The 113,195-nt window shown below is 72.1% G+C and carries 108 protein-coding genes and 2 pseudogenes (1 of these 110 running past the window's edge); 62 read left to right on the plus strand and 48 right to left on the minus strand.

Translation table 11 applies throughout. The features are described 5' to 3' along the window. The first annotated feature begins 255 nt into the window (after positions 1–255). Complete coding sequence (locus ACP4IX_RS14430; protein WP_426555698.1) at positions 256–1,356, plus strand: calcium:proton antiporter; 1,101 nt, start codon at positions 256–258, stop codon at positions 1,354–1,356. 14 nt (positions 1,357–1,370) lie between these two features. Here the strand turns inward: ACP4IX_RS14430 and ACP4IX_RS14435 are convergent, their stop codons facing one another. Further along, positions 1,371–2,417: a S66 family peptidase gene (locus ACP4IX_RS14435; protein WP_426525009.1), complete on the minus strand. Its 1,047-nt coding sequence runs from the start codon at positions 2,415–2,417 to the stop codon at positions 1,371–1,373. 104 nt (positions 2,418–2,521) lie between these two features. Between ACP4IX_RS14435 and aroQ the strand changes: the two genes are divergently transcribed. Beyond that, positions 2,522–2,995, plus strand: coding sequence for a type II 3-dehydroquinate dehydratase (gene aroQ / locus ACP4IX_RS14440; protein WP_426525007.1), 474 nt, complete (start codon positions 2,522–2,524; stop codon positions 2,993–2,995). Positions 2,996–3,116: 121 nt separating this feature from the next. Here aroQ and ACP4IX_RS14445 read toward each other — a convergent pair whose 3' ends face one another. Both ACP4IX_RS14445 and ACP4IX_RS14450 read right to left on the minus strand, forming a co-directional pair. After that, positions 3,117–3,773: an MBL fold metallo-hydrolase gene (locus ACP4IX_RS14445; RefSeq protein ID WP_426525005.1), complete on the minus strand. Its 657-nt coding sequence runs from the start codon at positions 3,771–3,773 to the stop codon at positions 3,117–3,119. 46 nt (positions 3,774–3,819) lie between these two features. Further along, positions 3,820–4,506: a maleylpyruvate isomerase family mycothiol-dependent enzyme gene (locus ACP4IX_RS14450; RefSeq protein WP_426555699.1), complete on the minus strand. Its 687-nt coding sequence runs from the start codon at positions 4,504–4,506 to the stop codon at positions 3,820–3,822. A gap of 223 nt (positions 4,507–4,729) precedes the next feature. On the opposite strand from ACP4IX_RS14450, the gene uvrA reads away from it, so the two are divergent. Further along, on the plus strand, positions 4,730–7,759 hold the full coding sequence (gene uvrA / locus ACP4IX_RS14455; protein ID WP_426555700.1) for an excinuclease ABC subunit UvrA: 3,030 nt from the start codon (positions 4,730–4,732) through the stop codon (positions 7,757–7,759). A gap of 133 nt (positions 7,760–7,892) precedes the next feature. On the opposite strand, the gene ACP4IX_RS14460 is transcribed toward uvrA, so the two are convergent. Both ACP4IX_RS14460 and ACP4IX_RS14465 read right to left on the minus strand, forming a co-directional pair. Beyond that, the gene (locus ACP4IX_RS14460) at positions 7,893–8,801 is read right to left on the minus strand and encodes a carbohydrate kinase family protein (RefSeq protein WP_426555702.1); all 909 of its coding nucleotides are present in this window, start codon (positions 8,799–8,801) and stop codon (positions 7,893–7,895) included. Continuing rightward, positions 8,798–9,862 carry a LacI family DNA-binding transcriptional regulator gene (locus tag ACP4IX_RS14465; RefSeq protein WP_426555704.1) on the minus strand — a complete coding sequence of 355 codons (1,065 nt, stop codon included), beginning with the start codon at positions 9,860–9,862 and terminating at the stop codon, positions 8,798–8,800. The genes ACP4IX_RS14460 and ACP4IX_RS14465 overlap by 4 nt, the downstream gene beginning before the upstream one ends. Before the next feature lie 218 nt (positions 9,863–10,080). Here ACP4IX_RS14465 and ACP4IX_RS14470 point away from each other — a divergent pair, with 218 nt between their 5' ends. Further along, positions 10,081–10,506 (plus strand): Rieske (2Fe-2S) protein, encoded by a 426-nt coding sequence (locus tag ACP4IX_RS14470; protein ID WP_426524995.1) that lies wholly within the window; start codon positions 10,081–10,083, stop codon positions 10,504–10,506. A 248-nt stretch (positions 10,507–10,754) separates the two neighbouring features. On the opposite strand, the gene ACP4IX_RS14475 is transcribed toward ACP4IX_RS14470, so the two are convergent. Next, a complete protein-coding gene (locus ACP4IX_RS14475; protein WP_426524993.1) occupies positions 10,755–11,708 on the minus strand; it encodes a hypothetical protein in 954 nt (317 codons plus the stop codon). A 392-nt stretch (positions 11,709–12,100) separates the two neighbouring features. Here ACP4IX_RS14475 and uvrC point away from each other — a divergent pair, with 392 nt between their 5' ends. From uvrC to pgi, 11 genes are all read left to right on the plus strand, one after another. Then, entirely contained in the window at positions 12,101–14,374 is a 2,274-nt protein-coding gene (uvrC, locus tag ACP4IX_RS14480) for an excinuclease ABC subunit UvrC (RefSeq protein WP_426524991.1), read from the plus strand. Then, entirely contained in the window at positions 14,371–15,384 is a 1,014-nt protein-coding gene (gene rapZ, locus ACP4IX_RS14485) for an RNase adapter RapZ (RefSeq protein ID WP_426524989.1), read from the plus strand. Before uvrC ends, rapZ begins: the two co-directional genes overlap by 4 nt. Further along, positions 15,381–16,472: a gluconeogenesis factor YvcK family protein gene (locus ACP4IX_RS14490; protein WP_426524987.1), complete on the plus strand. Its 1,092-nt coding sequence runs from the start codon at positions 15,381–15,383 to the stop codon at positions 16,470–16,472. The genes rapZ and ACP4IX_RS14490 overlap by 4 nt, the downstream gene beginning before the upstream one ends. Next, complete coding sequence (gene whiA, locus ACP4IX_RS14495; protein ID WP_426524985.1) at positions 16,463–17,452, plus strand: DNA-binding protein WhiA; 990 nt, start codon at positions 16,463–16,465, stop codon at positions 17,450–17,452. Before ACP4IX_RS14490 ends, whiA begins: the two co-directional genes overlap by 10 nt. A gap of 191 nt (positions 17,453–17,643) precedes the next feature. Further along, complete coding sequence (locus ACP4IX_RS14500) at positions 17,644–20,598, plus strand: M14 family zinc carboxypeptidase (protein WP_426555706.1); 2,955 nt, start codon at positions 17,644–17,646, stop codon at positions 20,596–20,598. Positions 20,599–20,825: 227 nt separating this feature from the next. Beyond that, a complete protein-coding gene (gap, locus tag ACP4IX_RS14505) occupies positions 20,826–21,833 on the plus strand; it encodes a type I glyceraldehyde-3-phosphate dehydrogenase (protein ID WP_426524981.1) in 1,008 nt (335 codons plus the stop codon). Positions 21,834–21,975: 142 nt separating this feature from the next. Next, positions 21,976–23,187 carry a phosphoglycerate kinase gene (locus tag ACP4IX_RS14510; protein WP_426524979.1) on the plus strand — a complete coding sequence of 404 codons (1,212 nt, stop codon included), beginning with the start codon at positions 21,976–21,978 and terminating at the stop codon, positions 23,185–23,187. A gap of 5 nt (positions 23,188–23,192) precedes the next feature. Then, positions 23,193–23,969 (plus strand): triose-phosphate isomerase, encoded by a 777-nt coding sequence (tpiA, locus tag ACP4IX_RS14515; RefSeq protein ID WP_426524977.1) that lies wholly within the window; start codon positions 23,193–23,195, stop codon positions 23,967–23,969. A 137-nt stretch (positions 23,970–24,106) separates the two neighbouring features. After that, positions 24,107–24,343, plus strand: coding sequence for a preprotein translocase subunit SecG (gene secG, locus ACP4IX_RS14520; RefSeq protein ID WP_079160504.1), 237 nt, complete (start codon positions 24,107–24,109; stop codon positions 24,341–24,343). A 200-nt stretch (positions 24,344–24,543) separates the two neighbouring features. Beyond that, on the plus strand, positions 24,544–24,879 hold the full coding sequence (locus tag ACP4IX_RS14525) for an RNA polymerase-binding protein RbpA (RefSeq protein ID WP_003976875.1): 336 nt from the start codon (positions 24,544–24,546) through the stop codon (positions 24,877–24,879). 139 nt (positions 24,880–25,018) lie between these two features. Continuing rightward, the gene (gene pgi, locus ACP4IX_RS14530) at positions 25,019–26,671 is read left to right on the plus strand and encodes a glucose-6-phosphate isomerase (RefSeq protein WP_426555708.1); all 1,653 of its coding nucleotides are present in this window, start codon (positions 25,019–25,021) and stop codon (positions 26,669–26,671) included. 83 nt (positions 26,672–26,754) lie between these two features. Here pgi and pgl read toward each other — a convergent pair whose 3' ends face one another. Genes pgl through tkt form a run of 5 tightly spaced genes read right to left on the minus strand, consistent with a single transcriptional unit; the run spans position 26,755 to position 33,359 of the window. After that, positions 26,755–27,537 (minus strand): 6-phosphogluconolactonase, encoded by a 783-nt coding sequence (gene pgl, locus ACP4IX_RS14535; RefSeq protein WP_426555710.1) that lies wholly within the window; start codon positions 27,535–27,537, stop codon positions 26,755–26,757. Continuing rightward, positions 27,534–28,595, minus strand: coding sequence for a glucose-6-phosphate dehydrogenase assembly protein OpcA (opcA, locus tag ACP4IX_RS14540; RefSeq protein ID WP_426524970.1), 1,062 nt, complete (start codon positions 28,593–28,595; stop codon positions 27,534–27,536). The genes pgl and opcA overlap by 4 nt, the downstream gene beginning before the upstream one ends. Then, complete coding sequence (gene zwf / locus ACP4IX_RS14545) at positions 28,592–30,115, minus strand: glucose-6-phosphate dehydrogenase (protein ID WP_426524968.1); 1,524 nt, start codon at positions 30,113–30,115, stop codon at positions 28,592–28,594. Before zwf ends, opcA begins: the two co-directional genes overlap by 4 nt. Before the next feature lie 3 nt (positions 30,116–30,118). Beyond that, a complete protein-coding gene (tal, locus tag ACP4IX_RS14550; protein WP_426524966.1) occupies positions 30,119–31,237 on the minus strand; it encodes a transaldolase in 1,119 nt (372 codons plus the stop codon). Positions 31,238–31,271: 34 nt separating this feature from the next. Beyond that, positions 31,272–33,359 (minus strand): transketolase, encoded by a 2,088-nt coding sequence (tkt, locus tag ACP4IX_RS14555; protein ID WP_426524964.1) that lies wholly within the window; start codon positions 33,357–33,359, stop codon positions 31,272–31,274. 375 nt (positions 33,360–33,734) lie between these two features. On the opposite strand from tkt, the gene ACP4IX_RS14560 reads away from it, so the two are divergent. From ACP4IX_RS14560 to ACP4IX_RS14575, 4 genes are all read left to right on the plus strand, one after another. After that, positions 33,735–34,688 (plus strand): heme o synthase, encoded by a 954-nt coding sequence (locus tag ACP4IX_RS14560; protein WP_426525072.1) that lies wholly within the window; start codon positions 33,735–33,737, stop codon positions 34,686–34,688. Positions 34,689–34,774: 86 nt separating this feature from the next. After that, positions 34,775–35,128, plus strand: coding sequence for a hypothetical protein (locus ACP4IX_RS14565; protein ID WP_426519191.1), 354 nt, complete (start codon positions 34,775–34,777; stop codon positions 35,126–35,128). Positions 35,129–35,226: 98 nt separating this feature from the next. Continuing rightward, complete coding sequence (locus tag ACP4IX_RS14570) at positions 35,227–36,333, plus strand: amidohydrolase family protein (RefSeq protein ID WP_426519193.1); 1,107 nt, start codon at positions 35,227–35,229, stop codon at positions 36,331–36,333. 18 nt (positions 36,334–36,351) lie between these two features. After that, positions 36,352–37,089 carry a nucleotidyltransferase domain-containing protein gene (locus tag ACP4IX_RS14575; RefSeq protein WP_426555712.1) on the plus strand — a complete coding sequence of 246 codons (738 nt, stop codon included), beginning with the start codon at positions 36,352–36,354 and terminating at the stop codon, positions 37,087–37,089. Here the strand turns inward: ACP4IX_RS14575 and ACP4IX_RS14580 are convergent. From ACP4IX_RS14580 to ACP4IX_RS14595, 4 genes are all read right to left on the minus strand, one after another. Further along, positions 37,044–38,066 (minus strand): COX15/CtaA family protein, encoded by a 1,023-nt coding sequence (locus ACP4IX_RS14580; protein WP_426519197.1) that lies wholly within the window; start codon positions 38,064–38,066, stop codon positions 37,044–37,046. The genes ACP4IX_RS14575 and ACP4IX_RS14580 overlap by 46 nt on opposite strands. 75 nt (positions 38,067–38,141) lie before the next feature. After that, positions 38,142–38,915: an ABC transporter permease gene (locus ACP4IX_RS14585; RefSeq protein ID WP_426519199.1), complete on the minus strand. Its 774-nt coding sequence runs from the start codon at positions 38,913–38,915 to the stop codon at positions 38,142–38,144. Further along, complete coding sequence (locus ACP4IX_RS14590; protein ID WP_426519201.1) at positions 38,912–39,835, minus strand: ABC transporter ATP-binding protein; 924 nt, start codon at positions 39,833–39,835, stop codon at positions 38,912–38,914. The genes ACP4IX_RS14585 and ACP4IX_RS14590 overlap by 4 nt, the downstream gene beginning before the upstream one ends. A gap of 178 nt (positions 39,836–40,013) precedes the next feature. After that, the gene (locus ACP4IX_RS14595; RefSeq protein WP_426555714.1) at positions 40,014–40,802 is read right to left on the minus strand and encodes an aminoglycoside N(3)-acetyltransferase; all 789 of its coding nucleotides are present in this window, start codon (positions 40,800–40,802) and stop codon (positions 40,014–40,016) included. A 160-nt stretch (positions 40,803–40,962) separates the two neighbouring features. On the opposite strand from ACP4IX_RS14595, the gene ACP4IX_RS14600 reads away from it, so the two are divergent. From ACP4IX_RS14600 to dapD, 11 genes are all read left to right on the plus strand, one after another. Continuing rightward, the gene (locus ACP4IX_RS14600; protein ID WP_426555716.1) at positions 40,963–41,721 is read left to right on the plus strand and encodes a helix-turn-helix transcriptional regulator; all 759 of its coding nucleotides are present in this window, start codon (positions 40,963–40,965) and stop codon (positions 41,719–41,721) included. Beyond that, complete coding sequence (gene sufB, locus ACP4IX_RS14605) at positions 41,718–43,139, plus strand: Fe-S cluster assembly protein SufB (RefSeq protein WP_003976894.1); 1,422 nt, start codon at positions 41,718–41,720, stop codon at positions 43,137–43,139. Before ACP4IX_RS14600 ends, sufB begins: the two co-directional genes overlap by 4 nt. 59 nt (positions 43,140–43,198) lie before the next feature. Next, positions 43,199–44,383 carry a Fe-S cluster assembly protein SufD gene (sufD, locus tag ACP4IX_RS14610; protein ID WP_426555718.1) on the plus strand — a complete coding sequence of 395 codons (1,185 nt, stop codon included), beginning with the start codon at positions 43,199–43,201 and terminating at the stop codon, positions 44,381–44,383. After that, a complete protein-coding gene (locus ACP4IX_RS14615; protein ID WP_398133333.1) occupies positions 44,380–44,697 on the plus strand; it encodes a non-heme iron oxygenase ferredoxin subunit in 318 nt (105 codons plus the stop codon). Before sufD ends, ACP4IX_RS14615 begins: the two co-directional genes overlap by 4 nt. Before the next feature lie 7 nt (positions 44,698–44,704). Beyond that, positions 44,705–45,469 (plus strand): Fe-S cluster assembly ATPase SufC, encoded by a 765-nt coding sequence (sufC, locus tag ACP4IX_RS14620; RefSeq protein ID WP_383647647.1) that lies wholly within the window; start codon positions 44,705–44,707, stop codon positions 45,467–45,469. Then, positions 45,466–46,722, plus strand: coding sequence for a cysteine desulfurase (locus ACP4IX_RS14625; RefSeq protein ID WP_426519211.1), 1,257 nt, complete (start codon positions 45,466–45,468; stop codon positions 46,720–46,722). The genes sufC and ACP4IX_RS14625 overlap by 4 nt, the downstream gene beginning before the upstream one ends. Before the next feature lie 17 nt (positions 46,723–46,739). Further along, positions 46,740–47,210 (plus strand): Fe-S cluster assembly sulfur transfer protein SufU, encoded by a 471-nt coding sequence (sufU, locus tag ACP4IX_RS14630; protein ID WP_030868583.1) that lies wholly within the window; start codon positions 46,740–46,742, stop codon positions 47,208–47,210. After that, on the plus strand, positions 47,207–47,539 hold the full coding sequence (locus ACP4IX_RS14635) for a metal-sulfur cluster assembly factor (RefSeq protein WP_073721574.1): 333 nt from the start codon (positions 47,207–47,209) through the stop codon (positions 47,537–47,539). The genes sufU and ACP4IX_RS14635 overlap by 4 nt, the downstream gene beginning before the upstream one ends. A 91-nt stretch (positions 47,540–47,630) precedes the next feature. Continuing rightward, positions 47,631–47,951, plus strand: a complete 321-nt coding sequence (locus ACP4IX_RS14640; protein WP_426519214.1) for a DMT family transporter — start codon at positions 47,631–47,633, stop codon at positions 47,949–47,951. Beyond that, positions 47,951–48,487: a TetR/AcrR family transcriptional regulator gene (locus tag ACP4IX_RS14645; protein WP_426519215.1), complete on the plus strand. Its 537-nt coding sequence runs from the start codon at positions 47,951–47,953 to the stop codon at positions 48,485–48,487. Before ACP4IX_RS14640 ends, ACP4IX_RS14645 begins: the two co-directional genes overlap by 1 nt. Before the next feature lie 120 nt (positions 48,488–48,607). Continuing rightward, on the plus strand, positions 48,608–49,597 hold the full coding sequence (gene dapD, locus ACP4IX_RS14650) for a 2,3,4,5-tetrahydropyridine-2,6-dicarboxylate N-succinyltransferase (protein ID WP_426555720.1): 990 nt from the start codon (positions 48,608–48,610) through the stop codon (positions 49,595–49,597). Between the two features lie 106 nt (positions 49,598–49,703). On the opposite strand, the gene ACP4IX_RS14655 is transcribed toward dapD, so the two are convergent. Beyond that, positions 49,704–50,288 (minus strand): hypothetical protein, encoded by a 585-nt coding sequence (locus ACP4IX_RS14655; RefSeq protein WP_426555722.1) that lies wholly within the window; start codon positions 50,286–50,288, stop codon positions 49,704–49,706. Positions 50,289–50,345: 57 nt separating this feature from the next. After that, positions 50,346–50,534: a hypothetical protein gene (locus tag ACP4IX_RS14660; RefSeq protein ID WP_426519219.1), complete on the minus strand. Its 189-nt coding sequence runs from the start codon at positions 50,532–50,534 to the stop codon at positions 50,346–50,348. A gap of 171 nt (positions 50,535–50,705) precedes the next feature. Between ACP4IX_RS14660 and ACP4IX_RS14665 the strand changes: the two genes are divergently transcribed. Beyond that, positions 50,706–50,936: a hypothetical protein gene (locus ACP4IX_RS14665; RefSeq protein ID WP_426519220.1), complete on the plus strand. Its 231-nt coding sequence runs from the start codon at positions 50,706–50,708 to the stop codon at positions 50,934–50,936. On the opposite strand, the gene dapA is transcribed toward ACP4IX_RS14665, so the two are convergent. Then, the gene (gene dapA / locus ACP4IX_RS14670; protein ID WP_426555724.1) at positions 50,921–51,841 is read right to left on the minus strand and encodes a 4-hydroxy-tetrahydrodipicolinate synthase; all 921 of its coding nucleotides are present in this window, start codon (positions 51,839–51,841) and stop codon (positions 50,921–50,923) included. The two genes, ACP4IX_RS14665 and dapA, sit on opposite strands and share 16 nt — an antisense overlap. A 154-nt stretch (positions 51,842–51,995) precedes the next feature. Here dapA and ACP4IX_RS14675 point away from each other — a divergent pair, with 154 nt between their 5' ends. The 3 genes from ACP4IX_RS14675 (at position 51,996) to ACP4IX_RS14685 (ending at position 53,856) form a co-directional block, all read left to right on the plus strand. After that, entirely contained in the window at positions 51,996–52,415 is a 420-nt protein-coding gene (locus ACP4IX_RS14675; protein ID WP_426519224.1) for a phage holin family protein, read from the plus strand. Next, positions 52,412–52,948, plus strand: coding sequence for a DUF3618 domain-containing protein (locus ACP4IX_RS14680; RefSeq protein WP_426555725.1), 537 nt, complete (start codon positions 52,412–52,414; stop codon positions 52,946–52,948). The genes ACP4IX_RS14675 and ACP4IX_RS14680 overlap by 4 nt, the downstream gene beginning before the upstream one ends. 200 nt (positions 52,949–53,148) lie before the next feature. Further along, complete coding sequence (locus ACP4IX_RS14685) at positions 53,149–53,856, plus strand: antibiotic biosynthesis monooxygenase (RefSeq protein ID WP_426519228.1); 708 nt, start codon at positions 53,149–53,151, stop codon at positions 53,854–53,856. A gap of 22 nt (positions 53,857–53,878) precedes the next feature. Here ACP4IX_RS14685 and ACP4IX_RS14690 read toward each other — a convergent pair whose 3' ends face one another. Beyond that, complete coding sequence (locus tag ACP4IX_RS14690) at positions 53,879–55,708, minus strand: endonuclease/exonuclease/phosphatase family protein (protein WP_426555727.1); 1,830 nt, start codon at positions 55,706–55,708, stop codon at positions 53,879–53,881. A 315-nt stretch (positions 55,709–56,023) separates the two neighbouring features. Here ACP4IX_RS14690 and ACP4IX_RS14695 point away from each other — a divergent pair, with 315 nt between their 5' ends. From ACP4IX_RS14695 to ACP4IX_RS14705, 3 genes are all read left to right on the plus strand, one after another. Next, positions 56,024–57,451: a hypothetical protein gene (locus ACP4IX_RS14695; protein WP_426519232.1), complete on the plus strand. Its 1,428-nt coding sequence runs from the start codon at positions 56,024–56,026 to the stop codon at positions 57,449–57,451. A gap of 221 nt (positions 57,452–57,672) precedes the next feature. Then, a complete protein-coding gene (locus tag ACP4IX_RS14700; RefSeq protein ID WP_426555729.1) occupies positions 57,673–59,142 on the plus strand; it encodes an alkaline phosphatase PhoX in 1,470 nt (489 codons plus the stop codon). Positions 59,143–59,300: 158 nt separating this feature from the next. Then, positions 59,301–59,873, plus strand: coding sequence for a TetR/AcrR family transcriptional regulator (locus ACP4IX_RS14705; protein WP_426555731.1), 573 nt, complete (start codon positions 59,301–59,303; stop codon positions 59,871–59,873). A 49-nt stretch (positions 59,874–59,922) separates the two neighbouring features. Here ACP4IX_RS14705 and ACP4IX_RS14710 read toward each other — a convergent pair whose 3' ends face one another. From ACP4IX_RS14710 to ACP4IX_RS14740, 7 genes are all read right to left on the minus strand, one after another. After that, a complete protein-coding gene (locus tag ACP4IX_RS14710) occupies positions 59,923–61,131 on the minus strand; it encodes a TerD family protein (protein ID WP_426555866.1) in 1,209 nt (402 codons plus the stop codon). A gap of 154 nt (positions 61,132–61,285) precedes the next feature. Next, positions 61,286–62,275 carry a zinc-dependent alcohol dehydrogenase family protein gene (locus ACP4IX_RS14715; RefSeq protein WP_426555733.1) on the minus strand — a complete coding sequence of 330 codons (990 nt, stop codon included), beginning with the start codon at positions 62,273–62,275 and terminating at the stop codon, positions 61,286–61,288. Continuing rightward, positions 62,272–63,147 carry a carbohydrate ABC transporter permease gene (locus tag ACP4IX_RS14720; protein WP_426519240.1) on the minus strand — a complete coding sequence of 292 codons (876 nt, stop codon included), beginning with the start codon at positions 63,145–63,147 and terminating at the stop codon, positions 62,272–62,274. Before ACP4IX_RS14720 ends, ACP4IX_RS14715 begins: the two co-directional genes overlap by 4 nt. After that, positions 63,144–64,088 carry a carbohydrate ABC transporter permease gene (locus ACP4IX_RS14725; protein ID WP_426519242.1) on the minus strand — a complete coding sequence of 315 codons (945 nt, stop codon included), beginning with the start codon at positions 64,086–64,088 and terminating at the stop codon, positions 63,144–63,146. Before ACP4IX_RS14725 ends, ACP4IX_RS14720 begins: the two co-directional genes overlap by 4 nt. Further along, on the minus strand, positions 64,085–65,455 hold the full coding sequence (locus tag ACP4IX_RS14730) for an ABC transporter substrate-binding protein (protein WP_426555735.1): 1,371 nt from the start codon (positions 65,453–65,455) through the stop codon (positions 64,085–64,087). Before ACP4IX_RS14730 ends, ACP4IX_RS14725 begins: the two co-directional genes overlap by 4 nt. 124 nt (positions 65,456–65,579) lie before the next feature. Continuing rightward, the gene (locus tag ACP4IX_RS14735; protein WP_426519246.1) at positions 65,580–66,350 is read right to left on the minus strand and encodes a DeoR/GlpR family DNA-binding transcription regulator; all 771 of its coding nucleotides are present in this window, start codon (positions 66,348–66,350) and stop codon (positions 65,580–65,582) included. Between the two features lie 272 nt (positions 66,351–66,622). Further along, on the minus strand, positions 66,623–67,432 hold the full coding sequence (locus ACP4IX_RS14740) for an NAD-dependent epimerase/dehydratase family protein (RefSeq protein WP_426555737.1): 810 nt from the start codon (positions 67,430–67,432) through the stop codon (positions 66,623–66,625). Positions 67,433–67,702: 270 nt separating this feature from the next. Here ACP4IX_RS14740 and ACP4IX_RS14745 point away from each other — a divergent pair, with 270 nt between their 5' ends. From ACP4IX_RS14745 to ACP4IX_RS14830, 18 genes and pseudogenes are all read left to right on the plus strand, one after another. Beyond that, on the plus strand, positions 67,703–68,656 hold the full coding sequence (locus tag ACP4IX_RS14745) for a 5-dehydro-4-deoxyglucarate dehydratase (protein WP_426555738.1): 954 nt from the start codon (positions 67,703–67,705) through the stop codon (positions 68,654–68,656). Beyond that, positions 68,653–69,822, plus strand: coding sequence for a hypothetical protein (locus ACP4IX_RS14750; RefSeq protein ID WP_426555739.1), 1,170 nt, complete (start codon positions 68,653–68,655; stop codon positions 69,820–69,822). Before ACP4IX_RS14745 ends, ACP4IX_RS14750 begins: the two co-directional genes overlap by 4 nt. A 265-nt stretch (positions 69,823–70,087) precedes the next feature. After that, positions 70,088–70,689 (plus strand): annotated as a pseudogene (locus tag ACP4IX_RS14755) (TIGR03086 family metal-binding protein). A gap of 171 nt (positions 70,690–70,860) precedes the next feature. Then, positions 70,861–71,529 carry a GntR family transcriptional regulator gene (locus ACP4IX_RS14760; protein ID WP_426555740.1) on the plus strand — a complete coding sequence of 223 codons (669 nt, stop codon included), beginning with the start codon at positions 70,861–70,863 and terminating at the stop codon, positions 71,527–71,529. Further along, positions 71,526–72,434, plus strand: a complete 909-nt coding sequence (locus tag ACP4IX_RS14765; protein ID WP_426555741.1) for a dihydrodipicolinate synthase family protein — start codon at positions 71,526–71,528, stop codon at positions 72,432–72,434. Before ACP4IX_RS14760 ends, ACP4IX_RS14765 begins: the two co-directional genes overlap by 4 nt. Further along, a complete protein-coding gene (gene araD / locus ACP4IX_RS14770; RefSeq protein ID WP_426555742.1) occupies positions 72,431–74,188 on the plus strand; it encodes an L-arabinonate dehydratase in 1,758 nt (585 codons plus the stop codon). The genes ACP4IX_RS14765 and araD overlap by 4 nt, the downstream gene beginning before the upstream one ends. 106 nt (positions 74,189–74,294) lie before the next feature. Next, complete coding sequence (locus ACP4IX_RS14775) at positions 74,295–75,230, plus strand: carbohydrate ABC transporter permease (protein WP_426519262.1); 936 nt, start codon at positions 74,295–74,297, stop codon at positions 75,228–75,230. Beyond that, positions 75,227–76,126: a carbohydrate ABC transporter permease gene (locus tag ACP4IX_RS14780; RefSeq protein WP_426519264.1), complete on the plus strand. Its 900-nt coding sequence runs from the start codon at positions 75,227–75,229 to the stop codon at positions 76,124–76,126. Before ACP4IX_RS14775 ends, ACP4IX_RS14780 begins: the two co-directional genes overlap by 4 nt. Beyond that, complete coding sequence (locus ACP4IX_RS14785; RefSeq protein ID WP_426555743.1) at positions 76,123–76,332, plus strand: hypothetical protein; 210 nt, start codon at positions 76,123–76,125, stop codon at positions 76,330–76,332. Before ACP4IX_RS14780 ends, ACP4IX_RS14785 begins: the two co-directional genes overlap by 4 nt. Further along, positions 76,329–77,489, plus strand: coding sequence for a Gfo/Idh/MocA family protein (locus ACP4IX_RS14790; protein WP_426555744.1), 1,161 nt, complete (start codon positions 76,329–76,331; stop codon positions 77,487–77,489). The genes ACP4IX_RS14785 and ACP4IX_RS14790 overlap by 4 nt, the downstream gene beginning before the upstream one ends. Further along, on the plus strand, positions 77,486–78,331 hold the full coding sequence (locus ACP4IX_RS14795) for a PmoA family protein (RefSeq protein ID WP_426519270.1): 846 nt from the start codon (positions 77,486–77,488) through the stop codon (positions 78,329–78,331). The genes ACP4IX_RS14790 and ACP4IX_RS14795 overlap by 4 nt, the downstream gene beginning before the upstream one ends. Then, positions 78,328–79,845: a family 43 glycosylhydrolase gene (locus tag ACP4IX_RS14800; RefSeq protein WP_426555745.1), complete on the plus strand. Its 1,518-nt coding sequence runs from the start codon at positions 78,328–78,330 to the stop codon at positions 79,843–79,845. Before ACP4IX_RS14795 ends, ACP4IX_RS14800 begins: the two co-directional genes overlap by 4 nt. Before the next feature lie 31 nt (positions 79,846–79,876). After that, on the plus strand, positions 79,877–80,926 hold the full coding sequence (locus tag ACP4IX_RS14805) for a pectate lyase family protein (protein ID WP_426555746.1): 1,050 nt from the start codon (positions 79,877–79,879) through the stop codon (positions 80,924–80,926). 140 nt (positions 80,927–81,066) lie between these two features. Then, positions 81,067–82,431 (plus strand): ABC transporter substrate-binding protein, encoded by a 1,365-nt coding sequence (locus ACP4IX_RS14810; RefSeq protein ID WP_426555747.1) that lies wholly within the window; start codon positions 81,067–81,069, stop codon positions 82,429–82,431. Positions 82,432–82,549: 118 nt separating this feature from the next. Then, positions 82,550–83,350 (plus strand): rhamnogalacturonan acetylesterase, encoded by an 801-nt coding sequence (locus ACP4IX_RS14815; RefSeq protein WP_426519276.1) that lies wholly within the window; start codon positions 82,550–82,552, stop codon positions 83,348–83,350. Between the two features lie 36 nt (positions 83,351–83,386). Next, positions 83,387–84,721: a pectate lyase family protein gene (locus ACP4IX_RS14820; RefSeq protein WP_426555748.1), complete on the plus strand. Its 1,335-nt coding sequence runs from the start codon at positions 83,387–83,389 to the stop codon at positions 84,719–84,721. Positions 84,722–84,856: 135 nt separating this feature from the next. Then, a complete protein-coding gene (locus tag ACP4IX_RS14825; RefSeq protein ID WP_426555749.1) occupies positions 84,857–85,984 on the plus strand; it encodes a pectinesterase family protein in 1,128 nt (375 codons plus the stop codon). Then, positions 85,968–87,068, plus strand: coding sequence for a dienelactone hydrolase family protein (locus ACP4IX_RS14830; RefSeq protein ID WP_426555750.1), 1,101 nt, complete (start codon positions 85,968–85,970; stop codon positions 87,066–87,068). Before ACP4IX_RS14825 ends, ACP4IX_RS14830 begins: the two co-directional genes overlap by 17 nt. Here the strand turns inward: ACP4IX_RS14830 and ACP4IX_RS14835 are convergent. The 11 genes and pseudogenes from ACP4IX_RS14835 to ACP4IX_RS14885 form a co-directional block, all read right to left on the minus strand. After that, positions 87,049–87,564 (minus strand): annotated as a pseudogene (locus ACP4IX_RS14835) (family 43 glycosylhydrolase); the annotation flags it as partial. The gene ACP4IX_RS14830 and the pseudogene ACP4IX_RS14835 overlap by 20 nt on opposite strands. Before the next feature lie 192 nt (positions 87,565–87,756). Next, on the minus strand, positions 87,757–88,590 hold the full coding sequence (locus tag ACP4IX_RS14840; RefSeq protein ID WP_426519284.1) for a pectate lyase: 834 nt from the start codon (positions 88,588–88,590) through the stop codon (positions 87,757–87,759). Between the two features lie 86 nt (positions 88,591–88,676). Beyond that, positions 88,677–89,528: a hypothetical protein gene (locus ACP4IX_RS14845; protein WP_426555751.1), complete on the minus strand. Its 852-nt coding sequence runs from the start codon at positions 89,526–89,528 to the stop codon at positions 88,677–88,679. Further along, the gene (locus ACP4IX_RS14850; RefSeq protein WP_426555752.1) at positions 89,525–90,091 is read right to left on the minus strand and encodes a SigE family RNA polymerase sigma factor; all 567 of its coding nucleotides are present in this window, start codon (positions 90,089–90,091) and stop codon (positions 89,525–89,527) included. The genes ACP4IX_RS14845 and ACP4IX_RS14850 overlap by 4 nt, the downstream gene beginning before the upstream one ends. Before the next feature lie 151 nt (positions 90,092–90,242). Continuing rightward, positions 90,243–91,697, minus strand: coding sequence for a peptidoglycan D,D-transpeptidase FtsI family protein (locus tag ACP4IX_RS14855; protein ID WP_426555753.1), 1,455 nt, complete (start codon positions 91,695–91,697; stop codon positions 90,243–90,245). A 65-nt stretch (positions 91,698–91,762) separates the two neighbouring features. Beyond that, on the minus strand, positions 91,763–92,425 hold the full coding sequence (locus tag ACP4IX_RS14860) for a response regulator (protein ID WP_426519292.1): 663 nt from the start codon (positions 92,423–92,425) through the stop codon (positions 91,763–91,765). Between the two features lie 319 nt (positions 92,426–92,744). Continuing rightward, complete coding sequence (locus ACP4IX_RS14865; protein ID WP_426555754.1) at positions 92,745–94,004, minus strand: sensor histidine kinase; 1,260 nt, start codon at positions 94,002–94,004, stop codon at positions 92,745–92,747. Then, on the minus strand, positions 94,001–94,207 hold the full coding sequence (locus ACP4IX_RS14870; RefSeq protein WP_426555755.1) for a hypothetical protein: 207 nt from the start codon (positions 94,205–94,207) through the stop codon (positions 94,001–94,003). Before ACP4IX_RS14870 ends, ACP4IX_RS14865 begins: the two co-directional genes overlap by 4 nt. Then, on the minus strand, positions 94,204–94,335 hold the full coding sequence (locus tag ACP4IX_RS14875) for a hypothetical protein (RefSeq protein ID WP_426555756.1): 132 nt from the start codon (positions 94,333–94,335) through the stop codon (positions 94,204–94,206). Before ACP4IX_RS14875 ends, ACP4IX_RS14870 begins: the two co-directional genes overlap by 4 nt. A 77-nt stretch (positions 94,336–94,412) precedes the next feature. Further along, positions 94,413–94,883: a GNAT family N-acetyltransferase gene (locus tag ACP4IX_RS14880; RefSeq protein WP_426519300.1), complete on the minus strand. Its 471-nt coding sequence runs from the start codon at positions 94,881–94,883 to the stop codon at positions 94,413–94,415. 3 nt (positions 94,884–94,886) lie between these two features. Next, on the minus strand, positions 94,887–95,660 hold the full coding sequence (locus ACP4IX_RS14885; RefSeq protein ID WP_426519302.1) for an IclR family transcriptional regulator: 774 nt from the start codon (positions 95,658–95,660) through the stop codon (positions 94,887–94,889). A gap of 138 nt (positions 95,661–95,798) precedes the next feature. Here ACP4IX_RS14885 and ACP4IX_RS14890 point away from each other — a divergent pair, with 138 nt between their 5' ends. The 5 genes from ACP4IX_RS14890 (at position 95,799) to ACP4IX_RS14910 (ending at position 100,550) form a co-directional block, all read left to right on the plus strand. Continuing rightward, positions 95,799–97,328 carry an aldehyde dehydrogenase (NADP(+)) gene (locus ACP4IX_RS14890; RefSeq protein ID WP_426519304.1) on the plus strand — a complete coding sequence of 510 codons (1,530 nt, stop codon included), beginning with the start codon at positions 95,799–95,801 and terminating at the stop codon, positions 97,326–97,328. 130 nt (positions 97,329–97,458) lie between these two features. Next, positions 97,459–98,067 carry a DUF1349 domain-containing protein gene (locus ACP4IX_RS14895; protein ID WP_426519306.1) on the plus strand — a complete coding sequence of 203 codons (609 nt, stop codon included), beginning with the start codon at positions 97,459–97,461 and terminating at the stop codon, positions 98,065–98,067. A 37-nt stretch (positions 98,068–98,104) separates the two neighbouring features. Then, positions 98,105–98,608, plus strand: coding sequence for an N-acetyltransferase family protein (locus ACP4IX_RS14900; RefSeq protein WP_426555757.1), 504 nt, complete (start codon positions 98,105–98,107; stop codon positions 98,606–98,608). 75 nt (positions 98,609–98,683) lie between these two features. Beyond that, positions 98,684–99,397, plus strand: coding sequence for a DsbA family oxidoreductase (locus ACP4IX_RS14905; protein ID WP_426519310.1), 714 nt, complete (start codon positions 98,684–98,686; stop codon positions 99,395–99,397). Between the two features lie 94 nt (positions 99,398–99,491). Next, complete coding sequence (locus ACP4IX_RS14910) at positions 99,492–100,550, plus strand: aminotransferase class V-fold PLP-dependent enzyme (RefSeq protein ID WP_426555758.1); 1,059 nt, start codon at positions 99,492–99,494, stop codon at positions 100,548–100,550. A gap of 200 nt (positions 100,551–100,750) precedes the next feature. Here the strand turns inward: ACP4IX_RS14910 and thpD are convergent, their stop codons facing one another. The 5 genes from thpD to ACP4IX_RS14935 form a co-directional block, all read right to left on the minus strand. Then, complete coding sequence (gene thpD, locus ACP4IX_RS14915) at positions 100,751–101,650, minus strand: ectoine hydroxylase (protein WP_426519314.1); 900 nt, start codon at positions 101,648–101,650, stop codon at positions 100,751–100,753. Positions 101,651–101,656: 6 nt separating this feature from the next. Next, positions 101,657–102,055, minus strand: a complete 399-nt coding sequence (locus tag ACP4IX_RS14920) for an ectoine synthase (RefSeq protein WP_217144727.1) — start codon at positions 102,053–102,055, stop codon at positions 101,657–101,659. Positions 102,056–102,144: 89 nt separating this feature from the next. Further along, a complete protein-coding gene (ectB, locus tag ACP4IX_RS14925) occupies positions 102,145–103,416 on the minus strand; it encodes a diaminobutyrate--2-oxoglutarate transaminase (RefSeq protein WP_426555759.1) in 1,272 nt (423 codons plus the stop codon). A gap of 132 nt (positions 103,417–103,548) precedes the next feature. Continuing rightward, the gene (gene ectA, locus ACP4IX_RS14930) at positions 103,549–104,061 is read right to left on the minus strand and encodes a diaminobutyrate acetyltransferase (RefSeq protein WP_426519319.1); all 513 of its coding nucleotides are present in this window, start codon (positions 104,059–104,061) and stop codon (positions 103,549–103,551) included. A 328-nt stretch (positions 104,062–104,389) separates the two neighbouring features. Then, the gene (locus ACP4IX_RS14935) at positions 104,390–105,520 is read right to left on the minus strand and encodes a pyridoxal-phosphate-dependent aminotransferase family protein (RefSeq protein WP_426555867.1); all 1,131 of its coding nucleotides are present in this window, start codon (positions 105,518–105,520) and stop codon (positions 104,390–104,392) included. Between the two features lie 169 nt (positions 105,521–105,689). Between ACP4IX_RS14935 and ACP4IX_RS14940 the strand changes: the two genes are divergently transcribed. Both ACP4IX_RS14940 and ACP4IX_RS14945 read left to right on the plus strand, forming a co-directional pair. Beyond that, positions 105,690–106,190 (plus strand): hypothetical protein, encoded by a 501-nt coding sequence (locus tag ACP4IX_RS14940; RefSeq protein WP_426519321.1) that lies wholly within the window; start codon positions 105,690–105,692, stop codon positions 106,188–106,190. 44 nt (positions 106,191–106,234) lie between these two features. Continuing rightward, positions 106,235–107,326: an amidohydrolase family protein gene (locus ACP4IX_RS14945; RefSeq protein ID WP_426555760.1), complete on the plus strand. Its 1,092-nt coding sequence runs from the start codon at positions 106,235–106,237 to the stop codon at positions 107,324–107,326. A 247-nt stretch (positions 107,327–107,573) separates the two neighbouring features. Here ACP4IX_RS14945 and cobC read toward each other — a convergent pair whose 3' ends face one another. The 6 genes in view from cobC to cobM are tightly spaced (each overlapping or abutting the next) and all read right to left on the minus strand, a layout consistent with a single transcriptional unit that may run on beyond the window. Continuing rightward, a complete protein-coding gene (gene cobC / locus ACP4IX_RS14950) occupies positions 107,574–108,674 on the minus strand; it encodes an Rv2231c family pyridoxal phosphate-dependent protein CobC (RefSeq protein ID WP_426555761.1) in 1,101 nt (366 codons plus the stop codon). Next, a complete protein-coding gene (locus ACP4IX_RS14955; RefSeq protein WP_426519327.1) occupies positions 108,646–109,566 on the minus strand; it encodes a sirohydrochlorin chelatase in 921 nt (306 codons plus the stop codon). The genes cobC and ACP4IX_RS14955 overlap by 29 nt, the downstream gene beginning before the upstream one ends. Then, the gene (locus ACP4IX_RS14960) at positions 109,563–110,165 is read right to left on the minus strand and encodes a precorrin-8X methylmutase (protein WP_426555762.1); all 603 of its coding nucleotides are present in this window, start codon (positions 110,163–110,165) and stop codon (positions 109,563–109,565) included. The genes ACP4IX_RS14955 and ACP4IX_RS14960 overlap by 4 nt, the downstream gene beginning before the upstream one ends. Further along, on the minus strand, positions 110,162–111,844 hold the full coding sequence (gene cobJ, locus ACP4IX_RS14965) for a precorrin-3B C(17)-methyltransferase (protein WP_426519331.1): 1,683 nt from the start codon (positions 111,842–111,844) through the stop codon (positions 110,162–110,164). Before cobJ ends, ACP4IX_RS14960 begins: the two co-directional genes overlap by 4 nt. Further along, a complete protein-coding gene (gene cbiE, locus ACP4IX_RS14970) occupies positions 111,841–113,076 on the minus strand; it encodes a precorrin-6y C5,15-methyltransferase (decarboxylating) subunit CbiE (protein ID WP_426555763.1) in 1,236 nt (411 codons plus the stop codon). Before cbiE ends, cobJ begins: the two co-directional genes overlap by 4 nt. Continuing rightward, positions 113,073–113,195 carry the end of a precorrin-4 C(11)-methyltransferase gene (cobM, locus tag ACP4IX_RS14975; RefSeq protein WP_426555868.1) on the minus strand. It continues 672 nt past the right edge of the window, so 123 of the gene's 795 nt are visible here — the last part of the coding sequence; its start codon lies off the right edge, out of view; it ends in the stop codon at positions 113,073–113,075. Before cobM ends, cbiE begins: the two co-directional genes overlap by 4 nt.

Raw genomic sequence — 113,195 nt, forward strand, 5'->3', positions numbered from 1 at the left:
CCCGGGACCACCGGCGGGGGGGCGGGCCCCACCCTCCTGTGGGGTGCGGTTCCCATGGGCCTCTGGGGTGGCCGGGGCCCCCCCCCCCCGGGGGGGGGGGGGGGGCCCCGCGCCGCCCGCCGCTCCTGGCGTGGTCCGCGGGGGAGGGGCCCTGAGGCCCCGAGAGGGCCCGAGGGCGCGGGGGACCGCTGAACCCGGCCGTCGGGTCGCGTGACAGAGAGTGCGGGACACGTCGCCCTCTGCGACGATCACCGCATGGTCACTCGTCCCAGGGCGCTGGTCACACAGTGGACGACCGTCACGCCCGTGGTCGCGGTCGTGCTGCTGGCCGTCACCTGGGGGCGCGAACTGCCCGGCGCGGTCGTCGCGCTGCTGACGACCGTCCTCGCGCTGGCCGTACTGGCCGCCGTGCACCACGCCGAGGTGGTCGCCCACCGGGTCGGGGAGCCCTTCGGATCCCTGGTCCTCGCCGTTGCCGTCACGGTCATCGAGGTCGCGCTCATCGTGACCCTCATGGCGGACGGCGGCGACAAGAGCGCGACGCTGGCCAGGGACACGGTCTTCGCGGCCGTGATGATCACCTGCAACGGGGTGGTCGGCCTCAGTCTGCTGGTCGCCTCCCTGCGGCACGGCACCGCGGTGTTCAACCCGGAGGGCACCGGCGCCGCCCTCGCGACGGTAGCGACCCTGGCCACGCTCAGCCTGGTACTGCCGACGTTCACCACCAGCGCGCCCGGCCCGGAGTTCTCCACCGTCCAGCTGACCTTCGCCGCACTCTCCTCGCTGGTCCTCTACGGCCTGTTCATCGCGACCCTCACGGTGCGGCACCGCGACTACTTCCTCCCCATCACCCGCCAGGGCGACGTGATCACCGTCGAGGACCACGCCCACGCACCGTCCGCCCGCACCGCCCTGACCAGCCTGGGGCTGCTCGCCCTGGCCCTGATCGGCGTGGTCGGCCTGGCGAAGGGGGTGTCGCCCACCATCGAGGACGGGGTGGAGGCCGCCGGACTGCCCCACGCCGTCGTCGGCGTCATCATCGCCCTGCTGGTACTGCTCCCCGAGACCATCGCCGCCCTGCGCACCGCGCGCCGCGACCGCGTGCAGACCAGCCTGAACCTCGCGCTCGGCTCGGCGATGGCCAGCATCGGCCTGACCATCCCGGCGGTCGCCCTGGCCTCCGTATGGCTCTCCGGACCGCTGGTCCTCGGCCTCGGCTCCACTCACATGGTGCTGCTCGCCCTGACCGTGGTGGTGGCCTCGCTGACGGTCGTGCCCGGCCGTGCCACGCCTCTGCAGGGAGGCGTTCACCTGGTGCTGTTCGCGGCGTACCTGGAACTCGCCGTCAACCCGTAGACGACGGCGGAGCGTCAGTACGTGACGGTGATGCGCCGGGCCGGCCCGTCGACCCGTACGGTGCCTCCGTACGGGATGACGACCTGCGGATCGGTGTGGCCGAAGTCCACGTCGAAGACGATCGTGGCCTCGGGAGCGTAGGCCCGCATCGCCCGCAGCACCGCCTCACGCTGTTCCGCCGCGTACCGGGCGCCCTCCTCGGGGCTGTTGGGGTGCTCGAAGGCCCAGGTCTTCGGGCGGGCCATCAGCAGCGCGGAGAAGTGCCGGAGCAGACCGCGCTCGCCCATGTTGCGCAGGGTGCGGAAGACCTCCGTGGCGCTCGGCATCTCCTCCGAGGTCTCCAGGATCAGCACGCCCCCCTCGTACTCGGCCGGGTCCCGCGCTATCTCGCGGTCGGCCATCAGCAGCCCGCCGAGGATCTCCAGGCAGCCGCCCCACGTGCGCCCCTCGGTCACCCGGTCGGCGTTCACCCAGGACCAGCCCGACCCGGGCCGGGACCCTGGCTCCTCGCGGAAGGTCGCCGGGTCGGCCCAGTCGCGGTTGACGTCGTTCCAGCGCTCGGCCGGCCGCAGCTCGTACGGGCCCGAGGTGAACAGCGCCGCACGCAGGGACTCGGCGGTCTGCGGGTGCATGGCACCGGGACGCCCCAGCTCGACCATGACGCTCGTGCCGTGGTAGCCGACGATTCCGGTACTGCGCAGGTAGGCGAGGAGATTCGTGTTGTCGCTCATGCCGAAGAACGGCTTCGGGTTGGCCCGGATCAGCTCCCGGTCCAGCAGCGGCAGCACGGTGATCTGGTCGTCGCCGCCGATCGACGCGATCACGGCCTTGATCCCGGGGTCGGCGAAGGCCGCGTGGATGTCGGCGGCCCGCTCACCGGGCGTCGAGCCCATCCTGCGGGTGGCGGGATACTCGACCGGCTCCAGCTCGTACTCCTTGCGCAGCCGTTCCAGGCCCAACTCGTAGGGGAGCGGGAAGAGCCCCGGCAGCCCCGAGGCTGGGGAGATCACTGCGACACGGTCGCCCGGCGAGGGCTTGGGCGGGTACACGATCGTCGTCATGGGCGGAGGGTACGGCCGGCCGGGTTGTCGGCGCACCGTGATAAACCGGGGTCCGAGCGGCGGTCACGCAAGGGCCGCCGCACCCCGAACGGACCGGAGGAACCGTGCCCCGCACCCTGGCCAACGCCCCGATCATGATCCTCAACGGCCCCAACCTGAACCTGCTGGGTCAGCGACAGCCGGAGATCTACGGCTCCGACACGCTAGCCGACGTCGAGGCCCTCTGCGTCAAGGCGGCGGCGGCGCACGGCGGCACGGTCGACTTCCGGCAGTCCAACCACGAGGGCGAACTGGTCGACTGGATCCACGAGGCCCGGCTGAAGCACTGCGGGATCGTGATCAACCCCGCTGCCTACTCGCACACGTCCGTCGCCGTCCTGGACGCGCTCAACACCTGCGACGGGCTGCCGGTGGTGGAGGTCCACATCTCCAACATCCACCAGCGCGAGCCGTTCCGGCACCATTCCTACGTGTCGCAGCGCGCCGACGGGGTCGTCGCCGGGTGCGGTGTGCAGGGGTACGTGTTCGGTGTGGAGCGGATCGCGGCGCTGGCCGGGGTGGGGCGGGCCCAGGCCTGAGAGGCCCGGGTTCCGGGACCGCCGGCCGGGAGCGCGACGCACTGCCCACCGGTGTGGGAACGCCTCGCGCGGGCGCGCGGAGGATGACGGGCGGCACGCGCCCGCCGCACGCGCCCGGTGTTCACCAGCCGCGTTCGCGCCACTCCGGCAGGTGGGGCCGTTCCGCCCCGAGCGTGGTGTCCTTGCCGTGCCCCGGGTAGACCCACGTCTCGTCCGGGAGTACGTCGAAGACCTTCGTCTCCACGTCGTGGATCAGGCTCGCGAACGCCTTCGGATCGTCATGGGTGTTGCCCACACCGCCCGGGAACAGACAGTCCCCGGTGAACACGTGGGGGTGCCCGTGCGGGTCGTCGTACACCAGGACGATGGAACCCGGTGTGTGCCCGACCAGATGGCGCGCGGTGAGCTCCACCCGCCCCACCCGGATCGTGTCGCCGTCGTCGACAAGGACGTCGGTCGGCACGGGGATGCCCTCCGCGTCGTGCCGGCCCGCGTAGGTGCGGGCGCCGGTGGCCGCGACGACGTCGGCGAGAGCCTGCCAGTGGTCGCCGTGCCGGTGGGTGGTGACGACGGACGCGATGCCGCCGTCACCGACCGTGCCGAGCAGCGACTGCGCCTCGTTCGCGGCGTCGATCAGCAACTGCTCGTCGGTGGCCCGGCAACGCAGCAGATAGGCGTTGTTGTCCATCGGGCCGACCGCGACCTTGGTGATCATCAGGTCCTTGAGCTCGTGCACGTCGGCGGGGCCGCCGACCCGCACCTCTCCGCTGTACGTCATGACCGCCAGCCTAGCGCCGGGAGGCGGTCCGCGGACCGCCTCCCGGCTACAGCGGCGGCAGCGACGGCAGGGGGCCGCCCTCCGCGGTCAACGCGGACCCCTCGCGGCGCCCGGCGAGCCAGCCGAGCAGGTCGGCCGGGGGACCGGTGACGGTCACCTCGGGGGCGCCCGCCTCCCGGCCCGTGCTCCACGCGCGCGTGCCGTCCGTGAGCCGGGTGGGCGGCACGTCCGGGTGCCCGGCGAAGCGGGCGGCGAGGAAGTCGGTCTCCCGCTCGGTGAATTCCGCCGGAAGGTCCTCCAGCTCGTATCCGATGCCCAGGTCCACGTGGTGCAGCTCCACCTCGACCCACCGCCGGAACGGCAGCCGGGAGGCCGAGTCGGTGATTCCGTTCCGCAGTTCCACGGTGCGCGACCAGTCCGCGGGCGCGGCCGAGGCGTCCTGGAACCGGGCCGCACTCTCGCGCACGTCGGCCAGCTGGGCGTCGAGGGGGCGCGGGGCGTCCCGCTCGATGTCGGCGTCCCGGGCCTCGCCGGAGACGTACATGGGGCGTCCTTCGAGGACGTTCACGAGGGCGTCCGCGTTGCGGGCGAGGTGGGCGAGGACGTGGCCGCGGGTCCAGCCCGGCAGCCGTGACGACTCCGTCACGGACGTGTTGTCCAGTTTCCCGACCGCGGTGAGCAGCCGCTCGGTAGCGTCACGTACAGACGCCAGGTCATGCGCGTGATCAATCATGGTGCTGACCCTAGACCGCGTCACACCTTCGGGTGAAGGTGGCGGACGATGCCCGCAAATCGAATGCACGTGCTATATGGTCGGACGCGGCGTCGGGCATGCTGGGGAGTCGGGGTTTGTTGACAACCGGTGAATCCGACCGGCGTTGTCAGTGGCTCCCCCTAGTCTGAGAAAGACGGGGGCCTCGCCCCTGTCACTTCTCTCAAGAAAGGTGCGGACCGGCGTGGCCGACCGTCTCATCGTCCGTGGCGCGCGCGAGCACAACCTGAAGAACGTCTCGCTCGACCTGCCTCGTGACTCGCTCATCGTCTTCACGGGCCTGTCCGGGTCGGGCAAGTCCTCCCTGGCCTTCGACACCATCTTCGCCGAGGGCCAGCGGCGCTACGTGGAGTCGCTCTCCTCCTACGCCCGGCAGTTCCTCGGCCAGATGGACAAGCCGGACGTCGACTTCATCGAGGGCCTCTCCCCGGCGGTCTCCATCGACCAGAAGTCGACCTCCCGCAACCCGCGCTCCACGGTCGGCACCATCACCGAGGTCTACGACTACCTGCGCCTGCTCTTCGCCCGGATCGGCAAGCCGCACTGCCCGGAGTGCTCCCGGCCGATCTCGCGCCAGTCGCCGCAGGCCATCGTCGACAAGGTCCTCGAGCTGCCGGAGGGCAGCCGCTTCCAGGTGCTGTCGCCGCTGGTGCGCGAGCGCAAGGGCGAGTTCGTCGACCTCTTCGCCGACCTCCAGACCAAGGGCTACTCCCGCGCGCGGGTCGACGGCGAGACCGTCCAGCTCTCCAACCCGCCCACGCTGAAGAAGCAGGAGAAGCACACCATCGAGGTGGTCGTCGACCGCCTCACGGTCAAGGACACCGCCAAGCGCCGTCTCACCGACTCCGTGGAGACCGCCCTCGGCCTCTCCGGCGGCATGGTCGTGCTCGACTTCGTCGACCTCCCCGAGGACGACCCCGAGCGCGAGCGCATGTACTCCGAGCACCTGTACTGCCCGTACGACGACCTGTCCTTCGAGGAGCTGGAGCCCCGCTCCTTCTCGTTCAACTCCCCCTTCGGCGCCTGCCCCGACTGCTCCGGCATCGGCACGCGCATGGAGGTCGACCCCGAACTGATCGTCCCCGACGAGGACAAGTCCCTCGACGAGGGCGCCATCCACCCCTGGTCGCACGGGCACACCAAGGACTACTTCGGCCGCCTCATCGGGGCCCTCGCCGACGCGCTCGGCTTCCGCACGGACATCCCCTTCGCGGGCCTCCCGCTGCGCGCCCGCAAGGCCCTGCTGAACGGCCACAAGACCCAGGTCGAGGTCCGCTACCGCAACCGGTACGGACGCGAGCGCAGGTACACCACGGCCTTCGAGGGCGCCATCCCCTTCGTCAAGCGCCGGCACAGCGAGGCCGAGAGCGACGCCAGCCGCGAGCGCTTCGAGGGCTACATGCGCGAGGTGCCCTGCCCCACCTGTGAGGGCACGCGCCTCAAGCCGCTCGTCCTCGCGGTCACGGTCATGGGCAAGTCGATCGCCGAGGTCTCGGCGATGTCCATCAGCGACTGCGCGGACTTCCTGGGCGAGCTGAAGCTCAACGCCCGCGACAAGAAGATCGCCGAGCGCGTGCTGAAGGAGGTCAACGAGCGGCTGCGCTTCCTGGTCGACGTCGGCCTGGACTACCTCTCGCTGAACCGCGCGGCCGGCACCCTCTCCGGCGGCGAGGCCCAGCGCATCCGCCTGGCCACCCAGATCGGCTCCGGACTCGTCGGCGTGCTGTACGTCCTCGACGAGCCGTCCATCGGCCTGCACCAGCGCGACAACCACCGGCTGATCGAGACCCTCGTCCGGCTCCGCGACATGGGCAACACGCTCATCGTCGTCGAGCACGACGAGGACACCATCAAGGTCGCCGACTGGATCGTCGACATCGGCCCGGGCGCCGGTGAGCACGGCGGCAAGGTGGTGCACAGCGGCTCCTTCAAGGAACTGCTCGACAACGCCCAGTCGCAGACCGGCCTGTACCTGTCCGGCAAGAAGGCCATCCCGCTGCCCGACATCCGGCGGCCGCGCGACCCCTCCCGGCAGCTCACCGTGCACGGCGCCCGCGAGAACAACCTCCAGGACATCGACGTGTCCTTCCCGCTGGGCGTCTTCACCGCCGTCACCGGAGTCTCCGGCTCCGGCAAGTCGACCCTGGTCAACGACATCCTGTACACGCACCTGGCGCGCGAGCTGAACGGCGCACGGAGCGTGCCCGGCCGGCACACGCGTGTGGACGGCGACGACCTCGTCGACAAGGTCGTCCACGTCGACCAGTCGCCCATCGGCCGCACCCCGCGGTCGAACCCGGCGACGTACACCGGCGTCTTCGACCACATCCGCAAGCTGTTCGCCGAGACGACCGAGGCGAAGGTCCGCGGCTACATGCCCGGCCGGTTCTCCTTCAACGTCAAGGGCGGCCGCTGCGAGAACTGCTCGGGCGACGGCACGATCAAGATCGAGATGAACTTCCTCCCGGACGTCTACGTCCCGTGCGAGGTCTGCCACGGAGCCCGGTACAACCGGGAGACCCTGGAGGTCCACTACAAGGGCAAGTCCATCGCCGACGTCCTGAACATGCCGATCGAGGAGGCGACCGACTTCTTCGAGGCGGTCCCCGCCATCTCCCGGCACATGAAGACGCTGAAGGACGTCGGCCTCGGCTACGTCCGGCTCGGCCAGTCCGCGACCACCCTGTCCGGCGGTGAGGCCCAGCGCGTCAAGCTCGCCAGCGAGCTGCAGCGCCGCTCCACCGGACGCACGGTCTACGTACTGGACGAGCCGACCACCGGTCTGCACTTCGAGGACATCAGCAAGCTGCTGACGGTCCTGGCCGGCCTGGTCGACAAGGGCAACACGGTCATCGTCATCGAGCACAACCTCGACGTGATCAAGACCGCCGACTGGGTCGTCGACATGGGCCCCGAGGGCGGTGCCGGCGGTGGCCTGGTGGTCGCCGAGGGCACGCCCGAGCAGGTCGCGGCCGTTCCCACCAGCCACACCGGCAAGTTCCTGCAGGACATCCTCGGCGCCGACCGGATCAGCGACGCGGCCACGGTGAAGACCCCGCGCAGGGCGGCGAAGACGGTGGCGGCCAAGACCACCGCCAAGAAGACCGCCACCAAGGCGGTCGCCGGCACGGCCGCGAAGAAGACGGCCACGAAGACGGCCAAGAAGGCCACCAAGCCTGCCGCGAAGAAGACGACGCGGACGAGCAAGGCCTGACACGGAGCCGTGCCGGGCCCCACGGGATCATCCGTGGGGCCCGGCACGGCTGCCGTCGTCCGGCGACCTGCGGGCCGTACGGCCGGCAGCCCCCAGTTCCGAGGCGGCGCCGTCGGCGTTCAGCCGTCGGCGTTCAGAAGGTGACCTCGTGGGCGTACGGCGGTTCCGCGCCCGCCCGTGAGCAGGTGACCGCCGCGGCCCGGGCGGCGAAGCCCAGCAGCTCCGCCCATCCGTCCGCCCCCAGGCCGGCCACCGCCTCGTCACCGAGGGCGTCACGTACCGCGAGACCGTGCAGCAGCGCCGCGTTCACCGTGTCGCCCGCGCCGATCGTGTCCACCACGTCGACCGCCTCGCCCGGCACCGCGTACTCGCCCCCCGCACGGGTGTACGCCGTCAGCCCCGCACCGCCCCGGGTGACCACGACCGCCGCCGGGCCCGCCGCCAGCCACTCCCTGGGCGTGCCGCCGAGCCACTCGGCGTCCTCGGCCGACAGCTTCAGCAGCGACACGGACGGCAGCCAGCTCCGGAACCGGACCCGGTAGGCGTCCGGGTCCGGGATCAGCCCGGCCCGGATGTTGGGGTCGAGTGCCGTGAACACACCTCGCGCCGCCGTCTCGCGCAGCAGTGCCTCGTACGCGCTCGCACCCGGCTCCAGCACCAGCGAGCAGGTCCCGAAGGAGACCGCCCGGGTGCGGGGCGGCAGCGCGGCGGGCACCGAGAACAACCGGTCCGCGGTCCCGTCCACGTAGAAGGAGTACGCGGCCGAGCCGTCCGCGTCCACCGAGGCCACGGCGAGTGTCGTCGGCTCGGCCCCGCGCTGCACCGGGGAGACGTCCACGCCGGTCCCACGCAGCCGGTCGAGCAGCGCCTCGCCGAAGGCGTCGTACGACACCCGGGAGCAGAAGGCGGCGGGGGAGCCGAGGCGGCCCAGGGCGACGGCCGTGTTGTACGGGCCGCCGCCGAGTGCCGGCCGCAGCGCGGCGAGGGCACCCGTGCCCTGCGGTACCAGGTCGATCAATGCCTCACCGGCGACGACGATCACGGGAGGGTCCTTTCGAAGGCCTGTGCGGAAGCTTGCCGGGGCTGCTCGGGGCAGCCACAGGAGGTGCGGTGAACGAAGGTGCAGGGCAGCCGCACGGTCCGCTCGGGCCGGTCCGGTACGGCGAGGCGTTCCAGCAGCAGCCGGACGGCCTGGTCACCGAGTTCCCTGCTGGGCTGCGCGACGGCGGTGAGCCCGGGGGAGAAGAGGTCCGCCCAGGCGAAGTCGTCGAAGCAGCACAGCGCGAGGTCACCGGGCACGGACAGGTTCCGGTCCCGCAGGGCGCGCAGCGCACCGATGGTCATCGCGTTGTTGGCGGTGACCAGCGCGGTGGGCGGCGCCGCCAGGGACAGCAGGGCCGCCGTGGCCCGTTCGCCACCGCCCGCCTCGGAGTCGCCGTGGACCAGGAGCCGTTCGTCGTAGGGCAGCCCGGCGGCGGCGAGGCCGTGCCGGTACCCGGTGATCCGCTCACGCGTCGTGCTGAGCCCCGGCCGACCCGCGACCAGACCGATCCGGCGGTGGCCGAGCCCGGCGAGATGGGTGACCAGCCAGATCGTCGGCTCGGTGCCCTCGGCGCACACCTGGTCGAAGCGCGGGCCCTCGTCGCCCTTCGGCGGGTCGACGACCCGGTCGAGGAAGACGGCCGGCACCCGGTGGCGTCCCAGATAGGCGACGAGGTCGCGCGGGTCCGCCGAGGGCGCGACGATCATGCCGTCCACGCGCCGCTCGTGCAGCAGCCGGACGACCTTGCGCTCGTGCCCGGGATCGTCGTGCGGGTCGGCGATGAGCAGGCCGTAGCCGTGCTCCAGGGCGGCGGCCTCGACGCCCTGGAGGATCTCCGTGAAGTACGGGTTGCTGATCGCCGACACCGCGAGCCCGATGGAGCGGGTGCGGGAGGTCACCAGGGAGCGGGCGAGGGTGTTCGGGGTGTAGCCGAGCTCCTCGACGGCGTCCAGTACCGCCTGGCGGGTGCGCGGCAGAACCGGACGGGTGTCGTTGAGCACGTGCGAGACGGTCGCCACGGAGACGCCGGCGCTCCGGGCGACATCGGCCATGGTCGCCATCGGCGTGCCCCCTTTCCGCATACTGCCGCGCACGGCTCCGCGCGCACTGGCCGGGACGGTATCTCATCCGGACGCGGGCGTAAACGCTTGCGCAAGCGCTTACGTCCCTGCTTCGCGTCCTCGTCCCCCGGCTGTCCGGCCCGCGACCCACTCGGCCGGACGCCCGTGGCCGCCGGATATCGTCGCCCTGCACATCCCCCTGACCCGTGGAGAGTCCCATGCCCGGCCGTCCTGTTCCGAGCCGCCGTACCGTCCTGCGCTCGGCGGCACTCACGCCCGTCGTCGGACTCGGCCTGGCCGCCTGCTCGCCGGGCGACGACGGTGCCGCGCCCGCCAGGCCGACCGGGCCCGTCGACCTCGGGGCGGACGGCGAGGTCGCCAAAGGTGCGGCCAAGCTCTACCGGGACCAGAACGTGGTGGTCAGCCGGGCCGAGGACGGCTCCCTGAAGGCGTTCAGCACGGTGTGCACACACGCGCGCTGCCCCATCAACAAGCTGGAGGGGGCGAAGCTGGTGTGTCCCTGCCACGGCAGCGAGTTCGACGCCCGGACCGGCGAGGTGCTGCACGCCCCGGCGAGCGTGCCGCTCGTGGAACTGGCGGTCGAGGTGAAGCAGGGCCGGATCGTCGCGAGCCCCGACATCTGATCCGCCCCGGACGCCGGGAGCCCGCCCCGCGGCCACCGGCGGACTCGCCGCGGCCGCCGGCGGCCCTTCTCCTGCCCTCGGTGACCCCACCGCCCGCAGCCCCCGGGCGGTCCGCCTACGGCCCCGGGCGGTCCGCCTACCGCCCGGCGACTTCCTGCTCCCCCGGACGACCCGCCCGCCGCCCCCGAGCGATCGGTCCGCGACGCCTGGCGTTCAGCCGGCGGCGCCCGTCAGACGCACGGACCCGCTCACTCCCAGTCCCACTCGATCCCCAGCATCCCCGACCGCACCCGCGGCTCGACGAGGTGCACCGAGTGGTGCCGCCCGCTGAGGGCCAGCTCCCGCCGGCCGCCGCGCGGTGCCGCCGGTGAGTGCTGCGTGAACCGGTGGCAGCGCACCGGCAGGGCCGCGGCGTCGAACCGCACCTGGAGCGCGTACTGCCCGCCCGGCGTGCCGAACCCGCGGACGTACTCGCGCGACACCCCCGCCGTGCCGTCCTCGACGCCGTAGCGGAAGAGGTGGGTGTCCCCGGCCCGCAGACGCGTGTCGAAGAGCAGCTCGGTCACGAGCACACCGGAGTCGTGGTGGACGCGGACGCGCCCCGTGCTGCAGTTCTCCAGCGCGTGGACGGTCATCCGCGCGGGAGCGCATCCCGGGTCGCCGTGGTGGACGGCGACGAAGCGGTCGACACCGTCGCGGTGGGCGCGGACGATGTGCTGCGACTCGCGGCCCGCGAGCTCGCGGCGTGGTCCGATCCGGATCCGTTCGTGGTGCCCCAGGATGTGCACCCCGCCGTCCGGCGACGGATGGCCCAGCTCGGCCAGCAGCCGGTCCAGGACGCCGCAGGCCTCCGCGTAGGCGCGGTAGGAGCGGGACGCGGTCCGGCGGCGGTCCGGGCCGTCCTCGTCGGCCTCGGCGAGCAGGCGTATCAGCGACTCCTCGGGCAGCTGGAGTATCTCCTCCAGCGCCCGCACGGCCCGCAGCGACTCCGGGCGCTGGGGGCGCCGGGCTCCCTGCTGCCAGTAGCTCAGACTCGTGACGCCCACCTTCACCCCGCGCCGCGACAGATGGTGCTGCACACGCTGCAGCGGCAGTCCGCGAGCGGCGATCGCGGCGCGCAGGGCCACGTGGAAGGGGCCACCGAGCAGGGCGGAGTCGAGTTCCTCCGCGGCGACGTCCAGGCGTTGGGTGGCGTGCGGCATGCAGGGGCCTTCCTGTGAAGTTCAAGACGGCTGGTCAGACCGTTCGAAGCGGATCACCCGGGGCTCCCGGTCGCGGCGCAGAGGTCTGCGCATCCGTACGCCGCGTTCCAAGGCCTCCGAGCCCCCCGCATTGAAGCGTGTTGACCAAGCCCCGACAACACCTGAAGCCCGGCCGTGACGCGTTCCTGGCCGAGAACGCACCGGCTCGCCGTCTCGCGGGCACCCGGTGGGGCCGTCCTGCCCCGGGCCTTTCCCCGGGGCTTCGCGGCGGATCGGCCACGCGACCCCGCGGCGGATCGGCCACGCGATCCCGCGGTGGGTTGTCCACAGGGCCACCGGCCCGTCGTCCACAGCCCGCCGCGGTGTCGGTCCCCGCCAGTAGGGTGTGAGTCATGGCCGACCCCTCCAGCTACCGCCCCAGGCCGGGTGAGATCCCGGACTCCCCGGGGGTGTACAGGTTCCGTGACGAGCACCGCCGGGTGATCTACGTCGGAAAGGCGAAGAGCCTGCGCCAGCGCCTGGCGAACTACTTCCAGGACCTGGCGAACCTGCACCCCCGCACCCGCACGATGGTCACCACGGCCGCGTCCGTGGAGTGGACGGTGGTGTCCACGGAGGTCGAGGCGCTGCAGCTGGAGTACTCCTGGATCAAGGAGTACGACCCCCGGTTCAACGTCAAGTACCGCGACGACAAGAGCTACCCGTACCTCGCGGTGACGATGAACGAGGAGTTCCCGCGCGTGCAGGTGATGCGCGGGCAGAAGAAGAAGGGCGTGCGCTACTTCGGGCCGTACGGGCACGCCTGGGCGATCCGCGACACGGTCGACCTCCTGCTGCGCGTCTTCCCGGTGCGCACCTGCTCCGCCGGCGTCTTCAAGAACGCCGCACGTACCGGCCGGCCCTGTCTGCTCGGCTACATCGGCAAGTGCTCGGCGCCCTGCGTCGGCCGCATCTCGCCCGACGACCACTGGGACCTGGCCGACGAGTTCTGCGACTTCATGGCCGGCCGCACCGGCACCTACCTGCGCCGTCTGGAGCGGCAGATGGCCGACGCGGCCGAGGACATGGAGTACGAGCGGGCGGCGCGCCTGCGCGACGACATCGGGGCCCTGAAGAAGGCCATGGAGAAGAGCGCGGTCGTCCTCGCCGACGCGACCGACGCCGACCTGTTCGCGGTCGCCGAGGACGAGCTGGAGGCGGCCGTCCAGATCTTCCACGTGCGCGGCGGACGGGTGCGCGGCCAGCGGGGCTGGGTCACGGACAAGGTGGAGGAGATCACCACCGGCGCCCTCGTCGAGCATGCCCTCCAGCAGCTGTACGGCGAGGAGAGCGGGGACGCCGTCCCGCGGGAGGTCCTGGTCCCCGCCCTGCCCGAGCCGGTGGAGCCGGTCCAGCAGTGGCTGACGGAGCGCCGCGGGTCGGGCGTGTCGCTGCGCATCCCGCAGCGCGGCGACAAGAAGGCGCTGATGGAGACCGTCCAGCGCAACGCCCAGCAGGCGCTCGTCCTGCACAAGACCAAGCGGGCCTCCGACCTGACGACGCGTTCGCGCGCGCTGGAGGAGATCGCCGACGCCCTCGGCCTGGACAGCGCTCCGCTGCGGATCGAGTGCTACGACGTCTCGCACCTCCAGGGTGACGACGTAGTGGCCTCCATGGTCGTCTTCGAGGACGGACTGGCCCGGAAGAGCGAATACCGCCGGTTCCAGATCAAGGGTTTCAGGGGACAGGACGACGTCCGTTCCATGCACGAGGTCATCACCCGCCGCTTCCGCCGCTACCTCGCCGAGAAGGAGAGGACCGGCGAGTGGGCGGACGGGGAGGAGCTGGACGCCGGCGAGCAGCCCACGACCGGCCGGGCCACGGTGACCGGCCAGGCTGCCCCGGACGGGTTGGCCGCGCCGGGAGGCCGAGCCGCCCCGGACGGCCTGACCGCGACGGGGGACCGGGCCGCGGCGACCGGCCAGGCCGCCCCGGGCGACTGGACCCCCGCGGACGAGCCGACCACCTCGGACGGCCGAGCCTCCGCGAACGACCCGGCCCTCGCGGACGGCCCACCCCTGAAGGACGACGAGGGCCGCCCCAAGCGCTTCGCCTACCCGCCTCAGCTCGTCGTCGTCGACGGCGGGCAGCCGCAGGTCGCGGCGGCCCAGCGGGCCCTGGACGAGCTGGGTATCGACGACATCGCCGTGTGCGGCCTCGCCAAGCGCCTGGAGGAGGTCTGGCTGCCCGGTGAGGACGACCCGGTCGTCCTGCCCCGCACCAGCGAGGGCCTGTACCTGCTGCAGCGGGTCCGTGACGAGGCCCACCGCTTCGCGATCACCTACCAGCGCGCCAAGCGCGCCAAGCGCTTCCGCTCCGGTCCGCTGGACGAGGTGCCCGGTCTGGGGGAGACCCGCAAGCAGGCGCTGATCAAGCACTTCGGTTCGGTGAGGAAGCTGCGGTCCGCGACGATCGACCAGATCTGCGAGGTGCCGGGCATAGGCCGCAAGACGGCCGAGACCGTCGCCGTGGCCCTCGCCCGGGCCACCCCGGCCGCGCCCGCCGTGAACACGGCGACCGGGGAGATCATGGATGACGAGGACGGGGCACCCGGGACGACGACGGATGCCACGGGGGAGCCCGTGTCCGCGGGCGCCCCGGACGAACAACGGGGGCAGGAGAGATGAGCGAGTACGAGACACAGCCCACAGCGGGCCGAGAACAGGCGCACGGCGCGACCGGCGCGGACGCGGACCGGACGGCCGGCGCGGGACCGGGCCAGGACAACGGAGCACAGGTGAGTACGGGCAAGGAAGCAGCCGGGGCGCACGAGGCGGCCATCCCCGAGCTGGTGATCATCTCCGGCATGTCCGGGGCAGGCCGTTCGACGGCCGCCAAGTGTCTGGAGGACCTGGGCTGGTTCGTCGTCGACAACCTCCCGCCCGCGCTGATCCCCACCATGGTGGAGCTCGGCGCCCGCTCGCAGGGCAACGTGGCGCGGATCGCGGTCGTCGTCGACGTCCGCGGCCGGCGCTTCTTCGACAACCTGCGCGAATCCCTCGCGGACCTCGACGCCCGCGGCGTCACCCGGCGGATCGTCTTCCTGGAGTCCTCCGACGACGCACTGGTACGGCGCTTCGAGTCGGTGCGCCGCCCGCACCCCCTCCAGGGCGACGGCCGCATCGTCGACGGCATAGCGGCCGAGCGGGAACTGCTGCGCGAGCTGCGCGGCGACGCCGACCTGGTGATCGACACCTCCAGCCTCAACGTGCACGAACTGCGCGCCAAGATGGACGCCCAGTTCGCCGGCGAGGAGGAGCCCGAGCTCCGGGCCACCGTCATGTCCTTCGGCTTCAAGTACGGCCTCCCGGTCGACGCCGACCTGGTCGTGGACATGCGCTTCCTGCCCAACCCGCACTGGGTGCCGGAGCTGCGCCCGTTCACCGGGCTGAACGAGGAGGTGTCCTCGTACGTGCTCAACCAGCCCGGGGCCAAGGAGTTCCTCGACCGCTACACCGAGCTGCTCCAGATGATCGCCGCGGGCTACCGTCGCGAGGGCAAGCGCTATGTGACCGTCGCCGTCGGCTGCACCGGTGGCAAGCACCGGTCCGTGGCCATGTCGGAGAGGCTCGCCGCCCGGCTCGTCGCCGAGGGTGTGGAGACGGTGGTCGTCCACCGGGACATGGGACGGGAATGACAGGACGTACTCCGCGGCTGAGCAGGCTGCGCCGGGTGGTGCCCGAAGCGCGCGGCGGCAGACCCGCCGAAGCCCGCGCCGCCCGGCCCGAACAGGCGCGCGGCGGCAGGCCGCGCCGCCGGGGCGCCCAGCCCAAGGTCGTCGCCCTCGGCGGCGGCATGGGCCTGTCCGCCTCGCTCGCCGCGCTGCGCCGGATCACCGGCGACCTCACCGCCGTCGTCACCGTGGCCGACGACGGCGGCTCCAGCGGGCGCCTGCGCGACGAGCTGGGGGTCCTGCCGCCCGGCGACCTGCGCAAGGCGCTGGCCGCGCTGTGCGGCGACGACGACTGGGGCCAGACCTGGGCCCGCGTCATCCAGCACCGCTTCCAGTCCCAGGGCGACCTGCACGAACACGCGGTCGGCAATCTGCTGATCGTCGCCCTGTGGGAGCAGCTGGGCGACCACGTCCAGGCGCTGGACCTGGTCGGCAAGCTGCTCGGCGCGCACGGGCGGGTGCTGCCCATGTCCGCCGTGCCGCTGGAGCTCCAGGCCCTGGTCCGGGGCCACGACCCGGCCCGCCCCGACGAGGTGGACACCGTACGCGGGCAGGCGACCGTGGCCCTCACGCCCGGCGAGGTACAGTCCGTGCACCTGGTGCCGAACGACCCGCCCGCCGTCCCCGAGGCGGTCGAGGCCGTGCTGGACGCGGACTGGGTGGTGCTCGGCCCCGGCTCCTGGTTCTCCTCGGTCATCCCGCACCTGCTCGTGCCCGATCTGCTGGACGCGCTCGTCGAGACGAAGGCCCGCCGGGTGCTGTCCCTGAACCTCGCCCCGCAACCCGGAGAAACCGAGGGCTTCTCCCCGCAGCGTCATTTGGAGGTTTTGGGACGACACGCCCCTAAACTCGCCCTGGACGTGGTGCTGGCCGACGAGGCCGCCGTGCCCGACCGTGACTCGCTCGCCGACGCCGCGAAACGGTTCGGCGCCGCGGTCGAACTGGCTCCGGTCGCCCGGACCGACGGGACCCCGAGGCACGACCCGGAGCTGTTGGCCGCCGCGTACGACCGTATTTTTCGGATGCATGGAAGGATCGGCCCATGGCGATGACGGCAGCGGTGAAGGACGAAGTTTCCCGGCTCCCCGTCACCCGTACCTGCTGCAGAAAGGCGGAGGTCTCCGCCCTTCTGCGGTTCGCCGGGGGCCTCCACCTGGTGAGCGGGCGCATCGTGATCGAGGCCGAACTGGACACCGCGAGGGCGGCCCGGCGGCTCAAGCAGGACATCCTGGAGATCTTCGGGCACAGTTCCGAGCTGATCGTGATGGCGCCGGGCGGACTGCGCCGAGGCTCGCGGTTCGTGGTCCGCGTGGTCGCGGGCGGTGACCAGCTGGCCCGTCAGACCGGCCTGGTGGACGGCCGGGGCCGCCCGATCCGGGGCCTGCCGCCGCAGGTGGTCTCGGGGGCCACCTGCGACGCCGAGGCCGCCTGGCGCGGAGCCTTCCTGGCGCACGGCTCGCTCACCGAGCCCGGTCGGTCCTCCTCCCTGGAGGTGACCTGCCCGGGCCCCGAGGCCGCGCTCGCTCTGGTCGGCGCGGCCCGCAGGCTGTCCATCCCCGCCAAGGCGCGCGAGGTGCGTGGTGTGGACCGGGTCGTCGTCCGCGACGGTGACGCGATCGGCGCCCTGCTCACCCGGCTCGGCGCCCACGACTCGGTGCTGGCCTGGGAGGAGCGGCGGCTGCGGCGCGAGGTCCGCGCCACCGCCAACCGCCTCGCCAACTTCGACGACGCCAACCTGCGCCGTTCGGCCCGCGCGGCCGTCGCCGCCGGTGCCCGGGTCCAGCGCGCCCTGGAGATCCTCGCCGACGACGTGCCCGAGCACCTGGCCGCCGCGGGCCGGCTCCGCATGGAGCACAAGCAGGCCTCGCTGGAGGAGCTGGGCGCCCTCGCCGACCCGCCGCTGACCAAGGACGCCGTCGCCGGCCGCATCCGCCGCCTGCTGGCCATGGCCGACAAGCGGGCCTCGGACCTCGGCATCCCCGGCACGGACGCCAATCTCAGCGAGGAGCTGACGGACAACCTCGTCGGCTGACCGAACACGCTCCGGCCCGTCGCACACGGGCCGTCAGGAAGCCGGTCCGGGCACCCACCCGGGTGACCGGCACCGGCCTCCGCGTGTCCTTGCGGCGCTCTTGACTCGATCATGAGCTGTCATGAGCCTGGCATCTGTTCGCTGCTGTGGCGAACCCAGGCCTGTCGGACAGGCCCCATCTAGGGGGGTTCATGAGACGAAGAGCGAGATCGATCCTCGCCGTCGGCGCGCTCCTGATCGGCGGAGCGAGCTTCGCACCCATCGCCCAGGCACAACCCGACGGCTCCGCCACCGCGGAGGCCGACGAGGTGAAGGTCTTCCGCACCGACGTCACCCAGGAGCAGGTGTCCCTGCTGCTGGCCGCCGGGCAGGACGGCCACGAACTCGGTGAGCGGGTCCCCGACAGGGGGACGGCCACCGTCGAGGTCTACCTCACCGAGCAGCAGGCCGACAAGCTGGAGAAACAGGGACTCGACCTCGTCGAGCACACCCTCTCCACCCGGTCCGAGGAACGCGTCAGGAACGCCGCCGACGGCGTCTTCCGCCCGTACAGCGGCGAAGGCGGCCTGCGGGAGGAGATCCTCCGGACCGCACGGGAGAACCCCCGCCTCACCAAGGTCGTCTCCATCGGCAAGACGGTGAACGGCCAGGACATCCTCGCGCTCAAGCTCACCAAGAACGCGAAGAAGACGAAGGACGGCTCCAGGCCCGCGGTCCTCTACATGTCCAACCAGCACGCCCGCGAGTGGATCACCCCCGAGATGACCCGGCGGCTGATGCACCACTACCTGGACGCGTACGACGAGGACCGGCGGATCAGGAAGCTGGTCGACTCCACCGAACTGTGGTTCCTGCTGTCGGCCAACCCCGACGGCTACGACTACACGTTCGAGGACACCGACAACCGCCTGTGGCGCAAGAACCTGCGCGACGTCAACGGCGACGGCACCATCAGCACCGGCGACGGCGTCGACCTCAACCGCAACTTCGCCTACAAGTGGGGCTACGACGACGAGGGATCGTCCCCGAACCCCACCAGCCAGACCTACCGGGGCGCCGGCCCGAACTCCGAGCCCGAGACCAAGGCCCTGGACGCCTTCCAGAAGCGGATCGGCTTCACGTACGGGATCAACTACCACTCCGCCGCCGAGCTCCTCCTCTACGGCGTCGGCTGGCAGGTGGCCACGAACACCCCCGACGACGTCCTCTACGAGGCGCTCGCCGGCACGCCGGACAACTCCGCGATCCCCGGGTACCACCCGCAGGTCTCCTCCGAGCTCTACACCACCAACGGCGAGGCGGACGGCCACGCGGCCAACGTCAACGGCATGGCGATGTTCACCCCCGAGATGTCGACCTGCCAGACCATCTCCGAACAGGACCCCGACGACGAGTGGAACGCGGGCGACTGCCAGTCGGGCTTCAACTTCCCCGACGACGAGGAACTGATCCAGCAGGAGTTCGAGAAGAACATCCCCTTCGCGCTCTCCGTCGCCGAGACCGCCGCCCACCCCGACCGGCCGTCCTCCGCGGTCGGCCTGGAGGCCGCCGACTTCACCCCGGCCGCGTTCGACACCTCCTACGCGCGCGGCGGTGACCAGGAGGTCTCCGTCGTCGTGCGCAAGTCGGTGCGCGACAAGGAACTGAAGTACCGCGTCAACGGCGGACGCGTCCACGACATGGCCCTGAAGCCCTGGCGGGGCGGCGAGACGTACGGCGGCGAGGACAACCTCTACTTCGACGAGTACCGCGCCGAGGTCAAGGACGGCGACCGCGGCGACAAGGTCGAGGTCTGGTTCACCGGTGAGACGAAGCAGGGCAGGCGGACCGAGAGCGAGCACTTCACGTACACGATCGCCGAGCGGCCCCGCGCGGACGTCCTGGTCGTCGCCGAGGAGGGCGCGAAGGCCACGCAGACGCAGACGTACGTGGACGCCCTCAAGGCGAACGGCGAGCGGGCGGCCGTCTGGGACGTCGCCACGCAGGGCGCGCCCGACGCGCTCGGCGTCCTCGGTCACTTCGACACCGTCCTCCACTACACCGGCGCCGCGGTACCCGGCCACGCCACCCAGCTCCAGCTGCGCGCCTTCCTCAACGAGGGCGGCAGGCTGATCGAGGCGGGGCAGCGGGCCGGCGGCAGCGTCGACCTCGGCGGCGGCACCATGTCCGACGACTTCAGCCAGTACTACCTGGGTGCCTACACCCGTACGTCGACCCCCGGAGCCACCGGATTCACCGGCTCCGGAAAGCTCGGCGGAGCCGCCGGCCCGCTCGGCGACGCCCCGGGCAATCCGCTGGACGCCGCCGGGACCTACAGCGTCACCTCGGACCAGCTGCCCGCCGCCACCTACCCGCAGTTCGCGAGCGCGGGCGCCGGGAAGTTCGCCGGGACGGTCAACCCGTACGGGCCCTACGCGGGCGCGTGGATGGCCGCCGCCGTCCACACCGACGACGCCTACAAGCGCCTCACCCGCACCGTCGACCTCACCGGTGTCACCGCCGCCGACCGGCCCACGCTCCGCACCCAGCTGCTGTGGGACACCGAGCGCGGCTACGACCACGCCCTCGTCGAGGCGCACACCACCGGCGCCGACGACTGGACCACGCTCCCCGAGGCGGGCGGTGCCACCGGCACGGCCGTGCCCGCGGAGTGCTCGGCCGGGTTCTACGTGAGCGAGCACCCCTGGCTGGAGCGCTACCTGACCCTGTCCGACGACGGCTGCACCGCGGCCGGCACGACCGGGCGGTGGAACAGCCTCACCGGCTCCTCCGGAGGGTGGCGGCAGGTCGAGTTCGACCTGAGCGCCTACGCCGGGAAGTCGGTCGAGGTGTCGATCGCCTACGTCACCGACCCCGGCAGCGGCGGGCGCGGCGTCCTCGCCGACGAGACCTCGCTCGTCGTCGGCGGCACGGCCACCGCGACCGAGGGCTTCGAGACCGCGCTCGGCGACTGGCGGGTCTCCGGGCCGCCCGCGGGCAGCCCCGCCGTGCTGAAGGACTGGACCCGTACCGGGACCCTGTTCCAGACGTACGGCGCGGTCACCACGGACGACACCGTGCTGCTGGGCTTCGGTCTGGAACACCTCACCGGACCGGCGGCCCGGACGGCGCTGGTCCGGCAGGCGCTGCGTGCCCTGGGCGAGTGAAATCCGGGATGCGGGGGACTGGCACGGTGTAGCGAAATCGGGTGATCGGTCCCCGTGATCCCGGGCGGTCCGTACCCCTACTGGCGGGTACGGACCGCCCTGCCGGGTATGGGGCGTCTCGATGTCACCCCCGAGGCCCCGGAGAGGTAGGGTCGGAGGTGGTCGGGGACATCCCAAATACAGCTCGCCGGCACATCGGGCCGGCGTACCAACGAGGAGATCGGTTCGTGACGATCCGCGTAGGCATCAACGGCTTTGGCCGCATCGGTCGTAACTACTTCCGCGCGCTGCTGGAGCAGGGTGCAGACATCGAGATCGTGGCTGTCAACGACCTGGGTGACACCGCGACCACCGCCCACCTGCTCAAGTACGACACCATCCTCGGCCGCCTCAAGCAGGAGGTCTCGCACACCGAGGACACCATCACCGTCGGCGACAAGACCATCAAGGTCCTCGCCGAGCGCAACCCCGCGGACATCCCGTGGGGCGAGCTGGGTGTCGACATCGTCATCGAGTCGACCGGCATCTTCACCAAGAAGGCCGACGCCGAGAAGCACATCGCGGGCGGCGCGAAGAAGGTCCTCATCTCGGCCCCGGCCAAGGACGAGGACGTCACCATCGTGATGGGCGTCAACCAGGACAAGTACGACCCGGCGAACCACCACGTCATCTCCAACGCCTCCTGCACCACCAACTGCGTGGCGCCGATGGCGAAGGTCCTCGACGAGAACTTCGGCATCGTCAAGGGCCTGATGACGACGGTGCACGCGTACACGAACGACCAGCGCATCCTGGACTTCCCGCACAAGGACCTGCGCCGCGCCCGTGCCGCCGCGGAGAACATCATCCCGACCACCACGGGTGCCGCCAAGGCCACCGCGCTGGTCCTCCCGCAGCTCAAGGGCAAGCTGGACGGCATCGCCATGCGCGTCCCGGTCCCCACCGGCTCGGTCACCGACCTCGTCCTGGAACTCGGCCGCGAGGTCACCAAGGAAGAGATCAACGCCGCCTTCCAGAAGGCCGCCGAGGGCGAGCTCAAGGGCATCCTCGAGTACACCGAGGACGCGATCGTCTCCTCCGACATCGTCAACGCCCCGGCGTCCTGCACCTTCGACTCGTCCCTGACCATGGTCCAGGACGGCAAGAACGTGAAGGTCATCGGCTGGTACGACAACGAGTGGGGCTACTCCAACCGCCTCGTCGACCTCACGGTCTTCGTCGGCAACCAGCTCTGATCGACTCGGACCCAGCAGGCACCGCGATGCGGTGGCAGGGCTCGGACAGCGCAAGGCCGCGCTGCCCGAGCCCTGCGTCGCGTCCGCAGCGACCAGCCCTCGTAGGATCACGAGCGATCACGAGAACCCAGGAGCCCTCTGCATGAAGACGATCGACGAACTGCTCTCCGAAGGCGTCGCGGGCAAGCGCGTCTTCGTCCGCGCCGACCTGAACGTGCCGCTGGACGGCACCACCATCACCGACGACGGCCGCATCCGCGCCGTGGTGCCCACCGTCAAGGCCCTGGCCGACGCGGGCGCGCGCGTGATCGTCGCCTCGCACCTGGGCCGCCCCAAGGGCGCCCCGGACCCGGTCTTCTCCCTGGCCCCGGCCGCCGCCCGCCTCGGTGAGCTGCTCGGCACCGACGTCGCCTTCGCCGAGGACACGGTCGGCACCGCCGCCGAGTCCGCGGTGGCCGGCCTCGCCGACGGCCGGGTGGCCGTCATCGAGAACCTGCGCTTCAACGCCGGCGAGACCAGCAAGGACGACACCGAGCGCGCCGCCTTCGCCGACAAGCTGGCCGGCCTCGCGGACGTCTACGTCGGCGACGGCTTCGGCGCCGTGCACCGCAAGCACGCCTCCGTCTTCGACCTCCCGAAGCGGCTGCCGCACTACGCCGGCTACCTCATCGCCACCGAGGTCGGCGTCCTGAAGAAGCTCACCGACGACGTCCAGCGCCCCTACGTCGTCGCCCTCGGCGGCGCCAAGGTCTCCGACAAGCTCGCCGTCATCGACCAGCTGCTCGGCAAGGCCGACCGGCTCCTCATCGGCGGCGGCATGGCGTACACCTTCCTCAAGGCCCAGGGCCACGAGGTCGGCATCTCCCTCCTCCAGGAGGACCAGATCCCGACCGTCAAGGAGTACATGGAGCGCGCGGAGAAGAACGGCGTCGAGCTGGTCCTCCCCGTCGACGTCCTGGTCTCGTCCGAGTTCCCGGACCTGAAGACCAAGGCCCCGGCCCACCCCGCCACCGTCGCGGCGGACGCCATCCCGGCCGACCAGGAGGGTCTGGACATCGGTCCCGAGACCCGCAAGCTGTACGCCTCGAAGCTCGCTGACGCCGCCACCGTCTTCTGGAACGGCCCCATGGGCGTCTTCGAGCACCCCGACTACGCCGAGGGCACCAAAGCGGTCGCCCAGGCCCTCGTCGACGCCCCGGGCTTCACCGTGGTCGGCGGCGGCGACTCCGCCGCGGCCGTTCGCACGCTCGGCTTCGACGAGAACGCATTCGGCCACATCTCGACCGGAGGCGGCGCCTCCCTCGAATACCTCGAGGGCAAGACGCTCCCCGGCCTCGCCGCACTGGAGGACTGACCTCAATGACCACCCGCACGCCGCTGATGGCGGGCAACTGGAAGATGAACCTCAACCACCTCGAGGCCATCGCCCAGGTCCAGAAGCTCGCCTTCGCCCTCGCGGACAAGGACTACGACGCCGTCGAGGTCGCCGTCCTCGTCCCCTTCACCGACCTGCGCTCGGTGCAGACCCTGGTCGAGCACGACAAGCTGAAGATCAAGTACGGCGCCCAGGACATCTCCGCCCACGACGGCGGCGCCTACACCGGTGAGATCTCCGGCCCGATGCTGGCCAAGCTGCGCTGCGCCTACGTCGCGATCGGCCACTCCGAGCGCCGGCAGTACCACGCCGAGACCGACGAGCTGGTCAACGCCAAGGTCAAGGCCGCCTACAAGCACGGCCTGACCCCGATCCTGTGCGTCGGCGAGGAGCTGGACGTCCGCGAGGCGGGCAACCACGTCGCCCACACCCTCGCCCAGGTCGAGGGCGGTCTGAAGGACCTCCCGGCCGAGCAGGCCGAGAGCGTCGTGATCGCCTACGAGCCCGTGTGGGCCATCGGCACCGGCAAGGTCTGCGGCGCCGAGGACGCCCAGGAGGTCTGCGCGGCCATCCGCGGCAAGCTCGCCGGCCTGTACTCCCAGGAGCTGGCCGACAAGGTCCGCATCCAGTACGGCGGCTCGGTCAAGTCCGGCAACGTCGCCGAGATCATGTCGCAGGCCGACATCGACGGCGCCCTGGTCGGCGGTGCCTCGCTGGACTCGGACGAGTTCGTCAAGATCGTGCGCTTCCGCGACCAGTAGCCCGACCAGGAGATCGACCAGCAGGTCGACCAGTGAGTATGCGGTAGCGGCGATACGTCGTACCCTTGCGGGGGCATGGTGGCCCACTGTCACCGTGCCCCCGTCGTTCATCCGAATCCGAGGAAGTTGGTCCAGCCGTGGTTTTGGGGTTCTCGATCGCCCTGATCGTCTTCAGCCTGCTGCTGATGCTGCTGGTGCTGATGCACAAGGGGAAGGGCGGCGGCCTCTCCGACATGTTCGGTGGCGGCATGCAGTCGTCCGTCGGCGGCTCCTCGGTCGCCGAGCGCAACCTCGACCGGATCACCGTCGTGGTCGGTCTGCTGTGGTTCGCGTGCATCATGGTGCTCGGCCTTCTGATGAAGGCGAACAACTGACGCACCACCCACCTGCGCACGTAAAGCCCCATGTTCGGTACGCGCCCCACGGCGCGGCCTATCATGGGGCTTGCGTCTGAGCAGTGGAGCTTGTAACTCCAACCACTGGACGCGCGTTGGGCCTTACGTAGACTGAGGCGCTCGCAGCGGAGCGAAACGCCGACTCGCTTCGCGGCACCATCACGCAGGGAGTTACGACCGTGGCAAGTGGCAACGCGATCCGGGGAAGCCGGGTCGGGGCGGGGCCGATGGGCGAGGCCGAGCGTGGCGAGTCCGCGCCGCGTCTGCGCATCTCCTTCTGGTGCTCCAACGGACACGAGACACAGCCGAGCTTCGCGAGCGACGCACAGGTCCCGGAGACCTGGGACTGCCCGCGCTGCGGCTTCCCCGCCGGACAGGACCGGGACAACCCACCGGACCCGCCGCGCACCGAGCCCTACAAGACCCACCTCGCGTATGTGCGCGAGCGCCGCAGCGACGCGGACGGCGAGGCGATCCTCGCCGAGGCGCTCGCCAAACTGCGGGGCGAGATCTAGCCCGGATCCGGTTCAGGTCCGGTTCAGATCCGGTTCAGCCTCCTTCGGTCTTCTCCGGCCAGTCTTCTTCAGCGCTGATCAATTAGGTTGGAACAGCCGGGACAGCTGGGACACCTAAGGAAGAAGGCTGAAGTCCGAGATGAACGTAGACGGCCGTACCAGGCTCAACCAGATGCCCGAATGGACCGCGCTGGCCAAGCACCGCGAGGAGCTCGGCGAGGTGCGGCTGCGCGAGCTGTTCGCCGCCGACCCGGGTCGCGGCACCGACTGCACGCTCCGGGTGGGAGACCTGTACGTCGACTGCTCCAAGCACCTCGTCACCGACGAGACCCTGCGGCTGCTGCGCGATCTGGCCGCCGCCACCGACGTGTTCGGGCTGCGCGACGCCATGTTCCGCGGCGAGCGGATCAACATCACCGAGGACCGGGCGGTGCTGCACACCGCGCTGCGTGCCCCGCGGGACGCGGTGATCGAGGTCGACGGCGAGAACGTCGTGCCCAAGGTGCACGCGGTACTCGACAAGATGGCCGACTTCGCCGGCCGGGTCCGCTCCGGCGAGTGGACCGGGTACACCGGCAAGCGCATCAGGAACGTCGTCAACGTCGGCATCGGCGGCTCCGACCTGGGACCCGCCATGGCCTACGAGGCGCTGCGCGCCTTCACCGACCGGGAGCTGACGGTCCGTTTCGTCTCCAACGTCGACGGCGCCGACCTCCACGAGGCCACCCGCGACCTCGACCCGGCCGAAACGCTGTTCGTCATCGCCTCCAAGACCTTCACCACCATCGAGACGGTCACCAACGCCACCTCCGCCCGGACCTGGCTGCTGGACGCGCTCGGTGACCAGGCCGCCGTCGCCAGGCACTTCGTCGCCCTGTCGACGAACGCGGAGCGGGTCGCCGACTTCGGCATCGACACGGCCAACATGTTCGAGTTCTGGGACTGGGTCGGCGGCCGCTACTCGTACGACTCGGCGATCGGGCTCTCCCTGATGATCGCCATCGGCCCGGACCGCTTCCGCGAGATGCTCGACGGCTTCCACCTCGTCGACGAGCACTTCCGCACCGCCCCCGCAGCGTCCAACGTCCCCCTGCTGATGGGCCTGCTGGGCGTCTGGTACGGCAACTTCATGGGCGCCCAGTCGCATGCGGTGCTGCCGTACTCGCACTACCTGTCGAAGTTCACCGCGTACCTCCAGCAGCTCGACATGGAGTCCAACGGCAAGTACGTCGACCGGGACGGGCACGAGGTCGACTGGCAGACCGGTCCCGTCGTGTGGGGCACGCCCGGCACCAACGGACAGCACGCGTATTACCAGTTGATCCACCAGGGCACCAAGCTCATCCCGGCGGACTTCATCGGCTTCGCCGAGCCGGTGTCCGAGCTGAGCGACGAGCTGAAGGCCCAGCACGACCTGCTGATGGCCAACTTCTTCGCGCAGACGCAGGCGCTCGCCTTCGGCAAGACACCGGACGAGGTGCGGGCCGAGGGCGTCCCGGAGGAGCTGGTCCCGCACAAGACGTTCCGCGGCAACCACCCGACGACGACGATCCTCGCCCGCGAGCTGACCCCGTCCGTGCTCGGACAGCTCGTCGCCCTCTACGAGCACAAGGTGTTCGTCCAGGGCGCGGTGTGGAACATCGACTCCTTCGACCAGTGGGGCGTCGAACTCGGCAAGGTCCTCGCCAAGCGCGTCGAACCCGCCCTCACCGACGGCGCCGAGGTCCCCGGCCTGGACGCCTCCACCAAGGCGCTGGTCGCCGCCTACCGGGAGCTGCGCGGGCGGGACTGAGCCGGCCGGGAGCGGCGGGAGGGGGAGGGGCGGTGAGGGCCTGTCGCCCCCACCGCCCCTCCCCCTCCCGTCCTGCAGGATGATCAGGCCGACGCCGACGGATACAGCGACCGCGGCAGCTGCGAAGCCGCCGCCGAGTCGAGCAGCCACAGGGTCCGGGCGCGGCCCCGGGCCCCCGCCGCGGGGGCCTGGATCTCGCCCGCGCCCGACAACGCGATGGCCGCCGCCTCCGCCTTGTCCTCACCGGCCGCGAGGAGCCACACCTCGCGGGCGGCGCGGATCGCCGGGAGGGTGAGCGTCACTCGGGTCGGCGGTGGCTTGGGCGCCCCGCGGACGCCGACCACCGTACGGTCCGTCTCCCGTACTCCCGGGTGTTCGGGGAAGAGCGACGCCACGTGCGTGTCCGGCCCGACGCCCAGCAGCAGGACGTCGAAGGACGGCACCGCGGCGTGGTTCTCGGGGACGGACGCCGCGGCCAGCTCCTGCGCGTACGCGGCGGCGGCGGCCTCCACGTCCGAGCCGTGCGGACCGTCCGACGCCGGCATCGCGTGCACCCGCTCGGGGTCCAGCGGCACCGAGTCGAGCAGCGCCTCGCGCGCCTGGGTGACGTTGCGCTCCGGGTCGCCCTCCGGCAGGAAGCGCTCGTCACCCCACCACAGGTCCAGGCGGGCCCAGTCGACGGCGTCCCGGGCGGGGGACCCGGCGAGCGCCGCGAGCAGGCCGTTGCCGTTGCGGCCGCCGGTCAGGACCACGGACGCGCTGCCCCGGGAGGCCTGCGCGTCCACGATCTTCGTGATCAGCCGGGCCGCCGCGGCCTCGGCCATCAGCTCCTTGTCGCGGTGCACGACCAGCTGGGGAGTGCTCACTTCGCCGCCGCCTTCTTCACCGGTGTCTTCTCCTGCGCCGCGTCCTTCGCGGGAGCTTTCGCAGCCGCCTGGACGGGAGCGGCGACCGCGACGGCCCCGGAGTCCCCTTTGGCCGGCGTGCCCGAGGCGGTCGGCGCGTTCAGCCGGTCCACCCCGTACCGCAGCGCCGAGGCGTACGTGTCGTCCGGGTCGAGGCGCCGCAGTTCCTCCGCGATCAGCTCGGCCGTCTCGCGGCGCTTGAGCGCCACCGCGCGGGCCGGCTGGCCCTGGATGGACAGGTTCGCCAGCGAGCCGTCGGCCCGGTCCAGGACGACTGGACCGCAGTCGGTGTCCATCCGGACCGCCGTGAGACCCGGACCGTTCGACGCGGAGCGCTGCACCGGCACGCCCAGCCGGTCCGCCAGCCACATCGCCAGCAGTTCGCAGCTCGGGTTGTACTCCTCGCCCTCCACCTCGACCGCCTGCACCTTGCAGTCGACCTGGTCGAGGGCAGCCGCCAGCATCGAGCGCCACGGCGTGATGCGGGTCCAGGACAGGTCGGTGTCGCCCGGCGTGTAGGCGTCGGCGCGGGCGGCCAGCTCCCGTACCGGGTCCTCGCAGGCGTAGGTGTCGGTGACCCGGCGCTGGGCCAGCGCGCCCAGCGGGTCCCCGGCCGGGTCCAGCGGCGCGTTCACCGGCCACCACACCACGACCGGCGCGTCCGGCAGCAGCAGCGGCAGGACCACCGACTGGGCGTGCTCGACGACATCGCCGTAGAGCCGCAGCACGATCGTCTCGCCGGTGCCCGCGTCGGCGCCGAGGCGGACCTCGGCGTCCAGCCGGGACTTCGTGCGGTCCCGCGGCGAACGCGAGACGCGCTTGATGACGACGAGCGTGCGCGACGGGTGCTCGTGCGCGGCGTCGCTCGCGGCCTTCAGCGCGTCGTAGGCGTTCTCCTCGTCGGTGACGATGACCAGCGTGAGCACCATGCCGATGGCCGGGGTGCCGATCGCCCGGCGACCCAGCACCAACGCCTTGTTGATCTTGCTGGCCGTGGTGTCCGTCAGGTCTGTCTTCATGGGCGGCGCCAGCTCCGTCCGTCTCGTTCGAGCATGTGGTCCGCCTCGACGGGTCCCCAGGTGCCGGCCGGGTACCGGGCCGGGGTGCAGTGCTCGTCCCAGTACTCCTCGATCGGGTCGAGGATCTTCCAGGACAGCTCGACCTCCTCGGTCCGCGGGAAGAGGTTCGCGTCGCCGAGCAGCACGTCCAGGATGAGGCGCTCGTACGCCTCCGGGCTGGACTCCGTGAAGGACTCGCCGTACGCGAAGTCCATGGACACGTCCCGGATCTCCATCGACGTGCCCGGCACCTTGGAGCCGAAGCGGACGGTGACGCCCTCGTCGGGCTGGACGCGGATCACGATCGCGTTCGAGCCGAGTTCCTCGGTGGCCGTGGAGTCGAAGGGGGAGTGCGGGGCCCGCTGGAAGACGACCGCGATCTCGGTGACGCGGCGGCCGAGCCGCTTGCCGGTGCGCAGGTAGAAGGGGACGCCCGCCCAGCGCCGGTTGTCGATACCGACCTTGATCGCGGCGTAGGTGTCGGTCTTCGACCTGGGGTCGATGCCCTCTTCCTCCAGGTAGCCGACGGCCTGGGCGCCGCCCTGCCACCCGGCCGTGTACTGGGCGTGCACGGTGTCCCGGCCCAGGTCCTTGGGCAGGCGGACCGCGCCGAGCACCTTGGTCTTCTCCGCGGCCAGCGCGTCCGCGTCGAAGGAGGCGGGCTCCTCCATCGCGGTCAGCGCGAGCAGCTGGAGCAGGTGGTTCTGGATGACGTCGCGGGCGGCGCCGATGCCGTCGTAGTAGCCGGCCCGGCCGCCGATGCCGATGTCCTCGGCCATGGTGATCTGGACGTGGTCGACGTAGGACCGGTTCCAGATCGGCTCGAACATCGTGTTGGCGAAGCGCAGCGCCAGGATGTTCTGGACGGTCTCCTTGCCCAGGTAGTGGTCGATGCGGAAGACCTGGTCCGGGGCGAAGACCTCGTGGACGATCGAGTTGAGCTCCTCGGCGGACTCCAGGTCGTGGCCGAACGGCTTCTCGATCACCGCGCGGCGCCAGGAACCGCTCGACTGGTCGGCCAGCTGGTGCTTCTTCAGCTGCTGGATGACCACGGGGAACGACTTCGGGGGCACCGAGAGGTAGAACGCGAAGTTGCCGCCCGTGCCCTGCGCCTTGTCCAGCTCCTCGATGGTGCCGCGCAGCCGCTCGAACGCCTCGTCGTCGTCGAAGGTGCCCTGGACGAAACGCATGCCCTGGCTGAGCTGCTGCCAGACCTCCTCGCGGAACGGGGTGCGGGAGTGCTCCTTGACGGCGTCGTGCACCACCTGGGCGAAGTCCTCGTGCTCCCAGTCGCGGCGGGCGAAACCGACGAGCGAGAAGCCCGGCGGCAGCAGACCACGGTTGGCGAGGTCGTACACGGCGGGCATGAGCTTCTTGCGGGAGAGGTCACCGGTGACGCCGAAAATGACCAGACCCGACGGCCCCGCGATACGCGGGAGCCGTCGGTCTGCGGGGTCACGCAGCGGGTTGCTGCTTGACAATTTCTAGCCCTCCGAGGGGGCGAGGCGCTTCAGCTCCGCCTCGGTCGACTTCAGCAGGTCGTTCCAGGAGTCCTCGAACTTGTCGACGCCCTCCTTCTCCAGCAGCTGGACCACCTCGTCGTAGCCGATCCCGAGCTTCTCGACCGCGTCGAGGTCGGCACGGGCCTGCTCGTAGGTGCCGGCGACCGTGTTGCCGGTGATCTCGCCGTGGTCCTCGGTGGCGAACAGGGTCGCCTCCGGCATGGTGTTCACCGTGTTGGGTGCGACCAGGTCGGTGACGTACATGGTGTCGCTGTACGCCTTGTCCTTCACGCCGGTCGACGCCCACAGCGGACGCTGCTTGTTGGCGCCGGCCTTCTCCAGGGCGTTCCAGCGGTCGGAGGAGAAGATCTCCTCGTACGCCTGGTAGGCGAGCCGGGCGTTGGCGACGGCGGCCTTGCCGCGCAGGGCCTTGGCCTCGTCGGTGCCGAGCGCGTCGATCCGCTTGTCGATCTCGGTGTCCACGCGGGACACGAAGAAGGACGCCACCGAGTGGATCAGCGACAGGTCCAGGCCGCGCTCCTTGGCCTTCTCCAGGCCGGTCAGGAAGGCGTCCATGACCAGGCGGTAGCGCTCCAGGGAGAAGATCAGCGTGACGTTGACACTGATGCCCAGGCCGATGACCTCGGCGATCGCCGGGATACCGGCCTCGGTCGCCGGGATCTTGATCAGCGTGTTGGGCCGGTCCACCAGCCAGGCGAGCTGCTTGGCCTCGGCGACCGTCGCCTTGGTGTTGTGCGCGAGACGCGGGTCCACCTCGATGGAGACCCGGCCGTCCTTGCCGCCGGTGGCGTCGAAGACGGGGCGCAGGATGTCGGCGGCGTCGCGGACGTCCGCCGTGGTGATCATGCGGATGGCCTCTTCGACCGTGACCTTGCGGAAGGCCAGGTCGGAGAGCTGCTGGTCGTAGCCGTCGCCCTGCGAGATCGCCTTCTGGAAGATCGACGGGTTGGTGGTGACGCCCACGACGTGCTGCTGGTCGATCAGCTCGGCGAGGTTGCCGGACGTGATCCGCTTGCGCGACAGGTCGTCCAGCCAGATCGCGACGCCTTCATCGGAGAGGCGCTTGAGTGCGTCTGTCATGGAAAATGCATCTCCTACGTGTCGTGTACGAGCGTCAGCGCTGGGCTGCGGCGATCGATTCCCGGGCGGCGGCTGCGACGTTCTCGGCAGTGAAGCCGAACTCGCGGAAGAGCACCTTGCCGTCCGCCGAAGCACCGAAGTGCTCCAGGGAAACGATGCGGCCGGCGTCCCCCACGTACTTGTGCCAGGTCAGGCCGATCCCGGCCTCCACCGCGACGCGGGCCTTCACGGACGGGGGCAGGACGCTGTCCCGGTACCCCTGGTCCTGCTGCTCGAACCACTCGACGCACGGCACGGACACCACACGGGTCGGCACACCGTCGGCCTGGAGCGCCTCACGGGCCTCGACGGCGACGTGCACCTCGGAACCGGTGGCGATGAGGACCACCTCGGGCTCGCCGCCCTCGGCCTCGAACAGGACGTAGCCGCCCTTGGCCGCGTCCTCGTTCGGCTCGTACGTCGGCACGCCCTGGCGGGTCAGCGCCAGACCGTGCGGCTGGCCCTTGCCGAACTCCTTCGTCCAGCGCCCCAGGATCTCGCGCCAGGCGATGGCCGTCTCGTTGGCGTCCGCCGGGCGGACCACGTTCAGGCCCGGGATGGCGCGCAGCGAGGCGAGGTGCTCGACGGGCTGGTGGGTCGGGCCGTCCTCGCCCAGGCCGATGGAGTCGTGCGTCCACACGTACGTCACCGGCAGGTGCATGAGCGCCGACAGCCGCACCGCGTTGCGCATGTAGTCGGAGAACACCAGGAAGGTGCCGCCGTAGATGCGGGTGTTGCCGTGCAGGGCGATGCCGTTCATCTCCGCGGCCATCGCGTGCTCGCGGATACCGAAGTGGATGGTGCGGCCGTACGGGTCGGCCTCCGGCAGCGGGTTGCCCGCCGGGAGGAAGGACGACGTCTTGTCGATCGTCGTGTTGTTCGAGCCGGCCAGGTCGGCCGAGCCGCCCCACAGCTCCGGGATGATGGCGCCGAGCGCCTGGAGCACCTTGCCGGAGGCGGCCCGGGTGGCGACACCCTTGCCCGTCTCGAAGACCGGGATCTTCTCCTCCCAGCCCTGGGGGAGCTCGCCCTTGGCGACGCGGTCGTACTCGGCGGCGCGCTCCGGGTTGCTGTCCCGCCACTGCTGGAAGGACTTCTCCCACACCGCGCGGGCCGCCTGGCCCTTCTCCAGCGCCTTGCGGGTGTGGCCGATGACCTCGTCGGAGACCTCGAAGGTCTTCTCCGGGTCGAAGCCCAGGACCCGCTTGGTCGCCGCGACCTCGTCGTCGCCGAGCGCCGAGCCGTGCGCGGCCTCGGTGTTCTGCGCGTTCGGGGCGGGCCAGGCGATGATCGAGCGCATGGCGATGAAGGACGGCCGGTCGGTGACCCGCTTCGCCGCCTCGATCGCGTCGTAGAGCGCGTTCGGGTCCAGGTCGCCGTCCGGCTTCGGGGCGACGCGCTGCACGTGCCAGCCGTACGCCTCGTACCGCTTGCAGGTGTCCTCGGAGACGGCGGTCTCGGTGTCGCCCTCGATCGAGATGTGGTTGTCGTCCCACAGCAGGACCAGGTTGCCGAGCTTCTGGTGGCCCGCGAGGGAGGAGGCCTCGGCGGAGATGCCCTCCTGGAGGCAGCCGTCACCGGCGATGCAGTAGACGAAGTGGTCGAACGGGGAGGTGCCCTCGGCGGCCTCCGGGTCGAACAGGCCGCGCTCGTAGCGGGCGGCCATCGCCATACCCACCGCGTTGGCGACACCCTGGCCCAGCGGGCCGGTCGTCGTCTCCACACCCGTGGTGTGGCCGTACTCCGGGTGCCCGGGGGTCTTGGAGCCCCAGGTCCGGAAGGACTCGAGGTCCGCCAGCTCCAGGCCGAAGCCGGCCAGGTACAGCTGGGTGTAGAGAGTCAGGGACGAATGGCCGGCGGACAGTACGAAACGGTCGCGTCCGACCCAGTCCGCGTCGGCGGGGTCGTGCCGCATCACCTTCTGGAAGAGGGTGTAGGCGGCGGGCGCCAGGCTCATCGCCGTACCCGGATGGCCGTTGCCAACCTTCTGTACGGCATCGGCGGCCAGGACGCGGGCGGTGTCCACGGCCCGCTGGTCCAGTTCGGTCCACTCGAGGTCTGTGGTGGTCGGCTTGGTGCTCACCCTGAGTCAGGGCTCCTCTCCACATGTCGGATGCCGGTGCACGTGGGCGCCCACCGGCTGCCGGCGCGTCCGTGAGTCGGCCGGCCGTTGTCGAGCCTACCCCCGTAAGTACGTGCGTTTTTCCCCTGGAAACAAGACTGCCGGGACTCCTCCGGATCCGCCTGTCGACTGGGCGAAACCGCATTCGGCATGTGAATACGGGCCCGCTCATCTGACCGCTCAATCGACTCTGTGCACGCACGTCGGAGCACCCCTCTCAACACGACCCCACCCCCGCGAGGGCCGAGGTATGGGCAACGTCTAAAGTGGCGTGGTACGCGCGAGCCTTTACCGCGACTTCACGCGGTGGGGCTTGCTGGGATGTCTCTGTCAGGGGTGTGCGTGACGGCCGTTGAATCCCGTCCTGCGGGGGTTATCGGGACGAACCAGAGCCCGAGTCACCGGCCGTTCGGGGCCCGTGTCAAGGCGTTCGTGGCGCTGACCAAGCCGCGGATCATCGAGCTTCTGCTGATCACCACCGTTCCGGTGATGTTCCTCGCCGAGCAGGGTGTTCCGGATCTGAAGCTGGTGCTGCTGACCTGCGTCGGCGGTTACCTGTCCGCGGGCGGCGCCAACGCGCTGAACATGTACATCGACCGCGACATCGACGCGCTGATGGACCGGACCTCGCAGCGCCCGCTGGTGACCGGCATGGTCAGTCCGGCCGAATGCCTCGTCTTCGGCATCACCCTGGCCATCGTCTCGACACTGTTGTTCGGCTTCACCGTCAACTGGCTGTCGGCCTGGCTCTCGCTCGGCGCGCTCCTCTTCTACGTCGTCGTCTACACGATGATCCTCAAGCGCCGCACCTCGCAGAACATCGTCTGGGGCGGCATCGCCGGCTGCCTTCCGGTCCTCATCGGCTGGTCGGCCGTGACCAACTCGATGTCCTGGGCGCCCATCATCCTGTTCGGGGTGATGTTCTTCTGGACGCCGCCGCACTACTGGCCGCTGTCCATGAAGGTCAAGGAGGACTACGCGCGCGTCGGCGTGCCGATGCTCCCGGTCATCGCCTCGAACAAGGTCGTCGCCCGGCAGATCGTCATCTACAGCTGGGTGATGGTCGCCGTGTCCCTGCTGCTGACGCCGCTCGGCTACACCGGCTGGTTCTACACGGCGGTCGCCCTGCTGGCCGGCGGCATGTGGCTGTGGGAGGCGCACGGGCTGCAGAACCGCGCCAAGGCCGAGGTGACGGGCGGCAAGCTCAAGGAGATGCGGCTCTTCCACTGGTCGATCACCTATGTGTCGGTGCTGTTCCTGGCGATCGCGGTGGATCCCTTCCTGCGCTGAGTGCTCGTGCGACGGGCGGGGTGCGTGGCCGAGACCACGCACCCCGCCCGTCGCCGTTCGGTCTACCCGTCGGTAGCATCCTGGTCATGGCAGACACGCAGCAGGTTGACACGAAGGCCGGGTGGGCCGAGCGGTGGGCCGAACACCGGCTGACCCGGATGGCCGGGCGGATCGACGCCTTCGCCAAGGCGCACGGCGGCGCCGAGGCCCAGGTCGCCTACCTCGGTGAGCGCGGCGCCCGGATCGTGCTCGTCGGCGAGGACGGCGCCTGGGGCGACCTCGTCGCGCGCTCCTACGACAGTGCCCGGAAGGCCGTCGAGAAGTCCGGGATCACCGTCCACGACGACTTCGACGGCGAGTTCGCGGCCAAGGTGACGACCGGCCCCTACGAGTGGTCGCGCATGGCGGGCATCCAGGTGGGCGGGCCGAGCAACACCTGAGGGCGGGTTCACCCGTTAGGACCGTAGGAAGCCGCACGGCGCACGGGCCGCAAGGCGCGCGAGCCGTACGGCACACGGTCCCAGCAGGGGGAGTCCGGATGATCGAAACGCCGTCCCTGGTGGACCAGTACTGCCACGGCGTTCTGAGAACGGAGCTGGGCCTCGGCACCTTCGAGGCCCAGCTGGCACGCACCGAGGGTCCGCCCGCCCCGGGCACCACCCTGTTCGACACCCAGACCGGCTTCGCGGTACGCCGCTGGTGCCCGCCCCTGCTCGGCCTGGAACCGCACTGTCCGCCCGCCCACTACCTGGCCCGGCGCCGAGAGCTCGGCGTCCTGGAGGCGGACCGCAGGCTGCTGCGCGGCAGCGGCATCACCACCTACCTGGTCGACGCGGGCCTGCCCGGCGACCTCACGGGACCCGCGGAGATGGCCGCCGCCGCGGACGCCGACGCCCACGAGATCGTGCGCCTGGAACTGCTGGCCGAGCAGGTCGCCGACACCTCCGGCACCGTCGACTCCTTCCTCTCCAACCTCGCCGAGGCGGTGCACGGCGCCGCCGCGAACGCGGTCGCCTTCACCTCCGTCGCGGGCGTACGGCACGGTCTGGCACTGGCACCGGAACCCCCCGGACCGGGCGAGGTGCGCGGCGCCGCCGCCCGCTGGCTGACGGGGCGCGAGGTCGGCGGCGAGCTGAGCGACCCGGTGCTGCTGCGGCACCTGCTGTGGAGCGCCGTCGCCTCGGGCCTGCCGATCCAGCTGCACGCGGGGCTCGGCGAGCCGGGCCTGCGCATCGACCGCACCGACCCGGTCCTGCTGACGGACTTCGTGCGGGCCACCGCGGGCCTCGGCACCGACCTGGTCCTGCTGCACAGCTACCCGTACCACCGCCACGCCGCCCACCTCGCCGGAGTCTTCCCGCACGTCTACGCCGACTCGGGCGCCGCCCTGCTACGTACCGGCGCCCGGGCCGCGACGGTCCTCGCGGAGATCCTGGAACTGGCGCCCTTCGGCAAGGTCCTCTTCTCCAGCGGCGCCCAGGGACTGCCCGAACTGCACGTGGTCGCCGCCCGCCTGTTCCGCGAGGCCCTGGGACGGGTGCTGGGTACCTGGGTGGCCGAGGAGGCGTGGGCGCCCAGGGACGCGCAGCGGGTGGCGGGGATGATCGCGTCGGGGAACGCGGGGCGGGTGTACGGCCTGGAGTGAATCGCGGACAATGCGCGGATGCCGACCGACACGCTGCTCGATCGCTTCCTCCAGGGACTCGGACCTCTCGCCCCCGTCGCCGTCTGGGCCCACGGCTCACTGGCCGGCGGCGACTACCGGGAAGGCCGGAGCGACCTCGACCTGATCGCGGTCCTGGACCGCCCGGTCACCGCCCGCACGGCCTGGCGGCTGGGACTGCTCCACGCCCGACTGCGCGCCGCGCCGCTCGCGGCACAGCTGCACTGCACCTACCTGTCGCCCGACTCCGTCGCGGGCTCCGCACGGCGCCACCTGACCTGGGCCCACGGGCGGCTGTTCAAACGGCCGGTCACCCCGGTCACCCGGCGCGAGCTGCACACCTTCGGGCGCGTCCTGTACGGGGAGTCACCGGGGACCGTGCTGCCGCCCGTCTCCGACACCGAACTGGCCGGGTTCGTCGTCCGGGACCAGCGGGACTTCTGGCGGCCGGCCGTGCGCCGGGGCGGGCTGTGGCGGCAGGACGTCTGGGTCGACCTGGGTCTGCTCACCTTCGCCCGCGCCACCGTCACGCTGCGGGACGGCAGCCTGATCTCCAAGCGGCAGGCCCTCACGGAACTCCGCGGCCTGGGAGCGCCCGGCGAGGTCGTCGGGGACATCGAACGGCGCCGCTACGGGAACCCCGTGCCGCCCACCGCCGATTGGACCGTCCGCCGCGGTGAACTGACCCGGGACTACCTGGGGCCGGCCATCGACACGCTGGTCGCCTCGTACTCCTGAACCGGCGCCCCGGGCAGCGCCGCCTCCGGCCGCTCGCGCAGCGCCAGCAGCACCCTCAGCGCCGCGATCCACATCACGCACGAGCCGAACATGTGCAGGCCGACCAGGACCTCGGGAAGATCGGTGAAGTACTGCACGTAGCCGATGGCGCCCTGGGCGAGCAGCACCAGGAACAGGTCACGGGTGCGGGCCAGCGGGCCCTTGGGCGCGTCGACCGCCTTCAGGACGAACCACAGGGCGAACGTCAGCGTCACCACGACCCACGCCAGGACGGCGTGCACCTTGCTCACCGTCTCCCAGTCGACCGGCATCCGCGGCACGTCACTGGAGTCACCCGCGTGCGGTCCGGCCCCGGTGACCACCGTGCCGACCGCGATCAGCAGCACGGAGACGCCGATCATCGCCCACACCAGCTGCTGGACCGCCTTGCCGACCAGGGGGCGCGGTGCCGCGTCGCCCTCCCGGGTGCGCTGCCACATCACGGTCGCGACGGCGATCAGCGCGGTCGACAGCAGGAAGTGGGACGCGACGGTGTACGGGTTGAGGCCCACCAGGACCACGATGCCGCCGAGGATCGCGTTGCCCATCACGATCCAGAACTGCAGCCAGCCCAGCCGCGTCAGTCCGCGCCGGTACGGCTTCTGCGACCGCGCGGCGATGATCGCCCAGCCGACCGCGGCGCACAGCACGTAGGTCAGCAGGCGGTTGCCGAACTCGATGACGCCGTGCAGGCCCATCTCGCTGGTGGTGGTCAGCGAGTCGTCGGTGCACTTGGGCCAGGTCGGGCAGCCGAGGCCCGAGCCGGTCAGGCGCACGGCACCGCCGGTGACGACGATGGCGACCGCCATGACGAGCGCGGCGAGGGCCGCCCGCCGGACCGTCCGGGGCTCCGGGGTCCAGCGTGCGGCGATGAAGGCGAGCGGATTGCGCACGGCGGCTGCGGCGTCGGCACGGGTCACGTTTGGCACGCCGTCCATCGTAGGCGCCCGCTTGTGCACGCTTTCACGAGGGTCCGTCTCCGGCACGCGGACCCGCTTCCGTCCCATGTCCGACTACTCCCAGCGGAAGAGCTTCCCGGCCGCCGCGAGCCCCACGACCGCCCAGACGGCGAGGATCCCCAGGTCTCCCCAGGGCACCCCGGCCCCGTGCTGGAGGACGTCCCGCAGCCCGTCCGACAGGGCGGAGATCGGCAGCAGCCCCAGCACGCCCTGCGCCGCGTCCGGGAACCTGTCCAGCGGCACGATCACCCCGCCGCCCACGAGGAGCAGCAGGAAGACCAGGTTGGCGGCGGCCAGCGTGGCCTCCGCCTTCAGCGTGCCCGCCATGAGCAGCCCGAGCCCGGAGAAGGCGGCCGTGCCGAGGACCAGGAGCAGCAGTACGGTGAACGGGTTGCCGTGCGGCGTCCAGCCCAGCGCGAAGGCGATCACCGTCAGCAGGACGATCTGGAGCACCTCGGTGACCAGGACGGACACCGTCTTCGCGGTCATCAGGGCCCAGCGCGGCAGCGGCGAGGCGGCCAGCCGCTTCAGCACCCCGTACCGGCGCTCGAAGCCGGTGCCGATGGCCTGCCCGGTGAACGCCGTCGACATCACGGCGAGGGCCAGGACGCCGGGCGCGAGGAAGTCGACGGCCTCCCCGGCGCCGGTGTCGATGATGTCCACGGAGCTGAACAGGACGAGCAGCAGCGTCGGGATGACCACCGTCAGCAGCAGCTGCTCGCCGTTGCGCAGCAGCATCTTCGTCTCGAGCACGGCCTGGGCGGCGATCATGCGGCCGAGCGGCGCGGCGCCGGGCTTCGGCGTGTAGGTGCCGGTGGTGGTGGTCACGAGCGCAGCTCCTTGCCGGTCAGCTCCAGGAAGACGTCCTCCAGGGTGTGCCGCTCCACCGAGATCCGGTCCGGCATCACCCCGTGCTGGGCGCACCAGGAGGTCACCGTGGCGAGCAGCTGGGGGTCGATCTTGCCGTTGACGCGGTAGGAGCCGGGGGTCAGCTCGGCGGCCGCGGAGTCCGCGGGAAGCGCCTTGAGCAGGGACGCGACGTCCAGTCCGGGCCGGCCGGAGAACCGCAGGGTGTTCTCGGCGCCGCCGCGGCACAGTTCCTCGGGCGAGCCCTGCGCGATGACCCGGCCGGCGTCGATGATGGCGACGTCGTCGGCCAGCTGCTCGGCCTCGTCCATGTGGTGGGTGGTGAGGATCACCGAGACGCCGTCGCCGCGCAGGTCCCGTACGAGGTCCCAGGTGGCGCGGCGGGCCTGCGGGTCGAGGCCGGCGGTCGGCTCGTCCAGGAACACCAGCTCCGGGCGGCCGACCACGGCCATCGCGAGGGCGAGCCGCTGCTGCTGCCCGCCGGAGAGCCTGCGGTACGTCGTCCGGCCGCACGAGCCCAGCCCGAGCCGCTCGATCAGCGCGTCGACGTCCAGCGGGTGGGCGTGCAGCTTCGCCACGTGGCGCAGCATCTCGTCCGCGCGGGCGCCGGAGTAGACGCCGCCGGACTGGAGCATCACGCCGATCCGGGGCCGCAGCTCGGAGCCCTCGCGCACCGGGTCGAGGCCCAGGACGCGCACCGTGCCGGAGTCCGGCCTCCGGTACCCCTCGCAGGTCTCGACCGTGGTCGTCTTGCCCGCCCCGTTGGGGCCGAGCACGGCGGTGACACCCGCCCGGGCCGCCAGGTCGAGGCCGTCCACCGCGGTCTTCGTGCCGTACCGCTTCACCAGGGCCTGGACCTGGACCACGGGCTCGCTTCGCATGGGTCACGAGTCTAGGTACGCGGGCCGGGACTCCGGCGCGCGGGTGCGGGGATCTCCTTCGCAGGGGTGGGCGTACGGCGCGGTCGCGGGCCGGTGGGTGCCGGCGCGCAGGGTCGGCGTACGGCGCCCACGCGGGCCCGTGCGTGGGCGCACCCGGCGCTCGCGGCCGCCCGCGCCGTCACTCGCGGGGCCGGTGCAGCGGCAGCCACCGTTCCGCGTAGGCGACCGCGTCCGCCAGCGGGAACAGCCGTGCGGTGGCCGCTCCGACCCTCCCGCGGACGACGGGCCGGTCCCGCTCGAAGTCGTGCCCCAGCTCGTCGAAACGGTCCGAGGTGATCGACACCTCGGTGACCCGCTCCCAGCCCACCGGCCCCGGCCGCCCCACCTCCACCAGCGGGGACGGAGTCCGGTACTCGGCGAGGTGGAAGGCCGTGCAGGCCTCGTAGCCCGTGCCGAGCAGCAGCACCCGGGCGCCCAGCCGCTCCAGGGTCGCCAGCGGACTGCGCTCGCCCAGCCGGCAGTCGGTGGCGTGCCCGGCGACCACCTCGGCGGCGCGGGGCCCGACGGCCGCGAAGGAGGTCTGCGGATGCGCGCTGCGCAGGGCGCCCGGCCAGGTGCGCACGGTCTCGGGGAGCACCCCGACCCCGAGCGAGGGCGTGATCAGCGGGTCGTAGGCCGGCATCGCGGCGCGGATGGTGTCCCACCACTCCTCGGGCACCGGCGGGTTCTGCCACAGGGCGGGGTCCGAGAGGTCACTGGTCTGGGCGGGGACCACCAGGGTGCCGTCCGGACCGAGCGCGTCGAGCAGTCCCTGGACGACCGCGACGGGACCTCCGCAGACCCAGCCGAGGGAGCTGAGGGAGGAGTGCACGAGGAGGGTGTCGTCGGTCCGCACGCCCAGCTCGCGCAGCCCGGCGGCGATCGTGCCGCGGGTGATGAGTGGGCCGGTGGGAGGGGGTGCGGGCATGCCGGGGAGTGTCCCGCAGGCTCGCCCGGGCCGCCACCGGATCGATCGACCGGAGATCGTTTCCGCAGGTCAGATTAGGTATGCCTAAGTGACGCAGGGCACCGTCGGATGATCCGGACGCGGCTTGCCCGCCTCGACGGAATTACGCAACAATGGCGTTGTGAAAAACGTTGGCGAGGCTCCGCAGGAGGAACTCGCGACCGGTGAGCGGTCCACCCGCAACCGTGTCGCGCGCTCCATCCTGGACCACGGGCCGTCGACCGTCGCGGAGCTCGCCGGGCGTCTGGGCCTGACCCAGGCCGCCGTCCGGCGCCACCTCGACGCGCTGGTCGCCGACGACGTGGTCGAAGCCCGTGAGCAGCGGGTCTACGGCACGCGCACGCGCGGACGGCCCGCGAAGGTCTTCTCGCTCACCGACTGCGGCCGGGACGCCTTCGACCAGTCGTACGACAAGCTGGCCGCGGACGCCCTGCGCTGGATCGCCGAGCAGGAGGGCGGGGAGCAGGCGATCGCCGCCTTCGCCCGCGCCCGGATCGCCGGCCAGGCGGGCGCGTACCGCAAGGCGGTCGAGTCCGCCGCCCCGGACAAGCGCGCCGAAGCACTGGCCAAGGCCCTCAGCGCGGACGGGTACGCTGCTACCGCGCGGAGCGCACCCCACCCCCAGCAGGGCGAGCAGCTGTGCCAGCACCACTGCCCGGTCGCCCACGTCGCAGAGCAGTTTCCGCAGCTGTGCGAGGCGGAGACGGAATTTTTCGCCGAGCTGCTCGGTACTCATGTACAGCGGCTCGCGACCATCGCACACGGCGACGGGGTCTGCACCACGTTCATTCCGAAGACTTCGCACGCGCCGCCCACGGCGCGCGCGCCCAAGAACACCGCTAACGCATCTGCAAGCACGGCCGGGAGGAACCCCGCATGACTCTCCCCACGGAGACTGCTCACCCCGAGCTCGAGGGCCTGGGCAAGTACGAATACGGCTGGGCCGACTCCGACACGGCCGGCGCCTCTGCCAAGCGCGGCATCAACGAGGACGTCGTCCGCGACATCTCCGCGAAGAAGAACGAGCCGGAGTGGATGACCAAGCTCCGCCTCAAGGGCCTGCGCCTCTTCGAGAAGAAGCCCATGCCGAACTGGGGCTCGGACCTGTCGGGCATCGACTTCGACAACATCAAGTACTTCGTGCGCTCCACGGAGAAGCAGGCGGAGTCCTGGGAGGACCTGCCCGAGGACATCAAGAACACGTACGACAAGCTCGGCATCCCCGAGGCGGAGAAGCAGCGCCTCGTCGCCGGTGTCGCGGCCCAGTACGAGTCCGAGGTCGTCTACCACCAGATCCGCGAGGACCTGGAGGAGCAGGGCGTCATCTTCCTCGACACCGACACGGCGCTGAAGGAGCACCCCGAGCTCTTCAAGGAGTACTTCGGGACCGTCATCCCCGTCGGTGACAACAAGTTCGCCTCGCTGAACAGCGCGGTGTGGTCCGGCGGCTCCTTCATCTACGTGCCGAAGGGCGTGCACGTCGAGATCCCGCTCCAGGCCTACTTCCGTATCAACACGGAGAACATGGGCCAGTTCGAGCGGACCCTGATCATCGTCGACGAGGGTGCCTACGTGCACTACGTCGAGGGCTGCACCGCCCCGATCTACAAGTCGGACTCGCTGCACAGCGCCGTGGTCGAGATCATCGTCAAGAAGAACGCCCGCTGCCGCTACACGACCATCCAGAACTGGTCGAACAACGTCTACAACCTGGTCACCAAGCGCGCCGTGGCGTACGAGGGCGCGACCATGGAGTGGATCGACGGCAACATCGGCTCCAAGGTGACGATGAAGTACCCGGCCGTCTACCTGATGGGCGAGCACGCCAAGGGCGAGACCCTGTCCATCGCCTTCGCGGGCGAGGGCCAGCACCAGGACGCCGGCTCCAAGATGGTCCACATGGCGCCGAACACGTCCTCCAACATCGTCTCGAAGTCCGTGGCGCGCGGCGGCGGCCGTACCTCCTACCGCGGTCTCGTCGAGATCGGCGAGGGCGCCCACGGCTCCAAGTCGAACGTGCTGTGCGACGCGCTGCTCGTCGACACCATCTCCCGCTCCGACACGTACCCCTACGTGGACGTCCGCGAGGACGACGTGTCCATGGGCCACGAGGCGACCGTCTCCAAGGTCTCCGAGGACCAGCTCTTCTACCTGATGAGCCGCGGTCTGAGCGAGTTCGAGGCGATGGCGATGATCGTGCGCGGCTTCGTCGAGCCGATCGCCAAGGAGCTGCCGATGGAGTACGCCCTCGAGCTCAACCGGCTGATCGAGCTGCAGATGGAAGGCGCGGTCGGTTAAGGCCCGCCCCCGAAGCAGTCGCCAGATTTCTGACGTAGGAAGAGAGCAGACCGACAGCCATGGCTGAGGCTCAGAACATCCCCGTGGGGTCCACCACCGCGGGCCAGATCGCGGTGGCCGCCGAGTCGACCGTCGCCACGCGCATGAGCGCACCCGCGTCCTTCGACGTGGCGGACTTCCCCGTCCCCCACGGCCGTGAGGAGGAGTGGCGGTTCACGCCGCTGGAGCGGCTGCGCGGGCTGCACGACGGCACCGCGGTCGCCACCGGCGACGGCGTCAAGGTCGACATCGACGCCCCCGAGGGCGTCGTCGTCGAGACCGTCGGCCGCGACGACGCGCGCATCGGCAGGGCGGGCACCCCGGCGGACCGGGTCGCCGCCCAGGCCTACTCGGCGTTCGAGAAGGCCGGCGTGATCACCGTCCCCAAGGAGACGGTCCTCACCGAGCCGATCCGCATCGCCGTGCACGGCGAGGGCGGCACCGCCTACGCCCACCAGGTCGTCGAGCTGGGCGCCTTCGCCGAGGCCGTGGTCGTCATCGACCACACCGGTGACGCGGTGCTCGCCGCCAACGTCGACTACGTCCTGGGCGACGGCGCCAAGCTGACCGTCGTCTCCGTCCAGGACTGGGACGACAAGGCCGTGCACGCCGGCCAGCACAACGCGCTGATCGGCCGGGACGCCGGCTTCAAGTCGTTCGTCGTCACCTTCGGCGGTGACCTGGTCCGGCTCCACCCGCGCGTCGCCTACGCCGGCCCCGGCGGCGAGGCCGAGCTGTTCGGCCTGTACTTCACCGACGCCGGCCAGCACCAGGAGCACCGCCTCCTGGTCGACCACAACGTCCCGCACTGCAAGTCCAACGTCGTCTACAAGGGCGCGCTGCAGGGCGACGACGCGCACGCGGTCTGGATCGGCGACGTGCTCATCGAGGCCGCGGCCGAGGGCACCGACACCTACGAGATGAACCGCAACCTCGTCCTTACGGACGGCGCGCGGGTCGACTCGGTGCCGAACCTGGAGATCGAGACCGGCGAGATCGTCGGCGCCGGCCACGCCTCCGCCACCGGCCGCTTCGACGACGAGCAGCTCTTCTACCTGATGGCGCGCGGCATCCCCGAGATCGACGCCCGCCGCCTGGTGGTCCGCGGCTTCTTCGCCGAACTGGTCCAGCAGATCGGTGTCCCGGACATCGAGGAGCGTCTGCTCGCCAAGATCGACGAGGAGCTGGAGGCGTCGGTCGCATGACCTTCGTACGCGTCTGTGGAGCGGACGAGCTGGAGGAGGACACCCCCAAGCGGGTGGAACTCGACGGCACGCCGGTCTCCGTCGTGCGCACCGAGGGCGAGATCTTCGCGATCCACGACATCTGCTCGCACGCGAACGTCTCGCTCGCCGAGGGCGAGGTCGACGACTGCCACATCGAGTGCTGGCTGCACGGCTCGCGCTTCGACCTCCGCTCGGGCAAGCCCGACAGTCTTCCGGCGACGCGCCCCGTCCCCGTATACCCCGTAAAGATCGAAGGGGACGACGTACTCGTCTCCCTCACCCAGGAGTCCTGAGGCACCCATGGCAACGCTTGAAATCCGAGACCTGCACGTCACCGTCGAGGCCGACAACGCCACGAAGGAGATCCTCAAGGGCGTCGACCTCACCGTGAAGCAGGGCGAGACGCACGCCATCATGGGCCCCAACGGCTCCGGCAAGTCGACCCTCGCCTACTCGCTCGCGGGTCACCCCAAGTACACGATCACCGGCGGCACCGTCACCCTCGACGGCGAGGACGTCCTGGAGATGTCCGTCGACGAGCGCGCCCGCGCCGGCCTCTTCCTGGCCATGCAGTACCCGGTCGAGGTCCCCGGCGTCTCGGTCTCCAACTTCCTGCGCACCTCCGCCACCGCCGTCCGCGGCGAGGCCCCCAAGCTGCGCACCTGGGTGAAGGAGGTCAAGGAGGCCATGGAGCGCCTCAACATGGACCCCGCCTTCGCCGAGCGCAACGTCAACGAGGGCTTCTCCGGCGGTGAGAAGAAGCGCCACGAGATCCTCCAGTTGGAGCTGCTCAAGCCGAAGGTCGCGATCCTCGACGAGACCGACTCCGGACTCGACGTCGACGCCCTGCGCGTCGTCTCCGAGGGCGTCAACCGGGTCCGCGAGACCGGCGAGGTCGGCACCCTGCTGATCACGCACTACACGCGCATCCTGCGCTACATCAAGCCCGACCACGTCCACGTCTTCGCGAACGGCCGCATCGCCGAGTCGGGCGGCGCCGAGCTGGCCGACAAGCTGGAGGCCGAGGGTTACGAGGCGTACACGAAGGGCGGCGCATCCGAGTGACACAGCTGCCGGGCCTCCTCGACACCGAGGCGATCCGCAAGGACTTCCCCATCCTGGACCGCAGGGTCCACGACGGGCAGAAGCTCGTCTATCTCGACAACGCCGCGACCTCGCAGACCCCCCGCCAGGTCATCGACGTGCTCAACGAGTACTACGAGCAGCACAACGCCAACGTCCACCGTGGCGTGCACGTCCTCGCCGAGGAGGCCACGGAGCTGTACGAGGGCGCGCGCGACAAGGTCGCGGAGTTCATCAACGCGCCCTCGCGCGACGAGGTGATCTTCACCAAGAACGCCTCGGAGTCGCTCAACCTCGTCGCGAACATGCTGGGCTGGGCCGACGAGCCCTACCGCGTGGACCACGACACCGAGATCGTCATCACGGAGATGGAGCACCACTCCAACATCGTGCCGTGGCAGCTGCTGGCGCAGCGCACCGGCGCGAAGCTCCGCTGGTTCGGCCTCACGGACGACGGCCGCCTGGACCTCTCGAACATCGACGAGGTCATCACGGAGAAGACGAAGATCGTCTCCTTCGTGCTGGTCTCCAACATCCTGGGCACCCAGAACCCGGTCGAGGCGATCGTGCGCCGCGCCCAGGAGGTCGGCGCCCTCGTGTGCATCGACGCCTCCCAGGCCGCGCCGCACATGCCGATGGACGTACAGGCCCTCCAGGCCGACTTCGTGGCCTTCACCGGCCACAAGATGTGCGGCCCGACGGGCATCGGCGTCCTGTGGGGCCGCCAGGAACTGCTGGAGGACCTCCCGCCCTTCCTCGGCGGCGGCGAGATGATCGAGACGGTCTCGATGCACTCCTCCACGTACGCCCCGGCCCCCCACAAGTTCGAGGCGGGCACGCCCCCGGTCGCGCAGGCGGTCGGTCTGGGCGCGGCGATCGACTACCTCAACTCGATCGGCATGGACAAGGTCCTGGCCCACGAGCACGCGCTCACCGAGTACGCGGTGAAGCGGCTGCTGGAGGTCCCCGACCTGCGCATCATCGGCCCGACGACGGCCGAGGAGCGCGGTGCGGCGATCAGCTTCACACTCGGCGACATCCACCCGCACGACGTGGGCCAGGTACTCGACGAGCAGGGCATCGCGGTCCGGGTCGGCCACCACTGCGCCCGCCCCGTCTGCCTCCGCTACGGAATTCCTGCGACCACGCGAGCGTCGTTCTATCTGTACTCCACGCCGGCCGAGATCGACGCACTGGTCGACGGCCTGGAGCACGTACGGAACTTCTTCGGCTGACGGGACGAGCGAAGAGCATGAAGCTGGACTCCATGTACCAGGAAGTCATCCTGGACCACTACAAGAACCCGCACGGGCGTGGTCTGAGGGATGGCGACGCCGAGGTGCACCACGTCAACCCGACGTGCGGTGACGAGATCACGCTGCGCGTGAAGTACGACGGTACGACGATCAGCGACGTCAGCTACGAGGGGCAGGGCTGCTCGATCAGCCAGGCGAGCGCCTCCGTGCTGAACGACCTGCTGGTCGGCAAGGACCTCGCCCAGGCGCAGCGGATCCAGGAGACCTTCCTGGAGCTGATGCAGTCCAAGGGCAGGATCGAGCCGGACGACGCGATGGAGGAGGTCCTGGAGGACGCGGTCGCGTTCGCCGGGGTCTCGAAGTACCCGGCCCGGGTCAAGTGCGCCCTGCTGAGCTGGATGGCCTGGAAGGACGCGACGGCCCAGGCACTGGACGGCGCCGACGCCGAGAAGGAGACGACGGCATGAGCGAGACCGTGGAAATGAAGCCGGCCTCGGAGGAGGAGGTCCGCGAAGCCCTGCTGGACGTCGTGGACCCCGAGCTGGGCATCGACGTCGTCAACCTGGGCCTGATCTACGGCGTCCACATCGACGACGCGAACATCGCGACCATCGACATGACCCTGACGTCGGCGGCCTGTCCGCTGACGGACGTGATCGAGGACCAGGCCAAGTCCGCCACGGACGGCCTCGTCAGCGAGCTGCGCATCAACTGGGTCTGGATGCCGCCGTGGGGCCCGGACAAGATCACGGACGACGGCCGCGAGCAGCTGCGCGCGCTCGGCTTCAACGTCTGAGACGCTCCCGCACCGCTTCACGAAACGGCGACGCCCCCGGGCGTCGCCGTTTCCGTGTGCGCACCCGCCGCCGTTATGTACGCTCGTACACATGGGATATCTGCTCCTGGCCGGAGCCATAGCCGCCGAGGTCGCCGGCACGACCGCCATGAAGTACAGCGAGGGCTTCAGCAGGCTGGGCCCCTCGGTGCTGACGGCACTCGCGTACGTGCTCTCCTTCGCGCTGCTCGCCCAGACCCTGAAGGTCCTCGCCGTCGGCACGGCGTACGCCATCTGGGCCGGCGTGGGCACCGCCGCCATCGCCGCGATCGGCGTGGCGTTCATGGGTGAGGGGATGACCGTCACCAAGGCCGCCGGCATCGCGCTGATCATCATCGGCGTGGTCGTCCTCAACCTGGGCGGCGCGCACTGATGTCCCGGCGCCACGACCCCGAGCGGCGCCGGCGCATCATCGACGCGGCGATCCGGGTCGTCGGGCGCAAGGGCATCGCCGGTCTCAGCCACCGCACCGTCGCCGCCGAGGCGGACGTCCCCCTCGGCTCGACGACATACCACTTCGCGACGCTGGACGAACTCCTGGTCGCCGCCCTGCGCCAGGCGAACGAGGGCTTCGCCAAGGTGATCGCCGCCCACCCGGCACTGTCGGACCCGGACACCGACCTGCCCGCCGAACTCGCCCGCGTCCTCGGCGAGTGGCTGGGCGGCGACCGCACGGGCGTCGAGCTGGAGTACGAGCTGTACCTGGCCGCCCTGCGCCGCCCCGCCCTGCGCCCGGTCGCCGCGGAGTGGGCCGAGGGCGTGGCCGCCACCCTGGCGTCCCGCACGGACCCGGTGACGGCGCGGGCGCTGGTGGCGCTGATGGACGGGATCTGCCTCCAGGTGCTGCTGACGGGGGCCCCGTACGACGAGGGGTACGCGCGGGACGTGCTGGCGCGGGTGACCGCCTGACCCGGGCGCCGCCGGGTCCGGCGCGGGCGCGGCGAGGGGTGGCGCGGCGCGCGATACCGGCACGTGAGATCCCCGCCGACCGGTTCGCACCCGACGCCCCGGGCCGGTTAGGTTGCCCTCATGACCGACACGACTGCACCCCGCACCACCGGCGCCGTGGCCGCCGGGCTCGCCACCATCGCCGCCGACGGCACCGTCCTCGACACCTGGTTCCCCGCCCCCGGACTCGTCGCGGAGCCGGGCCCGTCCGGCACCGAGCGCCTCACCGCCGAACAGGCCGCCGAACTCCTCGGCGGCGGCGCGACCGCGGCGGTCGGTCCCGACGCCCGCCGCGGCGTCGAGGTGGTCGCGGTCCGCACGGTCATCGCCTCGCTGGACGAGAAGCCGGTCGACACGCACGACGTCTACCTGCGCCTGCACCTGCTCTCCCACCGCCTGGTCAAGCCGCACGGCCAGAACCTGGACGGCATCTTCGCCCACCTCGCCAACGTCGCCTGGACCTCGCTGGGCCCGGTCGCCGTCGACGACGTCGAGAAGGTCCGCCTCAACGCCCGCGCCGAGGGCCTCCACCTCCAGGTGACCTCGATCGACAAGTTCCCGCGCATGACGGACTACGTCGCCCCCAAGGGCGTCCGCCTCGCCGACGCCGACCGCGTCCGCCTCGGCGCGCACCTGGCCGAGGGCACCACCGTCATGCACGAGGGCTTCGTCAACTTCAACGCGGGCACGCTCGGCACGTCGATGGTCGAAGGCCGCATCTCCGCGGGCGTCGTCGTCGGCGACGGCTCCGACATCGGCGGCGGCGCCTCCACCATGGGCACCCTCTCCGGCGGCGGCAACGTGCGCATCACCATCGGCGAGCGCTGCCTGGTCGGCGCAGAGGCGGGCGTGGGCATCGCGCTCGGCGACGAGTGCGTGGTCGAGGCCGGCCTCTACGTCACCGCCGGCACCCGCGTGACGATGCCCGACGGCCAGATCGTCAAGGCACGCGAACTCTCCGGCGCCTCCCACATCCTCTTCCGCCGCAACTCGGTCACGGGCACGGTCGAGGCCCGCCCGAACAACGCGGTGTGGGGCGGCCTGAACGACGTCCTGCACAGCCACAACTGATCACCGGCGGCCGTGACCCGCGGCCGCCCTGTCGTCGTCGAGCGCCCTTCCACGGCCCTGGGAACGGCCCGGGAGGGCGCTCGCGCCTCCAGGGCCCGCTCGTCGGTCACTGGCCGTCGACGCCCAGATCGGTGCGCATCGCCTGCTTCAGTTCCCCCAGATAGGGCCAGACCTCCTCGCGGAACTCACCCTCCAGGTCCGCCAGTTCCGCCGTGTGGTCGGAGGGCGCTGCTCCGTACTTCCGGAGCTTGCCGTACGCGGCGTTCAGGCGTTTCTTCGCCGTGCTGGAAGCGCGCAGGACGGCTTCCGGAGCGATCATCTGGGATTCCGCATAGCTGTCCCGGTAGGCCAGCCTGCCCGCTTCCAGATCAGCCAGGCGGGTGTCGACGTCCTCGTTGCGCTGAAGGGCGTGCAGATAGTTCGTCATCGCCGTCAGATACTGGCGTGCGGACGTGTTCAGGGTGATGTAGCAGGCGCGCCGGCGTTCGAGGTTCTCGAGCTGCCGCTGCCTGGCCTGCTCCGCCCGGAGCATCTCCTCGGCGTGACCGTGTTCCTCACGCCGTTGTTCGGCGGCGGCCCGGAGCTCCATGCGCTTGGTGCGGTCCGCGCGGTTCTGTGTCAGCAGCGCGGCTCCCAGCGTTCCCGCCACACCCACCACGGCGATCAACAACCCCGCCCAACTCGCCTCCATGACGCCCCCTTTCACGCAGGCGGCGCACCGTCCCCCCGGGGGGAGCCCCAGCGACCGTCACCGCTTCATCGTCCTGTACCGCTTCAATAGCACGGTCAGGCGCGCGTGGTCGGCCGTTCCGTTGAGCTCGGTCAGGAGGTCGTCGGGGCACAGCTCGTAGAGCTCACCCCACCAGTGGCGGCCCCGGTTGTCCCAGATCCGGTACCCGCCGGGCACGCCCCGGGCCACGTAGCGTCTTCTGCTCATCGCGGTGACCGTAGGCGGAGGGGGTGCGTCGCGCCAACCCAATAAGGGCGCGTGCCTCGAGCGCCCCCCGCACGTACGGATGACGCTCCGTGACCTTGCGGTGGTCTTGGTGGATGAACGGGTGGACGCAGTGTCCGATCAGACGCCGATCCGACGAACGAGGAGCCTGGTATGACGAACGAGCGGGCGAGGACCGTGGCGCGTTGGCTGGCCGGGGCGGGCGCCGCGGCGCTGGTGTGCTGGACTCCGGCGGGGGCCGCGCACGCCGACGAGACGACCACCGGTTCGCACAACGGCCCCCGGGTCGGTCTCCTCAACGTCCACGTGGGGCAGATCGACGACCCGGCGGAGGACGTACTGGAGCACACCCTGCTGTTCGGCGACGGTTACGCCTGGGACTGACCCGCGTCGGCGGCCAGGTCCCCGTACGCCGCCAGCAACGCGTCGGTCGTCGCCCGGTCCGCGCCCCGCAGCGGTGCGCGGACCGGCCCGGCGGGGAGGCCGAGCGCACCGAGGAGGGCCTTCGCGGTGACGGTGCCGGGCAGGCCCGCCGCCATCATCAGTTCGATGAGGGGGACCGCCCGCCGCTGGAGCAGGGCGGCCCGCCCGGTGTCGCCCGCGTCGAAGGCGTCGAGGACGGCCCGGAACAGCTCCGGTGCGGCGTTGGCGACGGTGCTGACGTACCCCGTCGCGCCGATCGCGTACAGGGCGAGGATCTGCTCGTCGCAGCCCGCGTAGTACGCCAGACCGGTGCGGGACAGCACCTTCTGGACGCCGAGGAGGTCGTAGGAGCAGTCCTTGACGGCGACGATCCGCGGGTGCCCGGCGAGGCGGACGAGCGTGTCGGGCTCGATGCGGGTGCCGGTGCGGCCCGGGATGTCGTAGAGGGCGAGCGGCAGGCCGCAGGCGTCCGCGACCTCCAGGAAGTGCGCTTCCAGGGCGTCCTGCGGGGGCCTGCTGTAGTACGGCGCGACCACCAGCAGGCCGTCCGCGCCCGCCTTTTCCGCGGCCAGCGCCAGCTCCACCGTGTGCCGGGTGTCGGCCGTGCCCACCCCGGCGACGAGCGACGCCCGGTCCCCGACCGCCTCCCGCACCGCCGTGATCAGCGCCGCCTTCTCGGCGTCCGTGGTGGTCGGCGACTCGCCCGTGGTGCCGGACAGCACCAGGCCGTCACAGCCCCGCGACACCAGCCGGCCGGCCAGCCGCCGGGCGCCGTCGAGGTCGAGCGCACCGGTCTCGGTGAACGGTGTGACCATGGCGCACAGGGCGCGGCCGAAGGGTGCGGGGGAGCGGGCGTCTGTCGTCATGGGAGCAGTGTCGGCAGACAGACCCTGTAGCTCCACTTAATTCTCCTACGGGATATCTCTAAGGGATGCTGCGCGGTGGGTGGGGGGTCAGGACAGGGATAGTGCCGGTGGGCGGGGGGTACCCGGAGCGCTCCGAACCGAGAGGAGGCGGAACGTGACCGGGACCATGCACACCAGGCCGGTGCACGACGAGCAGCACTCCGTGGGTGAACTGGTCGGTCAGGCCACCGAACAGCTCTCCCGGCTCGTGCGCCAGGAAGTGGCCCTCGCCAAGATGGAGCTGGCCGAGAAGGGCAGGCGCGCCGGGCGGGGCGGCGGGATGCTCGGCGCCGCGGGCGCCGTCGCGTACGTCGGTCTGTTCGCCCTGGCCGGCACGGCCACCGCCGCGCTCTCACTGGTGCTGCCCGTCTGGGCCGCGGCGCTCATCGTGACGGCGGCGCTCTTCGTGATCGCGGGCGTACTGGCCGTGCTGGGCCGCGCCCAGCTGCGTCGCGCCGTGCCCCCGAAGCCCGAGGAGACCCTGGGCAGCGTCAGGGCCGACGTGGACCAGATCAGGGAAAGGGCGCATCGATGACCGACGCGACGAGCGGGGACGGCACGAGGACCGGGGCCGGTTCCACCGCGCAGCCGGCCGGCGGGGCCAAGGGGCCCGACGAGCTGCGGCGGCAGATCGAGGAGACCCGCGGCCAGCTCGGCGACACCGTGGAGGAGCTGGCCGGGAAGGCGGACGTGAAGGGCCGCGCCAAGGCCCGGGCCGCCGACCTCCGGGACAAGGCCGGCGCCATGACCGTGCAGCTGCGCAGCTCCGCCGCACAGGCGGGACACACCGTGCAGGACAAGGCGAGCCGGGCCGGGCACACCGCACACGACAAGGCGAGCCGGGCCGGGCACACCGCACACGACAAGGCGAGCCGGGCCGGGCACACCGCACACGGCAAGGCGGGCGGGGACGGGCAGGCAGGGGAACGGCGCGTGCCGGGGCGGGCGCGCGGTGCGGTTCGGGCGGGGCTCGGGCATCCGCGTGCGGTGCTGATCGCCGGGGCGGCGGCGGGCGCGCTGGTCGCGGCGAGCGTGCTGAGCCACCGCCGGCACCACGGGTACTGCTGAGAACGCGGTGCGGGTGACGAGGGGCCTCCGGGCGGGGCCCCTCGTCACCCGCGTCGGCGGGCACCGGAGTACGTTCCGGTGTCTTCCGGCGGACACTTGACCTCAACCTTGGTCGAGGTCGGAGGGTGGTGCGTGCACCCGGAGCGCACCCGGAGCGCATCCAACGTGCACCCGACGACCATCGAGCAGTGGAGACCGGCATGACCCGCCGCACCGACGCACATCCCGAACTCGTCCGCCCGGACGTCCAGGCCCCCTTCTTCAGCACCTGGCGGGTGGGCACCCCCGAGCGGCAGCGGCAGACCGTCGACGCCATCGCCCGTACCTGGGAGCGCCGCCCCTGGCCCGCCGACGACCTGCTCGGCTACCACGTCTACACCGGCCACGACGGCAGCACCCTGCTGCACCACTCGCAGTGGGCGAGCGAGCAGGCGTACGAGTCCTTCGTCAAGACGCACCGGCAGGAGCGCGTCGACGAGATCGACACCGCCGTGCCGGGCATCGAGCGGCTGGGGCTCGGCCGGTACCGGCGCTACCGCAGCGCCACCCGCGAGGACCGCGGGACGGCGCCCGTGCCGGGGTGCATCGTGATCGTCGACGTCGAGTTCGAGGGGCCCGACCCCGAGCGGCAGCGCGCCTGGGTCGACGCCGTCCTCGAGGCCCTGGAGAGCGAGCCGGAGCCGCACCCCGGCGGCATCTCCGCCCACTTCCACCTCAGCACCGACGGCACCCGCGTCCTCAACTACGCCGAGTGGGAGACCGCCCAGGCCCACATCGACGCCCTGGCCGCACCGGGCGACGGCGTCGGTTCGGGGTCGGACCTGTGGAAGCGGGTGCAGAACTGGCCGGGCATGACCGGCGGCGGGGTCAGCCGCTACGACCACGCCCTCGGCCTGGTGCCCCGCTGAACCCGCCCCCACCGACGGCCGGTCAGGGACGGAACCGCAGCACCTGAGGGTCGTGGTCGCTGATCTGGTCGTGGAACTCGGCGTTGACGTGCACGCTGTCGTACGACAGGTGTCCGCCGCGCCGGATCGACGGGCTGACCAGGATCTGGTCGAGGACCTGGCTGTTGCCCTGGTAGACGTACGAGTAACGCTCGCTGCGCGGCAGTGACTTGACGGCCGACCACAGGGCGCCGTCGTCCTCCAGGATGCGGGTGGTCCTCGAGAACTCGAAGTCGTTGATGTCGCCGAGGACGACGACGTCGGCGTTCTTCTGGGTGGCGAGGACGTCCTTGACGAACGTGTTCACGGCCTTCGCCTGGAGGTGGCGCTGCGTCTCCGAGCCGCGCGACGGCGGCTGGTACTGGGCGGTCAGACCCTGGTCGCCGCCCTTGGAGTTGAAGTGGTTGGCGATGACCAGGACCGTCCGGCCGCGGAAGACGAACTCGCCGGCCAGCGGCTTGCGGCTGTCCTCCCAGGCGGGGTTCGCCGGGTCCACGCGGCCGGGGGAGTGGGTGAGCGCCGCCTTGCCGCGCACCTTCGTCACCCCGGTCGCGGTGGTCGCGTCGCCGGCCCCGCGGTCGGTGAAGGAGACCCGCTCCGGGTTGAACAGGAACGCCGTGCGGATGTTGCCGCCGGGCTGGCCGCCGTCCTCGCCGTCCACCGGGTCGATGCCGCGCCAGTCGTAGCGCGGGCCGCCCGCCGCGACGATCGCGTCGATCAGCTTGCCGACCGTCGCGTCGGCGGCCACCGTTCCGTCGTCCGTGGCGCCGTTGTTGTCCTGGATCTCCTCCAGGGACACGATGTCGGGCGACGCGAGGTTGCGCACGATCGCCTCGGCGTGCGCGGCGAAGGTGCCGTCGGACGGGTCGAGGTTCTCGACGTTGTACGTCGCCACCGCCAGCTCGCGGCTGCTCTGCCGGCGCGTCGTCTCGCGCTCCAGGCCCCCGCTCTCCAGGGTGCCGATCTCGCTCGCGACCAGCGTGTAGCCGCCGTACTGGTTGTAGTCCAGCGGGCCCGCGGTGGTGCCGGCGAGGGTGTCGCCCACGTGGGCGTCGGGGAAGTCGGCCGGCTTGCCCAGGGACTGGATCTGGAGGCGGCCGGTGTTCTGGGAGTCGTAGGAGCCGTACACCGTGCCGCCGCGGCGGTTGGCGTTCTCCCAGGGCTTCACCGTGACCCACAGCTCGGTGTACGGGTCGGTGGCGCCGACCACGCGGGCGTCGGCGACGCGGACGTTCATGCCCTCCAGGGACTCGTAGAGGTCCAGCGCGTACTTCGCCGGCCGCAGCGTCAGGCCGTTGACCGAGCCGTTCGCGGCCTCGTCGCCCTCGGGGGCGTACGCGCGCGGCACGGACCGGGCGGAGACGGTCGTCGCGGCCGGGACCGCGTTGCCGCTGGAGACGACCGTGAAGGCCGGGCGGGTGATCTCGGTCAGCGACTGGTTCCCGGAGGAGGTGCCGCCCGGGACGTACTCCGAGACCGTCCCGGAGACGGTGACCGCGTCACCGACGGCGACGCCCTTCGGGGTGGAGCCGGTGAAGACGAAGACGCCCTCGCTGGTGGCCGGGTCGGCGTCCGGCCGCGGATCCTGGATCCAGAAGCCTCTGGAGGAGCCGTAGCCGCGGACACCGGTGACGATTCCGGCCACGTCGGTGACCTGCTGGCCGGCGTACGGCGACAGCCGGGTGCTGCCCTGGATGTCGTGCACGCGTACGGAGTCGGCGTGCGCGGGCGAGGTGAGGACGACCGTGGACGCCGCCGAGCAGACGGCGGCGACGGTGAGCGCGGCGAGGCGCGTGGAGGACTTGCTGGCCAACGTGATCCCTCCGGGGACGTGACGGAGCGCCGGGACGAGGGTGGGGCGGTGGAGCGAGAGGGGCGCGACGGAACGAGGGTGTGACGCGAGGGGCCGCAGCGCACACGTGGACCTGAGTGAACACTTGTCCCCCCACTTCTACGCGCGTCAATCTCCTGCCTGGCCAGTCCCGTTGTCAAGGTTTCGGCCATGTACTCCACCCGTCGGGGAGATGAACCGGGCGGCATGGGTGGAAACCCGTCTAGGCTGAGCTGTTGAGCCGTACGGCGTCCGGATGGCCGTACGGTGGTCAAGGCGCGCGAGGAGAAACAGCCGATGTCAGACCGCTCCACCCTGCCGCCCGCACGGCTGCGTCCCGAGGCGGAGCTGGCCCGCGACGCGCTGTCCGCGCCGGTGCTCTCCCGGGCCGCCCGGCTCGCCCGCTGGGCCGGCCCGGACACCCGCGTCGACGCCGGAGGCGGACTCGTCGAGGAGCAGTTGCCGGCGGCGGCCGAAGAGCTCGGACTGAGCGGGGACGACGCCGCGGCGTACGCGAGCGAGGCGTGGCGGATCGCCGTGGACACCGGGCTCGTCGAGATCACCGACGAGGAGAAGGGCACCGTCGCGACGGGCGAGGACCTCGCCCTGCTCACCGGCGGCTCCCCGCAGGACGTGCTCGGGCTGTGGCTCACCGCCCTGGAGGCGGTGCTGGCCGACGCGAGCGTGCCCGACCTCGACGACCTGGTCGACGCGATGGCCGAGGGCGGCGAGGTCGACCTGACGTCCCTCGACTGGGACCCGGAGGCCGAGGCGGAGTTCCTCGACGGCGTGCTCGGCAACCTCTACCTGCTCACCGCCGGCGAGGACCGCCCCGGTGACGCCGCGGTGCCGCTGCCCGCGCTGGCCGCCTCCGTGATCGTGCCCGGCGACATGGGCGAGCCCACCAACGACGTGCTGGAGCAGGTGTCCGACGCGATGATGCGGCTGGACGACCAGTTCCGGCTGCTGGAGCCCATCGGCCTCGTCGCGTACCAGCCGGTCGACGAGGCCCTGATGGCCGACGCGGACGAGGAGCCCGCGGCACCCGTCGACGAGGCCGACGTCGCCCGCTACGGCATGGTGCGGCTCACCCCGCTCGGCCTGTACGGACTGCGCGCCCGGCTGCTGGAGGCCGGCTTCGACGCCCCCGCCGTCGGCGACCTCACCGACAAGGGCGCCGACGTCCTGCTCGACGCCACGGCCCCCTTCCCGCCGGCCGCCGCCCACGCCGAGACCGAACTGTGGCTGGCCGGCCGGAGTCCCCTCGCCGCGGCCCGCGAACTGCTGGCGGCGGCCCGCGGGACGGACACCGGCGCGCCCCTGCGCCGGCTGCGCTGCCAGCAGGCGCTGTCCCTGGTCGGCGCCGAGGCGGAGCCCGCGCTGCGGGAGGTCCTCGACGACGGCGAGCTGGGCGGCCTCGCCCGGGTCTGGCTGACCGAGCACGGCGCCCGGGACGTGCCGGCCCCGCCGCAGGAGATGGTCTTCTGGCTGACCATCGACACCGTGGCCGCCCAGCTCGCGGCCGAGGGCAACTCCGAGGAACTGCGCGCCCTGGTGGAGGGCCTGGCCCGGCAGCACGGCGGGTTCTTCGACACGGCCTGGCGGGTCGACCACCCGGCCACGCCGGACGTCCTGGAGGCGATGGGGCGGCTGCACCCCGACAAGAAGATCGCCAAAGAGGCGCGCAAGGCGGCGTTCAAGGCGCGGTCGCAGCACGGCGGCTGACGCCGGGCGGGGCGGAGCCGGCGGGAAGGGGGCCGGCGGCGCGGGCACCCACGCTCCCGTCCAGGGGGCGCGTACGGGTCCGGTGCGCGCGTGGGAGAACTCTCCGCCAGTTCAACTCCCGTTCAGGCACGGGCGGGATTCCCGTTCAGACGTGGGCGGAACCGTGTCGCCGACCGAGGTCCGCCACCCTTCACGGCACGTCCACCGTCACAGGAGACACCATGTCGCTCACCCGCAGGGACTTCGCCGGCCGATCCGCGCTCACCGGCGCCACCGTCGTGCTGGCGGGCAGCGTCGGCTCCCTCGCCACCGCCCCGAACGCCCTCGCGTCCACGGACACCGAGAGCGCGGGGGAGGAGCACGGACGCGGCCACGGACATGGGCACGACCACGGCGGGGTCGGTTACGGACCGCTGATTCCCGACCCGGACGGCATCCTCGCCCTGCCCGCCGGATTCCGGTACGAGATCATCACCTACTGCGGCCGGACCAAGCTCGAGTCGGGCGAGTACACCCCGTCCCACCACGACGGCACCGCCGCCTTCGACGGCCCGCGCGGCACCACCCTCCTGGTCAACAACCACGAACTCGGCGGCCACCGCGACGACTGGCCCCACCCCGTGCCGCTGACCGAGGGCCTCGTCTACGACCCCGCCGCCGCCGGAGGCTGCACCGTCGTCGAGGTCCGCCGCGGCGGCCATGTCGCCGAGTGGGTCGGCATCGCCGGCACCGCCACCAACTGCGCGGGCGGCAGCACCACCTGGGGCACCTGGCTGACCTGCGAGGAGACCGAGGACAAGGCCGGCGAGGAGGGGATGACCAAGGACCACGGCTACGTCTTCGAGGTCGACCCCGAGGACCGGCGTGCCAACCGCGATCCCAAGCCGATCAAGGCGCTGGGCCGCTACGCGCACGAGGCCGTGGTCATCGATCCCCGGCGCGGCCACGCCTACCTCACCGAGGACGCCTCCAACCCCAACGGACTCCTCTACCGCTGGGCCCCGCCGGAGGGCTTCCGGCACGGCCGCGGCCGGCTGCGCACCCTCGCCGACGACGCCGGGGTCCTCCAGGCGTTCAAGTGCTTCGACTCCGGCGGCAGGTTCGTCGACGACCTCTCCCGCGCGACGAGGACCGGCACCGTCTACGGCGTCGACTGGATCGACGTACCCGACCGCGACGCGAGGACCACCTCCGTGCGCAAGCAGTTCACCGACGGGCAGGTCACCCGCGCCCGCAAGCTGGAGGGCATGTGGTGGGCCGACGGCGGCGCGTACATCGTCTCCTCCTTCGCCCGTGACGAGAGCCCCGGCCGGCCGCACGACGGCCAGGTCTGGTTCTACGACCCGAGGCGCCGCACCCTCACCCTGAAGGTCCTCCTCGGCGTCAACCCCGACCCGTCGGCGGACGGCGCCTTCGACGGCCCCGACAACATCACCGTCTCCCCGTACGGCGGCATCGTCATCGCCGAGGACGGCGACGGAGTCCAGCACCTCTTCGGCGCCACCGACAGCGGACGCACCTACCCCATCGCCCGCAACGAACTGAACGTCGGCTCCGAGGACGAGCCCGAGTACAGCGAGTTCACCGGCGTCACCTTCTCACTCGACGGCCGCACCCTGTACGCCAACATCCAGGACCCCGGCATCATGCTCGCCATCACGGGGCCGTGGAAGCGGCAGAAGCGCCGGTAACGATGCGCTCGCCCGAGCGGTGGCCGCCCCTTCCCGGACGCCGCCTTCCGGATCGCTCCGCTGGTCGGAGCCGCGCGGCCTGAGCCGGCCGGCCCCGGCCGGCCCCGGCCGCGCGGTAGGGTGCGCGGAAGGTTGCCGGGTGGGCGGGGAGTGACGGGATGGCGCAGGTCAGGCCCATGCGTGCGGATGCCCGGCGTAACCGTGAGCGGTTGCTCGTGGTGGCGGCACAGGCCTTCGCCGAGCACGGTGAGGGCGCCTCGCTGGACGACATCGCCAAGCGCGCCGGTGTCGGCGTCGGCACGCTGTACCGGCACTTTCCGACGCGGCGGGCCCTGCTGGAGGCCGCCTACCTGGAACGGATCGAGGCCATCGCGGCGCGTGCGGACGTCATCGCGCAGGAGCTGGCGCCGGGCGACGCCCTGGACGCGTGGCTCGGCGAGCTCGCCGCCGGGATGCTCCAGGTGCGGGGGCTCAAGGCGCTGCTGGGCACGACCGTCACGGAGGGGGGCCCGACGGCGGACCGGGCGTCGTGCGGCGACTGCGTGCGGGGCGCGGTGACGCGGTTGGTCAGGGCCGCGCAGGACGAGGGCACGCTGCGCGGGGACGTCGAGCCGATCGAGGTGCTGCGGCTGGCGCACGGGGTGGCGACGGCGGCCGAGTCGACGGAGGGCGAGCACGGGACGTCCGTGCGGCGGTACCTGTCGCTGGTGTGGCAGGGGCTGCGGGCGTAGGCCGTCGGCGGGGCGTTCCCGGGGCCGGGGGCGCCCCGCCGACCGGCTGCTACAGCGCCTGGGCCGACGGCTTCACCATGCCCCGGACCGTGCGGGACTTGACGAAGTCGCCCATGGCGGTCATCTCCCACTCGCCGGAGTACTGACGGATCAGCTTCGCCATCATCACGCCGGTCTGCGGTTCGGCGCTGGTCAGGTCGAAGCGGACCAGTTCCTCACCGGTCGCGGCGTCCATGAGACGGCAGTAGGCCTTGGCGACCTCCGTGAACTTCTGGCCGGAGAACGAGTTGACCGTGAAGACCAGGCCGCTGACCTCCTGCGGGAGCCGGCCCAGGTCGACGGTGATCACCTCGTCGTCGCCGCCGCCCTCGCCGGTGAGGTTGTCCCCGGAGTGCTTGATCGCGCCGCCCACGATCTGGAGCTTGCCGAAGTAGCAGCTGTCGATGTGGTTGCGCTGCGGGCCGTACGCGATGACCGAGGCGTCCAGGTCGATGTCCTTGCCGCGGTACGCCGGCTCCCAGCCGAGGCCCATCTTGACCTGGGACAGCACCGGCCGGCCGCCCTTGACGAGGGAGACGGTCTGGTTCTTCTGGAGACTGACCCGTCCCTTGTCGAGGTTGATCTTGCCGGTGCCCGGGGCGGGGGCGGGCGGGGCGGCCGGTGCCGCGGGGGGAGCGGAGGGCATCGTGGGCGCGGCGGCGGGCGGGGGCGGCGGGGTGGCCGCCTGGGGCTGCGGCGGGGCCGGCTGGGCGGCCGGGGCGGCAGGCTCCTCCACGGAGACGCCGAAGTCCGTCGCGATGCCGGCGAGGCCGTTGGCGTAGCCCTGGCCGACCGCGCGGGCCTTCCAGGCGCCGTTGCGCAGGTAGACCTCCACGATCACCAGTGCGGTCTCGGTGCCGAGCTGCGGGGGAGTGAAGGTGGCGAGGACGGAGTTGTCGTCCGCGTTGCGGATGGTGGCGGTCGGTTCGATGCCCTGGAAGGACTGCCCGGCGGCGTCCGGGCTGGCGGTGACGACGATCTTCTCGATGCCCGGCGGGACGGCGGAGGTGTCGACCACGATCGCGTCCGGGGCGGTGCCGCCACCGGAGCGGTAGGTCACGCCCTGGCCGGTGGGCTGGTTGTAGAAGATGAAGTCGTCGTCGGAGCGCACCTTGCCGTCGGCGGTGAGCAGCAGGCCCGATACGTCGAGCCGCACGGGCGCGGCGACGTCCACCGTCACGCGGGCGGCGGAGAGGGGGATGTTCGAGCCGGGGGTCATAGCTGTCATGCCCGGTGAACGAGCGAGGCCGTTTTACCGTTCCCTTACCCGGGGGCCAATCGGGGAGTGCGGTGGTGGGGCGGCAGGCCCGAGGGTCGCGCCCCCGCCGCCCCTTCCCTTCCCGTCGCCGGGGGCCGCGCCCCCGGCGCCCGTGCTACGGCACGACCACGATCTTGCGGCCCACGCCCGCCGCGAACTGCTCCAGCGCCTGCGGGTAGCGGTCCAGTCCGATGCGGTCGCTGATGAAGACGTCCGGGTCGAGGACACCGTTCGCGAACAGCTCCGCCGCGCGCTCGTAGCTGTGCAGGACCGCCATCGAACCCGTGATGGTGATCTCCTGGTTGTAGATGCGGTACGGGTCGATCTGTACGCGCGTCGCGTAGTCGGCGACGCCGAACTGGAGGAAGGTGCCGGCCTTGGCGACCCGGTCCAGGCCGTCCTGGATCGCCGCCGCGTTGCCGGTGGCGTCGATGACCAGGTCCCAGCCCTGGGGGCGGTCCAGCTCGTCGGGGGTCGCGGCCGACGCCGAGACTCCGAGGCCGCGGGCGGTCTCCAGGCGGGCGGGGTTGAGGTCCACCACGTCCACGCTCGCCGCGCCGGTCCGCTTGGCCAGCTCCAGCATCATCAGGCCCATCGTGCCGGAGCCGTAGATCAGGACGTGGGCGCCGAGGCGGGACTGGAGGACGTCGTAGCCGCGGACCGCGCAGGAGAGCGGTTCGATCAGGGCGGCGTCCTGGGTGCGCACGTGCTCGGGGAGCTTCACGCAGTTGGCCACGGGTGCCACCGCGTACGTCGCGGCGCCGCCCGCCGTCGTCACGCCGATGGCCGCCCAGCGTTCGCAGAGGTTGTTGTGGCCGGTGCGGCAGTAGCGGCACTCGTAGCAGTACAGGGACGGGTCGACCGCGACCTGGTCGCCGACGGCCACCTCCGTGACCTGGGCGCCGGCGCCGACCACCTCGCCGGCGAACTCGTGGCCGGGCACGATCGGGAGCTTGGGCGCGAACTCGCCCTGGAGGATGTGCAGGTCGGTGCCGCACAGGCCGCAGGCGGCGACCTCGACGACGACCTCGCGCGGACCCGGCGTCGGGTCCGGGACCTCGGTGACGACGGCACGGCCCACGGACTCGATGACGGCGGCCTTCATTTCACGGCTCCCAACGACAGGCCCTGGACCAGTTTGTCCTGGGCGGCGAACCCCGCGGCGAGCACCGGCAGGGAGATGACGAGCGACGCGGCGCACACCTTGGCCAGGAAGAGGCCCTGGCTGGTGATGAAGCCGGTCAGGAAGACGGGGGCGGTCTCGGCGACCACGCCCGTCAGCACCCGGGCGAAGAGCAGTTCGTTCCAGCTGAAGATGAAGCAGATGAGCGACGTGGCGGCTATGCCCGGCAGGGCGATGGGCGCGACCACCCTCGCGAGGATCGTCGGCAGCTTCGCGCCGTCCACGCGGGCCGCCTCGATGATCGCGACCGGGACCTCGGCCAGGAAGGACTGCATCATCCAGACCGCGATCGGCAGGTTCATGGAGGTGTAGAGGATGACCAGCAGCCAGATGTTGTCCAGCAGGTCCGTGTTCTTGGCGAACAGGTAGATCGGCAGCAGGCCGGCCACCACCGGCAGCATCTTGGTGGAGAGGAAGAAGAACAGGACGTCCGTCCACTTCTTCACCGGGCGGATGGAGAGCGCGTACGCGGCGGGGAGGGCCAGGACCAGGACGAAGAGGGTGGAGGCGACCGACGCCACCGCCGAGTTGATCAGCGCGGGCCAGGGGCTCGCGCCGCCGCCCGCGCCGAAGAACTCGCGGTACCCGTCGAGCGTCAGCGACGCCGCGAAGGACGGCGGGTTGGTGGCCGCGTCCTCCTCCGAGTGGAAGGAGGTGAGCGCCATCCAGGCGATCGGCAGGAAGAAGACGATCCCGGCCAGCCAGGCCACCAGGCCCAGACCGGCACCCGCCTTGCGGCGGGCTCGCACGGGCCGGGAGCCGACGGCGGCGGGTCGTACGGCGGTGGTGCTCATGCGCGGCCAACCTCCTCGCGGAACAGGGACGACACCACGCGCAGCGCGAAGGTGGCGATGACGATCGAGCCGATGACGACCAGGACGCCCGCGGCCGAGGCGAGGCCGTTCTCGTGGGCCTGGTAGAAGCTCTGGTAGACGGTGTAGGGCAGGTTGGCCGTGCCCAGGCCGCCGGATGTGAGGGTGAAGACCGCGTCGAAGTTCTGCACGATGTAGATCGAGCCGAGCAGGGCGCCGAGTTCCAGGTAGCGGCGCAGGTGGGGCAGGGTCAGGTGGACGAAGATCTGCCAGTCGCTCGCGCCGTCCACCCGGGCGGCCTCGATCTGCTGCTGGTCGCGGCTCTGCAGTCCGGCGAGCAGGATCAGCATCATGAACGGCGTCCACTGCCACACCAGTGCGGCCTCGACCGCGAGCAGCGGGGTGTTCGAGATCCAGTCCGGCTGCGGCCCGCCGACGTAGTGCAGCAGGCCGTTGAGCAGGCCGTACTCGGGGTTGTACAGGACGTGCTTCCACAGCAGTGCCGCCGCCACCGGTACGACGAGGAACGGGGCGATCAGCAGGGTGCGGACCACGCCCCGGCCCTTGAACCTGCGGTCCAGCAGCAGGGCGAGTGCCAGCCCGAGGACCAGACTGGCCAGGACCACGGCCACCGTCAGCAGGATCGTCGTCCACACCGACTTGCGCAGGGCCGGGTCGCCGAGGACGTCGCCGTAGTTGGCGAAGCCGGTGAAGTGCCGGGCGTCCGGGTAGAGGGAGTTCCAGTCGAAGAAGGAGATCACCAGGGTGGCCACGAAGGGCAGCTGGGTGACCGCGATCATGAAGATCAGGGCGGGGAGGAGGGGCGCCCGGGTGGCCCAGGCCCGCAGCCGGGAGGACGGCGGTCGGACGGTGGGGCGGGCGTGGTCGGGTGCGGCCGAGGGGGCCGTTGTCGTGGCGGTCATCGTCCCTCGTACTCCTCGGAGATCTTCTCGGCGAGCTGCTGGGACTTCTTCAGGGCCTCCTCGACGGACTGGCGTCCGGCGATGGCCGCGCTGATCTCCTGGGAGACCTTGGTGCCGAGGTCGGTGAACTCGGGGATGCCGACGAACTGGATGCCGGGTGCGGGGCGCGGCTGCACGCCGGGGTCGTTCGGCTTGGCGCCCTCGATGGCCTCGCGGGTCATCTCCTGGAAGGCGGCGGCCTCCGCGCGGTAGGCCGGGTTCTCGTACGTGGAGGCGCGCTTGCCGGCGGGGACGTCGGACCAGCCGATCTCGTCGCCGACGAGCTGCTCGTACTCCTTGCCGGAGGCCCAGGAGACGAACTGCCAGGCCTTGTCGGCGTTGCGCGAGGCCTTCTGGATGCCCCAGGCCCAGGTGTAGAGCCAGCCCGCGGAGTCGGTCTGCTCCACGGGGGCGGGCGCGTAGCCCATCTTGCCCTTGACGGGGGAGTTCGCCGACTCCAGGGAGCCGGCCGCGGAGGTGGCGTCGTACCACATGGCGACGTTGCCCTGGGTCATGTTGTTCAGGCACTCGGCGAAGCCGGACTGGGCGGCGCCGGACTGGCCGTGCTCGCGGACCAGGCCGACATAGAACTTCGTCGCCTTCTCCCACTCGGGGGAGTCCAGCCGCGCCTGCCAGTCCTGGTCGAACCAGGTGCCGCCGAAGGTGTTCACGACCGTTGTCAGGGGTGCCATCAGCTCGCCCCAGCCGGGCAGGCCGCGCAGGCAGATGCCCTTCATGTCGGGCTCGGCCCCGTCGAGTTCGGCGGCGAGCCCGGCCACCTGGGTCCAGGTGGGGTGCTCGGGCATCGTCAGGCCCTCTTTCTCGAACACGTCCTTGCGGTACATCAGGAAGGACGATTCGCCGTAGAAGGGCTGGCCGTAGAGCTTGCCGTCGTCGCCGGTGAGGGACTCGCGCATCGGCCCCAGGATGTCCTTCTCGTCGTACGCCGGGTCCTCGGCGACGTAGGAGTCCATCGGTTGCAGCCACTCGTTGCGGGCGTAGATCGGGATCTCGTAGTTGGAGAGGGTGGCGACGTCGTACTGGCCGGCCTGGTTGGCGAAGTCCTGGCTGATCTTGTCGCGGACGTCGTTCTCCGGCAGGACGGTGAAGTTCACCTTGATGCCGGTCTCTTCGGTGAAGTGGTCCGCGGTGAGTTTCTGCAGCTGGACCATCTGGGGGTTGTTGACCATCAGGACGTTGATGGCGTCGCCGCCGGATCCGGCCCCGCCCGCCCCGACCCAGCAGCCGGAGAGCAGCGGGGCGAGCAGCGTCCCTGCGGCGGCCATGGCGAGCGTGGCTCGCGGCCTCCGTCGGCTCTGGGTTCGCATGGATCGCTCCTGAACATAGGGGGAGGTATGGGGCGGTGAGGGGTGTGGAGGTGCCTTGTGTGCGCTCTGTGCGAGCACGTGTACGAGCAGGGGTGTGAGCGGTTGCCGGAGCGTGTGCTGGTTCTCAGGCGCGGATGACCTGCGGCCCGAGCAGGGAGTAGCGGTGGGCCTCGGCCGTCGGCAGCAGCGTGCTGGTGACGATCGCCTCCAGGGCGCCGACCTCCGCGAACCGGCAGAAGCTGACCGCCCCGAACTTGGTGTGCGTGCCCGCGAAGACGGTGCGGCGGGCGGCGCGGACGGCCTGGGTCTTGACCTCGCTGACCGCCGGGTCGGGGGTGGTGAGGCCGTGTTCGCGGGAGATGCCGTTGGCGCCGATGTACGCCAGGTCGATGACGAAGCCGGCCAGCATCTTCGTCGTCCAGTGGTCGACGGTGGCCAGGGTGCCCGGGCGGACCCGGCCGCCGAGCAGCAGGACGGAGGTGTCGCCGGCCTCGGCGAGCGCGCCGGCGACCGGCAGGGACGCGGTGACCACGGTCAGCGGCCGGTCCCGGGGGAGGGCCTCGGCGATGAGCCGGGGGGTGAAGCCCTCGTCGACGAAGACGGTCTCCGCGTCGCCGAGCAGTTCGGCCGCCGCGGCGGCGACCCGGCGCTTCTCGGGCACGTGGCTGGTGGCGCGGAACTCGAGGGTGGTCTCGAAGCCGGCACTCTCCACGGGGTAGGCGCCGCCGTGGGTGCGGCGGACCAGGCCGTGGTCCTCCAGTGCGCGCAGGTCCCGGCGTACGGTCTCCTTGGCGACGCCCAGATCGGCGGCGAGCGCGGTGACGTCGACCGAGCCGGTGGCGCGGGCGATCCGCACGATCTCGCGCTGGCGCTCCTCCGCCGTCCTCGTGCCCATGCCGAACACCTGCCTCACCGCCTCGTGTGCCGCGTCCTTGCCCGTTCGGGCCGGTGCGGCCCTTGGGGGAAGTTCTACAGCGGCAGTGCGGCACTGACCAGGCCTGTTGCGGACCCGATACTGCCCGGTTGTGCCCGTTCCGGTCGCCGGGTGCCCGTCGCGGACCTGGGAGGCGGCCGTACGGAGGGTGGGAACGGGCAGTGCGGATGCCCGGATACGGGAGCGGGCGGGCCCGTTCGGTGCCCGCCCGCCCGGTGGCCGACCGGTTCCGGTCAGTACGGCCAGATCGGGGGGTCGGTCACGAAGTGGCCGCCGAGGCGGGCGTGCGCGGGGTTGTCCGGGTCGAGGTCGCCCTGTTCGGCGATGAGCTTGGCGGCGTACGGCTCGGAGTCGTCCTGCGGTGCGTAACCGAGCGCCCGCGCGGAGGTGAGGTCCCACCACAGGCGGGTGTTGGCGGAGGATCCGTGGACGACGGTGTGCCCGACGTTCTCGGCGGTCAGGGCGGCGTGGAGGAGGCGGGCGCCGTCGGCGGGGCTCATCCACACCGAGAGCATGCGCACGCTGGTCGGCTCGGGGAAGCAGGAGCCGATGCGGACCGAGACGGTCTCCAGGCCGTGCTTGTCCCAGTAGAGCTGGGCGAGGTCCTCGCCGAAGCACTTGGACAGGCCGTAGAAGGTGTCCGGGCGGCGCGGCGTGTCGACCGTGATGAGGGGGTCGTCGCCCTGGGGGCGCGGGGTGTAGCCGACGGCGTGGTTGGAGGAGGCGAAGACGATGCGTCCGACGCCTTCCTCGCGGGCGGCCTCGTAGAGGTGGTAGGTCCCCTCGATGTTGGCCTTCAGGATCTTCTCGAACGGGGCTTCCAGGGAGATGCCCGCGAGGTGGATGATCGCGTCGACGCCCCGGACCGCCTCCCGCACGGCCGCCCGGTCGGCGAGGTCGGCGACGATCGCGTCCGGCTCGCCCTCGACCGGGCGCAGGTCGAGCAGGCGCAGCTCGTAGCCGAAGTCGGGGAGCAGGTCCCGCATCAGGGTGCCGAGGCCGCCGGCGGCGCCGGTGAGCAGGACGGTGCGGGGAGCGGGCATCCTCGGGACTCCTAGGTCTCCTGTGGGGCTGCTGGGTCTGCTGAACGTCTGCAGGTCCGCGAGGTCGTGGCCGTGCGTAAGGGCGCCTGCCGTTCATATGCGTGGACACGCTAAAGAACCGGTGGTCACGCGTCAAGAGGCGGCCTGCTTGACGGTGTTCGCGGGGCGGCTTAGCGTGGTCGCGTTCAGAAATATAGACGCAGATCACGAATATGATGTCGACCCTGCATGTCGACCACCTCGACCACGCACAAGGAATGGGGAGCGCCCGTGACCTCAGCCCCTCTCGCCGCCCGGCTCGCCGCCCCCAGCGGACCGCTGTTCTTCCCCGTCACGCCGTACGGCCCCGGCGGCGAGGTCGACCTCGACGTCTACCGCACACATGTGCGGCGCGGCGTCGAGACCGGGGCCGTCGCCGTGTTCGCCTGCTGCGGCACCGGCGAGTTCCACGCGCTCACGCCCGAGGAGTTCCAGGACTGCGTGCGTGCGGCCGTCGAGGAGACCGGCGGGCGGGTGCCCGTCCTGGCGGGCGCCGGCTACGGCACCGCCCTCGCCGTGCGCTACGCCCGCCTCGCCGAGGAGGCCGGGGCCGACGGGCTGCTCGCCATGCCGCCGTACCTGGTGCTCGCCGGGCAGGAGGGGCTGCTGCGGCACTACCGGGAGGTGGCCGCCGCGACCGCCCTGCCGGTGATCGTCTACCAGCGCGACAACGCCGTGTTCACCCCGGACAGCGTGGCCGAACTGGCCCGCACGGACGGGATCGTCGGCCTCAAGGACGGGCTCGGCGACCTCGACCTCATGCAGCGGATCATCAGCGCCGTGCGCACCGAGGTGCCCGGAGACGACGACTTCCTCTACTTCAACGGGCTGCCGACCGCCGAGCAGACCCAGCTCGCCTACCGCGCGCTCGGCGTCACCCTCTACTCGTCCGCCGCGTTCTGCTTCGCCCCCGAGATCGCCCTCGCCTTCCACCGGGCGCTCCGCTCGGACGACGAGGCCGTGGTGCACCGCCTGCTCGACGGCTTCTACCGGCCGTTCGTCGAACTGCGCGCCCAGGGCCGCGGGTACGCCGTCGCCCTGGTCAAGGCGGGCGTACGGCTGCGCGGCCTGGACGTGGGGGAGGTGCGGCCGCCGTTGCAGGAGCCGACCGAGGACCACGTGAAGCGGCTCGCCCAGGTGATCGAGCGGGGTTACGCGGTGCTCGGCGAGGAGGGCGGCAAGTGAAGGCGTCCGCGTTCGTCTACCCCTGGGACGTCAACGGCGACCCGGAAGCACCCGCGCGCGTCGCGGGGCTCGGCGTCGAGCAGGTGACGCTCGCCGCCGCCTACCACTCCACCCGCGCCCTCACCCCCCGCCACCCGCGCCACCGCGTCGTCACCGCCGAGCACGCCGCCGTCCTCTACCCGCCGGACGCCGCCCGCTGGGAGGGCCGCGAGCCGCGCCCCTACGAGGCCGGGGACTGGGCGCCCGGCGACGCCTGGGGCGAGGCCGCCGCCGCGCTCGCGGACGCCGGACTGGAGGTGCACACCTGGGTCGTCCTCGCCCACAACTCCCGCCTCGGCGCCGAGCAGCCGCACACCTCCGTCGTCAACGCCTACGGCGACCGCTACCCCTGGGCGCCCTGCATCGCGCAGCCCGCCACGCGCGCGTACCTCACCGACCTCGCCGCCGAGGCCGCGGTACGGCCCGGGGCGCACGGCACCGAACTGGAGTCCCTCGGCTGGTACGGGCTCGCCCACCTGCACGCCCACGACAAGACCGGCGGGGTCGGCCTCGGGGACGCCGGGCAGTACCTGATGTCGCTCTGCTTCTGCCCCCACTGCCGGGCGGGCTACGGCGGACAGGGCCTCGACCCCGACGAACTGGCCGCCGCCGTGCGCGCCGCCCTCGAGCCGGTGTGGCGGAGCACGGCGCCGTCGGACGGCGGCTGGGCGGGCGTGGAGAAACTGCTCGGTGAGGCGCCGGCGCACGCCACGCGCGCGTGGCGGGACGACACCGCCCGCACCCTCCAGGAGGCGGCCGTCACGGCCGTGCGCGACGCCGCGCCCGACGGCTTCCAGGTCCTGCTGCACGCCGACCCGGTGTCGTACCACTGCGGTGCCAACGCGGGCGTCGACCCCGCGCACGTCCTGTCCGTCGCGGACGGCGTGGTCGTGCCCTGCACGGGCGGCGCGGGCCTGCTGACGCCGTTCGCCGAGCAGGGCCGTGCCGGGGCCGTCCTCGCCGCCAACCTCACCGTGGTCTCCGGCATGGGGGGCCGGCCGGACACGCTCGCCGCGGACGCGGCACGGGCGCGTGAGCTGGGCGCGACGGAACTGCGGCTGTACCACGCCGGGCTGGCGTCGGACGGGGATCTGGAGGCGGTGCGGGCGGGGCTCGCGAAGGTGTGAGCAGGGGGCCCGGGCGGATCGGGCCACCCCGGCGAGATACAGGCCCGCGTTGCGTTCGCGCAGGACGCGGGTCACGGGCCAGGGCCCGCGCGTCGTCGTTCCTCGTACGCGCCGTCCGTGCCATCGTGCCTGGTCGTCGGGGGCCTGAGGTGCCGGGGCGGGCATCGGGCCGATGCCTTACGAGCGGGACGGCGGCCGATGAGTTTCGCGGCCGCGACCGGTCTGCCTCCACGGAGAGCCGGCCACGCGTCCTGAGGAGAAGCACATGAGCCACGACACCCCCCTCCCCGACCTCGGACCGCAGACGCGGATCCTGGCACGCCTCGCCGAGGGTGTCGGTGACGCGCGGCTCGCGGACCCGACCCCGTGCCCCGACCTGGCGGTCCGCAACCTGCTCGGTCATCTGACCGGCCTGGCCGTCGCCTTCCGCGACGCCGCGCGCAAGGACCTGGGCGTCACCACCGACACCGGCCCCGGGGCGGCCGTCCCGGACATCGGCGCCGGCTGGCGCGAGGAACTCGTGACGGTGCTCGGTGAACTCGCCGAGGCATGGCGCGTCCCGGACGCCTGGACCGGCATGACCCGGGCCGGCGGCGTCGATCTGCCCGGTGCCGTCGCCGGCGCCGTGGTCGCCGACGAGCTGGTGATCCACGGCTGGGACCTGGCCCGCGCGACCGGCCAGGAGTACCGCCCCGACCCGGCCGCCCTCCGGACCGCGTACGGCCTTCCACCGCGGCCGAGGAGCCCGACCGGGACGGCGGCATGTTCGGGCCCGTCGTCCCCGTCGCCGCCGACGCCCCGCTGCTGGACCGGGCGGTGGGACTGAGCGGGCGCGATCCGCGCTGGACGCGCCCCGCCCAGGAGTGACGGCGCCGCCCGAACTTCCTTTGTCAGAACCATTGACGTGGCTTCGCGTCCCTCTTACCTTCAACGCGTCGTACTCCGTACGTCATATATGAGACGCGATACGCGAGATCGGATATCCCAGATCGGATATCCGAGGTCCGCGCATCCGACGCGAGATTCCGAGAGGCGCGCATGACCTCTGTGCCCACGCCGATCCCCTCCCGCACGCAGTACGTGCTCGAGGAGATCAAACGCCGCATCCTCACCGGCCGGCTCACCCCCGGCCAGGCTCTGGTCGAGACCGACCTCGCCGCACAGTTCGGGGTGTCCAAGACACCGGTGCGCGAGGCGCTCAAGACGCTGGCCGGTACCGGACTGGTCGTGATGAGCCAGTACAAGGGCGTCACGGTGCGCATGGTGGACGCGGACATGGCGCGCGAGGTCTACGACGTGCGGCTGCTCCTGGAGCCCGAGGCGCTCAAGCGCGCGGTGCGCCGGGGGGCCTCCCTGGACGCCGCCAGCGATGCGCTGACCCGGGCCGACCATGCCACGGACACGGCCGAACGGTCCCTGGCCAACCGGGAGTTCCACCGCGCCCTGTACGTGCCCTGCGGAAACCCGCTGCTCGGCCGGATGCTCGACGAGGTCCGCGACCAGGCGGCCCTCGTCTCCGCCGTCGCCTGGGCCGCCGACCCCTCCTGGGAACGGGAGGCCGGCGAGCACCAGGAGATCCTGCGCCTCGCCCTCGCCGGTGACGCGGACGGCGCGGCACGCGCCCTGCACGCGCACATCGCGTCGTTCGTCGAGCGGGCCTTCCCCGAAACGGGAGCACGGGCCCAGGAAGAGGACGGTCAGGCATGACAGCGACGTTCGAGTCCCAGCGGGCGGCCCTGGCCGACGTGGTGGCGATCCCGGTGACCCCGTTCGCCGAGGACGGCTCCGTCGACCCCGCCACCTACCGGGCCCTGCTGCGTCGTCTCCTCGACGGTGGCATCACGACCCTCACCCCCAACGGCAACACCGGCGAGTTCTACGCACTCACCCCGGCCGAGCGCAGCCTCGTCACGGAGCTGACCGTCGAGGAGGCCGGTGACGGCGCGGCCGTCCTGGTCGGCGTCGGCCACGACGTGCCGACCGCGGTCGCCTCCGCGGAGCACGCCCGCGACCTGGGCGCCTCCATGGTGATGGTGCACCAGCCCGTCCACCCCTACGTCTCCCAGGGCGGCTGGGTCGACTACCACCGCGCCATCGCCGAGGCCGTGCCCGCGCTGGGCGTCGTGCCCTACATCCGCAACCCCCAGCTCACCGGCGCCCGCCTCGCCGAACTCGCCGACGCCTGCCCCAACGTCATCGGCGTGAAGTACGCCGTCCCGGACGCGGCCAAGTTCGCCGCCTTCGCCCGCGACGCCGGCCTCGACCGCTTCGTGTGGGTCGCGGGGCTGGCCGAGCCGTACGCGCCCTCGTACTTCTCCGCGGGCGCCACCGGATTCACCTCGGGGCTGGTGAACGTAGCCCCGGCCGTCTCGCTGAACATGATCGAAGCGCTCCGGGCCGGCGACTACACGGCCGCCATGAAGGTCTGGGAGCAGATCCGCCGCTTCGAGGAACTGCGCGCCGCCAACGGCTCCGCCAACAACGTCACCGTGGTCAAGGAGGCGCTCGCCTCGCTGGGCCTGTGCCGCAGGGAGGTCCGCCCGCCGAGCAAGCCGCTGCCCGAGAGCGAGCGCGCCGAGGTCGCCGCCATCGCCGCGGGGTGGTCGATATGACGGGCGCGACAGGCGCGACGGGCACGGCCGGCCGCAAGCGCCCCGAAGACCTCCGCAGCCACCAGTGGTACGGCACCGACGGCCTGCGCTCCTTCAGCCACCGGGCCCGCACCCGCCAGCTCGGCTACCTGCCCGAGGAGCACCTCGGCAAGCCCGTCATCGCGATCCTCAACACCTGGTCCGACATCAACCCCTGCCACGTCCACCTGCGCGACCGCGCCCAGGCGGTCAAGCGGGGCGTCTGGCAGGCGGGCGGCTTCCCCCTCGAGTTCCCGGTCTCCACGCTCAGCGAGACCTTCCAGAAGCCGACCCCGATGCTCTACCGCAACCTGCTCGCCATGGAGACCGAGGAGCTGCTGCGCTCCTACCCGGTCGACGGAGCCGTGCTGATGGGCGGCTGCGACAAGTCCACCCCCGCCCTGCTCATGGGCGCCGCCAGCGTCGACCTGCCCGCCGTGTTCGTGCCCGCCGGGCCGATGCTCCCCGGTCACTGGCGCGGCGAGACCCTCGGCTCCGGCACCGACATGTGGAAGTACTGGGACGACAAGCGGGCCGGCCTCATCGGCGACTGCGAGATGCAGGAGCTGGAGAGCGGCCTGGCGCGCTCGCCCGGCCACTGCATGACGATGGGTACGGCGTCCACGCTGACCGCCGCCGCCGAGGCCCTCGGCGTCACGGTCCCGGGCGCCTCCAGCATCCCGGCCGTCGACTCCGGGCACGACCGGATGGCCGCGGCCGCCGGCCTGCGCATCGTCGAACTGGTCCACAAGGACCGGAAGCTGAGCGACATCCTCACCGCGGACGCCTTCGAGGACGCCGTCACCACGGTCCTCGGTCTCGGCGGCTCCACCAACGCCGTGATCCACCTGATCGCCATGGCCGGCCGCGCGGGCGTCACCCTCACCCTCGACGACTTCGACCGCGTCGCCCGCACGGTCCCGGTGCTGGCCAACGTCCGGCCCGGCGGACAGACGTACCTGATGGAGGACTTCCACTTCGCCGGGGGCCTGCCCGGCTTCCTCTCCCGCATCCCGGACCTGCTCCACCTGGACCGGCCCACGGTGTCGCACGACACGATGCGGGAGCAGCTGGACGGCGCCCGCGTCCACAACGACGACGTCATCCGCCTCCGGGACAACCCCGTCGCGGACGAGGGCGGGGTCGCCGTCCTGCGCGGCAACCTCTGCCCCGACGGCGCCGTCATCAAGCACATCTCCGCCGAACCGCACCTGCTCAAGCACACCGGCCCCGCGGTCGTCTTCGACGACTACCGGACCATGCAGCGCACCATCAACGACCCGGCCCTGAACATCACCGCCGACAGCGTGCTGGTCCTGCGCAACGCCGGCCCCAAGGGCGGCCCGGGCATGCCCGAGTACGGCATGCTGCCCATCCCCGACCACCTGCTCAAGCAGGGGGTGCGGGACATGGTCCGGATCTCCGACGCCCGGATGAGCGGCACGAGTTACGGCGCGTGCGTGCTGCACGTGGCCCCCGAGTCGTACGTCGGCGGGCCCCTGGCCCTGGTGCGTACCGGCGACCCGATCACCCTCGACGTCGAGGCGCGCTCCCTCCGGCTGGGCGTGGACGACGAGGAGCTGGAACGCCGCAGGGCCGCGTGGACGCCGCCGCCCGCCCGCTACGAACGCGGCTACGGCGCCCTCTACAACGAACAGATCACCCAGGCCGACACCGGCTGCGACTTCGAGTTCCTGGCCCGCCCGGGCAAGGTGCAGGACCCGTACGCCGGCTGAACCGCACACCGACCGCAGGACCGCGCACACCCCTGCACCCGGAGAAAGCGCTTCCTGAACGAACCGCGCACCACCCACGCAAGACGCACCAGAACGGAGAACTGTCATGGCCCAAGCCGCAGCCGTGGCGAAACCGCCCGCGCCACCCCGGCGGCGCCGTGCCTCCGCCACGCCGCGCAGGCTCCCGTACCTGCTGATCGGACCGGCAGCCCTGCTGATGCTGGGCTTCATCGCCTACCCGGTCATCAGCGTCTTCTACTACAGCCTGCAGGAGTACAACCCCACCAAACCGTGGCGGAACGGCTACGCGGGCTTCGACAACTTCGTCAAGATCTTCACCGACGACCCGATCTTCTGGGACACCCTCGTCTTCAGCGCCAAGTGGGTCTTCGTCGAGGTCGGCCTGCAGCTGCTCTTCGGCCTGGCACTGGCGCTCATCGTCAACCAGACCTTCGTGGGCCGGGGCATCGGGCGCGCCCTGGTCTTCTCCCCGTGGGCCGTCTCCGGCGTGCTGACCTCCGCGATCTGGGTACTGCTCTACAACTCCCAGACCGGCATCACCCGTTACCTCGCCGACATGGGCATCGGCGACTACGGCACCAGCTGGCTGTCGGACACCTCGACCGTGTTCTCCGCGGCCGTCGTCGCCGACCTGTGGCGCGGCGTCCCCTTCTTCGCCATCCTCATCCTCGCCGACCTCCAGTCCGTCTCGAAGGACCTGTACGAGGCCGCCGAGGTCGACGGGGCGAGCCGGTTCAAGCAGTTCTGGCACATCACGCTGCCGCACCTGAAGGACGCCATCATCCTGTCCACACTGCTGCGCGCCGTGTGGGAGTTCAACAACGTCGACCTGCTCTACACCCTGACCGGCGGCGGACCCGCGGGAGTGACCACCACACTGCCGCTGTACATCGCCAACACCAGCGTCGACGCCCACGACTTCGGTTACGCGTCGGCCCTCACCACGGTCGCGTTCGTGATCCTGCTCTTCTGCTCGATCGTCTACCTGCGGCTGAGCAAGTTCGGAGGCGAGAACAAGTGATCACCAAGGAGGCCACCGCGCCCGCCCCCGTGCCCGCGCGGGCCGACCACGAACCACCGCGGCCGGCGAAGAAGCGCCGCCCCGCCTGGGACGAGGTCCCCCGCTGGCAGATCTACCTGCCGCTCGGCATCTACCTCGTCTTCACCCTGATCCCCTTCTACTGGATCCTGCTCTTCGCGCTGCGCCCGGCCGGCTCGACCTCGCTCGTGCCCTGGCCGATGACCTTCGACCACTTCGAGAAGGTGTGGACCGACCGCAGCTTCGGCACCTTCTTCGAGAACAGCGTGTACGTCGGGCTCGCCACCCTGGTGATGACGACACTCGTCGCCCTGGCCGGCGGCTACGCCCTCGCCCGGTTCGACTTCAAGATCAAGCGGGCCTTCATGCTCGCCCTGCTCTGCTCCCAGTTCGTGCCCGGCGCACTGCTGCTGGTCCCGCTCTTCGAGATCTTCGCCGAACTGCAGATGATCAACTCGCTCGGCAGCGTCATCATCGCCGAGACGGTCTTCCAGCTGCCGCTGTCGATCATCCTGATCAGCAACTTCATCAAGAACGTGCCGTACTCCCTGGAGGAGGCCGCCTGGGTCGACGGCTGCGGACGGATGCGGGCCTTCCTGGTCGTCGTCCTGCCGCTGCTGCGGCCGGGCCTGATCGCCGTCGGCTCCTTCGCCTTCGTGCACTCCTGGAACCACTTCCTGTTCGCCCTGATGTTCCTCAACAACCAGGACAAGCAGACCATCCCGGTCGGCCTCAACACCCTGATGAGCGCGGACAGCGTCGACCTCGGCGCGCTCGCCGCCGGCGGCATCATCGCGGCCGTACCCGTGGTGCTCGTGTTCGCCTTCATCCAGAAGTGGCTGATCACCGGCTTCAGCGCGGGGGCGGTCAAGGGATGAGACCGCGTCAGGCGGCGGTGGCCGCCACCCGGCTGGGCCTGCTCCGCGTGCCGGCGCGGGCCGACGACCCGGGTGACACCGGGCAGGACGTCCGCGGCACCGGCCGGGCCGCCCACGGCATCGTCCGCGGCACCCTCGCCCCGGCCGAGGACGCCGCCGCCGACCGGGCGGTGGCGAGGGGCACGAGCACGGGGAGGCCGCGATGACGACACCGCTGCCCGTCGTCCTGGCGGGCGCCCGCGGCCACGGCCGCTGGCACGTCGCCAACATCCGCCGCCTGGAGCGGGCGGGGCTGGTCCGGCTGGCCGGCATCTGCGAGCTGACGCCCCTGACCGAGCAGGAGGCCGGCGGGGAGCTCCCCGAGCAGTCCGCCGACTTCGGCGCCCTGCTCGACTCCACCGGCGCCCGGATCGCCGTGATCTGCACGCCGATCCCCACCCACACCGACCTCGCGCTGACCGCCGCCCGCCGGGGTGTGCACCTGCTGCTGGAGAAGCCTCCGGCACCGTCGTACGCCGAGTTCCGCCGGATGGCCGACGGGGTCGCCGAGGCCGGCGTCGCCTGCCAGGTCGGGTTCCAGTCGCTGGGCTCGCACGCCGTGCCGGCCATCCGCGACCTGGTCGCCGAGGGCGCGATCGGTGACGTGGTGGGCATCGGCGCGGCCGGCGCCTGGGTGCGCGACGAGGCCTACTTCCGCCGGGCGCCCTGGTCGGGCCGGCGGCGGCTGAACGGCGCCGACGTGATCGACGGCGCGCTGACCAACCCCCTCGCGCACGCCGTCGCCACCGCCCTCGCGCTCGGCGGCAGCAGCCGCGCCGAGGACGTCACCGGCATCGAGACCGAGCTCAGCCACGCCAACGACATCGAGGCCGACGACACCTCCTGCGTACGCGTCACCACCGCGCGCGGCCTTCGCGTCACCGTCGCCGCGACCCTGTGCGCGGAGCGGGCGGACGAGCCGTACGTCCTGCTGCACGGCAGCAGGGGACGCGTCACCTTCTGGTACAAGCAGGACCGCGTCCTGCTCCAGCGCGGCGGCCACGGCCCCGAGGAGTACCAGTACGGCCGCACCGACCTGCTGGAGAACCTGGTCGCCCACCTCACCACCGGCGCCGGCCTGCTGGTCCCGCCGGACGGGACGGGCGCCTTCATGCGGGTCGTCGAGGCGATCCGCCGGGCCCCCGACCCGGACCGGCTGCCCGACGCCGCCTGGCGCCACGTCCCCGGCGAGAACCGCCGCGTGGTCCCCGGCATCGACGGCCTGGTGGCCGCCGCCGCCGACACCCTCTCCCTCTACTCCGAACTGGGCGCGCCCTGGGCGCCGCGCACGGAACACCCCCTGAACGAGGTGAGCACACGATGACCGGCAACGACTCCCCGGTGCTGCGCGTGGCGGGCCGCCCCGTCGGCCGGTACGTCACCCGGCCGGAGCTGCCCGCCCGGCTCTCGCCGCGCCCCTGCCTCCACCCCGTCACCACCCTGGCCGGCACGGCCGTGACCGAGTTCAGCCCCGCCGACCACCTCCATCACCTCGGCGTCGGTGTCGCCGTTCCCGACGTCGAGGGGCACAACTTCTGGGGCGGGCGCACCTACGTGCGCGACCAGGGGCCGACCGAGCTCGACAACCACGGCGCCCAGCGGCACACCGCCTTCCAGCTCCGCGACCCCGACGGTTTCGTCGAGGAGCTGCGCTGGGTCGCCGCCGGCACCGAGCTGCTGCGCGAGCGCCGCACCGTCGCGGCCACCGGACTCACCGCCGCGGCGTGGGCGCTGGACTTCACCTTCTCCCTCACCAACGTCACCGCGGACCCGCTCACCATCGGCAGCCCCGCCACCAACGGGCGCCCCGGCGCGGCCTACGGCGGCTTCTTCTGGCGCGCCCGCAAGGAGAGCGCGGCCCCCCGGGTCTTCACCGCCGGCCGCGAGGGCGAGCGGGACGTGCACGGCAGCCGCGCCGACTGGCTCGCCCTGACCGGCGACACGTGGTCGCTGGTGTTCGCCGGGGCCACGGAGGAGACCCGGCGCGACCCCTGGTTCGTCCGCACCGAGGAGTACCCGGGGGTGGGCTCCTCCCTGGCCCACGACGAACGGCTGGCCCTCGACCCGGGCGACACCGTCGTCCGCCGGATCGTCACCGTCGTCGCCGACGGCCGCCTCGACGCCGACGGCGCCGCCACCCTCGTCCGAAAGGCGGTGAGCCCGTGACCCCCGAGACCGCGCAGACGTACACCAACCCCGTCCTGAACGCCGACTGGTCCGACCCGGACGTCGTCCGCGTCGGCGACGACTTCTACCTGACCGCCTCCAGCTTCGGCCGCGTTCCCGGCCTGCCGCTCCTGCACTCCCGCGACCTGGTCAACTGGACCCTGGTCGGGCACGCCCTGCCCCGCCTGGAACCGGCGGAGGCGTTCGCGGCGCCCCGCCACGACTGCGGCGTCTGGGCCCCGTCCCTGCGCCACCACGCGGGCCGCTTCTGGATCTTCTGGGGCGACCCCGACCACGGGATCTTCCAGGTCAACGCCCCCGACATCCGGGGCCCGTGGACCGCGCCCCACCTGGTGAAGGCCGGCAAGGGCCTGATCGACGCCTGCCCCCTGTGGGACGACGAGACCGGCGAGGCCTACCTCGTGCACGCCTGGGCCAGGTCCCGCTCCGGGATCAAGAACCGGCTCACCGGCCACCGCATGCACCCCGACGGCACCGGACTCCTCGACGAGGGCACGGTGATCGTCGACGGCGACCGCCTCCCCGGCTGGTTCACCCTGGAGGGGCCCAAGCTCTACCGGCACGACGGCTGGTTCTGGATCCTGGCACCCGCCGGGGGAGTGGAGACCGGCTGGCAGGGAGCCTTCCGCTCCCGCGGCTTCTTCGGGCCGTACGAGGAGAGGGTCGTCCTCGAACAGAAGGACACCGACGTCAACGGCCCCCACCAGGGCGGCTGGGTGCGCACGGCGACCGGCGAGGACTGGTTCCTGCACTTCCAGCAGCGCGGGGCGTACGGGCGGGTGGTCCACCTCCAGCCGATGCGGTGGGGTGCGGACCGCTGGCCGGTGCTGGGCGACGACGGCGCCCCGGTCGCCGAGCACCCGCGCCCCGGCCTGCCGCCGCAGCCGCCCGCCGCGCCCGCGACCGACGACGACTTCCCCGGCGGGCGGTTCGGCCGCCAGTGGTCGTGGACGGCCAACCCCCGCGACGGCTGGGCCACCCAGCACACCGGGGACGGGCTCCGGCTCGCCTGCGTACGCTCGGCCGACGCGCACGACCTGCGCAGACTGCCGAACGTGCTCACCCAGCGGCTGCCCGGCGACCCCGCGGTCATCGAGGTGGAGCTGCGCCTGGACGCCGGGGAACCGGGCGCGCGGGCCGGTCTCGCGGTGCTCGGCGACGCCTACCGCTGGATCGGACTCCAGCGGGGCGCGGACGGGACCGTGCACCTGGTGCACCGGTTCGCCGAGTCGGTGGCCGAGGCCGAGCGGGACGCCGACCACCCCCGCCCCGCACCCGGGGGACGGGTACGGCTGCGGATCGAGGCCGGTGCCGGGGCCCGCTGCCGCTTCTTCTACGACCTCGGCGGCGGCCCGCGCCCCACCGGCCAGGAGTTCGCCGCCACCCCCTGGCGCTGGGTCGGTGCCCTGCTCGGCCTGTTCGCGCTCGCCCCCGCCGGCCAGGGACACGCCGGCGCGGCCACCTTCACGCACTTCCGGATCGGACCCCAGTAACCCCTCACCCGTACGCCTGTTGGGAGCCGCAATGACGCACTTCCGTCGCAAGCGCTTGCCGGGATCCGGCAGAATCCTGGCCTCCGTCCTCGGTCTGGTCGCCGCCCTGGCCCTCGGAACGGTCGGGGAGGTCCAGGCCGCCCCGGCCGGGGAGACGGGGACGCCGCGCCCCACCGGCCGGGCGCACGGCTTCGCCTCCCTCGCCGGCGGCACCACCGGCGGCGCGGGCGGCAAGGTCGTCACCGTCACCGACCAGGCCGCGCTGGCGAAGTACGCGGCGGCGAAGGAGCCGTACGTCATCCGGGTGGCGGGCACCATCGCCGTCGCACCCTTCGGCTCGGACATCGTGGTCGGCTCCGACAAGACGATCACCGGCGTCGGTGACACCGGCGAGATCGTCCACGGCGAGCTGCACCTGAAACCCGGCACGCACAACGTCATCATCCGCAACCTGACGATCCGCGACAGCTACGTCGAGGGCGACTGGGACGGCAAGACCACCGACTTCGACGCCATCCAGATGGACTCCGTCCACCACGTCTGGATCGACCACAACCGCCTCACGCACATGGGCGACGGACTGCTCGACATCCGCAAGGACAGCGAGTACATCACCGTCTCCCACAACCGGTTCGAGAACCACAACAAGGCGCTCGGCATCGGCTGGACGGACAACGTCCGCACTCAGATCACCATCGACCACAACTGGTTCACCGGGACCAAGCAGCGCAATCCGTCGGCCGACAACTGCGCCTACGCCCACCTGTACAACAACTACCTCTCCGCCCAGGTCGACGACGGCGACCCGCAGTGGACGTACGGGAACTGGGCGCGCGGCGCGACGCGGATGGTCATCGAGAACAGCTACTACGACGGTGTCCAGCACCCCTACCGGGCGGACGCCACCGCGGAACTGGTGCAGCGCGGATCGATCCTGAAGGACACGACCGGCCGGCACGACGCGTGGGGTGACGCCTTCGAACCGGGCGACTTCTACGACTACCGCCTCGATCCGGCGGCCGCCGTCCCGGCCTTGGTCAAGCGCTTCTCCGGGCCGCAGAAGCACCTCGGCACGCACTGAACCACGCACCGGCCCAGGCGCCGGCCCACGCACCGGCCCGTGCACCGCACCGGGCCGCCCACTGATCCCCCCCCACGTGTTCAGCACGTTCACCGCACCGTTCCACCGCATCGTTGGATCCAGAAGAAGAGAGCCGACCAATGAAGATCAGCAATCGCAGCAGCAGAAGCACAGGCGGGCGCCGGGCATCCGCCGCCGTCGCTCTGGGGGCCGTGCTCGCGCTGACCGCCACCGCCTGCGGTGACGACGGCAGCGGGGCGGGCGGCGACAAGGGCGCCGAGGGCAGCGGCAAGGGGAAGATCGTCTTCTGGGACAACAACGGCGGTATCCGTACGGCTGTCTGGAAGGAGATCATCGCCGACTTCGAGAAGGCGAACCCGGACATCGACGTGGAGTACGTCGGGATCGCCGCCACCGAGTACCAGTCCAAGGTCGACACCGCCATCCAGGGCGGCGGCCTGCCCGACGTCGGCGGTGTCGGCGCGGCGATGCTCGCCGGGTTCTCGGCCCAGAAGGCCCTGGAGCCGCTGGACGACCGGCTCGCCAAGTCCTCGCTGAACGGCAAGCTCAACAAGGACATGATCGAGTCCCTGAAGGCGGCCGGCGGTGGCGACGGCACGCTGTACTCGGTGCCGACCTCCGCGAACAACGGCGTCCTCTACTACCGCACCGACCTGTTCGAGAAGGCCGCTCTGGACGCGCCGACGACGTGGGACAAGTTCTACGAGGCCGCCGAGAAGCTGACCAACGAGGACAAGAACGAGTTCGGCTACACCATCCGCGGCGGCTCCGGCTCCATAGCCCAGGCGCTCGACGCGATGTACGGGCAGTCCGGCATCACCTCGTTCTGGGACGCCGGCAAGAAGAAGACCACGGTCAACGACCCGAAGAACGTCGACGCGCTGGAGAAGTACGCGGCCCTCTACAAGAAGGCCACGCCGGCCGCCGACGTGAACAACGACTTCGCCAAGATGACCGCCCAGTGGGACACCGGCACGATCGGCATGCTGAACCACAACCTGGGCTCCTACCAGGACCACGTGAAGGCGCTCGGCGTCGAGAAGTTCCGCGGCATTCCGCAGCCGGTCGGCGCCTCCGGCAAGCGGGTGCAGGTCTCCAACCCGGTCGACGGGCTCGGCGTGTTCAAGAGCTCGAAGAACAAGGAGGCCGCCTGGAAGTTCATCGAGTTCGCCACCTCGGTCGAGCAGAACTCGAAGTTCAACGAGTCGGCCGGGCAGGTGCCGTCGCACACCGAGGCCGCGAAGGCCGCCTGGATCCAGAAGGCCGAGCCCACGAAGCTGGCGGCCGAGGCGCTGAACGACGGGTCCACGACCATCGTCCAGCTGCCGTACTACCTGCCGGACTGGAACACGCTGTCCAAGTCGGAGAGTGAGCCGCAGTTCCAGAAGGTGCTGCTCGGGGAGCTGAGCGCGAAGGACTTCCTGGACTCTCTGGCCGAGAAGCTGAACGAGGCACAGGCCGAGTGGACGGAGCAGATGGGTTAGTTCCCTCCGGGTTTCGCCGTGGGCGGTCCGTGGTGTGCGGGCCGCGGGCCGTCCACGGCCGGGCGCACCCATGCGGTGTTGCCCCACATCGACTTCTCCCTTCCCGAAAGGCACCCGCGTGGTTCTCGACCGAAGACAAGTCACCGCAGCCGCCGTCTCCGCCCTTCCCCTGGCGTTCGCCGCCACCGGCACCGCTCGGGCCGGCGGCCGCCGTCACCGCACCCTCTACATCGCCGGCGATTCCACCGCCGCGCAGAAGTACGCCGACGCCGCGCCCGAGACGGGGTGGGGAACGGCGCTGCCGTTCTTCCTCCGCAGGGACCTCGGTGTCTCCAACCACGCCGTGAACGGGCGGAGTTCCAAGAGCTTCGTGGACGAGGGGCGGCTCGACGTCGTCCTCGACGCGATCCGCCCCGGCGATCTCCTCCTCGTCCAGTTCGCGCACAACGACGAGAAGCAGGCCGACCCCGCCCGTTACACCGAGCCGTGGACGACGTACCAGGACCACCTGCGGCTGTACGTCGACGGGGCCCGGGCCCGCGGGGCGCGGCCGGTACTGGCCACGCCCGTGGAGCGGCGGCGGTTCGACGCCGCGGGCGACGCGGCGCCCAGTCACGGGGAGTACCCGGCGGCGATGCGGGCGCTGGCACGGGAGGAGGGCGTGGCGCTGCTCGACGTGCAGGCGCTGTCGCTCGCGCTGTGGCAGCGGCTCGGCGCGGAGGGGACCAAGGCGTACTTCAACTGGACCGCCACCGAGCAGGACAACACCCACTTCAACCCGCCCGGCGCGATCGCGGTCGCCCGGCTCGTCGCGCGGGAGCTGCTGCGCACGCGGGTGCTGGCGCACCGGGACGTGCGCCGGCTGGACGAGGCGATCCCCGAGTCCTGGATCAGCTGGCCGGCGCCGGCCACCGCGTAACACCACTTCCACCCCCGAGAAAGGGAGAGCCGCACCATGAGCACACGCAGATGGCATGGGCATGCCATGGGCAGGGCCGCCGCGCTCGCCGGCTGCACCGCCCTCGTGCTGAGCCTGACCGCCGCCACCGCGCAGGCCCGCCCCGACCACCACCACCCCCGCGACACCGCCCGGCAGACGCTGCCGGCGAACGACGGCTGGGCCTCCCACGGCACCGGCACCACCGGCGGGTCCGCCGCCGACGCGGAGCACGTGTACACCGTCACCACCTGGGCCGAGTTCAAGGCCGCCCTCGCCGCCGGCGGAGACGCGCCGAGGATCATCAAGGTGAAGGGCACGATCGACGCCGTCTCCGAGGGCTGCGAGGCCTTCGCCGCACCCGGCTACGACTTCGACGCCTACCTGGACAAGTACTCCCCCGAGAACTGGGGCCTGGAGACCGACCTGAGCGACGAGCCCGACGCCAGCCCCGAGGGCCTGCGCCGCGCCTCCGCCGACCGGCAGAACCAGGCCGTCAAGGCGAACATCCCCTCCGACACCACGATCATCGGCGTCGGGCGGAACGCCGGTATCAAGGGCGCCAGCCTGCAGATCAAGGGCGTGGACAACGTCATCGTCCGCAACCTGACCCTCGAGAGCCCCGTCGACTGCTTCCCGCAGTGGGACCCCACCGACGGCGACAAGGGCAACTGGAACTCCGAGTACGACAGCGCCGTCGTCCACGGGTCGACGCACGTCTGGCTGGACCACAACACGTTCACCGACGGCGAGCACCCCGACAGCGAGGCGCCCACCTACTTCGGCATGCTGTACCAGCAGCACGACGGCCAGCTCGACATCGTGAAGGGCGCCGACCACGTCACCGCCTCCTGGAACGTCTTCACCGAGCACGACAAGACGATCCTGATCGGCAACAGCGACAGCGAGTCCACCGCCGCCGGCGACCGCGGGCACCTCAGGACGACCTTCCACCACAACCTCTTCAAGGGCCTCGTCGAGCGCGCGCCCCGGGTGCGGTTCGGACAGGTCGACGTCTACAACAACCACTTCGTGGCCGGCGAGGACTACGCCTACAGCTTCGGCGTCGGCAAGGAGTCCCAGCTCGTCGCCGAGCACAACGCCTTCACCCTGCCGCGCGGTGTCAGCCCCGCGAAGGTGCTGAAGCGGTGGAACGACGCGCCGCTCACCGCCGCGCACAACCGCGTCAACGGCCGCACCGCCGACCTGATCGCCGCGCACAACGCGGAGAACCCGGACGCGCCGCTGCGGTCCGGCGCCGGCTGGACGCCCACCCTGCGCACCAAGGTCCTCCCGGCCTGGGCGGTCCCCTTCGTCGTCGACCACGGCGCGGGCGCCGGCCGCCTGCGCTGACGCCCCCGGACCGAGGGCCGGGGCGCCCGCACCGCCCCGGCCCTCGCCGCACCCGCGAAGCACCCGACACGGACACGCACAGCACCCGCAACACCCGCGCACCCGCAACGCGCCCGCACCCGAAGGAGCACCGGCATGCACCGACCCGCCCTGTCCCGCAGAGGCTTCCTCCTGACGACCGCCGGCGCGGGCGCCGCCCTCGGCCTCGCGGCCGGCCCCGCCGCCGCCGGCCCCCGGCCCCGCCCGCGCCCCTTCGGCAGGTACGGCTCACCGGCCGCCCGCCGCACCCCGAAGACCCTGTACGTCGACCCGCACGGCCGCGGCGACTTCACCTCCGTCCAGGCCGCCGTGACCGCCGCCGAGGGGCCCGGCTGGACGCTCGTCCTCGCCCCCGGCACCTACCGCGAGACGGTCTCCGTGCCCGCCGACCGCACCGGGGCGACCTGGATCGGTGCCGGTGCGGACCCGCGCGACACCGTCATCGTCTTCGACAACGCGGCCGGCACGCCCAAGCCCGACGGCTCCGGCACCCACGGCACCAGCGGTTCCGCCACCACCACCGTGCGGGCCGACGGCTTCACGGCCCACCGGATCACCTTCGCCAACGACTGGCTGCGCGCCGACCACCCCGGCTTCACCGGCACCCAGGCCGTCGCGATCAAGGTCCAGGGCGACCGCTCGGCGTTCCACCACTGCCGCTTCCTCGGCCACCAGGACACCCTCTACGCCGACACCCGCGACCTCGGCCACTTCGCCCGCCAGTACTACGCCCACTGCTATGTCGAGGGCGACGTCGACTTCGTCTTCGGCCGGGCGACGGCCGTGTACGAGCGCTGCCACTTCCGCACCCTGGTCCGCACCGACCTGTCCGGCGCCCCCCACGGCTTCGTGTTCGCCCCGTCCACGGCGGGCGCCAACCCGCGCGGCTACCTCGTCACGCGCGGCCGGATCAGCAGCGAGGCCCCCGACGGCTACTACAAGCTGGCCCGCCCCTGGGTGCCCAGTTCCGACACCACCGCCCGCCCGATGCTCACCGTGCGCGAGACCCACCTCGGCGCGGGCATCGACGCGGTCGCCCCCTACGCCAACATGCGGGACGCCCACCCGTGGCAGGAGCAGCGGTTCCGGGAGTACCGCAACACCGGCCCCGGCGCCGTGGTCACCGTCCCGGAGAACCGGCCCCGGCTCACCCGCGCCGAGGCCGCGTCGCACACCCGGGAGGCGTACCTCGGCGACTGGCGGCCGTATGACCGCCGGCGGTGACCCGCCCGACGGCACGGCCGCCGCGCTGCCCGGGTTCCACCCGGCGCTCAAGGACGAGCTGACCTTCCCGCTCGCCTGGGGGACCTCGCCGGTACGGGACTTCGAGGCGTGGCGGCGCACCGCCCGCGCCACCGTGGAGGCGCACCTCCTCGTCGACCGGCAGGACGACACCCCCTACGCCCCCGAGTTCACCGCCCGCGAGGACGGCGACGGCTGCACACGCGAGCTGGTCACCCTCTCCCTCACCCGCTACGGACGGGTCCGCGGCGCCCTGCTCACCCCGCACGGCGCCGGGCCCTTCCCGGCCGTGCTGCTCCTGCACGACCACGGCTCCCGCTTCGACATCGGCAAGGAGAAACTGGTCCGGCCCTGGTACGACGACACCCGGCTCGCCGCCGCCGTCGACTGGGCGGACCGGCACTTCGACGGACGCTTCCCCGGCGACGAACTGGCCCGGCGCGGCTACGTGGTGTTCTGCGCCGACGCCCTGGGCTGGGGCGACCGCGAACCACTCGCCTACGAGCGGCAGCAGGCCCTCGCCAGCAACCTCTTCCACCTCGGCAGTTCGCTGGCCGGGCTGCTGGCCCGCGAGGACCAGCGCGCCGCGGGCTTCCTGGCCGGCCTCGACCGCGTGGACGCCCGCCGGGTCGCGGCGGCCGGCTTCTCCATGGGCGGCTACCGCGCCTGGCAGACGGCCGCCCTCAGCGACGACGTCGCCGCCGCGGTCAGCGTGTGCTGGATGACCGGCCTGAAGGGGATGCTGGTGCCCGGCAACAACACCCTGCGCGGGCAGTCCGCGTTCCACATGCTGCACCCCGGGCTCGCCCGCCACCTCGACCTGCCCGACGTGGCGAGCATCGCCGCACCGAAGCCGATGCTGTTCCTCGGCGGTGAACAGGACCCCCTGTTCACCGCCGAGGGCGTCCGCACCGCCTACGCCCGGCTGCGTGCCGTCTGGCACTCCCGCGGCGCCGCCGGCCGGCTGCGCACGGAGACCTGGCCGGACGTGGGGCACGCCTTCCCGCGGCGCATGCAGGACGAGGCGTTCGCCTGGCTGGAGTCGGTCACCGCCGCACCGGACTGACCGACCCGAGGGCCGGCACCACCGGCTCGATCGTGCCGTCCGCCGCGAAGCGCAGCCGGTCGACCGTGGTCTCCCGGTGCGTGCCGTCCCCGCCGGGCCTGCCGGGGCCGTTCAGGGCGAACCGGTGGTAGACGATGTACCAGTCGTCGGTGCCGGGGGTGTTGACCACGGAGTGGTGGCCGGTGCCGAGGATGCCGTACTCCGGGCGCGTGGACAGGATCGTGCCCCGCTCGGTCCACGGGCCGAGCGGGGTCGGGCCGGTCGCGTAGGCGACGTGGTAGTCCTCGCTGCGGGTGTCGTCCTCGGACCACATGAAGAAGTAGGTCCCGTCGCGTTTCACCACGAAGGACCCCTCACGGAAGTCGTCCGGGGTGATGTCCTGCACGCGCGACGCGTCGGACGACACCATGCCGTCGTTCAGCGGGACGACGTAGCCGCGCCCGTTGCCCCAGTACAGGTACGACGTGCCGTCGTCGTCCGTGAGGACGGCCGGGTTCCCTCGGAGTGTCACCAGTGTGTGTCGGCGCGTCAACAGGACGGCCGTGCCCGAAAGTTCCGGGACGGACAGGGGAACGCCCCCCGCCGGTCGTCACCGGCGGGGGGCGTTCGACGGGCCGGCCGAGGGGGGCTCGGACGGCGCGCACCGGCCCGGGGGGCGGGCCGGTGGATCAGGGGCACCCGAGTGCGGTCACTCGTAGCGGATGTCGGAGGCGGTGAAGTCGCACGTCTTGCCGTACGGGCCGACCGGGGAGAGCTTCTTGGGCTCCTTGCCGCTGCTGTTGCCCTCGTAGCGGGCGCAGGTCTCGATCTTCTTCTTGCCGTCACCGTGGATGCGGACGTTGCGCAGGGCCGCCGTGTCGCCGTAGTTCTGGTTGACGCCGACGATCGACTTGCCGGGCGCGGTGATGTCCACGTCGTTGATGATGATGGTGCGCTTGTACTGCTTCTTGCAGTTGCCGCAGGAGCGCACCAGCTTGCCGAAGTTCTCGACCCGGAACTTCGAGACGACGAGCTTGCCCGCGCCGTTGAACTGGAGCACCTTGTCGTCGGCGTTCTTCGCGCCGCCGCCGTACACCGTGTACACCGCCGAGGGCGAGGTGCCCTTGAAGCTGGCGGCGTCCTCGCCGACGTCCAGCCACCACACGTTCTGCAGCGTGCAGGAGCCCTTGCAGTGGACGCCGTCGGCCGCGGGGGTGCCGATGATGACGTTCTTCAGCGTGGCACCGTCCGCCAGCTCGAAGACCGGGTCCTGGCCCTCGTCCTGGCCGTCGCCGCCCAGGTCGCCGGTGCCGTAGAACTTCTTCATCCCGCCGTCGTACGTCCCCTTGACCGGGATCGTCGACGAGACGGGCTTGCTGCCGGTGTCCTCGGGCCAGGACGACGCGGCACCCGCGGTGGACAGCATCGTCGTGGTGACGATCGCCGCTCCGGTGAGGCCGAACGCAGCGGTTCCGGCGATCACCGCCCGCCGCTTGGTGATCCGGCGGCGGTGGCGGACGCGCTGTTCAGCTCGTGCAGTCATGCCCATGTTCCTTGCGTGGGGAGAGGATCTTTACGCTTCCTGGTCGCCACCGGTGCGGAATGGGTTGCCGGGTCTTCGGATCTTTTTCACGAACCGTCGTCGCGGGGTGCGAAGTCGCCCTTCACCGAGAGCCGTTCGGACCCGGCGGTGGCCGTCGCGGTGTAGCGGTCGCCGTGCGCGTCCCGGCCGCCGCGCTCGTGGTTGTACTGGCCGGCGAACATCCACTCGCCCGCCGGGACCGTCCGGCCCTCCTTGAGCGTCCACCGGTGGACGAGGAAACCGTCCCGCTCCTCGCGCGTGAACGTGAAGTCGTCCTCCGGCAGCGACCGCCATGCGCCGGTGGAGGTGACACCGCCGGTCTGCGCCACCCTGAGCTCGACGGTGAGCGCGGTCAGCGGCTCACCGGTCTTCAGGGTCACGTTGCTCTGTGCCCAGAATTCGTTGCTGTGCGGGTCCACCGAGCCGTCCGACCACAGCGGGCCGTCCTCGACGCCGGAGGCGGGCGGCCGGGCGGTTCCGGTGCCGGTCGGCGGCCCGGAGGACGCGGGGGTCTCCGGGGCCGTCGGCTCGGGCGGGGCGGTCGGCGTCGGGTCGGCCGGCGGGGCGGGCGCCCGGCTCGTGGTGGCGTCCGGTGACGGCGCGGGGGCCGGAGAGGCGGTGACCGAGCGCTGCGGGGGAGCGTCGTCCTTCACCGCCGACGCGACCGCGTACCCGCCGACCGCGAGGACTCCCGCCACCGCGGCCGTGGCACCGGCCACCCGCGCCCAGCCCAGCAGCGGCGGACGCGCCGCCCGGTGCTGCCCGGGGCGGTCCTGGCCCTGGCCCGCCATGCCGCGCTCGACCCGGGCCAGGATGCGCGCCCGGTCGGGCTCGTGTGCCCCGGCCGCCTCGTGCAACCGGGTGCGCAGCTCCTCGTCCCGGTCCAGCTGCCCGGTCATCGGTTCCTTCCCGCGGCCTCACCACTGCGCGCGACCGCCGCGTGCACCTGTTTCTGAGCTTCCCGTGTGCCGAGCAACCGCTGCAGTTCGGCCATTCCCTTCGATGTCTGGCTCTTCACCGTACCCACCGAGACGCCCAGGGCGAGCGCCGTGTCCTTCTCGGAGAGGTCGAACGCGTGCCGCAGCACCACACATGCCCGCTTGCGGAACGGCAGCCGGCGCAGCGCCTCCTGGACGTCCACCACTCCCGCGACGTCCGGGTTCTCCGTCTTCTCCTCGCGCTGCGACCAGAACAGGGCGATCCGTCTGCGCTCGCGCACGGCGGTGCGGACGCGGGTGCGGGCGAGGTTGGCGACGACACCGCGCGCGTACGCCGCCGGATGGTCGGCCGCGCGGACCCGGTCCCAGCGGTGCCACAGGGCGAGCAGGGCGTCCGCGGCGAGGTCGTCGGCCGCGTCCGGCTCGCCCGTCAGCAGGTGGGCGAGCCGCGAGAGTTCGGCGTAGTGGCGCTCGAAGAAGGCGTGGAACTCCACGGAGGCGGCGTCGTCGACGACTGTCTCCACAGGCGGACTCTCCTCGCAGCGGCTTCCCCGGCGTCGAACAGCCGTGCGCCGGGCGGGAATCCGGAACTGTAGCAGCGTCCGGCGTACCGGCCGTACGGTGAGCCGAACGCCGTGTGACAGGGCGAACCCGCCGGGGTCCCGTCGGCCGGGGCTAGCTCTTCAGCGCCGCCTCCATCATCGCCTTGGCCACCGGGGCCGCCAGTCCGTTGCCGCTGACCTCGGAGCGGGCCGCGTCGGACTGCTCGATGATGACCGCCACGGCGACCTCCTCGTCCGACGAGTCGGACTTGGCGTACGACGTGAACCAGGCGTACGGGGTCTTGCTGTTGTTCTCGCCGTGCTGGGCCGTGCCCGTCTTGCCGCCCACGGTCGCGCCGGAGATCTGCGCGTTCGACCCGGTGCCCTTCTCGACGACGGTCTCCATCGCCGACTGCAGCTGTTCGGCGGTGGCGGAGCTGACGATCCGCTTCGAGTCCGCGTCGCCGTAGTCCTCCAGGACGTCACCGCCGCTGTCGGTGATCTGCGACACCATGTGCGGGGAGACCAGCTCGCCGCCGTTGGCGAGGGCCGCCGACACCATCGCCATCTGCAGCGGCGTCGCCGTCACGTCGAACTGGCCGATGCCGGTCAGGGCGGTCGACGACTTGTTCATGTCCTCCGGGAACACGCTGGTGTAGGCCCGCACCGGCACGTCCTGCGTCTCGTCGTTGAAGCCGAACTTCTCGGCCGTCGCCCGCAGCTCGTCCTGACCGAGGTCGACGGCCATCTTCGCGAAGACGTTGTTGCACGAGTACTGCAGCGCGGTGCGGATCGTGGCGTTCTCGCAGGGTGCGTTCGAGTTCTCGTTCGTCAGGTCGGTCACGGTGCCCGGCAGCGTGTACGGGTCCGGGCTGTCGGTGCTCTCGTCCACCGACCCGTACAGCCCGTCCTCCAGCGCGGCGGCGGCCACGACCAGCTTGAACGTCGAACCCGGCGGCAGCGGCTGGCGCAGCGCGCGGTTGGTCAGCGGCTTGTCCGGGTCGCCGGTGAGCCTCTCCCACGCCTCACCGGCGGTGTTGGCGTCGGTCAGCGAGCCCGGGTCGTACGACGGGGTCGACACGACCGACAGGATCCGGCCCGTCTTCGGGTCGATCGCGACGGCGGCGCCCTTCGTCCCGCCCAGCGCCTCGAGCCCTGCCTTCTGCACGTCCGGGTCGATCGTCGTGACCACGTTGCCCGGCTCGGCCCGGGTGCCGGTGACGGTGTCCATCACCGTCTTCAGCCGCGGGTCGGTGCCGTTGAGCAGGTCCTGGTAGATGCCCTCCAGCTGCGTCGGCGCGTACGCCTGTGAGGCGTAGCCCGTCACCGCCGCGTACAGGCCGCCCTCCTCGTACGTGCGCTTGTAGGCGAGGTCGCTCCCCTCCGTCGGCGCCGAACCGGTGACCGACCGGCCGGCCACGATGATGTTCCCGAGCGGCTCCGCGTACGTCTCGATCGCGTTGCGCCGGTTTGCCTTGTCGTCCGCGAGTGCCCGGCCGTCGTAGAACTGCACCCAGGTCGCCCTGATCAGCAGAGCGAACACCAGGAGCAGCGTGAAGACCGATGCGCGCCTGATCGTCTTGTTCATCCCGGTGACAGGACGAACAGGCGGGAGCGAATCGTTCCCATCCGCCCTGTTTTCTCATCTTCCGTTCATGAAGCCGGCTTCGTGAAGCCCGCCTCGTAGGCCCGGATCACCGCCTGGGTGCGGTCCCGGGTGCCGGTCTTGGCCAGCACCGACGCGACATGGGTCTTCACCGTGGCCGGCCCCACCCGCATGCGCTCGGCGATCTCCGCGTTGGTCAGTCCGGTCGCCATCAGGCGCAGCACCTCGCGCTCGCGGTCGGTGAGCCGGGCCACCCAGGCGGGCGGGGCCGGGTTCGCGCGGGCGTGCTCGGCCGCCAGCCCGCGCACCGCCGACGGGAACAGCAGCGTGTCGCTGCGCGCCACCAGTCGTACGGCCTGGACGAGTGTGTCGGCGTCGGCACGCTTGAGCAGGAAGCCGGCGGCCCCGGCCCGCAGGGCGTCGTAGACGTAGGAGTCGTTCTCGAAGGTGGTCACGACCACGATGCGGGGCGGTTCGGCGAGCGTGGCGAGGATCTGCTCGGTCGCGCGGATGCCGTCGACCTCGGGCATGCGGACGTCCATCAGGACCACGTCCGGCCGGGTCTCCCGCACCACGGAGACGGCCTCGGCCCCGGTGGCGGCCTCACCGGCGACCTCCAGGTCCGCTTCCGCGGAGAGGATGGCGCGCAGGGCGGTGCGCACCATGCGTTCGTCGTCGGCGAGGACGATCCGGATCGGCGGGCGGGTCATGGGGTCCTCCGCGGGTGGGCCGCACGGGCCCTGTCGGACGGGGCGTGCGGGCTTCTTCGGACGGGGCGTGCGGGACTTCCGGACGGGGTGTGCGGTTGCGTGCGGTCCTGTGCGGCAGGGGTGCGCGGTCCCCGTACCGGCAGGCCGTGCGGCTCCTCCGGGCGGGACGCCCGGCCCCCCGCCGGCGGGCCGGCCCTGTACGGGGGCTGCGGGACGAACCTCCGCGAGGCGCCGGGAACGATGCTCCACGGGCGGGCCGCGGGACGGTCCTCCCCGGGCGGGCCGCCGGCGGGCGGGGCTCCCGGTCCTCTCCGGCCGGTCACGCGCTGCCCCGCAGCGGCAGTCGTACGTGGAGCCGCCACGCCCCCTCGACGGCGCCCGCCTCGGCCGCGCCGCCCAGCAGGCGGGCCCGGTCGGCGATGCCGCGCAGGCCGTGGCCGCCGTGGGGGCGCGGGGCGCGGGCCTCGCCGGTCCCGCCGAGGGGGTTCTCGACGGTGATCCGCAGGTGATCGTCCAGCACATCGACGCGCAGTGCCACGGCGACCTGTCCGCCCGCGTGCTTGAGCGCGTTGCTCAGCCCCTCCTGCACGATGCGGTACGCCTCGCGGGAGACCAGCGGCGGAAGCGCCCCGGGGTCGGCGGCGACGGTGGCCGTCACCCGCAGTCCGCCCGCGCGGACGCGGCGCAGCAGGCCGTCGAGGTCGGCGGCGAGCGTCGGCGCCGGCGCGGTGCCGGGCGCGTCGCCGTCCCGCAGCACACCCAGTACGGCGTCGAGCTCGCCGACCGTGCGGCGGGTGGTGTCCTCGATCGCGGCGAGGGCCTCGCGGACGAACTCCGGGTCGGTGTCCAGGAGACGGCGGGCCGCGCCGGCCTGGAGGGTGACCGCGCTCAGGGCGTGGCCGACGGAGTCGTGCAGCTCGCGCGCGAGCCGGTTGCGGACGGCGAGGTCGGCGGCGCGGGCCTCGGCCGCCGCGACGCGGTCCTCGGGGGAGGCGCCGAGCAGCGCGGGCGCCCAGCGGGCCAGCAGCGTGCCGCAGGCGGCGGCGCATCCGGCGAGCGCGACCAGCATCGCGGCACCCGCGACCGGCGCGAGGGCGAGCGCCCAGGAGTGGTGGAGGACGCCGGGCGGCTCCGCCCAGTCGTCGCGCAGCGCGGGCACGAAGGGCAGCGCGACCAGAGCCGCCGCGAAGGGCGGCACCGTGAGGGACATCCCGGCGACGATCCCGCCGAAGCCGAGGTGCAGCGTGAACCAGGCCGCCGTACGTCCCTTCTCGCCCTTCGTCCGGGCGGGCCCGAAGGCGAGCCGGTCCGCGTCGACGCCGCACAGCCACCGCACGACGCCGGACTCCAGGGGGCGGGTCAGCGGGAACAGCGAGGTGACGGCCGCCAGCGGCAACCCGAGGGCGAACGCGGCCAGTTGCAGGGGGAAGGAGTCGAGGACGTTCGTGACCCCGGTGGCCGGGCCGACGACGACCGAGCCGACGAGGACGTACGGCATGGCGAGCGCGCCGCCGAGGATCAGATGGATCCACCGCAGGCGCGCCCGCCGGCCGAACAGGAACCGGGCGAGTGCGGTCACGGCCGCGTGCCGGTGCCGGCCGACCGGCCGGTGAGGAACCGCGCGCCGACGGCGGCGGGAAGGAAGCCGACGATCATCTGGGCAGCGTAGGTGAGGATCATCAACCGCGTCGGGCGGTCGGCGGGTTCGTCCGGCCCGATCACCGAGGCGAGGAGCATCCAGCCGCCCCAGCGGGCGACCGCACCGGAGCACACCCAGGTCACGGCGCACCCTTGAGCCCGAGATACGGCAGGCAGGCGACGACGGCGACCGCCCGCAGCAGCCGGCGGGTCCGGGAGGCGCCGGCGGACGGTGCGGCCGGGGCGGGGGCGGAGGCGAACGTCTGCGTCATGCCTCCACGCTCCCGCGCGGACGCCCCTGGCACGTCCTGCGCACCGACGATCCGCCTCCGCCGCGCGGCGGAGCGGGTCAGTCCGAGAGGTGGAGCACGAGCTCGTCGATCTCCTCGCCCCGGGCCCGGGCGAATCCCCGGGCCCGGGCACTCGTCTCGAAGCCGCACTTCTCCAGCACGCGCCGCGAACCGTTGTTGTCGGCCGCCGTCCGCGCGTACAGTGGGCGGTCCTTCACCTCGGCGAGCAGGGCCCGCAGCGCCGCGGTGGCCACCCCCCGCCCCCAGTACGCCCGGTCGACCCAGTACGTCACCTCGCGCTCGCCCGGCTCCCCGTACACCGCCGCGCTGCCGATGACGTCACCGTCGCCGAGGATGGTCCGCGCGATGTCGGAGGACGCGCGGATCTTCGCCCAGTGGGCCTCGAAGGCGTCCCGGTCGGCGGGATCCTGTGGGGTGAAGGCCGCCATGCGCAGGGCCTCCGGGTCGTTCATCTGCCGGAAGAAGACGGGCAGGTCGCTGTCGTGTACCTCGCGCAGGGCGATGTGCATGACTCAGAGCCTACGCGTGGCCAGCGTCAGCCGGTCCCGCGCATCGAACAGCGCGTCCTTCACCATCTGTTCGTGGGCGGGCGTCAGCCGTGCCACCGGCACCGAGCAGCTGATCGCGTCCCGGGCGGGCGTGCGGTAGGGGACCGCGACGCCGAAGCAGCGCAGCCCCAGCGTGTTCTCCTCGCGGTCCACGGCGAAGCCCTGCTCCCGCACCTGGTGGAGCTCCTCGATGAGCTTCTCCCGGTCGGTGATCGTGTGCTCGGTCAGCGCGGGCAGCGTCTCCGGGAGCAGCTTGCGGACCTGCTCGTCGCTGTACGTGCTCAGCAGCGCCTTGCCCAGCGACGTCGAGTGCGCGGGCAGCCGGCGGCCGACCCGGGTGAACGGCCGCAGGTAGTGCTGCGACTGGCGGGTGGCCAGGTAGACGACGTTCGTGCCGTCCAGCCGCGCCAGGTGGATGGTCTCCGTGGTGTCGTCGGAGAGCCGGTCCAGCGTCGGCCGCGCCGCCGCGACCACCTCGTCGCCGTCGATGTACGACGTGCCGACCAGCAGCGCCCGCACGCCGATGCCGTACCGCGTGCCCGTGGCGTCCGTCTCCACCCAGCCCAGCTCGACCAGTGTGCGCAGCAGCATGTAGAGACTGGACTTGGGATAGCCGACGGCCTCCTGGACCGACGCGAGGGAGTGCATACCGGGACGTCCGGCGAAGTACTCGAGCAGTTCAACCGTCCGTACGGCGGACTTGACCTGCGCTCCGCCCCCCGTCTCGCCAGTCGACATCGCCCTTGACCCCTTCGTTCGACGAGAAGCTGAAGATATAGTCTCCAACAGCATATTCATCATCAGAGACAGCGTTCAGTATATCGAACGAGTCCGATGCGCAGCACGTCCGATGCAGAGCATGTGGAGGGACCCGCGGTGGCAGCAGCACCAGTCTGGAGTGTCGACCCCCGAACCGGGAAGCAGCGCGAGCAGGTCGCGGTGGAAGCCACGGCCCAGGAGGTGGACGCCGCCGTACGGGCCGCGCACGCCGCCCGGGACGCCCTCGCCGACCGCACCGTCCGCGCGGCCTTCCTGCGCACCGCCGCCGAGGAGCTGAAGGCGGCCGAGAGCACCCTCGTCGAGGCGGCCGACGCGGAGACCGCGCTCGGCCCGGTCCGGCTCACCGGCGAACTCGCCCGCACCTGCTACCAGCTGCGGGCCTTCGCCGACATCGTCGACGAGGGCGAGTTCCTCGGCGTCGTCATCAACCACCCCGACGACACCGCGACCCCGCCGATCCCGGACCTGCGCCGCTACAAGGTGCCCCTGGGCGTCGTCGCCGTCTACTCGGCCTCCAACTTCCCCTTCGCCTTCTCCGTCCCCGGCGGTGACACCGCGAGCGCGCTCGCGGCCGGCTGCCCGGTCGTCGTCAAGGCGCACCCCGACCACCCGGCCCTGTCCGAGCTGGTCGCCGGGGTGCTGCGCCGGGCCGCCGCCCGGCACGACCTCCCCGAGGGCGTCGTCGGCCTCGTGCACGGCTTCGAGGCGGGCATCGAACTGATCAAGCACCCGCTGGTCGCCGCCGCCGGCTTCACGGGTTCCGTCCGCGGTGGCCGCGCGCTGTTCGACGCCGCGGCGGCGCGGCCGGTCCCGATCCCCTTCCACGGCGAGCTCGGTTCGCTGAACCCGGTCGTCGTCACCCAGGCGGCGGCCACCGAGCGGGCGGAGGCGATCGGCGCCGGGCTGGCCGGCTCGATGACGCTGGGCGTCGGCCAGTTCTGCGTGAAGCCCGGCCTGGTCCTGGTGCCTGCGGGCGCCGCCGGTGACGGCCTGGTCAAGTCCCTCACCGACGCGGTCAGTGACACGGACGCCGGGGTGCTGCTCGACCACCGCATGCGGGACAACTTCGTCGCCGGCGTCGCCGAACGCGCGGCGCTGCCCGACGTGGACTGCCCGGTGACGCCGGGCTCGGGCGGCGAGCACACCGTCGCCGCCGGGTTCCTCACCGTGCCGGCCGGGCGGCTGACGGAGCGGGGCGAGCACGACCTGCTCCTCGAGGAGTGCTTCGGACCGGTCACCGTGGTGGCCCGCTACGAGGACGAGGCCGAGGTGCGGGGAGTCCTGTCCCGGCTGCCGGGGAACCTCACGGCGACCGTGCAGCTCTCCGCCGAGGAGGCGGCGGGCCAGGGACGCGGGGCGGAGATCCTCGCGGAGCTCACGCCGCTCGCGGGACGGGTGCTGGTGAACGGCTGGCCCACGGGGGTCGCCGTGGCGGCGGCCCAGCAGCACGGGGGCCCGTACCCGGCGACGACGTCGACGTCCACGTCGGTGGGCGGTACGGCGATCGAGCGGTGGTTGCGGCCGGTCGCGTACCAGGGGACGCCCGAGGCACTGCTTCCCGCCGAGCTGCGGGACGGCAATCCGCTCGGGCTGCCCCGCCGGTTCAACGGGGTGCTCGAGCGATAGCGCCGTCGGGGGCGCGGGTGGTCCGCGGGCCGCGGCACCGCGGTGGCCGCTCGCGCCCACGCGGCGAAGCCGCGGCCCGACGCGGCCCCGCGCCCCCGAGCAGGTACACCCGCCCCGAGAGGATCGACCGATGGACCTGAAACTTCCCGAACTGCCCTTTCCCCTCCGCGCCTACGGCCCCGACGGAGCCTGGTCCTACGAGAACGGTGTCCTCACCGGATCGGCCGGTCCCCGGCAGGACCGCTTCGTGCCGCCGACCGGGGAGGCACTGGAGCCCACGTCCGACGCGCCGCGGCTGCTGGGGCCGCCCGACGGGGACTTCCAGCTGATCGCCCGCGTCACGGTCGGCTTCAAGGGCGCCTTCGACGCCGGGGTCCTCTACGTCCACGTCGGCGAACGGTCCTGGGCCAAGCTGTGCCTGGAGTACTCCCCGGACGTGCCCACCGTCTGCACGGTGGTCACCCGGGGGCACTCCGACGACGTCAACTCCTTCACCGTGGACGGCGACTCCGTCTGGCTGCGGGTCAGCCGCACTGGACGGGCCTTCGCCTTCCACGCCTCCCTCGACGGCGAGCGCTGGACCTTCGTCCGGCTGTTCACCCTGGGCGACGAGGAGGAGACCGGCGCCGCCCTGGTCGGCTTCCTCGCCCAGGCGCCGGTGGGGGAGGGGTGCGAGGTGAGGTACGACCACCTCGAGTTCCGGCCGGCCTGGCCGGCCGACCTGCGCGACGGCAGCTGACGCAACCGCGAGGCCCGGCTTCCGCGTCCTGCGTTGCATGATCAGCGAACGTGTGACCGGAAGCCGGGTGATCCGCACCGTCCTGCCCGCCGAGGCGGAGACCGTCGCCGCCCTGCACGCCCGGGCCAGGGCGACGTACTACCCGGACGGGCTCCCCGACGACGGCTTCGACTGGGTGGCCGTCTGGCGGGGCGCCGTCGAACGGCCCGACGGGCACGTGCTGTGCGCCGTGGAACGGGGCAGCCTCGTCGGCATCGCCTCCTTCCGGGTCCCGGACGACGGCCCGGCGGACACGGTCAGGCTGTTCCAGTTCCACGTCGACCCCGACCACTGGCGCACCGGCATCGGCACCACCCTGCACGCGGCCTGCGTCGAACAGTGGAGCGCCGACGCCAGACGGACGGCCGTCCTGGAGGTACACGTCGACAACCGGCGCGCCCGGGCGTTCTACGCCCGCCGGGGCTGGGTCCCCGACCCGGAGAACCCGCCCGCCGAGGGCGACCACCACCTGTTCCTGCGGTACCGCGTGCCGGGGGAATGAGGCTCCCTGCTTGAACGTTCAGGTACGGGGCGGAGAAGGCCTTCGCACCCGTACGACCTGGAGAAGAGCCGAGACATGCGCGTCGAGATCTGGAGCGACATCGCCTGCCCGTGGTGCTACGTGGGCAAGGCCCGCTTCGAGAAGGCGCTCGCGGCCTTCCCGCACCGTGACGGCGTCGAGGTGGTCCACCGGTCGTTCGAGCTGGACCCCGGGCGGGCCAAGGACGACGTCCAGCCCGTGCTGACGATGCTCACCGCCAAGTACGGCATGAGCGAGGCCCAGGCACAGGCCGGTGAGGACAACCTCGGTGCGCAGGCCGCCGCCGAGGGACTGGACTACCGTACCCGGGACCGTGACCACGGCAGCACCTTCGACATGCACCGGCTGCTGCACCTCGCCAAGGAGCAGGGCCGGCAGGAGGCGCTGCTGGACGCGCTCTACCGGGGCAACTTCGCCGACGAGCGCTCCGTCTTCAACGACGACGAGCGGCTCGTGGAGCTGGCCGTAGCCGCCGGCCTGGACGCGGACGCCGCCCGCGCGGTGCTCGCCGACCCCGCCGCGTACGCCGAGGAGGTGCGCGCCGACGAGCGCGAGGCCGCGCAGCTCGGCGCCACCGGCGTGCCGTTCTTCGTGCTCGACCGGACGTACGGAGTCTCCGGCGCCCAGCCCGCCGAGGTCTTCGCCCAGGCGCTGACGCAGGCGTGGGGCGAGCGTACGCCGCTGAGGCTGATCGACGACGGGGGCGCCGAGGCGTGCGGTCCGGACGGGTGCGCGGTGCCCCGGAACTGATACTCCAGGTGGAGCAGTCGCATCAGCGTTCCTTGGAGGAACCGCGTAGGAATACGCGATGGACGGGTAGGTCGCCGGGCGGCACAGTGGCCTCATGGAGAGCTTCGAGAACCTCGTCCGTACCGAGTTCGCCCCGAAGACCACGTACCTGAACACCGCCAGTACCGGCCTGCTCCCCGCCCGGACCCTCGTCGCGATGCGTGACGCGGCGGCGTCCGCGGCGGCCGGGCAGCCGCTCGACATGTTCGCCGACGTCGAGGCGTCCCGGTCCGTCTTCGCCCGGCTCCTGGGGGTGCCCGCCACCCGGGTCGCGGCCGGCGCGTCGGTCGCCACGTTCAGCGGGCTCGTCGCCGCGTCGCTGCCCGCGGGCGCCGAAGTCCTCACCGCGGAGGCCGACTTCAGCTCCCTGGTGAACCCCCTGTACACGCGCGGCGACCTGAAGGTGCGCAGCGTGCCGCTGGAGCGGATCGCGGAGTCGGTCGGTCCGCAGACCGTGCTCGTCGCGGTCAGCTCCGTCCAGTCCGCCGACGGGCGGATCGCCGACCTGGCGGCGCTGCGGGACGCCGCACGGACGCACGGTGCTCGGACGCTGGTCGACGCCTCGCAGTCCAACGGGTGGCTGCCGCTGGCCGCGGACGACTTCGACTACGTGGCCGCCGTCGCCTACAAGTGGGCGCTCTGCCCGCGCGGCGTGGCCTTCCTCGTCGTACCGGAGGACCTGGGAGAGTCGGCCGGACTGACGCCGCTGTTCGCAGGGTGGGCGTCCGGTGAGCGCCCCTGGGACAGCTGTTACGGCCCCGTCGAGGAACTCGCGCACTCCGCACGGCGCTTCGACGAGAGCCCGGCCCTCTTCTCCTACACGGGCGCCCGGCACTCCCTGGCCCTGATCGAGGAACTCGGCGTGGACGCCGTGCATGCCCACGACACCGCCCTCGCCGACCGGTTCCGGCAGGGACTGGGCTCCCTGGGGCACGAGCCGGTGCCCGCGCCGGGCTCCGCGATCGTCTCCGTGCCCGGGCTCGGCCACCGGCAGGGCGATCTGAGCCGGGCCGGCGTCCAGGTCTCCGACCGGGCGGGCCGTCTGCGGGCCGCGTTCCACCTCTACAACACGGCGGCGGACGTCGACCGGCTGCTGGACGTGCTGGCGGGCTGAGACGGCCGGACCGAAGTCGGCCGGGCACGAAGGCAGCCGGGACGGCCGGGCCGGGACAGCATCGGGCAGGGGCCTCCCGTCCCACACGAGAAGGCCCCTGCCCGGGTTCAGGTGGGGGTCATTTCACCGGGGCGAAGCCCCGAGCCCCGATGCCGTGTCGTCCGGGGGGGGGCGACCCCCGGGCCCCCGGCCGAGTCGGGTCACCGGACGGGCGTGAAGTCCCGCGCCCCGATGAACTCCGGCCGCCGGATCGGTGCCGCGAACGGCTCGACCGCCGTGTTCTCCACGCTGTTGAACACGATGAACACGTTGCTGCGCGGGAACGGCGTGATGTTGTCGCCCGACCCGTGCATGCAGTTGCAGTCGAACCAGGTCGCCGAGCCGGCCTTGCCGGTGAACAGCTTGATGCCGTACTCCGACGCCATCTTCGTCAGCGCCTCGTCGGACGGCGTCCCCGCGTCCTGCATCTGCAGGGACTTCTTGTAGTTGTCCTTCGGCGTGGCCCCCGCGCACCCGAGGAACGTCCTGTGCGACCCCGGCATGATCATGAGTCCGCCGTTGGTGTCGTAGTTCTCGGTGAGCGCGATCGAGACCGAGATGGTGCGCATGTTCGGCAGGCCGTCCTCGGCGTGCCAGGTCTCGAAGTCCGAGTGCCAGTAGAAGCCGCTCGCCCCGAAGCCCGGCTTGACGTTGATCCGCGACTGGTGGACGTAGACGTCCGAGCCGAGGATCTGCCGGGCCCGTCCGACCACGCGCTCGTCGCGCACCAGCTTGGCGAACACCTCGCTGATCTTGTGCACCTCGAAGACCGACCGGATCTCCTTGGACTGCGGCTCGACGATCGAGCGCTCGTCCGCGCGGATGGCCGGGTCCGTGGTGAGCCGCTCCAGCTCGCGCCGGTAGACGTCGACCTCGTCCGGACCGATGAGCTGGTCGATGGCGAGGAAACCGTCGCGGTCCAGGGCCTGCAGGTCACCGGCCGAGACCGGGCCGGGCGTGTCCGGGGAGCCCCAGACGACCGGGTCCTGCCGGGGGGTTGCCACCTCGGTGGCGCCGCGGGTGGGGTAGAGGTCGGTGACGTTCGTGGTCGTGGTGGTCACGGTGACTCACACCTCCTCGGTGAGCAGCGGGTAGACGCCGTTCTCGTCGTGGTCCTCCCGTCCGGTCACGGGCGGGTTGAAGACGCAGATGCAGTGGAAGTCCTCCTTGACCTTGAGCGTGTGCCGCTCATGGCCGTCCAGGAGGTACATGGTCCCCGGTGTGATGTGGTACGTCTTCCCCGTTTCGCGGTCGGTCAGTTCGGCGTCGCCCTTGGTGCAGACGACGGCCTCGATGTGGTTCGCGTACCACATCGACGTCTCCGTACCCGCGTACAGGATCGTCTCGTGGACGGAGAAGCCGACCTTCTCCTTGGCCAGGACGATGCGCTTGCTCTCCCAGGTGCCGGACGCCGACTTCACGTGCCGGTCGGTGCCTTCGATCTCCTTGAACGAACGGACGATCACGGTGTTGCGATGCCTCCTAGGTGAAGGGTGTGCAAGGGTCCCCGGCGCCCTCGGCCCGCGGGCCGAAGGCGCCGGAAGCAGTGGTGCCGTCAGGCGGTCTCGCGCACGGCCCGGGCGAGGGTCTTCATGCCCTCGTCCAGCTCGTCGGGCGTGATGGTGAGCGCCGGGAGCAGCTTGACGACCTCGCTCTCGGGGCCGGACGTCTCGATGAGCAGCCCGAGTTCGAAGGCGCGCGCCGCGACCCTCCCCGCGCGGGCCTTGTCGTGGAACTCCAGGCCCCAGACCAGGCCGCGGCCCCGGTACTCCTTGATGTCGGCGAGGTTCTCCTCGGTGATGGCGATCATGTGCTGCTCGACCTGCTCGCCGCGCTTGCGGGTCTGCTTCTCCATCGCCGACCCGTCGGCCCAGTACGCCTCCAGCGTGGCGGTCGCCGTGACGAAGGCGGGGTTGTTGCCGCGGAAGGTGCCGTTGTGCTCGCCCGGCTCCCAGACGTCCAGTTCGGGCTTGAACAGGGTCAGCGCCATGGGCAGGCCGTAGCCGCTGATCGACTTGGAGACGGTGACGATGTCCGGCGTGATGCCCGCCTCCTCGAAGGAGAAGAAGGCACCGGTACGGCCGCAGCCCATCTGGATGTCGTCGACGATGAGCAGCATGTCCTGGCGTTCGCACAGCTCGGACAGGGCGCGCAGCCACTCGGCCCGGGCGACGTTGATGCCGCCCTCGCCCTGCACCGTCTCGACGATCACGGCGGCCGGCTTGTTGAGGCCGGAGCCCTGGTCCTCGAGCAGCCGCTCGAACCACAGGAAGTCCTCGACGGTGCCGTCGAAGTAGTTGTCGAACGGCATGGGCGTGCCGTGCACCAGCGGGATGCCGGCGCCGGCCCGCTTGAACGCGTTGCCGGTCACGGCGAGCGAGCCCAGCGACATGCCGTGGAAGGCGTTGGTGAACGACACGATCGACTCGCGCCCCTTCACCTTCCGCGCCAGCTTGAGCGCGGACTCCACGGCGTTGGTGCCCGTCGGGCCGGGGAACATGACCTTGTACGGCAGGTCACGCGGGCGCAGGACGAGGTTCTGGAACGTCTCCAGGAAGCGGCGCTTGGCGGTGGTCGACATGTCGAGCCCGTGCGTGACGCCGTCCCGCTCCAGGTAGTCGATCAGCGCGCGTTTCAGCACGGCGTTGTTGTGCCCGTAGTTGAGCGAGCCCGCTCCGGCGAAGAAGTCGAGGTACTCGTGGCCGTCCTCGTCGTACATGCGGCTGCCGAGCGCGCGGTCGAAGACGGTGGGCCAGCCGCGGCAGTAGCTGCGCACCTCGGACTCGACGGTCTCGAAGACACTGAGGTCGGGCTGGGTGATGGTCACGACGAAATCGCTCCTCGTGGGATGAGGGTGGGAGAGGAAGGTCGTACGGATCCGGGGGACCGGTGAGGTCCCGGCCGGGAAGTCTCAGGGCCGGACGGTCAGGGGTGCCGGGCCGTCCGGGCAGCCGGTCGGTCAGCGGGCTGCGGACAGGGGGCCGATGCGGTACAGGACCTCGGGCTCGTGCGGCCCGTCGGGGAACAGGTCGGTGTCGAACAGCACCTCGCGCTCCAGCCGGGCGCCGTGCCGCTCGGCGAACGAGGTGAACAGCCGCTGGGACGCGGTGTTGTCGGGTGAGATGGTGGTCTCCACGGTGGTCATCCCGCGTTCCGCGATGGTCCGGGCGGCCAGTCCGTCGAGCAGAGAAGCCGCGAGCCTCCGTCCACGGTAGGCACGGTTCACCGCCACCTGCCACACGAGCAGGGTGTCCGGCCGGTCCGGCCGCATGTAGCCGGTGACGAAGCCGACCGGCACGCCGTGCCCGTCGCGGGCGACGGCCGAGGTGGCGGCGAAGTCCCGGCACCAGAGCAGATAGCTGTAGGACGAGTTCAGGTCGAGGACCTCGGAATCCCTCGCTATCCGCCACAGAGCGGCCCCATCGGCCACTCTCGGACGGTCGATTTGCAGGTCTGCTTGCGCGGCAGTCATGCAAATTGAATTTACCCAGGGAAATTCGAAATTGCATCGCCGGACGGGGTTACGTATGGGCGCGTCGTGTGTTATCACGCGGGCGCGTGCTTCCGCGCGAGAGGGCGGCGGTATGTGCGTTTTGTACGTGTCATACGCCGCAAAACGGGCACCCTGTGGATCGGGTCACAATCACGTAACCCGTGCGGGGCCTGCCCGAAATGCGAGGGTCGAGGTCCGTGAAGTTGTTGTGTTTAAGACCCGGGAAAGCGGGCAGGAGAATACGGGAAGCTGTGCTGAGTGTAATTCGTTAATTCTGTTTGTGTGAGCTTCGGTAATTCCCTTGAGTTCACGCTTTTGAAAGTCCGGGTCCGGTCGGCCGGCCCCAGGCGTCCTCGACGGCCCGCCGGGCCGCCTCCGGATCGGCCTGCAGGCCCTTCTCGGCCAGCGCGGCACCCAGTGCCGCCAGAGAGCCCTGCACGGCTCCGCGCGTCGCCTGCGGGCCGTAGTGGTTGACGCGGATCATCTCCCCGGCCAGCGCGCCCCCGCCCGCCGCCAGCGGCAGCGCCGGATCGGACTCCAGGGCCCGGGCCACCAGACCGGACGCGTCGACACCGGACGGCGTCCGCAGCGTCGTCGCGACCGGCGCCGCGTCCTTCGCCTCGTACACGTACGGCTCCAGGCCGCCGCCCAGCGCGAGCACGCCGGCCCGGGTGGCCGCCGCGGCCGCCGCGTGCCGGGCCGTCACCGTCTCGAGGCCCTCCGCCTCGATGCGCTCCACGCACGCCTCCAGGGCGAGCATCTCCAGCTGCGCCGGCGCGTGCGGCAGCGCCTTGCGCCCGCCGCCGATCCAGCGCTCCCTCCAGTCCAGCAGGGAGAGGTACGACCGGCGGGGCGCCCCGGGGTTCGCCGCCATCCGCGCCCACGCCCGCTCGCTCACCGACACCGCCGACACCCCGGCCGGACCGCCCATCGCCTTCTGGGCGCCGATGACGCACAGGTCCACGCCCCACGCGTCCGGCAGGACCGGCTCGGCGCCCACGGAGGCCACGGCGTCCAGGTAGAAGAGCGCGCCGTGCGCCCGCACCACCTCACCGATCTCCGCGACCGGGTTGGTGTTCCCGGTCGCCGCCTCGGCGTGCACCAGGGACACGAAGTCGATCTCGGGGTGCTCGGCCAGGGCCGCGCGGATCTGCTCGGCGGACACGGCCGTGTGGAACGGCACGGCGAGGTCGTGCACGGTCGCGCCGCAGTCCCGCAGCCAGTCCCCGAACGTCTGGCCGTACGGCCCCGTGACCACGTTCAGCGCGACGGTGCCCGGCCCGGCGGCACCGCGGATCGCACCCTCCAGCGGCAGCAGCGCCTCGCCCTGCATGATCACGACGTCCTGGCCGGTGCCGAGCAGGCGCGCGACCCGGTCCTCGATCGCGGCGAAACGGCCGGCGCTCAGCGGGGCGAGGTCCAGGAAGGGGTGGGTCACTGTGGTGCTCTCTTCGCTCACGGGCAGGTGTACGGCACGTACGGAGTCGAGAGTAACCACGGGCTGCGCCGCCGCTCGCGCCGGAGGTCGTCCGTTGCGACACCCCCACGCCCGGAATTGTGGCTTCCGCCACAGCCGTCGTGATCACCGGGCTGATGGACTCGTACGCGTGTTCGCTCTCCTGCTGCTCCTCCTCGTCGCGGTGGTGACGGCCGCCCTCGTGAGCCGGGGTCCCGGCACGTACCCCCGCGCGCGGCCGGTGCCGGCGGGCGTCGTTCCCGCGCCGCGCAAGCCGGGCGCGCCCTTCCGCGTCGTCGCCGGGGTCGCGGGCGGGGCCGCCGTCCTGCTGTACCTCTGGGGTCTGCTGTGCGTGGGTTTCGCGGCCATGGAGGCGGAGGACGGTGGTACGGGTTCCGCGCCACCGCGGCCCTGCCGTACCGGCGTGCCCCCGGAGCTGTCCGGGCGGGTCATCGACCACTCCGTCTCCTACCTGCCCCTGCGCTTCAGCTGCGAGACCACCGACGGTGACGCCTACGACTCCGCCGACGTCCCCGGCTACGTCAACCCCGGCGTCGCCGTCCTCGCCCTGACCGCCGTCGCCGGTGCCGTCGCGGCCGGATGTGCGAGCGAGCTGCGCGCCCGAGCGTCGGCGCGCGACGGCGGCCGGTGACCGGGCCTTCGAACACCCCCGCGGGCGGGTCTAAGGTGCGGGGCATGAGCGATCGCACGGTGCTGCACGTCAAGGGTCGGGTGCTCGTCGGACCGGAGGAGGTCCGCGACGAGGTGTGGGTGATCGACGGCAGGATCTCCCACGACCGCCCCACCGGCGCCGCCGACGTCCGCACCGTCGAGGGCTGGGCGCTGCCCGGCCTGGTCGACGCGCACTGCCACGTCGGCCTGGACCGGCACGGCGCCGTCCCCCAGGATGTCGCCGAGAAGCAGGCACTGACCGACCGCGAGGCCGGCACCCTCCTCATCCGCGACGCGGGCTCGCCCTCCGACACCCGCTGGACCGACGACCGCGAGGACCTCCCGAAGATCATCCGGGCGGGCCGGCACATCGCCCGCACCCGCCGCTACATCCGCGACTACGCCTGGGAGGTCGAGCCCGAGGACCTCGTCGCGTACGTCGCCCAGGAGGCCCGGCGCGGCGACGGCTGGGTGAAGCTGGTGGGCGACTGGATCGACCGGGACCTCGGCGACCTGTCCGCCTGCTGGCCGCGCGGCGCCGTCGAGGCCGCGATCGCCGAGGCCCACCGCCTGGGCGCCCGCGTCACCGCGCACTGCTTCGCCGAGGACTCCCTGCGCGACCTGGTCGAGGCCGGCATCGACTGCGTCGAGCACGCCACGGGGCTGACGGACGACACGATCCCGCTCTTCGCCGAGCGGGGCGTCGCCATCGTGCCCACCCTCGTCAACATCGCCACCTTCCCCGCGCTCGCCGACGGCGGCGAGTCCCGGTACCCGCGCTGGTCGGCCCATATGCGTCGGCTCCACGAACGCCGCTACGACACGGTGCGGGGCGCCTACGACGCCGGGGTCCCGGTCTTCGTCGGCACCGACGCGGGCGGTTCCCTGGCCCACGGCCTGGCGGCGGCGGAGGTCGCCGAACTGGTCACCGCGGGCATCCCGCCCGTCGAGGCCCTCGCCGCGACGACCTGGGCCGCCCGGCGGTGGCTCGGCCGTCCCGGCCTGGACGAGGGCGCGCCGGCGGACCTGGTGGTGTACGACGAGGACCCGCGCGCGGACGTGCGCGTGCTCGCCGCCCCGCGCCGGGTGGTGCTGAACGGGCGGGTCGTCGGTTAACCGGAGCGATCCGTCGGCGCCCCGCGCGCCGACGTGGCCGGCGGCGGCGCGACGGCGACGGGCGAAGGGCGATGGACGAAGGCGACGGCGCCGGGCAGCGGCTGGGCGGCGGCCCCGTACGTCGCGGCCGGCACCGCCGGCCGGGGTGCCGTAGCCCCGGGCTGCCGCCGCCCGCCGCCGGCGTCCGGGATACCGGCGGCGGACCCCGGGGCGTCCGCGGCGGGCTCCCGGGGGAGGGGCGTACGCCTCAGGCCGGTTCCGTCACCGCCCGCCCCAGCGCCCGCAGGAAGCCGTCCGTCGTGGCCCGGTCCCGTACCGCCAGGCGCAGCCACTCCTCGCCCAGCCCCGGGAACGTGTCCCCGCGCCGTACCGCGTACCCGAGGTCGCGCAGCCGGTGGCGTACCGAGGCCGCGTTCGGCAGGCGGACGAGGACGAAGGGGCCCTCGGCGGGCTCGGCGACCCGCACCCCGGCGCCGGCGAACTCCGCCAGCCCGGCGACGAGATGGGCCCGGTCCGCGGCGATGTGGTAGGCGGCGTGCGCGGTCTCCGCCAGCGCCGGTGGTGCCACGCACACCTCGGCCGCCGCCAGCGCGGGCGTGGACACGGGCCACAGCGGCTGGGCGCGCTCCAGGGCGGTGACCGTCTCCGGGTCCGCCAGGACGTATCCGATGCGCAGCCCGGCCAGCCCCCACGTCTTGGTGAGGCTGCGCAGGACGACCAGCCCGGGTACGTCCGTGCGCCCGGCCAGCGCCTCCCGCTCGCCCGGCACCGCGTCCATGAAGGCCTCGTCCACGACCAGCGTCCGCCCGGGACGGGCCAGTTCCGCGATCGCGGCCGCCGGGTGCAGCACCGACGTCGGGTTGGTCGGGTTGCCGATCACCACCAGGTCCGCGTCCTCGGGGACGGCCGCCGGGTCCAGCCGGAAGCCGTCCGCCTCCCGCAGCAGCACCCGGTCGACCGTGTGCCCCGCGTCCCGCAACGCCGCCTCCGGCTCCGTGAACTGAGGGTGCACCACGACCGGCCGGCGCACCTTCAGGGCCCGCGCCAGCAGCACGAACGCCTCGGCCGCGCCCGCCGTCAGCAGGACCCGCTCCACCGGCAGCCCGTGCCGCGCCGCCACCGCCGCCCGCGCGGCCCGCCCGTCCGGGTAGGCCGCGAGGGAGCCGAGGGAGGCGGCGACATGGTCGCGCAGCCAGTCCGGCGGCGTGCCCGCGCGCACGTTCACCGCGAGGTCCACCAGGACCGAGCCGTCGTCGCGGACCTCGGCGTCCCCGTGGTGCCGCAGGTCGGGGCCCCCGGAACCGGCCCGGTCCCCGGCCTCAGTGTGCATGGGAGTGTGCGTGTCCATGCCCGTGATGGTGCCCGTGGTGGTGATGGCCGTCGTCGTCGGGGTGGAAGTGCGGCTGCTGCGGCAGCCCCACCTTGTCCTCGAACCCGGGCAGCGCGATCCGGTACACGCAACTGTCGCAGTTCATCCGGAGGTCGCCCTTGACGGCCTCCTCGTACCGCTCCCACACCAGGTCGAGCAGCTCCGGCTCCGGCCCGATGACGTCGGCCGACCGCACCTCGGTCTCCGGGTGGGCGGCGGCCCACTCCTCGGTCTGGTGCCTGACCCGGTCCGGGAGGATGCCGGTGAACAGGAAGTACGGCAGGACCACGACCCGCCGCGCCCCGAGGCGCACGCACCGGTCCAGGCCGCCCGGCACGTCCGGCTTCGCCAGCGACACGAACGCCGTCTCCACAGCGCCGTACCCGCGCCCCTCCCACAGCAGCCGCGCCGCCTTGAACACCTCCGCGTTGGCGTCCGGGTCCGTCGAGCCGCGCCCGACCAGCAGCACGGTCACCTCGGCGGGGTCCCAGGACGGGTCGACCGCCTGGGCCAGCCGCCGCTCCAGCACCCGCAGCAGCGCCGGGTGCGGGCCCAGCGGACGGCCGTACGTGTACGCGATGCCGGGGTGCCGCTCCTTCTCGCGGGACAGCGCCGCCGGGATGTCACCCTTGGCGTGTCCGGCGGAGACCAGCATCAGCGGCACCGCGGCGAACCGGCGCACCCCGCGCTCCACCAGTTCGGCGACCGCCTCGCCCAGCGGCGGCGGGGACAGCTCGATGAAGCCGCCCGCGACGGGCAGTTCGGGGTGGCGGCGGCCCAGCTCGCGCACGAAGTCGCGGAACGCCTCGGCTCCGGCCTCGTCCCGGGTGCCGTGTCCGGCGATGAGCAGGGCGGGCGGCGGGGTGGTCACGATTTCTCCTCGAATGGCGAATCGGAGTACGAAGTGGGGTGGTACAGCAGGGCGTTGAGCGCGGCGGCGGCGACCGCCGAACCGCCCTTCTCGGACACGTTGCTGACGGCGGGCAGCCCGCTCTCGCGCAGCGCGGCCTTGGACTCGGCAGCGCCGACGAAGCCGACGGGCAGACCGATGACGAGCGCCGGGTCGGCGTCCAGGGTGAGCAGTTCCTCCAGGGCGGTCGGCGCGTTGCCGATCACCCAGAGGGCCCCGGGACCGACCTGCTCGTACGCGAGCCGGATCGCGTGCGCCGAACGGGTCAGATCCGGCCCGGCCACGGCGTCCCTCAGCTGGCAGACGGTCTCCCGCCGGGTGATCCCGGCCGCGACCATCTCGACGTCCACCACGACGGGCGCCCCGGCGTGCAGAGCGGCGTACGCCCGCTCCAGAGCGGCCTCGTCGGTGACGAGGTCGGTCGCGTACTCCAGGTCGGCGGCGGAGTGGATGACCCGCTCCACCACCGCCCGGGTCAGCGGCGGGAAGTGCGAGGTGTCCAGGCGGGCGCGCAGCCGCCGGTAGGACTCCTGCTCGATGGGGTGGACGACACGGCTCACTTGGGCTCCTCCTGCCAGCGGTAGCCGCGCGGCGTCACCATGCGCCCGGCGATCTCGCGGGTCGCGGTGTTGCCCACCGTCACGACCGTCATCATGTCGACGGTCGCCGGGTCGAGAGCGGCGAGCGTGGTGAGCCGGCTGGACTCGTCGGCGCGCGACGCGTTGCGTACGACACCCACCGGCGTCGCCGGCTCCCGGTGCTCCGCGAGGATTGCCAGCGCCTTGGGCAGCTGCCAGTCCCGGCCCCGGCTGCGCGGGTTGTAGAACGTCACGACGATGTCCGCCTCGGCCGCCGCCCGCACCCGCCGTTCGATGACCTCCCACGGCGTGTGCAGGTCGGACAGGCTGATCGACACGTGGTCGTGGCCGAGCGGCGCCCCCAGGATCGCCCCGGCCGCCAGTGCCGCCGTCACGCCCGGCACGCCGACCACGTCGATGTCGTCGGACGCCTCCGCCAGCGCGGGCGACGCCATGGCGTACACCCCGGCGTCCCCGCTCCCGATCAGCGCCACGGCGTGCCCGCGCCGGGCCTCCTCCACCGCGGTCCGGGCCCGCTCCTCCTCGGCGCCGAGCCCCGACTCCAGGACCCGCGTGCCGGGCCGCAGCAGGTCGCGGATCTGGTCGACGTACTGGTCGAGGCCGACCAGCACGGAGGCCCGCCGCAGCTCGGCCTGCGCGCGCGGCGTGACCAGGTCCCGGGCGCCCGGCCCGAGCCCGACCACCGCGAGCCGCCCGCGCCCCGGCCGCCGTACGACGGCGCAGGTCGCCATCGCGGGAGCCGCCGCCGACTTCCGCTTGGGCACGAGGAGTTCGCCGCCGCGCACCAGCGCCGCCGCCTCGGCGACCGACGGCGTGCCCACGGCCGCGAGCGGGGCGTCGGAGGGGTTGGGCACCTCGACACCCGCCAGCTCGCCGGCGGCGTACGTCACCAGGGGCACGCCCAGCCGCTCGGCGGCGCCCACGATGCCGGGCTCCTCCGCCTTGGCGTCCACGGTGGCCAGCTCGGCGACCGACGCGGCGGACAGCCCGGCGTCCCGCAGGGTGCCCTCCACCAGCCCGAGCACCTCGTCGACCGGCGCCCCCTTGGACGCGCCGACGCCGACGACCAGGGACGGCGGACGCAGGACGGCCTCGTGCTCGGTCCGCTCCACCAGGCGGTCCGTCAGCCGGATCGTGTACGCCCCGTCCTCGGCGACCGGCAGCGGCGGCAGCGGCCAGGACACCTCCGACCGCAGCGCGACCGCCTCGCCGTCCAGCAGGGCGCGCGAGACCCCGGCGACATCTCCCTCCACGGGCAGCCCGAGGGTGTCCAGGCCGGGCAGGCCCACGGCGTCCGTCGCCGTCGTCACCACCGGCTCGGCGCCCAGCACCTCACCGACCGCGCGGGCGAGTTCGTTGGCGCCGCCCGCGTGGCCGCCGACCAGCGACACGGCGAACCGCCCGCCCTCGTCGACGCACACCACACCGGCGTCGGTCCGCTTGTCGTCCAGCAGCGGCGCCACGAGCCGGACCACGGCCCCCGTGGCCAGGAAGCACACGAGCTGCTCGCACTCGGCGAACGCGGTCCGCACGGCGTCCGCGACGGGACCCCCGTACACGCGCGTGCGGTCCGGCCACGCCGCGGCCAGCCGGTCCCGCGCCGCAGCTCCCGCCGCGGTGGCGGAAATGAGGCCGATCAAGGGGCAACTCCTTCGGTACGGCTGTGCGGCCTCACGCCCCACAGCAGGAAGACGGGATTGGTCGCCGCGAGCCGGGTCACGTCCCCCGGCAGCGGCGCGAGCCGGGACGACTGCAGCAGCACCCCGTCGCACTCCAGTCCGGCGTCGAGCAGTGCCTGGCGGGCCGCCGGCACCCGGTCCAGCGCGGCCATGGCGACGACCACGGTCCGCCGCGCCCGCTGCGCGCACCGCGCGACGATCGCGGGCAGTTCGCGCCCGCCGCCGCCGACGAACACGGCGTCCGGGTCGTCGTCCAGGCCGGACAGCGCCGCGGGTGCCGCCCCGTGCACCACCCGGACGTCGACGCCGTGCGCGGCGGCGTTGGCGCGGACGCGCCCGGCACCGTCCGGCGTCTTCTCGACGGCGGTGACGGCGGCGCCGAGCCGCGCGCACTCCACGGCGACGGACCCGGAGCCCGCGCCGACGTCCCAGACCAGGTCGCCGGGACGGGGCCCGAGCCGGGCCAGCGCCAGTGCCCGCACCTCGAACTTCGTGATCATCGAGTCGCGGTGCGCGAACGCGGCCTCGTCCAGCGCCCACCCGGCGGGACCCGGCTGAGGCCCGGCGACCGTCCGTACCGGGGCCGGCGCCCGTGCCTCGTCCAGGCACAGCACCACGCTCACCGCCGTCCCCCAGTCACGGACGGCGGCCTCGGCGGGCGCCACCCGCTCCACGCGCTCCTCGGCGGAGCCCAGCGCGGAAGCGACGACGAGGACCCGCGCGTCGGCCCGCAACGCGGCGCCGAGCTCCGCCGGACCCGCCCCGGGGCCCGTCAGCACGGCGACCTTCGGGTGGGCCCGGCACAGGTTCACCGCCGTCCGCAGGTCCCGCCCGTGCGCGCTGGCCACCACCGCGTCGTCCCACGGCAGCCCGGCCCGCGCGAACGCGGCGGCGACGGAGGAGACACCGGGCCGGACGTCGAGCCGCTTGGGCCCGAACCGCTCGGCCAGCACCCGCACGATCCCGAAGAACCCCGGGTCACCGGAGGCCAGCACGACCACCCGCCGCCCCTGCGCGACGTACTCCGCGACCGTGTCGAGGGCGGGCGCGAGCGCCCCGAGCACGACCCGCTCGGCACCGTCCGGCAGCCGTACGGCGTCCAGGTGGCGCCGCCCGCCGACGACCAGCTCCGCACCGGCGGCGACGTCCTCGCCGGGCGGCGCGCCGGCGCCCATCCCCACCACGGTGATCACGTGCTCGCACCCCGTGTGCGCAGCTCCCGGCGCGCCCGGGGGTCGGCCTTGCGGTAGCCGTGGAAGTGCCCCGGGTGGTACAGGTGCGAGCGGGTGCCGTGCGCGTCGAGGGCCGGGCC

Origin of the sequence: Streptomyces sp. WG5, from assembly GCF_049974565.1 — a bacterium.
GTDB lineage: Bacteria > Actinomycetota > Actinomycetes > Streptomycetales > Streptomycetaceae > Streptomyces.

Coding starts and splice junctions, on each gene's coding strand:
- ACP4IX_RS14580 (WP_426519197.1), bottom strand. CDS start 38,066: ATGGACGGCGTGCCAAACGTGACCCGTGCCGACGCCGCAGCCGCCGTG.
- ACP4IX_RS14490 (WP_426524987.1), top strand. CDS start 15,381: ATGACAGGACGTACTCCGCGGCTGAGCAGGCTGCGCCGGGTGGTGCCC.
- ACP4IX_RS14910 (WP_426555758.1), top strand. CDS start 99,492: ATGGAGAGCTTCGAGAACCTCGTCCGTACCGAGTTCGCCCCGAAGACC.
- rapZ (WP_426524989.1), top strand. CDS start 14,371: ATGAGCGAGTACGAGACACAGCCCACAGCGGGCCGAGAACAGGCGCAC.
- ACP4IX_RS14705 (WP_426555731.1), top strand. CDS start 59,301: ATGGCGCAGGTCAGGCCCATGCGTGCGGATGCCCGGCGTAACCGTGAG.
- ACP4IX_RS14470 (WP_426524995.1), top strand. CDS start 10,081: ATGCCCGGCCGTCCTGTTCCGAGCCGCCGTACCGTCCTGCGCTCGGCG.
- ACP4IX_RS14640 (WP_426519214.1), top strand. CDS start 47,631: ATGGGATATCTGCTCCTGGCCGGAGCCATAGCCGCCGAGGTCGCCGGC.
- ACP4IX_RS14660 (WP_426519219.1), bottom strand. CDS start 50,534: ATGAGCAGAAGACGCTACGTGGCCCGGGGCGTGCCCGGCGGGTACCGG.
- opcA (WP_426524970.1), bottom strand. CDS start 28,595: ATGAAGACAGACCTGACGGACACCACGGCCAGCAAGATCAACAAGGCG.
- tpiA (WP_426524977.1), top strand. CDS start 23,193: ATGACCACCCGCACGCCGCTGATGGCGGGCAACTGGAAGATGAACCTC.
- ACP4IX_RS14805 (WP_426555746.1), top strand. CDS start 79,877: ATGACGCACTTCCGTCGCAAGCGCTTGCCGGGATCCGGCAGAATCCTG.
- ACP4IX_RS14820 (WP_426555748.1), top strand. CDS start 83,387: ATGAGCACACGCAGATGGCATGGGCATGCCATGGGCAGGGCCGCCGCG.
- ACP4IX_RS14450 (WP_426555699.1), bottom strand. CDS start 4,506: ATGATTGATCACGCGCATGACCTGGCGTCTGTACGTGACGCTACCGAG.
- ACP4IX_RS14880 (WP_426519300.1), bottom strand. CDS start 94,883: ATGCACATCGCCCTGCGCGAGGTACACGACAGCGACCTGCCCGTCTTC.
- ACP4IX_RS14795 (WP_426519270.1), top strand. CDS start 77,486: ATGACCGGCAACGACTCCCCGGTGCTGCGCGTGGCGGGCCGCCCCGTC.
- ACP4IX_RS14445 (WP_426525005.1), bottom strand. CDS start 3,773: ATGACGTACAGCGGAGAGGTGCGGGTCGGCGGCCCCGCCGACGTGCAC.
- ACP4IX_RS14775 (WP_426519262.1), top strand. CDS start 74,295: ATGGCCCAAGCCGCAGCCGTGGCGAAACCGCCCGCGCCACCCCGGCGG.
- tal (WP_426524966.1), bottom strand. CDS start 31,237: ATGACAGACGCACTCAAGCGCCTCTCCGATGAAGGCGTCGCGATCTGG.
- araD (WP_426555742.1), top strand. CDS start 72,431: ATGACGGGCGCGACAGGCGCGACGGGCACGGCCGGCCGCAAGCGCCCC.
- ACP4IX_RS14615 (WP_398133333.1), top strand. CDS start 44,380: ATGACCTTCGTACGCGTCTGTGGAGCGGACGAGCTGGAGGAGGACACC.
- pgi (WP_426555708.1), top strand. CDS start 25,019: ATGAACGTAGACGGCCGTACCAGGCTCAACCAGATGCCCGAATGGACC.
- ACP4IX_RS14430 (WP_426555698.1), top strand. CDS start 256: ATGGTCACTCGTCCCAGGGCGCTGGTCACACAGTGGACGACCGTCACG.
- ACP4IX_RS14685 (WP_426519228.1), top strand. CDS start 53,149: ATGACCCGCCGCACCGACGCACATCCCGAACTCGTCCGCCCGGACGTC.
- ACP4IX_RS14900 (WP_426555757.1), top strand. CDS start 98,105: ATGATCAGCGAACGTGTGACCGGAAGCCGGGTGATCCGCACCGTCCTG.
- ACP4IX_RS14760 (WP_426555740.1), top strand. CDS start 70,861: ATGACCTCTGTGCCCACGCCGATCCCCTCCCGCACGCAGTACGTGCTC.
- ACP4IX_RS14695 (WP_426519232.1), top strand. CDS start 56,024: ATGTCAGACCGCTCCACCCTGCCGCCCGCACGGCTGCGTCCCGAGGCG.
- ACP4IX_RS14855 (WP_426555753.1), bottom strand. CDS start 91,697: ATGAACAAGACGATCAGGCGCGCATCGGTCTTCACGCTGCTCCTGGTG.
- ACP4IX_RS14785 (WP_426555743.1), top strand. CDS start 76,123: ATGAGACCGCGTCAGGCGGCGGTGGCCGCCACCCGGCTGGGCCTGCTC.
- sufC (WP_383647647.1), top strand. CDS start 44,705: ATGGCAACGCTTGAAATCCGAGACCTGCACGTCACCGTCGAGGCCGAC.
- ACP4IX_RS14665 (WP_426519220.1), top strand. CDS start 50,706: ATGACGAACGAGCGGGCGAGGACCGTGGCGCGTTGGCTGGCCGGGGCG.
- ACP4IX_RS14765 (WP_426555741.1), top strand. CDS start 71,526: ATGACAGCGACGTTCGAGTCCCAGCGGGCGGCCCTGGCCGACGTGGTG.
- sufB (WP_003976894.1), top strand. CDS start 41,718: ATGACTCTCCCCACGGAGACTGCTCACCCCGAGCTCGAGGGCCTGGGC.
- ACP4IX_RS14700 (WP_426555729.1), top strand. CDS start 57,673: ATGTCGCTCACCCGCAGGGACTTCGCCGGCCGATCCGCGCTCACCGGC.
- ACP4IX_RS14570 (WP_426519193.1), top strand. CDS start 35,227: ATGATCGAAACGCCGTCCCTGGTGGACCAGTACTGCCACGGCGTTCTG.
- ACP4IX_RS14645 (WP_426519215.1), top strand. CDS start 47,951: ATGTCCCGGCGCCACGACCCCGAGCGGCGCCGGCGCATCATCGACGCG.
- ACP4IX_RS14735 (WP_426519246.1), bottom strand. CDS start 66,350: ATGGGCACGAGGACGGCGGAGGAGCGCCAGCGCGAGATCGTGCGGATC.
- uvrC (WP_426524991.1), top strand. CDS start 12,101: ATGGCCGACCCCTCCAGCTACCGCCCCAGGCCGGGTGAGATCCCGGAC.
- ACP4IX_RS14790 (WP_426555744.1), top strand. CDS start 76,329: ATGACGACACCGCTGCCCGTCGTCCTGGCGGGCGCCCGCGGCCACGGC.
- ACP4IX_RS14730 (WP_426555735.1), bottom strand. CDS start 65,455: ATGCGAACCCAGAGCCGACGGAGGCCGCGAGCCACGCTCGCCATGGCC.
- ACP4IX_RS14905 (WP_426519310.1), top strand. CDS start 98,684: ATGCGCGTCGAGATCTGGAGCGACATCGCCTGCCCGTGGTGCTACGTG.
- ACP4IX_RS14845 (WP_426555751.1), bottom strand. CDS start 89,528: ATGACCGGGCAGCTGGACCGGGACGAGGAGCTGCGCACCCGGTTGCAC.
- sufD (WP_426555718.1), top strand. CDS start 43,199: ATGGCTGAGGCTCAGAACATCCCCGTGGGGTCCACCACCGCGGGCCAG.
- dapA (WP_426555724.1), bottom strand. CDS start 51,841: ATGACGACAGACGCCCGCTCCCCCGCACCCTTCGGCCGCGCCCTGTGC.
- ACP4IX_RS14575 (WP_426555712.1), top strand. CDS start 36,352: ATGCCGACCGACACGCTGCTCGATCGCTTCCTCCAGGGACTCGGACCT.
- ACP4IX_RS14885 (WP_426519302.1), bottom strand. CDS start 95,660: ATGTCGACTGGCGAGACGGGGGGCGGAGCGCAGGTCAAGTCCGCCGTA.
- ectA (WP_426519319.1), bottom strand. CDS start 104,061: ATGACTGCCGCGCAAGCAGACCTGCAAATCGACCGTCCGAGAGTGGCC.
- ACP4IX_RS14895 (WP_426519306.1), top strand. CDS start 97,459: ATGGACCTGAAACTTCCCGAACTGCCCTTTCCCCTCCGCGCCTACGGC.
- ACP4IX_RS14465 (WP_426555704.1), bottom strand. CDS start 9,862: ATGGCGACCATGGCCGATGTCGCCCGGAGCGCCGGCGTCTCCGTGGCG.
- ACP4IX_RS14715 (WP_426555733.1), bottom strand. CDS start 62,275: ATGAAGGCCGCCGTCATCGAGTCCGTGGGCCGTGCCGTCGTCACCGAG.
- ACP4IX_RS14945 (WP_426555760.1), top strand. CDS start 106,235: ATGAGCGATCGCACGGTGCTGCACGTCAAGGGTCGGGTGCTCGTCGGA.
- ACP4IX_RS14825 (WP_426555749.1), top strand. CDS start 84,857: ATGCACCGACCCGCCCTGTCCCGCAGAGGCTTCCTCCTGACGACCGCC.
- dapD (WP_426555720.1), top strand. CDS start 48,608: ATGACCGACACGACTGCACCCCGCACCACCGGCGCCGTGGCCGCCGGG.
- ACP4IX_RS14830 (WP_426555750.1), top strand. CDS start 85,968: ATGACCGCCGGCGGTGACCCGCCCGACGGCACGGCCGCCGCGCTGCCC.
- ACP4IX_RS14590 (WP_426519201.1), bottom strand. CDS start 39,835: ATGCGAAGCGAGCCCGTGGTCCAGGTCCAGGCCCTGGTGAAGCGGTAC.
- ACP4IX_RS14860 (WP_426519292.1), bottom strand. CDS start 92,425: ATGACCCGCCCGCCGATCCGGATCGTCCTCGCCGACGACGAACGCATG.
- ACP4IX_RS14810 (WP_426555747.1), top strand. CDS start 81,067: ATGAAGATCAGCAATCGCAGCAGCAGAAGCACAGGCGGGCGCCGGGCA.
- ACP4IX_RS14680 (WP_426555725.1), top strand. CDS start 52,412: ATGACCGACGCGACGAGCGGGGACGGCACGAGGACCGGGGCCGGTTCC.
- ACP4IX_RS14435 (WP_426525009.1), bottom strand. CDS start 2,417: ATGACGACGATCGTGTACCCGCCCAAGCCCTCGCCGGGCGACCGTGTC.
- ACP4IX_RS14595 (WP_426555714.1), bottom strand. CDS start 40,802: ATGCCCGCACCCCCTCCCACCGGCCCACTCATCACCCGCGGCACGATC.
- sufU (WP_030868583.1), top strand. CDS start 46,740: ATGAAGCTGGACTCCATGTACCAGGAAGTCATCCTGGACCACTACAAG.
- whiA (WP_426524985.1), top strand. CDS start 16,463: ATGGCGATGACGGCAGCGGTGAAGGACGAAGTTTCCCGGCTCCCCGTC.
- ACP4IX_RS14635 (WP_073721574.1), top strand. CDS start 47,207: ATGAGCGAGACCGTGGAAATGAAGCCGGCCTCGGAGGAGGAGGTCCGC.
- ACP4IX_RS14655 (WP_426555722.1), bottom strand. CDS start 50,288: ATGGAGGCGAGTTGGGCGGGGTTGTTGATCGCCGTGGTGGGTGTGGCG.
- ACP4IX_RS14875 (WP_426555756.1), bottom strand. CDS start 94,335: ATGACGCAGACGTTCGCCTCCGCCCCCGCCCCGGCCGCACCGTCCGCC.
- ACP4IX_RS14565 (WP_426519191.1), top strand. CDS start 34,775: ATGGCAGACACGCAGCAGGTTGACACGAAGGCCGGGTGGGCCGAGCGG.
- cobC (WP_426555761.1), bottom strand. CDS start 108,674: ATGGACACGCACACTCCCATGCACACTGAGGCCGGGGACCGGGCCGGT.
- ACP4IX_RS14710 (WP_426555866.1), bottom strand. CDS start 61,131: ATGACCCCCGGCTCGAACATCCCCCTCTCCGCCGCCCGCGTGACGGTG.
- ACP4IX_RS14740 (WP_426555737.1), bottom strand. CDS start 67,432: ATGCCCGCTCCCCGCACCGTCCTGCTCACCGGCGCCGCCGGCGGCCTC.
- ACP4IX_RS14500 (WP_426555706.1), top strand. CDS start 17,644: ATGAGACGAAGAGCGAGATCGATCCTCGCCGTCGGCGCGCTCCTGATC.
- ACP4IX_RS14725 (WP_426519242.1), bottom strand. CDS start 64,088: ATGACCGCCACGACAACGGCCCCCTCGGCCGCACCCGACCACGCCCGC.
- ACP4IX_RS14840 (WP_426519284.1), bottom strand. CDS start 88,590: ATGACTGCACGAGCTGAACAGCGCGTCCGCCACCGCCGCCGGATCACC.
- ACP4IX_RS14475 (WP_426524993.1), bottom strand. CDS start 11,708: ATGCCGCACGCCACCCAACGCCTGGACGTCGCCGCGGAGGAACTCGAC.
- ACP4IX_RS14720 (WP_426519240.1), bottom strand. CDS start 63,147: ATGAGCACCACCGCCGTACGACCCGCCGCCGTCGGCTCCCGGCCCGTG.
- ACP4IX_RS14510 (WP_426524979.1), top strand. CDS start 21,976: ATGAAGACGATCGACGAACTGCTCTCCGAAGGCGTCGCGGGCAAGCGC.